The sequence below is a fragment of the Pantoea sp. PvP021 genome (genome assembly GCF_054056055.1).
Genome location: NZ_JBSRXX010000002.1, coordinates 340,316 through 450,962 on the forward strand (window position 1 = coordinate 340,316; position 110,647 = coordinate 450,962).

The following is a 110,647-nucleotide window of genomic DNA, read 5'->3' on the forward strand; positions in this document are numbered from 1 at the left end:
ACGTCCACAGGCGCGCAACTCTTCATCGTTGACTGAGTTCACCATCAGCCTCTCTGGTGATCAGCTGCTGGTGAATCATCGCGTCGTTGACACTTTTAAAAGTAAACTGAATCAGCTTTATAAAAATCAGCAAAATTAATGGCTTATTTCATCAGAGTTATCTGGTTCTGACAGGAATAATTTCCATCAGGTTGTATGCTTGAAGCCTTATAAGAATGTTTTGCATTCACCTGAGGTGGGGAAGCCTGTGCTGATAAAAAAGAAGAAAGTTCGTTCGCATACCGAAGATCGACTGCTGGCGCTGGTGCTTGCCACCACCGCCGGCATCCTTAATGCCATGGCGCTGGGCGCGTTTGGATTTTTTCCATCGCATATGACCGGTAACACGTCGCAAATCTCCCAGGAAGTGACCACCAGCGACCTCCATACCATGCTGTTTTTGATGGCACTGATTATTGCCTTTGTGCTGGGTTGTACCGTTGCCCGGCTGGCGGTGGTAGTGGGGATCAGACATAAGTTACGCACCATATTCTGTCTGATCATTCTGGCGGAAGGGGCGGCACTGACGGCGGCATCAATCTTTGAAATCGTGTTCTACCGGCCAAGCTTTAACGGGGAAGTGCTGTTAATGCTGGGCTTTTTAATGGGGATTCATAATGCGACCTCGACGCAGCTCTCCAATGGCCGCGTCAGATCGACCCACATTACTGGCACGCTGACCGATGCGGGTATTGCGCTGGGGTCGTGGATCTTTGCCCATACTTCTCACGCCGTGCATCTTGAAACCGACGATCGTCGCTTTTTCCAGAAGGTTCTGCACACCCATCTGACTACCGTGTTTTCATTCCTGAGCGGCTGTATTGCCGGTCTGCTGCTGTTTAAAGTCTATGGCTTTAACGCCATGGTTGGACTGGGGATATTTCTGATGCTGGTGGCACTGACGGCCATCGCCATCACCGTGCAGCGTACCCGCAGAAGCCTCTACTGACAGTAAAACCGCCCGCCCGATGCACACAGCGCATCGGGCGGGTTGCTTACTGCTGCGTTCGGGTTGGCCGCACCACGATTTCGTTCACATCCACCTCTTCAGGCTGTTCAATGGCATAGCGAACGGCGCGACCAATGGCGTCCGGCTGCAACGCGATAGCGCGATAGTGCTGCATCGCCTCGGCGGCTGCCGGATCGGTAATGGTTGATGCCAGCTCGCTCTCCACCACACCGGGATGGACACAGGTCACCCGTAGCTGACTGTTCTCCTGCCGTAATCCGTCGGAAATCGCCCGCACCGCAAACTTAGTGGCGCAGTAGACAGCTGCGGTGGGCGACACGGCCAGCGCCCCTATCGACGCGATGTTGATGATGTGACCGCGCTGGTGGGCCAGCATGGTCGGCAACACTGACGCAATGCCATACAGCACCCCTTTGATGTTTACATCGATCATCTGATCCCACTCTTCTACCCGCAGCGATGCCATCGGAGACAAGGGCATAATACCGGCGTTATTGATCATTACATCCACCCGGCCCCATCTCTCCAGCGCATACTCAACAAACTGCGTCATCTCTTCGCGGCGCGTTACATCAAGCGCTTTGATCGCCACCTCTGCACCATTGAACTGCAGCTCTTCAGCCAGCGCGGCCAGGCGGCTTTCCCGCCGCGCACCCAGCAGCAGAATGACATCTGTTTTCGCCAGTTCACGTGCAATGCCTGCCCCGATGCCGCTTGAGGCGCCGGTAATTAAAATCACTTTCTGAGTCATTTTGTTTCTCCAGTCAGGTTGTCACTGGCGATCATACGGCGACTGGATTATAAAGATAATCCACCGAACGCTTTACGCACTGGTAACTCAATCTGACCAATGAATGCCGATAAAAATGCTCTCGAAGTTTTTGTGATTGTGGCGCAGACGCGAAATTTCCGGCTGGCCGCAGAACAATTAGGTGTTACGCGTCCGGCGATCAGCCAGAGTCTGCGGCGTCTGGAAGACCGGCTTAACATCACGCTGATGCAGCGCACCACACGATCGGTTCAGCTGACAGAAGCCGGACAGCGGCTCTATGCCGAAGTGGCGCCGGCGATCAACCAGCTCAATCGCGCCGTGACCGATATTGCCGAACTGGCTGCGGAACCTCGGGGCCAGCTGCGGCTGGCGATCTCCTCGATTGCTGAGCGGATGCTGGGGGGAGAACTGCTGGCAAGCTTTATTACCGCTTATCCGCAGGTGGAGGTGGATATCACCGTCACCGATGAGGAGTTTGATATTGTCGGGCAGGGCTATGACGCGGGTGTGCGGCTGGGGGAGGTGATTGCTCAGGATATGATTGCGGTGCCGGTATCCACCGCGCAGCGTCAGGTGGCGGTGGCGTCACCCGCCTATCTGGCTCGCGCAGGCACGCCGCAACATCCTCAGGATCTGGTCAATCATCGCTGCATCGGCTGGCGAAAAGGGCCTGGTCTGGCCCCTTATCGCTGGGAGTTCGCAGAGCAGGGACGCGAGTTTGATGTTGCCGTCAATCCGCAACTCACCACAAATGACATGGGGGTGATGATTCGCACCGCCTGCGCCGGGGGCGGCATCAGCTTTGGCATGGAAGAAACCTTCCAGCCTTACATCGCACGTGGCGAACTGGTGACCCTGCTCGATGCATGGTTGCCTGCCTTTGCCGGCTTCTATCTCTATTTTCCCAGCCGCAAAAATCTGGCCCCCAAGCTGAGGGCGCTGATCGATCACGTCAGACTCTAGCGACAGAATACGCGCCTGATTTAGCGCTGATATTGCTGATCGCTGACCTGCTCCAGCCAGTCAACCGGCGAGCCGTTCAGTGACTCAGCGATAGCAATATGCGTCATGGCGTTATCCGGCGTTGCACCGTGCCAGTGCTTCACATTTTCCGGGATCCAGACGATATCACCGGTGTTCATCACCTGAATGGCTTCACCCTCACACTGAATCCAGCCCTGGCCATGCGTGACGATCAGGGTTTGCCCGAGTGGATGGGTATGCCATGCGGTGCGGGCACCCGGTTCAAAAGTCACCGTTGCGCCACCCACGCGGGCGGGTTCTGTTGCCTGGAATGGTGCATCAATCCGAACCGTGCCGGTAAAATATTCAGCAGGTCCTTTACGCGAAGGCAGCGATCCGTTGGCGATAATTTTCATTACTCACTCCTGTTGTTAACGTGTCATGCACAGTGTAACCGGCAAGCCGGAGCGTGATTAGCCCGCTCAGTCGGCAAATGGTTATGAGCAGGGCTCATTAATTGCCTGACAGTTTTTCAGGCTGTCATGTTGTAACGGGTGATGATGTTAATTTTAGAGTAGGGTGCGGCCGGTTCTGAGGCGGGCAAAAATCCATGAAACGACAGCAGCGTTCTGAAAGCGTGCAGCGCATCAAGCTGTAAATTATGCTCGATTAATGCATCAATTTTACCGGCCTGCAGCAGTGCACGATTCTCACGATCGAGATCGTGACCAATAAAAGCGTTAACCGTCCGCTTTTGTTCGGCAAAAGCGCGCAGTATGCCGGGATTACCGCCACCGACTGTGTAGACCGCATCTGCATCCGGATGGCTCTGCAAGAACTGTGTCACCGACTGCTGCATCCGGGCGTCAATGCCATAACCGCCTGCTACCACGCTCACCTGATGCTGGGGCGCAAACTCCTGCATTGCTCGCTGAAATCCCTGAATTCTCTCCTGTTCGCCAATGAAATCGTGACTGCCGGTCACAGCCACAATATGTGAACGACTCACCCGCAGCCATTTTGACATCAGAAAAGCCGCCACTTTACCGGCATCAAAATTGTCCATGCCGATATAGCGCAGGCGCGCGCTGCCGGGCAGGTCACTCATCATGGTGACCACCGGAACGCGTTGTTTCAGCAGTGATTCAAGGGTGGGATGAAGTTCACCAGAACAGGCTGCCTTAAGAATGACGCCGTGACTATGCAACGCTTTTTTATTCAGCAGCGCGTTAATCGCCTCCGCAGTCAAATTCGCGCCGAAGTGGAAACGCAGCTGAAGTTTAAAGGCAGTAAAACTGGCAATCTGACTGCTGAACGCCTCACGTATCAGTGGCTGAAAGCGGTCAGGTGTATGCATGATGACGTCGAAATAGATCGTTCTTCCCCTGGCGAGTCCCGCTTTTTGCATCAGTTCCAGGTCCGCTATCGCCTGCTGGATTCGGTGCTGGGTTGTGGCATGCACGTTGCCGCGCTGATGCAGTGCCCGGTCGATGGTCGCCAGACTGAGTCCCGACTGGGCAGCAATCTGTTTCAGGGTAAATTTAGCCATGTGCTGCTCGTGACACCAGAGGATGACGATAGTTTTATCATACTGCTGGCCATTGTCAGATGATCATTTGTGAAAGGCTGGTCAGAACATATCAGGCCGGGAAAGCTGCCGCGCAGGTTATCGCAACAAACAGTGAGTCGTAAAAGTGTTTATAACACATTCAGCCAAAAGTCTGTTTCCGCGATATATAACTATCCAACTCTCAATATACATGGGCATAAATAGATTACAGCGGTTGCTACCACGTTTTGGCTATTTATAGCTTCAGGGCTGCATGGGGTGAAAATAAAGCAAGATAATATTCTGAGGTTGTATAGTTAATAACCTGTTTGCCGCTTCGCTTATATTTCCCGCTTGACGGCTTTTTTGTTTTTTGGCTCCCGCTAATGATAGACTGTATATGCATACACCATCGGGAGGTCGTGTGAAGTACGACAACGATAATGAAATCCGTGCGCTGGTTGGTGCGGTAGTCAGTGATTTGATCAAGGCGGGAGAGCCGGTTCATTTCCACGACATTACGGACGCGCTGTTTCGCCTGAGCGAAGAGACGCGTGACAGCAGGCTGAAAGCATTGTGTCAGGAAGCGATAAGCTTTTTCACTCGTAAGATGCATTAAGGTTGCCAGGCCTGATGCCGGGCGTTGTCCCGGCCTGTGTCATGATAGCGTCCCTGCTACCGTTGACATCGGCGAGCATAAGAGGCTTTGCATATTGCTCGCAGCCTTTAAAAGGGATTTTACTGTGAGTCGGTCGTTTCTTTTTTATTCAGCGTGACGGTTGATGACAAAATTAAAAATGTCAGTCAGATCCTTCTGTTGATTATTCATTATGGGTAGCGAATTTCAGGTAAAGAAGTGCATCTTTTCATTGGCAGGTATTATTAAACCTGAATGATCATCCTCTGGCATGATTGCAAAAAGCAATATCGTCGGGATCAAATCCCTGCCACATCATTAACCTGCAAAAGAATTTTTATATCGGATAATTTCTGTGTGGCATATCGGGTATACAGCAAAAGTGAGGGATGGAAACAAAAGCGGGCGAGGGGGAAGAGTATCCTGCGTTACCAGAGGTAACGCAGGATGGCGTATCAGATACCGGTATCGTCTGGCGTGCGGCCAACCACGATTTCCAGCGTTTTGCGTAACACATCCAGCCTGACAACATCTGAAGTACATTCCAGTTCCGCGATCAGATAGAGGATGATCGCTTTATTGGTTACACGTCCCTGATCAGCAACAATGTCACGAATCACTGCGCCCAGCAGTTCAGTTTCCGGAGCAAGCTGATCGCCTGCGCTACGGAAGTAGTCAATGATTGAAGAATCTGATGATGAATGCTGCATGATTTTTCTTTCTCTGAGGAAAATGGGTCAGATGCAATGGTTGAAGTCAAAAACGAGTGTAGGCGCAGTTTTCGTTTTGCCCAGCCCGCCTTAAAAATTCTGTTCAGGTCTGCCGCTTCGCTTAAAATTAGCCGCATGTATCAGGTACGCAGTACGCTCAATCAGTGCTTTTTCGAACCCTCAGGCGGGCCATCACTGTTCATACGATGAGCCGTGTTATCACGTTCGGCACCGTCGCCCTGCACGCGTTTGCGCGCGGCAACCATACCATTACGGACTTCAGTGATGGCTTTGCGAATCACTGACACTTTCACGTCGTCGTCAGCATCAGCAGCCATCAGTTCGAGCTGTGCGATTAAGGCATTGCTGGATACCGGTTTGTCTGACTTGAGTAATGTCAGAACGGCTTCGCCGATCATGACATCTGTCAGTTTCTCATCTTCACTTCTGTACATACTGGCTTCTCTGATTGCGAATCAATGGCCATGCTGCGGGTCCGTATGCGTCAGCGGGTGCGACCTGGCGCACCCGATACGGGAAGCAGTACTGGGCTTTATTGCTAGGGTAGATCTTCCTGGGTGATGGCTGAAACAGGCGTCCTGATTAACATGCACGACCGTGAGAGGGCATTAATCTTCGCGACGAAACAGCATCGCAATGAGTTCATGCAGATGACTCTCTTCTTCTGGCGTGGCAGCCAGTTCAAGGCGACTCAGCAGTTTACTACAAATCGTTTTCCGACTAAGGCTATGACCTGCGCGCAGAATTTCCACCACAACCGAACCCAGCGTCTCCTGTTGCGACGGTGAGCTGGCCTGATTGAAGTAACGGGCAATATCGCTGATCGTTTCCGGGGCTTGTCCGTTCTGACGCATGTTGTTGTCCTCAGGTGGTTTAAATGTATGCACTCTGGATGCGCAAGTTATACATCTTTGCAAAACTTGTACAGAATTTTGGATTTTTGGGATTAATTTTTTTGTGCAAAAAGTGCTAAGGCTTTTAAAACAGGGTGTTACGAGGAGTTTGTAGCGAGGTAAAAATTGTACCAGATTCTTGTATCATTAACACCCCAGCGACGCTCCGACCTGAATATTAAGGCCGGAGAGGAACGGCAGACTTGGGTTAGTGTTTAAAGAAGATGTCATCAGCAGAGACGGGAGCAGCGGGCTCTTTGCCAATGGTTTTGGCAAGCCAGTTCGCCGGGGCGGTGCTGCGAGAACCGATGGTTTTGAACCCCATCAGCCATTGAAGCGCATGCTGCATCTGCTCAAGGCGACTCTCATTAACTTCAGAGTCAGCCATGACCTTTAGCTCATTAATCAGCAGTTCAACATTCACTTCCTGACCGGCATTAAACAGGTTCATTGCGGCTTCGCCAATGATGACATTCGCTTTTTCGTCGCTGGAAAAATACAAATTATCCTCCTGGGTGATTGCGGTAAGTAACATTAACTGTAGCAAAAAAATTTACGAAGCTTAATCAATTCAGCCTATCAATAAGATTATTTTAATTGTCGGTCTGCTGTGCGTGTCATGTGGGTGACGCCCGGTGTCAGAACGCTGTTCGGTTAATTGCACAGCCAGGATGGCCTTTTTGTAATCCTGTTATCGCTTTTGCAGTTTACGCAGCCGGGTATAAGAAAGGCGTAAAACCCGGTTATAGCTATACGTCACGCTTTCCATAAACTTCCCATCATTGAAATTAAATTTTTACATATCAACAAGTAAAGCGACTCGCTTACAAAACTTCACGTTCGGGCCCGGACGCTGAAGAAACTTCACAACCCTTCGCTGTTACAAAGGTATAGCCTGTGCTATAAAAAATAGCCTATGCTAATTATGTTCTGTTTTTAATCACCTCTGGAGATCGCCCTATGGTCCCGAAAAGAAAAATAACCATAATGCTACTGAGTGCGCTACTGACAACCCTGATGGCGACCAGCAGCTATGCAGCAGAAAAATTTAAGGTAGTGACGACGTTTACGGTCATCGCTGACATGGTAAAAAACGTGGCGGGCGATGCGGCCGAAGTCACTTCCATTACCAAACCGGGTGCTGAAATACACGAATATCAGCCGACGCCCGGCGATATCAAACGGGCGCAGGGTGCGCAGTTAATCATGGCGAACGGGCTTAATCTCGAACGCTGGTTTGAGCGCTTTTATCAGCATCTGGATGGGGTGCCGGAAGTGATTGTCTCTGCCGGGGTAAAACCGATCGGTATCGGCGAGGGGCCTTATAACGGTAAACCAAATCCGCACGCCTGGATGTCTCCGGACAATGCGCTGATCTATGTCGATAATATCCGTGATGCGCTGGTGAAATATGACCCGGCGCATGCGGAGACCTATCGTCAGAACGCAGCCGCCTATAAGCAAAAAATCACCGCAGCGCTGGATCCGCTTCGCCAGCAGATTGCCGACATCCCGGAGGATAAACGCTGGATGGTGACCAGCGAAGGCGCATTCTCCTATCTGGCTCGCGACCTGGGCATGAAAGAACTCTACCTGTGGCCTGTAAATGCTGATCAGCAAGGCACGCCGCAACAGGTGAGAAAAGTGATCGACCAGGTGAAGAAAAATGCTATTCCAGCGGTGTTCAGTGAAAGCACCGTGTCGGATAAGCCAGCCCGCCAGGTCGCGCGGGAAACGGGTGCGCATTACGGTGGGGTGCTTTACGTCGACTCATTAAGCAACGCTCAGGGACCGGTGCCGACCTATCTGGATCTGCTCAGAGTCACCACGGAGACGCTGGCGCAGGGCATTAAAGCGGGAGAGAAAGCGCAATGACAGACACCATCGTTGTTTCGGATGTCACCGTGACCTATCGCAACGGTCACACCGCGTTGCATGATGCCAGCTTCAGCGTGCCGGGCGGATCGATTGCGGCGCTGGTGGGCGTCAATGGCTCAGGTAAGTCAACCCTGTTCAAAGCGCTGATGGGCTTTGTCCGGCTCGCCAGCGGCAGCATCTCAGTGCTCGGCATGCCAACTCGTGAAGCACTGCGTCAGAGTCTGGTCGCATATGTGCCGCAGTCGGAAGAGGTGGACTGGTCTTTTCCGGTGCTGGTGGAAGATGTGGTAATGATGGGTCGCTACGGTCATATGGGCCTGCTGCGTCGACCGAAACCGCACGACCAGCAGATTGTCAGTGATGCGCTGGCGCGGGTCGATATGCTGGATTACCGCCATCGTCAAATCGGTGAACTCTCCGGCGGACAGAAGAAAAGGGTATTTCTGGCGCGCGCCATTGCCCAGCAGGGCAGCGTTATCCTGCTGGATGAGCCGTTTACCGGCGTGGACGTTCAGACTGAGGCCAGAATCATCAGCCTGCTGGGTGAGCTGCGCGATGAAGGCAAGACCATGCTGGTCTCAACGCATAATCTGGGATCGGTCACGGAGTTCTGCGATTACACCGTGATAGTCAAAGGCACCATTCTGGCCAGCGGCCCGACGCGCACCACCTTTACCGCCGCCAACCTTGAGCGTGCATTCAGTGGGGTGCTGCGTCATGTGATGGTGAAAGGGCTGGACGATCAGATTATCACCGACGATGAGCGGCCTTTTATTGCGCCACGTACGGCACCTGAAGACGGAAACTGACCATGGAACTGTTACTGGAGCCTTTTGGTTATCACTACATGCTCAACGCGATGTGGGTCTCCGCCATGGTCGGCGGCCTGTGTGCGTTTCTCTCCTGCTATCTGATGCTCAAAGGCTGGTCGCTGATTGGCGATGCGCTGTCGCACTCCATCGTGCCGGGCGTAGCGGGTGCTTACATGCTGGGACTGCCCTTTGCGCTGGGCGCGTTTCTCTCAGGTGGGCTGGCGGCGGGCAGTATGCTGTTACTCAATCAGCGCACCCGCTTAAAAGAAGATGCAATCATCGGCCTGATCTTCTCCTCCTTCTTTGGTCTGGGTCTGTTTATGGTGTCGCTCAATCCGACCGCGGTAAACATTCAGACCATTGTGCTCGGCAATATTCTGGCGATTGCGCCCGCAGATATACTTCAGCTGGCGCTGATTGGCGGGCTGTCGATCATCATTCTGCTGTTTAAGTGGAAGGATCTGATGGTCACCTTCTTTGATGAGAATCACGCGCGCGCTATCGGACTGCGTCCTGAACGACTGAAAGTCCTCTTCTTTACCCTGCTGGCAGTCTCAACCGTGGCGGCGCTGCAAACCGTCGGTGCATTTCTGGTGATCTGTCTGGTGGTGACGCCAGGCGCGACGGCCTGGATGCTCACCGACCGCTTCCCGCGTCTGCTGATGATTGCCGTAGCGATTGGCAGTATCACCAGTTTTCTCGGTGCGTGGGCGAGTTACTACCTGGATGGCGCAACGGGCGGCATCATCGTGGTGGCGCAGACGTTGTTGTTCCTGCTGGCGTTTGTCTTTGCGCCCAAACATGGCTTGCTGGCTAACCGGCGTCGTGGCCGCCATCGTCCCGAAAAGGAGCCTGGCTGATGTGGATCTTTGAACCTTTCCAGTTCGCTTTTATGAACAGTGCGTTGCTGATTGCGCTGGTGGTGGCGATCCCCTGTGCGCTGCTGTCGGTCTTTCTGGTGCTGAAAGGCTGGGCGCTGATGGGCGATGCCATGAGCCATGCGGTATTCCCCGGCATCGTCCTCGCCTGGATGGCCGGGCTGCCGCTGGCGGTGGGTGCGTTTGTCGCAGGTCTGTTCTGTGCCGTTGCCAGTGGATTTGTGCAGGACAACAGTCGTATCAAGCAGGATACGGTGCTGGGAATCGTCTTTTCCGGCATGTTCGCGGTGGGATTGATCCTCTATATCGCCGTGAAGCCGGAGGTGCATCTTGATCACATTCTGTTTGGTGACATGCTCGGCATTACGGGCGCTGACATAATTCAGACCTCGCTTATCGCAGCGGTGATCGTTGGGGTCATTGCGGTGAAATGGCGTGATTTTATGCTATTCAGTTTTGATCCGCAGCAGGCGCAGGTCTCTGGCTTACCCGCACGCTGGCTGCATTATGGGCTGCTCTGCATGGTCTCGCTGACCATTGTGGCGACGCTGAAAGCAGTAGGGATCATCCTGTCGATTTCCCTGCTGATCGCGCCCGGTGCTATCGCAGTTCTGCTTACCCGCCGCTTTTCACATGCGCTGCTGGTGGCGGTCGTGGTGTCGGTGCTGGTGTCGCTGAGTGGGGTCTATCTCTCGTTCTTTATCGACAGCGCGCCAGCACCCACGATCGTGGTGCTGTTTGCACTGGTGTTTATCGTGGCGATGGTGATTTCAGGCCGCAAAACGCGACAGCTTGAACGACAGCGGCTTAATGCCAGCTGACTGGCTATCGCGGCTGTCTCTCAACCGCGATAGCGCACCGCATCAATCAAGCGTGTAAAGGCGCTGGTGTGCTGTCTGCGGCTGGGATAGTAAAGATAATAACCCGGAAAAGGCTCACACCAGTCAGCCAGCACCTGAACCAGACGGCCACTTTTAAGGTGTTCCGCAACGCTATCCTGCGGCACATAGCAGATCCCCATCCCGCTCAGTGCGGCATCAATGCGCGACGCGAGATGATTAAAAATTAACTGACCCTGCGTTTTGACCCTGATCTCCTTGCCATCACGCATAAACTCCCAGTTATAGAGGCCACCCAGCGTCGGCAGCCGCAGGTTGATGCAGTTATGATGCTGTAAATCATAGGGAGTCTCAGGTCTGCCGTGCTGATCAAAATAGCTGCTGGCTGCCACCACGCACATATTCCAGTCCGGCCCGATGCGCACCGCCACCATATCCTTTTCGACCTGCTCACCCAGTCGCACGCCCGCATCGAAACGGCCGCTGACAATATCGGTCAGACTGTTATCCACCGACACTTCAACATGGACATCGGGGTATTGCTGAAGAAAGGGCCTGAGCAGCGGCCAGAGTGTAGAGGTGAGCGCATGTTCGCCTGCGGTGATACGAATGTTGCCGGAGATTTTACCCTGACTGTCAGTGACATTGACCAGTTCAGACTCAATCTCGCTGAACAGCGGGGCGAGGGTAGTGATCAGCCGTTCACCGGCTTCTGTCGGGGCAACGCTGCGAGTAGTGCGCGTCATCAACCGGACGCAAAGACGCTCTTCCAGAGCGCGAATCGCGTGGCTCAGTGCCGACTGCGACACACCCAGCTTCGCCGCTGCCCGGGTAAAGCTGCGCTCTTCTGCTACCACCACCAGATAGATTAGATCGTTAAAATTTTCTTTCAGCATAGGCCCTCTGACCTGTTTGATCGGTTATCCCGGTCGGGACAGGCCGATTTATCGACGTTAACTACGGCTTCGCTACCCGACCTGCTATCAGACCCGAAATTGCCTTTCAGGGTTACACATTTCGCGGCAGGATTAATGAGGCGGACAGATAAACCCTATGAACGACGGCTATAAAAGCTTTTTTTAATAAAATTAATAAAATCATTTAGATGAGCGTTGTATGAACACATATTTATCCCGATTCAACCTCGCTCCGCCATTCAGATAACACTTACTTTTCCCGGCTTCCCCGCAAAATTGCCAAAAAGCTGCTAAACCTTAAAGCAGAGATACGCGCGTAAAGATTAGGGTTATCACGATTTTCCCCCGATTCGAACCCCGTCAGAACTAAACCTATAAAAAATTAAATCTTTTGGCCCCCAACAATGGGAAGCAGACAATGTCGGAAAAAATATCGCTAACAATGCAGGTTAATGGTCAGTCGCAGCAGATGCAGGTCGATCCCCGTGTCACCCTGCTTGATGCGCTGCGTGAGCATCTTAACCTGACCGGCACCAAAAAAGGGTGCGATCAGGGGCAGTGCGGTGCCTGCACGGTACTGATTAATGGCCAGCGGGTGCTGAGTTGCCTGACGCTGGCGGCTCAGGCGGATGGCGCCGAAGTGACCAGCATTGAAGGGCTGGCTTCCACCGAAGGTGAGCTGCACCCGGTGCAGCGCTGCTTTATGGAGAATGACGCCTTCCAGTGCGGCTACTGTACACCGGGTCAGATTATGTCCGCCGTCGCCTGCATCAAAGAGGGCCATGCGGGTTCAGAAGATGAGATCCGTGAGTATATGAGCGGCAACCTTTGCCGCTGTGGAGCATATCCGCACATTGTGGATGCGATTAAACAGGCCGCAGCAGAGATGGCGAAGGAGTCCGCATGAATGAATTCAGCTGGAAAGTTGCGCAGTCGCCTGAGGAAGCCGCAGCTCTGAAACAGCAGCCTGGCAGCCAGTTTCTGGCAGGCGGCACCACACAACTCGATCTGATGAAGTGTGGGGTCTTCACGCCGCCGCAGCTCATCGGCATCACTGGATTGACCGGGCTTAAAAACCTGGAGTTTGACGACGATAAGATCACGGCCGGCGCGCTGGTCACCATGAGCGGCCTGGCGGATCATCCCGCCTGCCAGCAGAACGCGCCAGCCATCTACGGCAGCCTGTGGCAGGCCGCGTCACCGCAGATTCGTAACATGGCCACGCTGGGCGGTAATTTACGCCAGCGTACCCGTTGCGCCTATTACCGCGATCCGGCGACCTTTTCCGCCTGCAACAAACGCAATCCGGGTTCCGGCTGCGCCGCACTGGATGGCGTTAACAGCAATCATGCCATCCTGGGCGCCAGCGACAGCTGCATCGCGGTCTATCCCGGCGATCTGGCGGTGGCGCTGGTGGCGTTTGACGCCATCGTGGTCCTGCAGAATCAGCAGGGCGAAACCCGTCGCATCGCGATTGATGATTTCTTCCTGCTACCGGGTGACACACCTGATCGTGAGCACGATCTGCGCGATGACGAAATTATTGTGGCCATTGAAGTGCCGCAAACCGAGTCACTGCGGCACTCACACTACCTTAAAGTCCGTGACCGCAGCTCTTATGAGTTTGCTGCAGCCAGCGCGGCCGCAGGCTTCACGCTGGAGAACGGCGTGATGCGTCAGGTCCATATTGCGCTGGGCGGCGTCGCCACCAAACCCTGGCGGGTCAGGTCGGTGGAGCAGGCGCTGGAGGGCCAGCCGTTTAATGAAGAGACGGTCTTCCAGGCGGCAGAACGGATTACTCAGGAGACGCAGGCGCTGACCCACAACGCCTATAAAGTAAAACTGGCGCCGCGTGTGATTGCACGTGCGCTGATGGCAGCAGGAGAAACCGCATGAGTGACGTAAATGACAAATCACGTCGGGAGTTACTGAAGGCGACGGCGGCGATCTCAGCGGCGGGCAGCCTGGGGCTGAGTATGCAAAGCGCCAGTGCCAGTGATACTGCCACGGCGGAACCAGAAACCACCGATCCGATAGAGGGACTGGGTGCCGGGCGCTCGCGGGGTGACGGCAAAGTAAAAGTCACCGGTGAGGCGCGGTATGCGGTAGAACATCAGCCGGGAAATCCGCTCTATGGCGTGGTGATCCAGTCTACTGTTGCCAGCGGCCGTATCAGCCGGATGTCGACGGAAAAGGCGCAGCAGGCCTCGGGTGTGGTGGCGGTTTATACCCATCTGAATAGCCTGAAGATCAACAAACCCACCGCGATTGCAGACGGCGGCGCGGCGCAGTCAACCTATACCCCGATTCAGGACGATGTGATTATTCACAACGGCCAGAACATCGGTCTGGTGGTGGCAGAGACGTTTGAGCAGGCGACGTATGCCGCCTCGCTGGTGGAGATCGACTATGAAACCTCGCCCGCACTGATTTTTGCTACCGATGAGGGTGTCGAACCGAAACCGGTATCGAAACAGGATATCGATATGGGCGATGCACAGGCGGCGATGCAGCAGGCCGAGGTGCGTCTGAGCCAGCGCTATACCACGCCGCGCGAATACAATATGCCGATGGAACCGCACGCCTGTGTCGCTGAGTGGCAGGATGGACGCATTACCGTCTGGGAGCCAAGTCAGTGGGTGGCAGGCGCGCAGGTGGAAATCGCCGAGTGGATGGGCATTGACGTTGAAGATGTGCGGATTATTTCGCCCTATGTCGGCGGGGGATTTGGGTCCAAGCCGGTGCCTTACACCCACGTCGCACTGGCCAGTGTGGCATCACGAGCGCTGAAGCGTCCTATCAAAGTGTCGCTGACCCGACCGCAGACCTTTACTGGTCTGGGCGGACGTCCCGCCACCTCGCAGCAGCTGGAACTGGGTGCCTCGCGTGACGGCAAAATCCAGGCGATTATCCAGCGCAGCTTCAGTGAAACCTCATTAATCGATGTATTTGCTGAGAACTGCAGCAAAGTCACCGCCCGCATGTATGCGGTGGGCAACGTCTCCGCCCAGCATCAGGTCAGGCCGATCAATACCGTGACGCCAGGCTGGATGCGGGCGCCAGGTGAAAACCCCAGCGCCTTTGGCTTGGAAGTGGCGATGGACGAGATGGCCTATGCCCTGAATATCGATCCCCTGGAACTGCGTCTGCGCAACTGGGCGGACAAAGATTATCAGCTCGATCTGCCGTGGAGTTCGCGTCGCCTGAAAGAAGCCTATCAGAAAGGGGCTGAGGCCTTTGGCTGGGATAAGCGCATTATGACGCCGCGGTCGATGCGCGAAGGGCGTGAATTGATTGGCTGGGGCATGGCCTCTGGCACCTATCCGGTCAACAAACTGCCTGCTGAGGCAAAAATCATCCTGACCCCACAGGGTAAATTTGTGGTGCAGTGCGCCGGTGCGGATATCGGCACCGGGACCTATACCATCCTGGCGCAGACCGCTGCCGACATTCTTGGCGTCGCCTCTACCACCATCGAGGTTCAGCTGGGTGATACCGAGCTGCCGCGTGCCGGTGTCGCAGGTGGATCGCAGCTGGCGGGCAACGTGACCGCGGCGGTGAACGATACCGCCAGACGAATGCGCGACCAGCTGCTGAAACTCGCCAGCGAGCTGCCACAGTCGCCACTGAATGGCACCCCCGCATCTCAGCTCACGCTGAAAGGCGACGGGGTTCAGCATAATCTGCGCAGCGGTATGGCGGTCTCATTTGCCCGGCTGGCAAGCCTGGCACCGGCGGAGAGTCTGACGGTGAAAGGCGGCACTTTCCCGGACGATCTGTCACAGAGCGAGCGCGACAAGATGGTGCGCAACCTTAATGACATGAGCCGCCCTGAAAAATTCTCGGCCCACAGCTGGAGCGCGCAGTTTGTGGAAGTGCGGGTCGATGAAGATTTCGGCACTATCCGGGTCAAACGGATGGTGGCGGCGCTCGACAGCGGTCGTCTCTACAACCCTAAACTGGCGCGCAGCCAGTGGATTGGCGGCATGATCATGGGCGTCGGTCAGGCGCTGATGGAAGAGGGCATCGTCGATCCACGCAATGGTCGGGTGATCAACAACAACCTGGCGGACTATCTGGTGCCGGTTAACGGTGACATCCCGAGCATTACCACCATCAACGTTGGCGAGCCCGATTTTGAGGCGACCACCATGGGCGGTAAAGCCGTGGGTGAGCTGGGTATCGTGGGCGTGGCGGCAGCGATCAGTAATGCGGTGTTCCATGCCACCGGTAAGCGGGTGCGCGACTTACCTATTACTCTCGATAAGATTATCTGAGCCTGTTCCTGACCTGCTGCCAGCAGGTCGATGTGAGGATATGCGGGCGCGGGCTGAAACCTGCGCCCGTTTTTCACGCTTAGCGGAGAGAAAGAGTGAAGATAGCGTTGATTGTGCTGGCCGCCGGGCTGAGTCGCCGTTTTCGCCAGCAGGCGGGCGGGCATAAGCTGCTGGCCGACCTGGATGGCAAACCGGTGCTGCAACGCACGCTGGAGCAGGCCGTTGCCAGTGGTCTTGACCTGTTTGTGGTCACGCGCCCGGACGCCGCTGCACTTAAGGCGCTCTGCTCGCAGGCTACCCTGGTGCTGTGTGACAGCGGCGGGCTGGGCGAATCGATCGCCGCAGGTGTCAAAGCCAGCCGTGACTATGACGGCTGGCTGATTGCGCTGGGCGATATGCCGTTTGTCACGCCTGAAAGTTACCGCGCCGTCAGCGCTGCGCTGGCTTACGCGCCGATCGTCAGGCCGTGGATTGACGGCAGGCCGGGCCATCCGGTGGGCTTTCAGAACCCCTGCTACCCGATGCTGAGCACGCTACAGGGCGATGCCGGGCCGCAGGCGGCGGTGAAGTCACTCGCCGTCCGGCTGCCGCTTCAGGATCGCGGCTGTTTGTGTGATATCGATCTCCCTGCTGATCTGCAGTTAATAAAGGAATTTTCATGATTACGCTGGATCAACGTGTGATTAATGCGGCACTGAGCAGCTGCCTGGCGGGTCAGCAGGTCTGGCTCTGCACGGTGCTGCGCACCTATGGATCTTCGCCGCGCGCGCCTGGCACCCTGATGACGGTCAACGAAACGGGTGCTTACTGCGGATCGCTGTCGGGCGGCTGCATTGAAGAGGACTTTCTGGCGCAACTGGCGGCAGGAGCCTATCGCGCCAGCAGTCAGCGGGTGCGGTACGGTGAAGGCGGAATGCGTCCTGACGTCAGCCTGCCGTGCGGCGGCAGCCTGGAGATCGTCATTGAGTTTCTGCCGCCCGATGATGCCACGCTGGCGCTGCTGACGGCCATGCAGCGCGCGCTGAGCGGACAGCAGCCGATGGTGAAAATGATACGACCCGGCGAACGTGCGCAGTGGGAAGTGCTCGCCCCTGACAGGGTGTTGCCTGCGCTGGATGCCAGTGAACAGCAGATGTTACTGCCGGTTGGTGCGATACCGGAACTGCTGATCGCGGGCTACTCGACTGTGGCATATGAGTGCATCCGGCTCGGGCAGATGCTGGGATTTCACGTGCGGGTCTGTGAGCACCGACCGGAGATGCTGACGGAGCTGGAGAGCCACTTCAGCGCTGCGGACAACGTGACGCTGGTGTCACAGCATCCGGCGCGCTGGCTGGAGCTGAACGGCGCGCATGCAGCGGTGGCGATTGTGGCACTGACCCACGATCCCCGCATTGATGACCTGACGATGATGGAGGCGATCGCGACACCCGCGTTCTATATCGGCATCATGGGCTCGGCGAAAAATAGCGAGAAACGACGGGCGCGACTACAACAGATCGCCGGCATGGATCGTGCCGAACTGGACCGCATCCATGCGCCCATCGGCCTGCCTATCGGCAGCAAAACCCCGGCGGAGATTGCGCTGTCGGTGATGGCCGATATCGTCCGGGTGAAAAATCGCGGGCTATCAGCCGCCTGAGTCCGGCGTCGCCTTCGGTGCGAGCCGATAGAGGTAGCTGCCCGAATAGGGGATCGGCAGGAAATCCTGGAACAGCTGCCGCAATGTCTGTTCAGGATCGACATCGCGGAACAGTTGCGGATAGAGCGTGGTGGCGAAGAATTCTGTCGCTACCACGTGCCACGGACTGAGGTAAAAGTTGTGCCAGATTGCCCCGGCATGACCGTCCCGCAATGCCGTCAGCTGCTTCAGCGCATTCTGCTGACCGGTCAGCGCCAGCAGGCTCTGCCGGGTCTGCGCTGTTGTGACGGCGGGGCCGAGTTTTAAGGCTCCCGCTTCATCGGCGCTGCCGGTGCCGGTGGCGAAGTAATAGTCTGGCTGTGCCGCAATCACACTCTCCTCACTCAGCCGTCCGAACACGCCTTTGATCTGCTGACTGGCGATGTTGTCGCCCCCGGCAAAGCGCAGCAGCTCACCCAGGTTGCCATTCACCGACGTCACGCAGCATTCACTGCGCCGCCCGAGATGCAGCTGCAAAAGAACTTTAGGTTTAGCACCGTGATAGCCCGCCAGTCGGCTCTCAATGCGCTGCATGTGGCTGCGGTAAAAACGATTGAAGTCAGCAGCCCGCTGGGGCTGATTCAGCACCTCGCCCAGCAGGGTCATGCTGCGCTCGGTATTTTTCAGCAGCTCAACCCGCAGATCGATCTTCACCACCGGGATATGCGCCGCGCTGAGCATCTTCTCCAGCACTGCTCCGCTTTCACTGCCGCGCGCCAGCTGCGGCAGGATCACCAGGTCCGGTTTCAGTGCGATCACCTGTTCGGGATTCATGTCATTGACGCCATCCAGACCCAGTACCGGAATGTCCTCCATCTGCGGAAACTTACTGGCAAAAATCTGCCAGGTCTGGGGATCATACTTTTTCAGATCCTGTGGCCAGCCAGCGATATGCTGCAGCGGATTGCCGGGCGTCAGCAGCGCGACGCTGTAGAGCATCCGGCTTTCACCCAGCACAATACGCTGCGGATGGTCGGGTATCTCTACTTCGCGGCCGGTGATGTCGGTCAGCGTGCGGGCTTGTGCGCCAGCGCTGGCCAGTATCACGCTCAGCATTAATAACGCACAGCGCAGCGATTTAAAATTCAACACGGGCCTGTACCATCAGATTGCGGGTTTCACCTTCACGGACGCGCAGGTTGCCGCCGCTTGAACTATAATAGTGCTGGTTAAACAGGTTATTGATGTTCAGACGCAGCTGCGTTTTTTCACCGAACAGGCGGTTGTTCCATGCCACGAAACTGTCTGCCACCACATAGTCGGGCAGGGTGAAACTGTTATCGGGATCGCCTGCACGGCTGCCGACATAGCGTGCACCGCCGCCGAGCCGGAACGAGCCGGGCAGGCTGCTGATTTGCATCTCATGACTGAGATAGAGCGCACCGGCATGGCGCGGCGCATTCTGCAGACGATTGCCATTGTTATCCGGATTAACCCGGTCATTAACGATCTCTGCCTGATCATAGCTGTAGTTCGCGCTCAAATCCCAGCCGGGTGCAATTTCGCCGTTCAGCTCAAACTCAGCGCCGGTCGATCGGGCTTTATCAATGGCCCGCGTGCTGCCATTAATATTCAGCGACATCGCTTTTTCGTCTATCCGATAGAGCGCGACGGTGGCGAACATTTTCGGCGAGAGTTGCCATTTACTGCCAACCTCCCAACTGGTGCCCTGTTCCGGTTTGCCGACATTGCCCTCATCATCCACGTCGGTTGACGGGGTGAACGACTTACTGACGCTGGTGTAGAAAGAGAGATCAGGTGTGAGTTTGTAGATCACCCCCGCCTGCGGCAGAAACTTATTACCCTCATCATTCAGGGTTTCCACCTGCGGATTAAAGCCGCGCGAGGCGCGCTGTTCATAATGCTGATAACGACCGCCCAGCACCACAATCCAGTCGGGTGACAGAGAAATGCTGTCTTTGGCGTAGAGTGACCGGCTATGAATGCGGTTCAGGTTATTGGCGGCTGCGCTATTTTCCGTGCTGGCGTCCGTGACCGGTGACAGCAAGTCATATTCAGGCGTGAAATAGTTGAACTGGCGGTTGACCTTGCCCTGATACTGATGGGCACGATAAGTCTGGTTCATCTCATAGTCGGTGCCCACCACCAGCGCGTGCTGCATACCCAGAATTTCGGGATTACCCAGCAGATCCCAGCTCAGATATTTGGTTTTGTGGTTAAACCCGCGATTGGCATCGGCGCGACGTGTGACCACGCCGCTGCTGGCGTTCACCGCCGTCACGCGCACTTCATTGTTGTCATAGCGCCGCTGGTTCCAGCCCAGGGTTAACCGGGTGCGCCACTCATCATTAAACTGCCAGTCATAGTGGGCATTCAGGGTTTTGTTATGGCCCCAGGCGTGATTGGCTTTGTCATCCAGCCGATCTTTATAACCGATGTCGATTGGCTTGCCGTCAATGAAGGCCGTGCCGCGATCGTAGGGAATGTCATAGCGGTAGTCGGCATAGCTGATCAGAAAACTTGCCTGCTCGCCATACCATTGCAGAGAGGGTGCCAGCAGTGTGTGCTCTTCACTGCCAAAGTTGCGCCAGTAATCCTGATTCTGCTTTTCGGCGATCAGGCGGAAGGCGAAGCCGTTGCCCAGCGGACCGGTGACATCCAGGGTGCCCGCACCGCCACCTTCACTGGCGTAACGTCCGCTGACGCTGGAGTGCCAGCTGTATTGCGGCTTTTTGCTGACCACATTGATAATGCCGCCCGGATTCTGAATGCCATACAGCAGCGAGGAGGAGCCTTTCAGCACCTCAACCCGCTCGGTCGTGGCATCGAAATTCAATCCCTGACTGCTGCGAATGCCATCCCGGTAGATGGAGCCATCGGCGTTGCTGCCAAATCCGCGTCGTACAAAGCCATCTTCGGTGCCAGCCAGCGTGTTCGCTTCGGTCACACCGCTGACGAAGCGCATCGCATCCGCCAGTGAGCTTGACTGGTAATCGTCCAGTTGCTGCTGCGTGACCACGCTGACCGACTGCGCCTCATCGATCCGCGCGGTCGGCATTTTACTGGCAACGCTACTCTGGCTGGCGCTGTAATTTCCCTCTGAACTGGCATCCGCGGTCACGGTCATATCCGGGGCGCTGTCGGTTGCTGCATTGACCTGTGGCAGCATGATGCTGCTGCAGATCGCCACGACCAGAGCGGGGTGCCGGGCCGGATATCGTGAGTCTTTGTTTTTCATTTTTCTTTTCGTATCTGAAGCAAAGGACCTGACGACTGACAATCTGTCTGTCTTGCAGGTCTACCCTGGAGGTGTTCTGCAATATGCAGCGTTTAAACAGAGGAGATCAGTATCAGGCCTTCAAGGTCATTATGCCGGCCGGACGACAACCTTTCTCATCTGTAATTGAGAATCATTCAAACATCCGCTATTGTAGTAGTAAACATAATTTGAATAGAAATGGCTACATTATTGCCGTGTCGTTTATCGCTGCAAAAAGATTGGCTGGAATTTTTATCCTATTGAAAATAATGAATATATTTTTATATGAAGGTGAGGGGTTTGGTTAAATCCACATCTTCTTCAGGTGAAATATAAAACAGCATGACGTTTTTACTACATCTCCCGGCCCTTAAACTCTCCATTTAGCCAGACCAGCGATGAGTCTTTCACACATTTAACCCCAGTTGCAGGTGCAGCATGAAACAGAGCAGGCCCGTTAAAAACAGAGTGGATGTGGTGGCAGAACGTCTTCGCGCCCGTGAAAAGCAGCTTTCACCCCGCCTGCTGGCGGTGGCGCGTTATATCGATCAGCAGCGGGAAACGGTGCTGGAGAGCACCGCGATGGAGATCGCTGTGGCGAATCACACCTCTGATGCCACTGTAATCCGCGCGATTCAGGCGCTGGGCTTTAGCGGGCTACGCGACCTCAAACAGACACTTAAGGCCTGGTTTGGTCCTTCGCTGACCTCTGAAGATAAGATGATTACCACCGTCAGTGAGGTGACCAGTGATGTGAACAGCGCCATCGACTTTGTGCTGGAGGGCCACCGTCACGCCTGTGATGTGCTGTCGCAACCGCAGAATCGGGTGGCGGTAGCGGATAGCGTGGCGCTGCTGGGCGAAGCGCGGCAGGTCGCTATTTTTGGCATCAACGCCTCAGGTATTCTGGCGGACTACAGCGTGCGGCTGCTGAATCGTATCGGTCTGCCCGCCTTTTCCCTTAACCGTGCCGGAATTGCGCTGGCAGAGCAGATGCTGGCGCTACAGCGTGGCGACGTGCTGATCATGATGGCGCAGCAGTCGGCGCATCGGGAAGGGACAACCGTGGTGCGTGAAGCGAAGCGGCTGGATATACCGATAATTCTGCTGACCAACGCCACCGACTCCTTTTTCGCCCGCGAGGCGGATGTCGTAATCAATGTGCCGCGCGGCGGCGAGAAGGGACGCATTCCCCTGCACGGCACGATTATGGTCTGTCTGGAGATGCTGATCCTGTCCGTTGCCTCAACGCTGCCACAGCGCACCGTTAAGACGATGAAACGTTTACAGGATCTTAATCGCGGCCTGAAGCCCGCCAGCAAAAAGTAGCCAGTGTAACGACACCGTGGTGGGTTCCCGGTATTTCACCTGAACCAGCAAGGCTGATCTTTAAGTCAAATTTCTCCGCTTTGCGAGCGCGATCCCGTATTTTCTGCCACCCCTTTCCTCAGCCGTCTACGCTTACAGCTTGCTGCGCCAGCCGGTGCGGTTCTTACTCATACTGACTTTCATTTGATTTGTGCGGAGCTGCTGATGAAACCCCTTCACGCGCAATACCTTTTCTGCTGTGCCACCCTGAGCCTGCTGTCGCCGCTCCCTGCGATGGCCTGGAGCGACCTCACCGTCTTTGGCGATAGCCTGAGTGATGGCGGGAACGTCGGGCGCTTTACCTATGATGGCGCGACCCATCCGCTCTATGACGAGATCGTAGCGCAGTCGCTAGGTGATAACCTGCGCCCTTCATCGCAGGGCGGAAGTAACTATGCCGAAGGTGGCGCAGTTGCGGTACCTGCAATTAATCCCCTGTTTAACACTCAGGATCAGCTTGATAACTACCTTGCGGCGCGAGGCGGACGAGCTGATTCGGACGGTCTCTATATTCACTGGATTGGCGGCAATGATTTAGCGGCGGCGGCTCTTGCCCCTCTCGCTGCCCGGCAGATAGTGGATAACAGCGCCAGTGCAGCGGCCTCACAGGTCAGCCGGTTGCTGGATGCCGGAGCCGGAACGGTGATTGTACCGACGGTACCTAATGTAGGGGCAACGCCCGCCCTGCTGCAGGCGATTCTGCAGGTGCCTGGTCCAGCGGCACAACCTGCCACGGCGGCGCTGTTTCAGTCGCTGAGCACCACCACTACGCCTGACCGTGCCGCAAGAGAGCAGGCGATTGAAACCGCGCTTGGCGAGGCGGCCGGACAAATCTCTTCAATTCCGCTGATCCGGGATGCCATTGCACAGCAGCTGATTGCCGCCTGGCAGTTACTGAGTCAGGAGGCGGCGGCCCTCACCGACCGTTACAACCAGGCTGAAGAGCAGGGGCTGGTGACCGCACGCGGGAACATCGCACGAGTGGATATCAATGGCCTGTTTAATGAGGTGATCGATAATCCGGGCCTGTATGGACTCACGAATACGGCCGGAATGGCCTGTCCGCCAGGTGTCTCGGCGATGGACTGCACCTCCTCGACGACAGGATTTTCGCAGTCACAGCAGTATCTGTTTGCAGACAGACTGCATCCCAGCCCGGCGGTCCATGCGCTGATCGCCGATTACATTCAGTCGGTGCTGAATGCGCCGCTGCAGGTAGCTGCACTGAGTCAGGCGCCGTCGATGCTGGTGGGCGATGCGCGCAATACGCTGGATGGACATCTGCAGCAGCAGCGTCAGCAGCCCGCTAACGCCGGGGAATTTACGGTTTTCGGCGGTTATGCCGGGCAGCAGCGTGATTTCCGCGGCGACAGCCTGCAGGATGGCGATGCGACCAGCGCCAGCGGCACCGTGGGTGTGGGCTATCAGCTGACCGATCACTGGCAGGCCGGTGCCATGCTCTCTACGACCTCGCAACGTCAGGATCCCTCGTCGCGCTTTGATTACCGTTTACGCGGCAATCTGGTGGCGCTCTGGAGTCAGTTGAATTATCTCGATCGGGGATGGATTAATGCGGACGCCCATTATGCGGATCTCGACTTTTATGATATTGAGCGTCAGATCAGGCTGGGACCGGCGACCCGCACGGAAAAGGGCAACAGCAACGGTAAGATGCTGGGAATGCGGCTGCAGACCGGCTGGGATTTGCCGCTGGGTAGCTATGTTTCTACTGGCCCGGTGGCCAGCTATGCGCTCGACTACACCCAGGTCGATGGCTATAAAGAGGAGGGCAACAGCAGCACCTCAATGCGCTTTGGCGACCAGACGCTGCACTCTCAAATCGGCGCAGTGGGCTGGCGTATCGACAGCAAAGATTTGCTGATCAATCCCTGGGCGCAGGTCAGCTACAATCACCAGTTTGGTGACAGCGATTCGGCGGTGACCGCCGGACTGAAATCGACCCGCACCGCCTTTACCCGCAGCAGCGATTCCAGTGATGATAACTGGATCGATATGGCGGTGGGTGCGAGCGTGCCGCTTGGCACCTCGGTGAATGCCTTTGCGGGCGTCTCGGCGGTAACAGGCAACAGCGACATGCATCAGGTGACATGGAACGTCGGGCTTAACGCCCGCTTTTAACGGATCTGCTTTGCGGAGTGAAAAGCCCTGCAGACGTTGTCCGTCGCTCTCATAATGATAGCGGCGGGCGACGTTGCAGCAGATCTGAGCGTTCATCACACCCCGGATGCAGTCGGGTATAACTCTCTTCTGTGGCGTACCTTTTTCACGCTTCGATCAAAGCCTGCGCCTCCAGTTCGCGGACCCGCGGTATCACTTCGCGGCCAAAGAATTCGACCTCTTCATGAAAGTGCAGAAATGCCAGCAGCAGCAGATCCACACCGGTCTGCTTCAGTTCGATAATGCGTTCAGCAATCTGCTGCGGTGTGCCAATCAGATTGGTTTTAAAGCCGTCGTTGTACTGCACCAGATCCTCAAACGACGATTTTGCCCAGTTTCCCTCTCCTTCGGGTGAGGCACTGCCTGCATTTTTGACCTCATGCTGAAAGCCTTTTACCGCATCCGGGTTGGCTTTGCTGATGATCTCATGAAGCACCGCCTGCGCCTGCTGTTCGCTCTCGCGGGCAATCACAAAACCGTTCAGCCCGATTCTGACCTGATGCTGATGACGTCCGGCTTTTTCACGGATATCCGCGACCTGCAGACGGACACCGTCCGGGGTATTACCGTTGGTAAAATACCAGTCTGACACCCTGGCGGCCATGTCGCGCGCCGCGCGTGAACTGCCACCCTGGAAAATTTCCGGGAGCGGTGACAACGGCTTGGGTTTCATCACGTAATCGCGGAAGCGATAAAAATCGCCGGCAAAGCTAAAACTCTCTTCACGCCAGATGCCGCGCAGGCAGCGAATAAACTCTTCTGAACGCAGATAGCGCTCTTCATGATCGAGCCAGGGTTCACCAATTGCCTTGAACTCGCCCCGGAACCAGCCGCTGACAATATTAACGGCGATGCGTGGACCATAAAGATGGCTGATAGTGGCAATCTGCTTTGCCGCCAATACCGGATTCCACGGGCCGGGAAGCAGAGCGGCAATCACTTTTAATTTCGAGGTGTGACTAAGTAAATCCTGCGAGAATGTGACCGATTCATGCTGATTATCTGCGCCATATCCTGCAGTAAAGCGAATCTGCGTCAGCGCGTAATCAAAACCCGCCTGTTCAGCGATCTGCGCCAGTTTGCGGTTGTATTCGGCATCCCAGCGGGTACGCTGCTCTATCTGACTGATCACCAGTCCGCCCGAGACATTCGGCACCCAGTAGGCGAACTGTAAAGGTTGGTTCAGTGACATGGTTTTCTCCTGGCATATAGCTGGATTAATGGAATAGTTAAATCTTCCAAACTTTCAGATATAAAAGAAAAGACCAAGCAGTAACCATGCCAGAGATTAAATAATTGAAGTTAAAGGATTAAAATCCAGTTTTGCATAAGCGAGCTGTTGCAAATGCAGCAACTCAGAAACAGCACGGTTGCTGATGCAGCAGCGCTTCATGACCGCGCGTAACTGCGGCGAGGCCAGGGGCACTGAACCCGGCGGTATTCGCAGATAGCCGCAAAGCGATGTGATAACGTAGCGGTTCTGTTGCAGAGCCGGAGGGCACTATGATTGTCAGACAGGCATCGCCCGAAGAGGCGCACCATTTATGGAACATCAGAAATCTGGCCATCCGTCATGGCTGCCAGCATGCTTATCCACCCGACGTGCTCGCCGCCTGGACGCCAGACTGCATGCCCGCCAGCTTTCCCGCAATGATCCGCATGAATCCCTTCTTCGTGATTGATGGTCCGGACGACGTACCGGTTGCTATGGGATCGCTGGACCTTGCCGCCGCCAGCGTGGAAGCCATTTTTACCCTGCCTGGGTTCACCGGACAGGGAATGGCGGGCCTAATCATCAACACCATCAAAGCGGAGGCGCTGCAGCGTGGCTACCGCCGGTTGACGCTCGCGTCGACGCCGAACGCCGTGGGTTTTTACCAGCAGCATGGCTTCCGGCCGCTGGGCGAAAGTTTCTATCCGTCAAAGCTGGCGGGCAGCGATTTGCGCTGTACTGAGATGGCGATTGATCTGTGAATGCCCGCTGCCGTCAGGCTGGCGAAGCAGGGCAAAAGTTTCCGGTGCAAAGACTTCGCAAGCCCCCGCCGGTAAGGTATAGTCCGCGTTTTTTGGAGGAATCATGCTGACTGACTCATCAACTCGTCTTAATAAATACATCAGCGAGAGCGGCATCTGCTCCCGTCGTGACGCCGATCGTTACATCGAGCAGGGCAACGTTTTCATTAACGGCAAACGCGCCACTGTAGGCGCGCAGGTATTTGCAGGCGATGTGGTGAAGGTCAATGGTCAGCTTATCGAGCCGCGCGATGAAGACGATCTGGTGCTGATTGCCCTGAATAAACCGGTGGGGATTATCACCACCATGGAAGAGGGCGAGCGCGATAACATCAGCGATTTCGTCAATCACAGCAAGCGCGTCTTCCCGATTGGCCGACTCGACAAAGATTCTCAGGGCCTGATTTTCCTTACCAACCACGGTGATCTGGTCAACAAGATCCTGCGGGCCGGTAACAACCACGAAAAAGAGTATGTCGTTACGGTCGACAAGCCGATCACCGATGAGTTTATTGCCGGAATGAGCGCAGGCGTGCCGATGCTGGGCACGGTGACCAAAAAGTGCAAAGTGAAGAAAGAAGCGCCGTTTGTCTTTCGCATCACGCTGGTCCAGGGGCTGAATCGCCAGATCCGCCGTATGTGTAAGCATTTTGGCTTTGAAGTGACGAAGCTTGAGCGCACCCGCATCATGAACGTCAATCTCAAGGGATTGCCGCTGGGGGAATGGCGCGATCTCACTGACGACGAACTCGTTGAGCTGTTTAAACTGCTGGAGAACTCCTCTTCAGAAGATAAACCAGCGAAGAAAGCTAAAGCTCCGGCGAAACCGGCCGCCGCCAAAAAACCGCAGAAGAGTGCGGCGAAACCCGCTGAAAAAGCGGATGCTAACGGTGCCTCACGCAAGCGCTTTGTACAGCCGGGACGTAAGAAGAAAGGGCGCTAATAATGGCCCGATGCAGAGAGCGACTTTCCTGCTCTCTGCATCTGTAATCAGCGGATCATCACGGAATGATCCGGGCCGCCCGGAAGCGGGCAAACAGATCGCAGAACATCTTATCCGTTGCGCGATAACCGTGGAATCCCGCCCGCCGCAGTTTGCTGCCGTCGCCAAACATGTCGTAATCCCAGCCAAAAACAAAATCAGCGAAGACACCATCACTGAGCGCCAGAATATCGGGCTGGAGCAGCGCGTCGGCAGCGGCGATTTCCCGCCACAGCGCACGATAATCCTGAAATAGTTGCCGGAACGACAGCGAAACCGGCGGCGCGATCTCCAGTTCAAACCACGCTGCAATGACCGGCCATAGCTCACTCCAGCGCCAGAGATCGCCATTATTGATATTAAAGGCCTGATTGCGTGCGTCAGAAGTGCGTGCGGCCCAGATCGTCGCGTCGGCCAGCAGAGTGGCATCGGTAAAATCGACCATACTGTGCCAGGTTTCCGGCGAACCGGGAAAGCGTAAGGGCAGCCGCGCCGCGCGACAGATTGAGGCGTACAGCGCCAGGCTCAGCGCCAGGTTCATGCTGTTGCCCGGCCTGTCACTGCCGACCACACCGGGCCGCAGCGCACTCCAGTGCCAGGCTTTACCTTGCTGTTGTGCGCTCAGCCAGTTCAGCTGCGCGACGTTAAACTCAGCACCCGGTACACCAGGATCGCTTTCCCGCGCCGGCGTTTTAAAGCGTCCGAGATGGGCGCCATACACCTTGTATCCCTGCATCAGGCTGACATGCTCAAGTGGTGCGACATCCTCCATGGTCTGAACCAGATTTTGCAGCATGGCAAGATTCGGCCCGACCATGGTTCCCCAGTCAGAAGCGTTCAGCCAGGCGCTGTAAAAGATATGCGTGACGTCGGTGAGTGATGCCAGCCGTTGCTGGCACTGCTGGCTATCGCGCAGATCAACCGCAATCACCTCTGTGCCGCTGACTGCATAGTCTGACCGATGCGTCAGTGCTTTGACCTGCCAGTGGTCTGCTACCAGTGCCTGACTCAGTTGCTGACCGACAATCCCGCTGGCACCCGCCACCAGCGCAACCTTCTTATCCTGCGTCGTTTTCATGATCATTGCCCTGTTAAGAGAGAAGCTGCATTCTCACCTGCGTTTATTTCTGATTAAATCCCCTGAACCGGATGTCACTTATCAGGAAAATCAATAAATGCAGAACAAACTGAATGCGATTCAGACCTTCATCCGGGTTGCTGAAGCGGGATCTTTTTCGGCGGCGGCCCGGCAAAACGGCATGAAGCAGTCGGCGGTAAGCCAGCAGATTGCCGCGCTTGAAGAGGCGCTGGGGGTTGTGTTGCTGCACCGCACCACCCGCAAAATGGCGCTGACGGAGCAGGGTCAGCATTATCTGCAGCAGGTCAGGCAGCTGCTCAGCGCGATGGAAGAGCTGGAGCAGCAACTACGGCCTGAATCGCAGCCTCTGCACGGCAAACTCTATATGCAACTGCCGAGCGGCATCGGGCAGCGGCTTATGCCGCATCTGATTGCATTCCAGCAGGCGCATCCCGCGCTGCGTCTGAATATTGCGCTGGAGGATCGCCTGTCGGATCTCATTGGTGAAGGCGTTGATGTGGCAATCCGCCTCAGCGAATCGCCGCCCGCTACACTGGCTGCCCGTTCACTCACCACGGTTGAAACCGTGCTGGTGGCTTCCCCTGAGTGGATAGCGCGAAACGGCACGCCGCAAACTCCCAGTGACCTGCAGCACCATCCCCACATACGTTTTAGCGGCGTATCGCCCGATGCGCCGCTGCAGCTGGTGTCCGCGACCACGAGGGTGTCTGTGCCGGTGGAAAGTGCTTTTCGCTCTAACAACAGTGATGCATTGATGCAGGCCCTTGAAGCGGGGCTGGGGATCGGTGGGTTACAAACACTTATCGGCGCAGACGCGCTGGCATCCGGCCGACTGGTGCGGGTTTTATCGGACTGGCGGCTTCCCGACCGCTATCTTTATGCTGTGTTCCCCGATGCCCGCTTTATCCCGGATAAAGTGCGGAAGCTGGTCACGCACTTAAGTGAGGTACTGGTGGGGTTGCAGGGAACAGGGCAGAAACTCAGCGAATAAGGTTGAGAAGAAAAATACATGGATGAGCGCAGGCACAAGAGGCGTGATCAGAGTTATCTATTACTGGATGAACACACAAGGCCAATTCATCCTGTTTAGAGATTTGAGGGCGAATGGAACGAAAACGTACGTTAGTGAATTAACTGCCTGATATATAATAGGCATGAAATTACCCTGTAAATGGTTTTTTTAATCGGGAAATGGTATTTAATAGGCATTGATGTCTACTAATCGTTTTTTTATACGATTAATTTTCTCTTATCGGACGTTTCCGTACAGTTGGCCTTCGAACCCCATGTCAGGCATGTAATTGCATGATTTAACGTCCTATTTCAGTGACCCTGATCCTAAATCCTGTTCTATTCTGAAACAGAATTCCTTCATGATATTCACTTCGCTGAGCGGATATTATGCCTAATCAAATATAATTACTTCATACATCGGATGGGGATTTTAATCCTAAATCAAACCAGCCTTTTGGCCGTTTTGATTTAGGAGATAACTATTTCTCTCTGACAGGTAGTACTTCCTTTGCGAGCCATTCCACAACCTGGCTTCTGTTCAGCCCATTCGCGATTGCATAGCTATCAATCTTACGAATGACATCAAGTCTTAGCGAAAGGGATACCGGCTTCTTACCTTCCTTATCAAGCTTTACTCCTGAGGATACGCTCCCGGCAAATCCAGCTTGCTCACGTGCGGTCAGAACATCACGCATATGTCTTAACAACTTGGTAGTTAAAGTACCTTTTGAGGCTAACTGGTATTTACTGGTTGCCTTGTTAAATTTGATATCAGCCTGAAATTCTTCTCTGACTTCACGAAGATCACGCGTAAACGTGGGTTCGGAGCAGTCCATCTCCTGAAAAAGCGTGTCCTTACGCACGGGCTTTCCTGTACTCAGTAAGACAATCAGTTTGTATTGTCTCAGCTGTTTAGGACTGATGGTCATAGCACACCATATCTCTGGATAATACGCGCCTCATTAACGTGAGGCTAAAATTACATTTTCAAACTGCTTAGCGATGCCGCAATACTTGGATTGCTCCAGTACGGAGACAGCCCAGTTGCGATGCGTTGCAGGCTCACACATCGCTCCCTGCGATTTAAAAACGGCCTGAGATGAGTTGATAATGCGGAGGGCATCCTCATAATCGTCTTTCTCGACCATTAATCCCTGGTGAATCAAATTCAGGTGCGAAGGGTGAATAGCTGTTTTACCCACCAGACCATGTGCAACGTCCTGAGTTAACTCCCGCTGCAGTAACTCGATGTTGTCGATTTGCTCGCAGACGGGCGCAGTCAAAGAGAAACCACGAGTGGCGAAAACCGATACCAGCATCTTCACTACATAGCCCATGGGGCCATCGTAAAGTGTCATGTTCTTCGGATGTCGCATAGAAATAACACTCATCAAATCATTGCCACCGATACGCAAAGCGACTATGCGATCACGACAAGCATGGTTTTCAAGCAGAACCGCAAGCTCAGTCATTTCCTGTACGTCATAGACCTCTCGCGTCTCAAGCGTAGGCATGAGCGCGAGAGTCGTCGCTGAAATGATTTCCCACCAGGAGGGTAAATTAGATTTGGTAAACTTTGGCACAACAAAACCATCAATTCCCACCAGATCGTAATTTTCGACGAGTTCACGAGCCATCTGAGCATTACGGGGGCGTATAAAGACCAATGGGCGACTATCCGGGCTGTCTTGATTAGCTGTGTGCTTCAGTTCATCCAGTAGTTCACTAAGGTTGTACAGGGCCATATCGACCTGTTCTTCACTTACCGCATCTTCCAGGCAAATGACCATTGAGCGAAGCTCTGGGATCTTGCCACGAAGGATGACTTCAGCTAGGTCGGTGCGAGTTGCTGGCATATAGAGTGTTGCGCCAAGCATGAATGGAGATATGTTCTTGCTCATGATCATGCCACCTTTTTGATGATAGTGACGGCCCGATACTGTCCAAGCGCTTCGCCAACTTCTTCAATGTAGATGCCGCGTTGCTCGGCAAGGTACACAAGCAGCTCCACATCTTTATCGTCTTTACTTTTAACAAGCACGTGATCGGGCACTCTGCGAAGCACAGCGCGGGTCGCTTCAGCGATTCCCGGTTTAATGCGGTTGATATTTGTAATGCCATACTTTGCTGCCAGCTGGTCAATAACCTGCAGGCTGATCTTACGCTGATTGTTATTTTGAGATGAGAAGGGCGCAGCTACTGGCACATCCTCTTCACACAGCTTCTTCCTGATATGGTCAATAGTATCCACCAACATTGTGCTGCATTCGAATTCCTTGAGGTGGCCACACTCCATGCATCCATGAAAGCCTGACTCCGTCCACACTGAACGGGAGACCATTCCCGATACCGGAGCCCCCATGATGCCAAATGGGATCAACCAGTCATCATCAGATGCGGCCAGCCAGGCGCAACCTGCCGGGTCGGCAAGCACAGCAAGACGAGGAATATTAGGGTATCCAGTTCGTCCCTTGAGGCTTTCTAACAGCTGGTTAGTTATCGCACCTTTACCTGTCCAGCCGTCAACAAACACGATCCCGCCTGTTCCATGTTTTGCCTCGATGTAATCTAGGGCTTCTGTATCAATACCCCTGTCCCGGATGATGCTGATAGCGTAATGGTGCGATTCCAGACCCATGTCTGTCATTGCTCGCTGAAGCATTACGCCTAATGGCACACCGGCACGAACCAGGCTCACCAGGATAACAGGAGTATTGCCAATATGGCTGACGAGCCCTTTTGCAAGACTGAGTACTTCCTTCGCCATCCGCGCTGCACCCAAATCCAGTGCACGGCCAAACAATTCAAGGTGTGCAGAACTCGGGGCTGGTTCCTGGCTCAGCATGTCGGAATAATGCTTTTGTCCAGACTGAATAAGATGTTCTTTTTCGTCGACTGGCGTCATTTCCATTTGTACCGTCGTTAACAGGAACTGGACGTCAGTTGAGAGGTATGAGCCGTGAAATGGCTTTGGTGCGAGAATAGTCATGTGGATTTATCCTCTAAAACAATTTCTGACTGACTGCATCAGCAAACTGACTTCTGGATGGCATGCCAAACCAGTGGCAGTGCTTCATGAATGTGTGGTCGCTGAGGCTGTCGCCAAGCCCTAGCACAGGAAACGCGCCGCGTTCCTCGCGCAGTTTCTTTAGAAGCCACTCAACGGCCAACCCCTTTTGAACACAGTTGGGGATCCAGGCAACATTGTTGCCGTTTTGATGAATATAAAAATCTGTTGTGTCAAATGCTTTTACAGCGTTCGCATTAAAGTCAAAAAGCTCCTTTATACGAGTACTGTCCTGATGCTTCATGACGAAATACACTGGTGTGCCGTCATATTCATAGTTCATGCGGCACCATGCATTCACACCTGAGTCCAGTAGCTGAGCGCTCAGCCTCTCCTGATATGAAATGAGCTGTTCACGCATACCTGACAGTGCCGTTTTGACAACGCGCGCCCATTCTTCGTTAATTGATCCGTCCGGGTTAGTGATAACAGCGCCATGCGTCATGACTTTCCATGAATTAAATGGGATTTGGACGCGTGAAGTTTCTTCTGTGCCACGGGCAGTAACTGGAATAAGTTCTGCGGTTGTAAGAAGCCAGTCCACCATCATCGACTGTTCTTCGGACATAAAGCTTCTTGGTTGAAGCTCCCGATCAAGGGCACCTGTGCGATAAGGAATCTGGCTGTTTTCATAGAGCATCTTTCGTTTCGTCTGAAACAACGTGTCATCCAGATCGCAAAGAGCAAGCGGCTTATTCATAGCAAATGACCTCAACACGTGGAGCGACCTTACTGAGTGCAGCGAGTAGCTGCGGGCAGACGGACGAACAGGGTGTTTCAACGCAGACAATCACGCGCTCAAAGCTCTGATGAGCGACGTTATAGACAAAATTAGGGATACCGAGACCGTAGTTATCGGTGAACGCAATGATTGACTCAATTGCCATTCCCTGCGCAATGGGAGAACGTGTAAGAGAACTAAACTTCACGATTGCTCCTTCATTTTCCAGTCGTTCAGCCAGCAGGAAGGGCTGCCAGATAAATTCCCCTGAGCCTATAACGAGAATGGTTTCACCGGGCTCAGTCTGGAGATGGTTGCCCAGTTTAGACGTCGTCTCATGCATACCCAGTCGGCCCCAGTCCTGGCGAACGGACACAGGAACTGTGCCGCTTGCTGTGACGTTCACGGATGGCATAGCTGGGACGGGTGCATTCAGGCGAGGCTCCCATTTCCACTCCCCTTTCACGAGCGAGACGACGTCAACCGGGAGTGGGCAACTGTTGGTAATGGCATTGTTGCTCCAGTCAGTGAGTGTAACAGTTACCACACGTGTCACGTCCGAAAGACCCGCATCGCGAAGAGCCTGTAACAGATTCAAAAACGTTTTACCTGTAGTGGCTTCATCATCGATAAGAACCAGAGTTCGGGCATTTAATGCACGTCGACGCAGTGTGTCATCTTCCGGCTGGTAGATGAGGTGATCTGTGGCGTGACTGTGATCTTCTTTGAATTCACAAAGTAGTTCGCCGTCGACCGGATGACGTGTGCTGGTCAGAAATACAGGCTCTGCTACGCGCGAGCTGGCCTCACGGAATACCCCTGCAGCTAGACCGACGGCTGTTTCTGCCATGCCGATAAACAGAACCGGCTCAGGTAAGTCAGCAGGAATGCCAGCGGCCAGCTGGACATAGGTCTCCTTCATCAACCCAGGTGCAACCGGGATGTGGCGGCCCAGGACTTTGCTGACAAACAGGAAGGCACGTTTAGGATTATTGCGCTGAGCGATGTCGAAAAGCATTTCGAGCTCAATCGCGCTGTTAGTTTTCACGGTCAGAGTTCCGCTAGTGAGCTCACGCTGATAAACCTGTTGTTGTGAAGGGGTCATGTCTTCCTGCCTTATTTCTAATTATTGGAAGTCGGTGATGGAGTGATGCTGCAAAACGGCAGTGGCTTGACTGAATGCGTGGGTATCACTGTGGTGGATTTAAAGCGCAAAGCATTTACCAGGACGTCATCATCAGAAATGATACCCAGCTGCCTTAGTGCATAAAGCCCAGGCAAATTCACTTCACTGTGAGCTGTGTAGCCTATTCCTCCAGACGGGCGGAGATTAGCTTCCAGCAGGACGGGCATACCATTTTCATCGTTGCGGGTCTGCACGTTAATCAATCCATCCGCACCGAGTGCTTTTGCACAATCGATGGCAAGCTGATAAGCAGGTCCCTCGTTCTCAAGCGTTTGCAATGAACCGACTTTAGTCCTGGCGACAGCGGCCAGGACGCAGCCATTTTCGACCAGCATGTCTACTGAACATTCTGGTCCGGGAAGATACGGCATGACTATCTGTATCGGTAACTCTTCTCCGGCCAGTTCCGCTCTCTGCAATGAAGCAATCGCGACATCAGGATGTATCTGTCGGTAGTCAGGATTATTATAAAAGCTGAGGGTTTTAGCAGTGCGCTTGAGGATCCAGAATCCCAAGCCATAAATGCCTTTCACTGGCTTGATGCATGGCAGCACCCCCCGGGATTCAAAGTCTTCAAGCGCGCTGGAAAGTTCATCAGGGCTTTGTACTTTTACTGAAACGACGGATGGCAGACCATACATCATCATCCTGATACTGAACTCTGCTTTGTTATCGGCCAGCTCAAAGGTCTCAAGGTTCGTCGCACCGGTCGTCAGCCTTACGCCCATCTCTTCGATGGCATAACGATAGCGTTCGAGAAGATGCCCACGTTTTCCGGCATGAATGGCGACGACATTATGCTTTCTGCAGATGCCGACAATAAACGGGAGCAGGTCTTCGGTTTCATCAGGCTCAAGATAAGCAATATCTGCTTCAGAAAGGATTTCAGGGCGCTCACTTCGGTGGGACGCAATGATACTGAAATCCTTGTCAAACTCTGTGCGGGCCATTTTCACTAAGGCAAGCATGTCTTTCTGAGACGATACGCCCTCCATAAACCAGATGGATACAGGTTTAGCCATGCTGAAGTATTCCTTAGATTTGATGCTGAAATGACGATTAGGTGAGTGTAGGCATATCTGTTTTCTTAAGCAATCATATTATGATTATTTGAGGTTTGTCGTATTTAAACTAAAATTTAGGTCTTTACATAATTTGACTTAATTTCATAAATAAAATAAATAGCCTTCTGTATCAGCAATATAATCATTATTAAAGTGTCACCATAGTATTGCATTATTGCGAGTGAAAAAAGTCATGTTATGATTGTCTTTCTTTGAAATTATCGACGATTTTACTACAGCAATAACACCTATCAGTAAGGGGATGTGATGGTATCTTTAAGTAAGAATCAGACGATTTCGTTAGCTAAATCCAGCAGCGCAATTTCACAAATTCAGTTCGGCCTCGGCTGGGATCCTGCCAAAAAGAAAGGATTGTTTGGCAAGTTACTTGGCGGTGGTGACAGCATCGACCTCGATGCAAGCTGCGTCATGTTAGGCACTTCGGGCAACGTTATTGATACAGTCTGGTTCCGCCAGCTGAAGTCTAACGATGGCTCAATTCAGCACAGTGGTGACAACCGTACAGGCGAAGGTAATGGTGACGACGAAACAATCATCGCTGACCTGTCCCGTCTCCCATCAAATGTTGAGCACCTGGTCCTCACAGTAAACAGTTTTACAGGACAGAGCTTCAATGATGTCGAAAATGCTTTCTGCCGCGTTGTCGATCAGCAGGGCAAAGAGCTGGCTAAATACACACTCACTGAGCAGGGCTCACACACGGCGGTCATCATCGCTTCTCTGAGCCGCAGCGGCGGTGAGTGGAACTTTACCGCTCACGGTAATACATCGCGTGGCCGTACCATTCAGGACATGATCCCTGATATCCAAGCGGTAACCCGCTAATGAACCTGACGCCGGGGGGCAATGCCTCCGTTCCTAACCAGTCGCTGGTGGTGCGTATATCCTCCGGCACACCCGTAGATGTGTCGTCCTTCCGTCTGTATGACAACAGTAAGGTGCGTGGCGATCTGGATATGATTTTTTACGGCCAGCGAGAGAATGATGACAGCACCATCCGTTACTCCTCATCTGGTAATGAAATCATGTTTTCGGTCAATCTGCCGCAGCTGCATCATGATGTGCAAAAGGTGGCTTTCACCGCAACCTGTGATGCAGGAAAAAATGTTTCTCAGACCGAGCGCCTGGCGATTCAGGTTGAAGCGAATGGCAACGTTATCTTGCGCAGTCATGTCGACCTCACAGGGCGTACTGAGGCGGCGCTGATTCTGGGTGAGCTCTACCGACGTAATGGAGAATGGAAGTTCCGCTTTGTGTCACAAGGGTTTAACGGGGGTCTTCAACCTCTGGCTGAACACTTTGGAGTGGATATCTTAGATGCTCCTTCAGCCAGCCCGACACCTCCGCCAGCTCCAGCTCCAGCAAAGGTTAACCTGAGTAAGGTCAGCCTGACCAAGGAAAAGCCCTCAATCAGCCTGACGAAAAAGGATGATTACGGCCAGATACGCGTAAACCTGAACTGGAATCAGCACAGTCGCTCTGACGGCGGCTTCTTCAAAGGCATCTTCAGCAACAATAAAGGTATCGATCTGGACCTTGCTGCGTTTGTTGAGCTCTCTGATGGACACCGCACGATTGTTCAGGCGCTGGGTAATCAGTTTGGCAGCTTCCGAAATGAACCTTATGTCGAACTTCAGGGTGACGATCGTACGGGTTCCGTCAGGGACGGTGAGTGGATACATATCAACGGTTCTGAATGGAAACACATCCGTGAGGTGCTGGTTTTTGCCTTTATTTATGAAGGCGTACCTAGCTGGGAAAACACCGATGGTTCAGTGACCATCACTGTGCCGGGACAGCCACCGGTTGAAACGTTCATGACTGAAGGTAACAACCGTCAGAATATGTGCGCCATTGCCCGTCTGGTGAATGAAGGAGGTGCGATCCGCGTGGAGCGTATCAACCGTTATTTCAGCGGACATCAGGAGCTGGATCAGGCATTCGGTTGGGGTTTCAACTGGAAAGCAGGCTCTAAGTAGTTATCTAAGAGGGTTAGACATGAGTTTCTTCAATAAGCTTAAAGAGTCATTTAATTCCGGTCGTGATGAGCTGACCAAACAGGTTGGGCGCTACAAAAACCGCGCCTTCCTCGAAGGTACAGTTGCAGTCTGCGCTCGTATTGCTGTCTCAAGCGATGGCGTCAGTTCTGAAGAGAAGATGAAAATGATGGGGTTCCTGCGAGAATCGCCTGAGCTGAGCATCTTCGACACTACTGAAGTGATCGAATTTTTCAACAAGCTGGTGACGTCCTTCAATTTCGACATTGAAGTTGGGAAGGGCGAAACCATGAAGTACATCCTTGCACTTAAAAATAAACCAGAGCAGGCACAGTTAGCTGTCCGTGTAGGCATCGCTGTGGCGAAAAGTGACGGTAATTTTGATGAAACGGAAATGGCAAACGCTCGCGAAATCATTGAAGCCCTCGGCTTTACGACCAGCGAGTTTGGCCTGTAACGGTTACTGACTTTCAATCTCTGGAGCTAAACACATGCAATCCACCCACATCGGGTTCCCGATCGAGACAGTAGCAGTTTTCCTTCTGCTGTCAGTCGGTGCCATTTTTATCGATTTGTTCATGCACCGCCATGACAAGCCAATCTCTCTGAGGAGCGCTGCAGCCTGGTCGGTCTTCTGGATCTTCATGGCGCTGGCATTTGCGGGCTTCCTGTACATCCATCACGGTCCGGAAGTTGCGAGTCTGTTCGTAACGGGTTACGCCTTGGAAAAAGTGCTGTCGGTCGACAACCTGTTTGTCATGATGGCTATTTTCTCATGGTTCGCCATTCCGAATAACTTTCGTCATCGCGTGTTGTATTGGGGGATTATCGGCGCAATCGTGTTCCGTGGCATTTTCGTTGCCATCGGTACCAGTCTGCTTGCTCTGGGCCCGTGGGTGGAAGTTGTGTTCGCAGTCATCGTGGGCTGGACTGCGGTAATGATGCTGAAAGGCGGCAATGATGACGATGGAATCGAAGACTACTCGCAGCATCTAGCTTACCGCATGGTCAAACGATTCTATCCTATCTGGCCAAAGCTCAAGGGTAATGCATTCGTAATCAGCCAGAAGGAAGTGGATGCAGAGTTGGCTAAACCAGAAAATGCCGATGTTCAGGTGGGACGCATGTCCAAAGCAGCGCGTTACGCAACCCCGATGCTTCTCTGTTTAGCCGTTGTTGAACTTTCAGATGTGATGTTTGCATTCGATTCAGTTCCTGCAGTCATCGCGGTCAGCCGTGAGCCACTGATCGTATACAGCGCCATGATGTTCGCTATCCTCGGCTTGCGTACGCTTTACTTTGTGCTTGAGGGACTGAAGCAGTATCTGGTTCATTTGGAAAAAGCCGTTATCGTTTTACTGTTCTTCATCGCCGTGAAGCTGGGTCTGAACGCAACTGAGCACTTTTTCCATCACGGCTATTCAATCAGTGCGACTATGAGCCTCTACGTGGTTATGGGTGTACTGGCAGTAGGTATCATTGTAAGCCTACTTTTCCCGGCTAAAGACGAGCATAAAGAAGAAGGGCGCGGTTAACCGCGTCGTTAATCACAGCATACAAGGTATGCACCAACACGATTTGAGGATAACAACATGGCAGTGACTCTCTCTAAAGGCGGCAACGTATCACTTTCTAAAGTGGACCCGACTTTGAAAAACGTGAAAATCGGTCTGGGCTGGGATACCCGCTCTACCGATGGTCAGGACTTCGACCTGGATGCATCAGCTTTCCTGCTGACTGACGCTGGCAAAGTTCGTGGTGATAACGACTTCATCTTCTACAACAACCTGAAATCCTCTGACGGTTCCGTTACCCATACCGGTGACAACCGAACCGGCGAAGGTGAAGGCGATGACGAATCACTGATTATTGAACTGAACCGCGTACCACAGGAAGTGACCAAAATTGTGTTCGTGGTTACCATCCACGATGCAACCACACGCCGTCAGTCTTTCGGTCAGGTCGCGAATGCCTTCATTCGCCTGGTGAACAACGACAGCAATGTTGAAGCCGCTCGCTACGATCTGTCTGAGGATGCCAGCACTGAAACCGCAATGCTGTTTGGCGAACTGTATCGCCATGCTGGGGAATGGAAATTCCGTGCCGTAGGCCAGGGTTATGCTGGTGGTCTGGGTTCAGTTTGTGCTCAGTACGGTATCAACGCGTCTTAATAGAGTTTCACATTACGCACTGATCTTACGCCCGGTTTAACCGGGCATTAGCCAAAAGCAATGAGGAATTAAACATGGCAGTAAACCTGACGAAAGGCGGTAACGTAAACCTGTCCAAAGAAGCACCAACCATGACCAAAGCAATCGCAGGTCTTGGCTGGGACTCTCGTGCGACTGATGGTCAGGCATTCGATCTGGATGCCTCTGTATTCCTGGTTGGCGCAGACGGAAAAGTGCTGAGCGATCAGCATTTCGTTTTCTTCAACAATGCAAAAAGCCCGGACGGCTCTGTCGTTCACCAGGGTGACAACCGTACTGGTGAAGGCGAGGGTGATGATGAACAGGTTAAAATCTCCCTAGCTACGGTACCGGCTGACGTTCAGAAAGCGGTCTTTGCCGTCACCATCTATGACGCTGAAGCCCGTAAGCAAAACTTCGGCATGGTATCTAACGCTTACATCCGCATCGTGAACGAAGACAACAATGCGGAAATCGCGCGTTACGACCTGTCTGAAGATGCCAGCACCGAAACAGCAATGGTATTCGGCGAACTGTATCGCCACAACGGTGAGTGGAAGTTCAAAGCCGTAGGCCAAGGGTTTGCGGGTGGCCTGTCCGCTCTGGCTTCACAGCATGGCGTCAGCATCTAAATAAAAACGCTGTATCAGCCTCTTCCACTTTGAAGGGGCTTTTTTTTGCCTGTGTTGGCAGGTGTAACGTGATTAATGGGGATTAATATGGATCTTTTACCCGGTCAGAATACTGTTATTAGTGCCAGCCAGATAGAGGTTCGCCTCTCCTATACTCAGAAGACAACATTTCGCAGCGACTTAGATGCATCGGCTTTTCTCCTGGGAGAAAATGATAAAACGCATTCAGATGAAGATATGCTCTTCTTCAACAACAACAGCAACGCGAATAAAAGTGTCACTATGCGCTCTGAGCAGGGTGATACCTTCTTTGCTGTCGATCTGACCACTCTTCCCTCATCTGTTTCCAAAATTGCCCTGACCGTTGTGATTGACGGTCCGGATACACTGGATGGACTTGAACAGCTCAAAATGACTGTCGACGGCCATACATTTAACGTGTCGCTGCAGGGAAGAAGTGAGAAGGCGCTGATCGTAGCCCATATCTATCGCCACAATGGGCAATTCAAAATTCGAGCTGTAGGTCAGGGATTTGATGGTGGTCTGCATCCGCTGGCTCTTCACTTTGGGGTGGATGTCGCAAGCCCTGAACCAGCTCCATCTTCAGCGCCTGTTCCTACCTCAAATACGACTGTTAGCCTGGAGAAAAAGCTGGCGAAGGCACCGGCACTGGTCAGCCTGGCGAAACCCATACGCGTCAGCCTGGAAAAGCATCGTCTCTCAGACGTAAAAGCCCAAGTTGCCTTTGTACTGGATGCATCCGGGTCAATGACCGCGCAGTTCAAGAAAGGCAATGTGCAGAAAGTTTTAGAAAGGATTGCAGCTCTGGCTGTCCAGTTCGATGATGATGGTTTAATGCCGGTCTGGGGTTTTGCCGAAAAACACAAACGGTATGAAGATGTGACCCTAGACAATCTGGATGGTTACATTGAACGGATTCAGAAAGACGGCAAGAAGGGCATGTGGGAAATTCTGCCTGGCCTTGGCGGTACGAACAACGAACCCCCAGTGCTGGCTGATATCATTCGTGAATTCAGAAATTCAACCTTGCCAGTGTATGTCGTTTTCATCACAGATGGCGGCATCAACAAGACCCGTGAAATTAAAGAGAAGATCGTCGAATCCTCTGGTTGCCCGATATTCTTCAAGTTCGTTGGTCTGGGCGGCAACAATTACGGGATTCTGGAGAAGCTCGACAACCTTAGCGGACGTCCGGTCGATAACACCCACTTTTTCCCGATCGATAACTACGATCGCCTGAGCGATGAATACCTCTATGACCAGCTGCTGGTTGAGTTCAGGGAGTGGTTAGATGCAGCGCGTAAAGAGGGTATCTGCCGCTGAATAAGTATAACCGGCCATGAGGCCGGTTTTTATTAAGCACTGAATGGCGTGATGGGCTGGAAGAGGTATGTTGAGCTCATGCGTCTTTGTACTTCGAAGCGCTCAAAAGCCTCTACCGGGTTGACGTAATCCAGATTGCTGAAATTCAACCCCTCAAAATCCCGTCGGTTGATCCTTGCAGAAACAATATACTCATCTTCCAGAAAACCACTTTGCTTGCTTATGCGCTGTGTGAAGCCGCTAATAACTACCTTCTCAAAGGGAAGGGCACAGAATGCCATACCGGCTACTCGCATCAGTATGCCGTGAACGTGTAGCGCGTATCTTTCCCTGACTGCCTTCTGTGAAATTTCCTTTTCCAGAATCTCCGTTCCCTTTGCGTTTAACCGAACCGTCGAAGTAGGCATATCTTCAACTTCCGGGCAGTCGACTTCTATCAGGATGGCAGAGCGTTCTGGTTCAACCTGGAAGGCCACTAACGTTTCACGGGGCCAGTCAGTTGCCTGTAGTACCTCAGTCAGTAATGATTCGAAATACCCGCTGTCGGCGTCAAAACGGCGGTCGATATCACCAGCTGCATGCTGAATCTTTTTATCGTGTTCTGCAGCGTCATACTGCCAGTGCGAGTATTGTTCTGCCCAGAGCTGGCGAGCCGTCTGGTATCGCTTCAGGGTTAGCGCATTTTCCTGCTGGCACATTTCGACTTCACGTTGCCATCTTTCCAGATTCAGACGCTGTCGTTCCTGACGTGCGTCTGCAGATTCGAACATCCGGCCAATGAAACCACGGCCATGATCATCACCAGGCTGTGTAGGTTCAGCTAACGGGACGGGTTTTTCCGGGCGCATGGGGGCGGGTACTGCGTATGGCTTAAGTGCCAGTTCACGGTAATGATGAAGTAACTCAGAGTATGTATGCCCGTTTCTGGGATCAGGCGTCAGCAAATGGATATTAATGATGGCCTCCACCGCGCTGTTTAACGCCTCGACTTCCCTCTCAAGTTCATCACGCAGGTGTCCATTTGCTTCGGCTTGAAGTGCTCTCTGTCTGCTTGAAGAACTGGCCCGGTCCAGCCGTGTCCGGTAGCTAAGGCCGGTGCCTGGCAGACCAAAGTTTGCGTATGTTCCTCTCTTACCGAACGACACAGATGCACCTCGCGGCCCCACGCTCATGCTCGCACCTGAACCACTGAGGTTTAGCCTGACTCCCGGCATTATACTTATTGATTTTCGAAATCTTAGTCCCATTTCCCTGACCATAAGTTTATAAGTACTGGAAGAGTATATTTTTATGTCATAAGTGTCTTCGGTAGTCGAATAAATATTTTCTTGAGGTCGTGCCTGCACTCTTCTTGGGGGTTGTCCGTTAGAGAAGCGGCCGTGCTGATAACTGGGGTCGAGGGCCAATTAAACGGAAATGTACGATAAGAGAAAAATAATCGTATAAAAAATCGATTAGTAGACATCAATGCCTATTAATTGCCATTTCACGATCTAAAAATCATTTATAGGGTATTTTTCATGTCTATTATGTGAATGTTTATCAGCCAGTTACTTTACTAACATACGTTTTCGTTCCATTGGCCCTCAAATTCTCTTTACTATCTGTGATAAAGATCAACGCGACGATCTGACGAAGCAGCAGCGTGATGCCTTGGCGACCGCACTGAACGTGATCAAAAAAGGTTTAAGACATGACTGAACGCGATATTTTCAGTGAAGTGATGACAAGTGTGCAGGAGCTTAGGGAGCTTCAGAAGGGCAAAATCACACTTAAGAGTTATAAGGTCTCCAGGCGCACCCGTTTCCCCAATTCGCCTCATAAGTTCACGCCTCCCGCCCAATCTTAAGGGGGTCACATTCAGACCAACGACACTTTTCACCCTGATCAGGGCGTGGCAGGATAAGCGCAATCTATCAAGGAGTGTGCCTGATGTTACTGAAAGGTATGAACGATCCGCTGCTGAAAGCGTATCAGCATCCCAAATCACGGATGATGATCAGTCGTTTCAGGGGGCTGGCGGGGGATCGAAGACTCAGTGACTGGCAGGCGTTCTGTATTCTGGTCACCGGCTTTACCAATTACTGGTATGTGCATGCAGGTCACTACACCATTAATGTCACACTGACTAAAACCCGCCAGTTCGACTTCCTGCAGGACTTTCTGCATTTCACGGTCACGCTGGATGGGTTAATTGGTGATGAACATTTTCATAGTCCGGACTTTGTGCTGCCCCATTACGATGTGCCCTACGAATTCTGTCGCTGGCGTAACAAGCGCGGCTATGATGCGTTAACTACCTATGTCAGCAAACAGGGTGTGAAATCCCATAAAGGGATATTTGTCGCCTCTGAAGGGGCTTCCCCGGAAGAGCAGGTGATGAAATGGGAAGGTGTGGTCAACGTCTATGACAAAACCTTTTTTAGCGTGACTAACTTCAGCACCACCCAGGAATTTCTGATCAAAGACATCAGTAAATCCATACAGGAAGGATTGCTGAAGCACCTGAGTTTTTACCGCGATCTGTTTCACTATATCTTCCCCTCACCAGTGGAGGCGCGGTTGCAGGCGCGCGATGACAGGCGCTATCTGGCTAAAAGATAGCGCCCGGGCATCTTTAGATCAGGTCAATGGGTTCAGCCGGGTCTGCTTAAACGTTGCAACCCTGGTAGTCAGCTGGCCTCTCAGCGGGGTTTACCACTTCAACTCGCCGGTATTGACTTTGGCGCTGAGTTCCAGTGAAGCCGGTTCTGCCAGTTTCGGCCAGGCGGCTTTCATGGCGGTAATCACCTGCGCTGAGGTTTTATGTTGCGCCAGCGCCGCTTCAAAACTCTTCAGATAATTCAGGGTGAAATCCACCGCCTGTGAACCGGCCGGACGGGCACCGAGATAGTGACCCGGAATCACGTTCTTCGCGTTCAGCGTCTGCATTTCGGTCAGGATATGACGCCATTCAGCGCGGCTCTGAACGGTCTGGGTGTCAGCCGTCCAGACATGAATGCCAGAGGAGAGGGCGGTACCGCCCAGAATGGTGCTCGCAGACGGGATCCAGATATAAGCGGCGTATTGCTCCGGATGACGCAGCTCCAGCACCTCGCCGTCGACGCTAAAGCGGGTCTGATGGGTCACTTCAGGCACAAACACCTTATCCGGCGCGCCCTGCTTCATCTGTGGACCCCAGTATTTCAGCTTGGCGTCATGCGTCTGCTGGATATGCTTCACCACCGCCGGCGCGGCAACCACCTTCACGTCCGGCCAGGCTTTAACAATTGGCTCCAGACCAAAGTAGAAATCGGGATCGCCAGAAGTGATCACAATTTCCTTTAACGTTTTTCCGCTCTTTTTAATCATCTCTGCCAGTTTTTCACCGTCCTGGGTGCTGAACTGGGCATCAAACAGAATCGCTTCGGTTGGCCCGGTAACCAGTGTTGAGGAGACGGCAAAGATGCCCTTTTCCTGCGGATTATAGGTTTGCAGTTGCAGGGTGGCTGCGCTGGCGGAGGCCGAGGCCAGCACCAGCATCACAGGTAACAGCGTAGTTTTCATTGAGGATCCTCAGAGATAAATGCCCGATTCAGGCAGGCGTAACGGGCGATGTTCAGTATCAGTGGCGCTATTCTACGCATCTGGCTATCTGTTAGAATTCCCGCAATCAGAGATGCTGAGTTTCATAATCCGAACAGGTGGAGTGGATGGACAGAGTCACGGCGGCAGCCGTTTTCAACCGGATATGTGAACTGGGCAGCCTGAGTGCCGCCTCACGATCGCTGGGGATCTCTCGCCCGATGGTCAGCCGTTATCTGGAGGAGATGGAAAAGTGGGCGGGAACGCGTCTGCTGCATCGCTCTTCGCGCCAGCTGACCCTTACGCCTGCCGGTGAGGCGATCCTGCAAAAAACCCGTCAGCTGGCCCTGCTCTCAGAGGCGATCCAGCAGGAAACCACCCAGGGCGTCCCGGCCGGAACGCTTCGCATCGCCTGCGCCCACTTTACGGCTCTTCATCTTGTCGGCCCGGTGATCCCCGATTTTCTGGCGCGTTATCCGGCACTGCGCATTGAGCTGGAAATTAACAATCAGCCAGTAAGCCTGATTGGTGAGCGTATCGATCTCGCTATTCGCATCACCGACTCGCCAGAGCCGGGGGCGATCGCACGCCGTCTTGGCGAATGCTGTTCTGTACTCTGCGCTTCACCTGAGTATCTTAAGGCGCGGGGTAACCCGGAAACCCCGGACGATCTGGCTCAGCATAATTGCCTCTACTACAGTCGCTTTGCCGGACAGAGCTGGCATTTTACGGCGGCTGGCGGGGAGAAAATCGCGGTTGCCGTCAGAGGAAATTTCAGTGCGGGTATCTCTTCACTATTGTGTGACGCGGCGATAGCGCATTGCGGGATAGCGATGGTGCCTGAGCAGGAGGCTCGCCATGCACTGGAAACAGGGAAGCTGGTAAAATTACTGCCCGATTATGAGCCGCAACGTATTGGCATATGGGGGCTTTACCTGTCGCGTGAGCACCAGTCTGCCGCACTGCGGCTGATGCTGGATGAGCTGCAAAGCAGAATCCAGAACCGGTGATCAGAGGGGCGAGTAACCGATCAAAATGGAACCTTACTATGAGTGATAATCAAACCCATTACTGGAACCCTATGGTGCCAGAACTGACCGTCACTGACTTTGCCGCTTCGCTGCATTTTTACACCGTGGTGCTGGGTTTCAGTGTGAGAATTCAGCGCCAGCAGCCTGATTTTGCTTACCTCTGCTATGGAGAGGTGCAATTGATGATTGAGCAGTTCCACCCGCAGGGCTGGAACATAGCCGATCTGCGCTGGCCGCTGGGGCGGGGTATTAATTTCCAGATTGAAGTCGATGATGTTCAGGCTGTGCTGACGCGTTTGCAGCAGCATGCTGTTCCGCTCTATCGGCCGCTTCGGGACAACCACTATGACATCGGCGAGACCACCGCCTGTCAGCGGGAGTTTCTGGTGCAGGACCCCGATGGTTATCTGCTGCGTTTCAGCCAGTATCTGGAATAAGCTGAACGTGTTTTGGCAATATTAATCAGCAGGAGAATGGCTTGAGTAAAATAAACGTTCTCTTCGGATATTTTATATTGACTGTTCAATCATGATCAACGGAAGCCTTTAATAGCAGCGTAGTAAAGTCATCTAAAGCGCGAAGAGTTACCTGCTGTTTACCACCGTCACATTAATCATGACCTTTTCCACTAACGGAAGGCGCTATGCATTGCGTGTTAACTATTTCAAAGCGTCATTAAGTAACAGGCGGCCATGATTTGCTGCTACAAGGCCATAATAAAAAATGAATGTAAGAAAGAAAATTTATCCAGCGATGGTCTACACTCTCGTTAGCTGGCTGGATTAGGATTATTCTTAACAAAAGTTTTTTAAGGGATTTCATTGGGCTAAGCGTTCGTAAATTTACATTTATTCGTTCACTCAGCACTTAATCTTTGGGAATGTGAGCCGATAACAGGTGATACATACTCAGGAGGACGCACAATGAAATCTTTTTTATCTGTCTGCATTAGCACGCTGCTGATTGCCCTGGCCGGACCGGTTATTGCGGATTCAAATTCAGGCATGCTCACCTTCAGCGGAGCCATTACTAATGGTTCATGTAATATGAATGTCGGACAAAATCCTGTCGTGTTTGACTGTTTTGATCCCGCCAGTGGTAAGGCTGTGGTCACTACTGCTGACCTGATGAATCCCGAATCGCTGACCAAGTTACCTCTGGAAGTAAAAATGCACTGGTTTAATCCTGAAAAGAGCAAAGGGATACTTTACGTTACCTATCTTTAACGCTTCTCCTGAAGTTTTATTCTGAACGACAGTGCAATGCCTTAGCAGCAACGGTGACATGGAACCTAAAGATATAAACCCATAACCAATACAGGGTTTATCATTAAGTCACTAAGAGCCAGTGAAGTATCTTTTTTGAAATTTTTAAGTCAGCATCGGGGAATTCAGTTTACCGTATTCATCATCAGCAGATAATGTGTGCATCTTATTAATCCCTTGCATAATCGAGGGTTAATACGCGTTGCATCTGTTGATATGCAAAAAAAACCACCTTTGCTGTCAAAGGTGGGTTTAATTTATAAAAAGCTTGCGTGAAGATCAGTAAGAGTCAGAAGAGCGCTGAGTAAAATATTTCGTATTCTGACGCTTCTCCTTTTTACGACGCAGCACCAGGCTGGTGGTAATAATCAGCAGTGTCAAACCGCCGGTTGCCAGTAATTCAGCCTGATGTTTCGCATCAAACAACATGATTACCAGCACCGTGACGATAAACAGGATAGTGACCCACGTCAGGCCAGGAAATAACCACATCCGGTAACTCAGGACTTCACCCGCTTTCTCGCGCTTTTTACGCAGCACCAGGTGGGACGCAGCGATCACCAGATAGACCAGCAGTGCAATCGCTCCCGACGTGGCCAGTAAAAATTCAAACACCACGCTGGGCGCCAGATAATTGGCGATCACCGCCAGAAATGCAGCCGCGGTAGAGAGCAGCACAGCAATCCACGGCGTGCCGCTGCGATTGGTGCGTGAGGCAGCCGCCGGTGCATCTTTGCGGCGTGACAGGGAGTAGAGCATGCGCGATGAGGTATAAAGCGCAGAGTTAAGACAACTGCACACCGCCATCAGTACCACCAGATCGACAATCAGTCGGGCGTGCGGGATGTTCATCGCCTGTAACACCGTCTGCCATGAACCCTGTTCAACCAGCCCTGGCGCATTCCACGGCACCAGCGCCACCACAAAGAAAATCGACAGCAGATAGAACAGTGCAATACGCCAGATGACGGAGTTAGTCGCCTGAGTAATCTGCTTGCCGGGATTCTTCGACTCTGCGGCGGCAATCGTGACAATTTCTGTGCCCATAAAAGAGAACATGGTGGTCAGGATGGCAGCCACTACCGCGCCGATACCATTTGGCATAAATCCGTGAGTGTCATAGAGATGCGACAGGCCGCTGGTATTGCTGTCAGGCAGCACACCAAACACTGCCGCACCTGCCACGCCCAGGAACAGGATGATGGCAACGACTTTGATCAATGCAAACCAGAACTCAAACTCACCATAATTTTTCACGCTGAGCAGATTGGTAATGGTCAGCAACAGGGTGATAGCAAACGTGAACTGCCAGATGGCGACATCGGGGAACCAGGCATGAAGAATGGTTCCCGCCGCATTGGCTTCCAGCGGGATCACCAACACCCAGAACCACCAGTAGAGCCAGCCGATGGTAAATCCGGCCCAGCGTCCCAGCGCTTTATCGGCGTAGGTTGAGAACGAGCCTGAATCGGGTGAGGCGACGGCCATCTCGGCCAGCATCCGCATAATCAGGACCACCAGCGCACCGGCAGCGGCATAAGAGATCAGCACCGCGGGGCCCGCTTCAGAAATAGCATGGCCGGAGCCAACAAACAGCCCGGCGCCAATCACGCCCGCAATTGAGAGCATACGCACGTGGCGCGGTTTCAGGTTTTGAGCCAGCGAATCTGCATTCGCACTCTGAGTCATCGTCATGTAAACGTCTCCTGTCGACGTCCGGCCTGGATGGCCGGACGAACGGGGATGAACTTGCGTTAACGCGTCAGCGAAATCAGGCCGGGACGACGGGATGTCCGGCGGGTGCGACACAGTGATCGATCACCGTGGAGAGAATGGTCAGCGCCAGGCTGAACTGCGCATCCGGAATGGTGAGCGGGTAGAGGAAGCGGATGACGTTGCCTTTGGCTCCGCAGGTCAGCAGCAGCAAGCCCTGTTCCATCGCCATCTTCTGAACCGCCTGCGCGGTGCTGGCCTGATAGAACTCCATCGCCACCATCGAACCCAGCGCACGCACTTCAGCAATATCCGGATGTTTGCGTTGATGTTCCTGGAGTTCTGCTTCAAGCCGGGCACCGAGATCAACGGCGCGCTGGCAGAGCTGCTCCTCTTCAATTACATCCAGCACCGCATGGGCCGAGGCGATAGCCAGCGGGTTTCCGGCATAGGTTCCGCCCAGACCACCTGGTGCAGGTGCATCCATCACCTCTGCACGACCGGCGACCGCGGAGAGCGGCATCCCGCCTGCCAGGCTTTTCGCCATGGTGATGATATCGGCCTTCACCGGGTAGTGTTCCATGGCAAACAGCTTGCCGGTACGGGCAAATCCACTCTGGACTTCATCCGCAATCAGCAGAATGCCGTGACGGTCAGCCAGCTCCCGCAACTGCACCATAAACTCTGCAGGTGCCGCATGGAATCCACCTTCGCCCTGCACCGGCTCCAGCACGATCGCGGCGACGTCATGGGGCGCAATGTCCTGCGTAAAAATTTCTTCAAGGCTGGTCAGTGCCGCCTCGATGCTGATCCCCTGAACCGCGCTGGGATAGCGTGCATGGAAGACTGACGGCGGCATCGGGCCGAAATCCCGTTTGTAAGGCGCCACTTTTCCGGTCATCGCCATGGTCATAAAGGTGCGGCCATGGAATGCGTTACCAAAGGTGATGATGCCGTGGCGGCGGGTATAGGCACGCGCCACTTTTACGGCATTTTCTACAGCTTCAGCCCCGGTGGTGAAGAAGGCCGTTTTCGCCGCACCGGCGATGGGAATCCGCTGATTAATACGCTCGGCCAGTGCGATGTAGCTTTCGTAAGGGGTGATCTGGAAAGCCGTATGGGTAAACTTTGTTAATTGATCGGCAATCGCCTGTTCAATGCGTGGATGGCGGTGGCCGGTGTTCAGTACCGCGATGCCGCCCGCGAAGTCGATCCAGCTGTTACCCTCCTGATCCCATAAGGTGGCGTTCTCTGCCCGGGCAACGTACCAGTCGCACAGCGTACCGATACCTTTGGGGAGAGCCTGTGCTTTGCGCTGCTGCAACAGGTTATTTTTTTCGCTCATTTATTCCACCTCGTTAATATGCGTGTTTACAATTCCCGACAAACACGTTTATTTATGCCTGAGGCGTGGTGAGTTGCCAGAGCCAATTGTCAGAGGAAAGGTGGAGCCAATTGCGACTCTTATACGCAGATCATCTATTAGCGCGGTTACAGTTTTTAAGAACTGGCTCATTACATCAGCGGCTGCTGAACTGCATGCAGGCCGCCATCGCTGAAGAGGTGTTTCCGCGCGGAAGCCGTTTGCCGCCAACCCGCGATCTGGCGCGCGAACTGGGCGTGTCGCGAAACACGGTTATGCATGTTTATGAGAGCCTGATGGCTCAGGGCTATGTTACCGCGCGGACCGGCAGCGGCACCTGGATTGCAGAGACGCTGCCGGAAAACTCTCTGCAGAGCGATGCGATAGCCGACCTTCAGGCGGTGAAGGCGCAACGACCGGCAACGCTGTCGAAGCGTGGCGCCAGTCTGCTGGGTCACGCGACAGCATCGCCTTACCAGTGGGGCGCGTTTGTCCCCGGCGCGCCCGATGTGACCGAATTCCCCCACAAGCTGTTCAGTCAGATTCAGGCGCGTCTGAATCGCGAACCTGACGTTCACCGCCTGGTCTACAGCAGCGGCGGTGGCTGTCCCGATCTGCGCCATGCGCTGGTGGATTATCTGCGGGTGGCACGTTCAGTAAGGGCTGATGCTGACCAGATCCTGATCACCGAAGGGGTTCATCAGGCGGTTGATCTGGTGACCCGGGTGTTGTGCGATCCTGGCGATCGGGTCTGGATGGAGGAGCCAGGCTACTGGGGAACGCGCAATCTGCTGCGCATGAATGGCCTGAAGATTCGGGCGATGCCCGTGGATGAGCAGGGACTGGTGCCGGACAGCGGCCCGGCACCAAAGATGGTGTTTGTGACGCCCTCTCATCAATATCCGCTGGGTGTGCATCTGAGTCTGGCCCGTCGTCAGGCATTGCTCACCCTTGCACGTCGCCATCAGAGCTGGATTGTGGAAGATGACTACGACAGCGAATTTCGTTTTTCCGGCCAGCCTCATCCCTCACTGCAGGGGCTGGAAGCGGATGCGCCGGTCATTTACATGGGAACGTTCAGCAAAACGCTCTATCCCGCGCTGCGCATTGGCTACATGGTGGTGCCGAAACCGCTGGCACAGCCGTTGCGCATCGCCGCGGCAGAGCTCTATCGCGGCGGACATCTGCTGATTCAGCGTGCGCTGGCGGAGTTTATCCGGCTGGGCCATTACATGGAGCATATCCGCCGGATGCGCCTGCTTTACCGCCAGCGGCGGCAGTTTCTCTGCAGGCTGATCGAGCGCTATCTGGGGCCAGCCTTTTTACCGGCATTCAATCATGAAGCGGGGCTGCATCTGGTGATCCCGCTGCCAGCAGGCGCGGATGACGTGGCGATAGCCGCGGAGGCGCTAAAGCGCGGCGTCAAAGTACGGCCACTTTCGCAATATTATATGCACCCTCAGGAGGCGCGCGGATTGCTGCTGGGTTACGCCTGCGTCAATGAGCGGCAGTGTCAGGATGCGTTTGGCACACTTAAAGCCTGTCTTGCGTCCGCCGGAATGGTATTCACTCCGCAGCGCTAGCGGGTTCAAGGGTGCTTTTTTTGAAGGAGGGCGGTTTTACTGCCGCCTCTGTGCTAACGCATTGACATTTAATCAGAGTCACCGAGAATACTCCTCTTTGCGCCCCGACCAGACAATACTGGAGTCTATCATCGCCTTTAAACCCTTTACTGCACCGGCCCGTGCGGCTATTAAGCGAGGCGCCGCGCTGGCTGCCGCGTTGTTGCTGGTCAGTTGCGCATCTGAGCCGCCGAAATCGCTGGTCACACCTTTTCCGCCCGTGACGAAACAGCCGTTACCGACGCCCGGCAAGCCAGCACAACCTCATGCGCAGGAACCGATGCGGGGCGTCTGGTTAGCTACGGTTTCACGTCTTGACTGGCCGCCGGTTGCCTCGGTGAATGGCACCAATCCGGCGCAGCGTATCCGCCAGCAGCAGCAATCGCTGATCGACAAGCTGGATAAGCTGAAAAGCCTGGGCATCAACACGGTGTTTTTTCAGGTGAAGCCTGATGCCACGGCGCTCTGGCCCTCAAAAATCCTCCCCTGGTCAGATATGCTGACAGGAAAAATTGGTGAAGATCCGGGCTATGATCCGCTGCAGTTTATGCTGGATGAGGCGCATAAGCGCGGTATCAAAGTCCATGCCTGGTTCAACCCTTACCGGGTGTCGGTAAACACTAAATCATCTACCGTCAGTGAACTGAACCGCACGCTGTCACTGCACCCGGCCAGCGTTTTTGTGCTGCATCGCGACTGGATCCGCACTGCAGGCGATCGCTATGTGCTCGATCCAGGTATCCCTGAGGCGCGTGACTGGATCACCAGTATTGTGGCCGAGGTGGTGGCGCGTTATCCCATCGACGGTGTGCAGTTCGATGACTACTTCTATGCGGAATCTGCCGGTTCACTGCTCAACGATAATCAGACCTTCAGCCGTTACGGTCAGGGGTTTGCCAGCAAAGCGGACTGGCGGCGTCACAATACTCAGCAGCTGATTGAGCAGGTGTCACGTACCATCAAACAACTGAAGCCGGACGTGGAGTTTGGTGTCAGCCCGGCGGGCGTCTGGCGTAATCTGTCGCATGATCCTGCCGGTTCCGATACCCGCGGAGCGGCGGCGTATGATGAAGCTTTTGCCGATACCCGCCGCTGGGTGCAGCAGGGCTTGCTGGATTACATTGCACCTCAGCTCTACTGGCCTTTTTCCCGTCAGGCGGCCCGATACGATGTGCTGGCAAACTGGTGGGCAGAGGTCGTGAAACCGACTAAAACCCGGCTCTACATCGGCCTTGCTCTCTATAAAGTGGGCGAGCCGTCAAAAGTTGAGCCTGACTGGACACAGCAGGGCGGCGTACCGGAGCTGAAAAAGCAGCTCGACCTTAATGAATCGAACCCCAATATTGATGGCACGATTCTGTTCAGAGAGAACTATCTGAATCAGCCGCAGACTCAGCAGGCGGTAAGCTATCTTAAAAGCCGCTGGGGAGGCTGAGAAACGCCGCGACAGCATGACCAGTGCGGTTAAGTTTTTCCTTGTGACTTGCTGCTATTCTTGCGCTTTATATGGGAGGAACCATGAGCGAACTGATTGATATTTTTACAAGTCATAAAAGTGAACGCAGTTTCACTGAGCAACCTGTCGATGAAGCTGTGCTGGATCGGATTATCAGTACCGCTTATCGCGCACCGACATCAGTAAACTCGCAGCAGGTTTCTGTGGTGATCACGCGTGATGCCGGACGTCGCGCACAGATCGCCGCCATTGCAGGCGGTCAGCCGTGGATTGCCAAAGCACCGGTGTTTATCACCTTTGTGCTGGATATGCATAAATCAGCCGTGGGAATGGCCACGGTCGATCAGCAGCAGATCGCCCATCAGAGCATTGAGAGTATCGTGTCGGGTTCTACCGATATCGGTATCGCGCTGGGATCGGTAATGGCGGCTGCGCGTGCCGAAGGTCTGGGGATTGTGCCAATTGGTGGTATCCGTCGCGACCCACAGGCGATGATTTCACTGCTGGAGCTGCCGCCGCTGACCTTCCCGGTGGCGGGTGTGGTAATCGGTCACGTAGACGAACCGGCTCATCAGAAACCACGTCTGCCTCTGGCGACGTTCCGCCATGATGAGACTTACCAGACGCAGGGTCTGGAGCAGCAGATTGCAACCTACAACGATGAGATGGTTCAGCATTGGAAGACGATTGGTCGTAATGACGGTGAGAGCTGGAGCGAAAGCGTCAGCGGTTACTATAAAAACATCTACTTCCCGGATGTACTGCCAGCACTGCTGAAGCAGGGTTTTGGCACAGATAAATAGTTCGCTCTCGTTATTGAGTGAATAGAAAAAGGCCATCCGTAGCGTTTACGGGTGGCCTTTTTCATTTTGTTACTATAACGAAAGGTGACTTTCCACGTCGTAACACATAATTTCCCTTTTAACCGAAGCGCAACTGCCTCTAACACTTACCTTCCAGGGAAATAACATGTCTCAGCGTTCACTCTACGCGCTCTGTTTAATGAGCTTTTTTCTGGCCGATGTCCGCGACGGCCTGGGGCCATTTCTGGGCATCTTTCTTACGGAGCGACACTGGCAACCCGACGAAATCGGTCTGGTAATGACCTGTGGCGGTATCGCCGGATTACTTGCCACGCTGCCGGCAGGGATCGCCGCCGATGCGACCCGCCATAAAAAAATCATTGTGCTGCTGGGCTGTCTGGTGATTACCGTTGCCACGCTGCTGCTGTGGTACAGCAATCAGACCTGGACGGCGATGGTCTCGCAGGTTGTAGCCGGCCTGGCTGCGGCGTTTATCGGCCCGACTGTGGCGGGGATCACCTTAGGGCTCACGGGTCAGCGCGGCTTTAACCAGCAGATGGGACGCAACGAGGCGTTTAATCATGGCGGGAATACGATTGCTGCATTGCTGGCCGGTTTTTCAGCCTGGTACTGGGGCATGGGTGCCGTTTTCATTCTTATGACGGTAATGGCGGTTTTCGCTGCTTTCGCTACGCTGGCAATTCGCGGAAATGAGATCGATAACGATGTGGCGCGCGGTTATGAACCGCATGAAGAGCGTCAGCCAGCGCTGCACTTATCAATGTTGTTGCGAAACCCGGCGCTGATGATCGCCGGTTTGACGCTGCTGCTGTTTCATCTTGCCAATGCCGCGCTGCTGCCGATGCTGAGCATGCGCGTCGCCTCGGCAGGCGGCCAGGCGGCGATCAGTCCGGGCCTTTACGCGGCGGCAACGGTGGTGATTTCCCAACTGGTGATGATCCCGGTCGCGCTGTGGGTATCTAAACGCGTTGATACGCACGGCTATCGCCTGTTTATCATGATCGCCCTGATGATATTACCGCTGCGCGCGGTTCTCGCCGCCGGCTTTGCCGGGCCGATTTTTGTCATTCCGGTTCAGGTTCTGGATGGTATTGCGGCCGGGATTCTCGGTGTGGCGGTGCCAGGCTATATTGTCTCCCTGCTGCGGGGTACGGGTCATGTTAACGCCGGGCAAAGCGTTATTATGCTGATGCAGGGCGCAGGTGCCGCGCTGAGTCCCGCCATGACGGGCATGATCGCCGCACGTTATTCTTACAGCACCGCGTTTGCGGTACTCGGCGCAATTGCGCTGGCAGCGCTGATTCTATGGTGGCGCACCGGTAGCGCCCCAGCCGCCCGTCTGGCCTGATCGGACACAAAAAAGGCTGCCCATTGGGCAGCCTCTTCTGGCTAATCCGTTTGCGACCATCCGTTATTTATACAGTTCTGCGGTCATGTGAACACGGTTGTTGGTGTTCGCTTCCGTAATTTTATACTGCGCACCCTGTTCCTGAGCCTGAGCAGCAATTTTTGATTCTGCGCCATCCAGTGTGGATGAGGTGACAGAAACGCTCTCGGCAAAGCTGCCAAAAGAGATCAGAGAAAGAGTTGCGAGTGCGGCGATTGAAAGTGCTTTTACGTTTTTCATGGTCATATTCCTGAGTTATGAATTGGGAGGATGTTTGCCTCCGATGGGAATAATAGTAACTCAGGTTATGATATCAATATTAACTATTAGTGCGGCAATGGTGATCGTGCTAATTGTCTATCTGAGGATCAGACAGCGACTGTGCCGTCTCCGTTATCAACGCCCTGAACCAGCGATGGGCAGGATCGTCGCGATAGCGTGCATGCCAGCCCATTTCAACCGGAAAGGTGCCCAGGTCAACCGGCGCGGGAATGATTCTGAGCCGCTGATCGCGTGAAAGGTGCTGACAGATCAAACGCGGCAGGGTCGCGCAGTAGTCCGTGACCGCAATCATTTCCGGCACGGCCAGAAAGTGTGTGACGGAGACTGCAACCTGACGACGCAGGCCTCGCTGTTCAAGCGCCTGATATAAACCGGCGCGCATACGGCCAGGCGGCAGAACGTTGACGTGCTTTAGCTGCTCATATTGCTCCGCGCTGAGGTTTTCGCCCACCAGCGGATGATCGGCGCGTATCACGCAGGCCAGACCTTCATTCATCAGGTGCTGAACGACGAGATTGTCGGGCGGCTCCACGATACGGCCCAGCACCATATCGGTATTACCTGAAATCACACCGGTTTCAGTGACGTCATTGCCAAAAGGAGTGAGGCGGAGTCGGATGCCGGGCGCACAGCTCCTCAGACGAGCCACGATGGCAGGCATCATGATGAATTCGACATAGCTGTTAGGCGCAAGCGTGAAGAGCCGGGTGGCATGAAGCGGATCAAAGTCCTGCTGGCCAAGAATAACCTTGTCGATCGATGACAGCGCAGCACCGACCACCTGAGCCAGCTGTTCCGCTTTCGGCGTCGGTCGCATCCCGTAACGCTCGCGGATAAATAGCGGATCGTTGAGCGTTTCACGCAGCCGGTTTAATGCATTAGAAAGCGCCGGCTGGGTTATGCCAAGCCGTTCCGCTGCGCGGGTAACGTTGCGCTCTTCCATCATGACCAGCAAAACTGGCAGTAAATTCAGATCGTATTTCATTAAGCTATAATGCTATGTGAATAACTGAAATTGAAGAAATAAATTTCATAAATATTCGTAACCCCGCCATGATTAACGGGTCAACGCAGAAGATAGCGGCTCAGACGCTGGTTCTGACTATCCTTACACCTGAAACCGACTAACTGTTATATGGAGCGGAAATGAAAATTTTAATGGTTTTGACCTCGCATGATGAGTTGGGCACCACTGGCAAGAAGACCGGTTTCTGGCTGGAAGAGCTTGCGGCACCTTACTATGCATTTCTTGATGCGGGCGCAGAGATTACCCTGGCTTCACCGAAGGGCGGACAGCCTCCACTCGATCCAAAAAGTGATGAACCCGATTCTCAGACTGATGAGACCCGCCGCTTCCATGCCGATTCTGCTGCTCAGGCAGTACTGGCCTCGACCGTCAAGCTTGATACTGTTGATCAGGAAGCGTTTGATGCCGTTTTCTATCCAGGCGGCCATGGTCCTTTATGGGATCTGGCAAACGACAAACACTCCATTTCGCTGATTGAGCAAACCCTGCAGGCGGGCAAACCGGTTGCGCTGGTCTGTCATGCTCCAGGTGTCCTGCGTGATGTGAAAAATGCTAATGGCACGCCTCTGGTCAAAGGAAAGAAAGTTACTGGCTTCACGAACAGTGAAGAAGAGGGCGTTGGCCTGACTGAGGTGGTGCCGTTCCTGGTTGAAGATGTGCTGAAACAGAACGGGGGTCTCTACTCACGAGGCGATGACTGGCAGTCCTATACGGTTCAGGATGGCTTGCTGATTACCGGTCAGAACCCAGGTTCATCAGCCGAGACCGCGAAGGTTTTACTGGCAAGCCTGGCGAAATAAAGATCTTTACAGCATGCTGAGTTCTGAGGGCGCCTGCGGGCGCCTTTTTTTATTGCTACCGTTAAGTGTCAGGATAGATAGTGACCTGCTTAATTATTCAGGTTGAATAGATTAGGGCTCAATTTTTCTTAACATTGATAATAAATTTACGGGCGTTTCAGAGCTAAATGATTGCCTGAAAAATTCACTGCAAATATAAACATGTTTTTAAAACCAGTGTTGACATCGTTTTTTATACCCGTAAAGTAGGATTCATCAGCGGCGTGCAGTTGCCCTGATAGACTGAAAACCAAAGGTGTGTTATGTGTTAAAGGTGCCGACAAGTGTTTGAGTTGATGTTGTCGGTGGTTCTGTTAAACATTGTTCTTTGAAACTGTTCGTTAGTTAATGATAACCCTGTTAAATGGAGTCGAAGTAAGTCTTTAAGAAGTATGTAGTATCGCGTCGCGATGATGTAAGGCCTCGTAGCTCTGAACGTTACGTTACGACAGGATACGATTGCGGTTTAAACGTCGTAATGAAAGTAAGGCAACGCATCAAAGAGTATATATCGCGATGGGGGTGTGCAGATTTATACGGGCCTGACCTGTCTTTGTCTCCTGAAAGACTATCAGGTGGTTGAAACCGATAATAATAGTGGCATTTCAGTATCGTGATCATTATTATCCGCAGGATCTGTTCATAAATAGCAGTACCGAAGTAGTACCTATCAATTAAGTTAGTTAATGGTAAACGTAAAATCTGTAGTACCTTAAAAGCCCTGGCTATTTCAGTCAGGGCTTTTATCATTTTACGTTGTCTGTCAGTTCTTTTCAGAACGTAAATATGAGTAATTAACATTATCAAAGCAACTTTTCTCGATAATATTTAAAGTGACTCACGCGCGATTTATTTTTCTGCTATTTTTTCCTCAGTTCAACACTCTTTTTCCTGAATTCCCCAGCATCAATTTTTACCCCGCTATCGACATAGCAAAGCGCGATTTTGCCTTTTCGACGTCGGACAGAATGCGATATAACGCCCCGTTATCCTGTCTGTTGCTTAAACAAAATCGCAAAACAGTGAGCCGGAGTCCGCTATCCCTGTTAATACACCACCGTTTTAGCCACGGACGCCAGTCGTTCACGCAGCCACTCATGCCCTTTGTGATGATGGGTTCGGTCATGCCAGGCCATGATTTTACTGAAGCCGGGGATGACCAGCGGTGGCGGCAACATGACCAGACCCGTGGTGTCGACCGCCAGTCGTTTCGGTACCACGCTTACCAAATCAGTGACGCGCAAAATTTCCGGGAGCAACAGAAAACTGCAAACTGAGAGCGTTGCACGGCGTGCCCGGCCAATTGCAGCCAAAGCCTGGTCGGTGACCCCATGAACTTTTCCGACGGGCCACGAAAACAGCGCATGATCCTGCGCACAGAACTCATCCAGCGACAGCGTCGCACTGCCCGCCAGAGGATGATTTTCACTCAGCAGACAAACATATTCTTCATTGAACAGTTGCTGCGTATGCAATGTCGGCGGCGTGGTCTCTGGCGTCAGCAGCGCCACATCAACGTCCCCATGTTCAAATTGTCCTGACAGTGTCTTATCTGGCAAGGTAATGATGAAAACATAATCAACCCAAAAAAAGGAAAATGCATATGTTATACTTTTAAAGTTATTGAAAAATAAGCTCTATATCCAAAATATACTGAAGAAAGACTTACTCAGCATGGTGATAGGTGACTGATAGATTTCTCACATAAAAACTATTCATCTATAAGATTTAATTAGTAATTTATATTAAAATATCTCTTTTCAGGAGTCTATAGCCTTCAGGGAGCCGGGAAGGGTTTTTTAATGGGTTTTTAATTTACCCATCGCAAACCTTTTCCGTTTTCAGATGGCAAAAAAATCAATCTGCGTCATAGTCAATATTCACCGAGTTATTGCGCTATACCTTTCTTTTGAAATTCATCTGCGCCTGTTAAGTGCGCTATTCAAACAGAGGTTAAAATGTCTGCAGAATCTCCAGAGAATATCTCCAGCGATCTTTCACAGTTCGTCGGTACGCATTTTGTCTATACCTACGATAATGGCTGGAAATATGAGTGGTACGCTCGCAACGAAACCACCTGCGACTACCGCATTCATCAGGGACTGGTAGGTGGCCGCTGGGTGACCAACCAGAAAATGCATGCGATTCAGTTCGCCCCTGGCATCTACAAAGTAGACTGGCATGAGCCCACCGGCACCTGCGTCAGCCTGCTGTTTGATCTGAATCGCACCCTGGTTCACGGCACAATTTTCTTCCCGCAGTGGATTGCCGGTGAAGGTCAGCATCCGGAAAAAACTATCTGTTATCAGAATGACTTCATTGAAGATATGCACCGCTTCCGCGATGAAGGGCCGGCCTATCCGTATGTGATCATTCCAGAGTTTGCGAAAGTGACCTATATGAAGAATGAAGGTCCAGATAACGATGAAGTGATTAATCAGGCACCTGGACAGATGCCTGCTGACTATTTTGATGGTAAGTAATTAAGCCGGTCACCCGCCCCTACGGGCGGGTCGCTTCTGCCTGACGCGCCAGCGTGCGGGCCAGTATTGAGGAGTAGAGTGGTTTCCCTCCCAGAAACTGCGCCAGCAGCGTAGCGCCCAGACAGGTAATAATCATCGGCAATATCAGCTGATAGTTATCGGTCATCTCCAGCACCAGCACGATACCGGTCAGCGGTGCCCTTACCGACGCCGCAAACAGTGCTCCCATCCCCGCGATAGCAAAAGTGCCCGCTTCCAGATGATAAAACGGGAAGAGGTCCGACATGGCCACCCCAAAGGCTGTGCCGAGCAGCGTACCCAGCGCCAGCATCGGCGCAAAAATACCGCCTGGCGCACCTGAGCCAAAACAGAGCAGGGTGGTCACCAGCCTGACCAGAAAGATGATCAGCAGCAGGGTGAACGGGAAGACGCCATGGACCGCCTGTGGGATCAGTTCTGAACCGCCGCCTGCGCCAGGTGCAAACAGCAGAGCCAGAATACCGCAGCCGCCGCCCAGCAATGCACCGGCCAGCACTACGCGTGCCGTTTTACCGGCATAAAAGCGCGCAAAAAGGTCCTGCGTGATAAATATCAGGCGATTAAACAGGACGCCGACCATACCGATAATCATCCCGAGCACCAGATAGAGCCACAGCGTCTGCACCGGCGCATCAGCCAGCTTACCGACGGAGATCACCGCCTGTTCGCCGTTGAAACAGCGGAACACAATGCTGGCCATAATCACACCGGTAAACACGGCTTTAATTGAAATCAGGTTATAGCGGAATTGCGGACGCATCTCCTCGATGATAAACAGGATGCCCGCCAGCGGCGCATTAAACGCTGCCGCCAGACCGGCCGCCGCGCCGGTTGCCAGCAGCGTATGGCGTGCCTCATTGCTGCGCATCCCCAGAATATCAATGACCATGCGGCCAATGTTCCCGCCCAGCTGCACTGTCGGGCCTTCCCGGCCCAGCACCATACCGGCACCCAGCGTGCCCATGCCGCCAAAGAACTTCACCGGAATCACCCGCCACCAGCGCACAGGCCTCAGCTCTTCCAGCGCCCCTTCAATTTCAGGGATACCGGAGCCACCCGCTTCGGGAGCAAAGCGCCTGACGAGAAAATATCCCACCATCGCCAGCAGAGCCGAGATGGCAAAGGCGGCGGCGTAGAGCATCCAGCCCTGAAACTGCGATGGTATAAGCGTGTCAGCACGCCACTGCTGTATTGTTTCAACGGCCCGGGCAAACGCTACGCCCGCCAGGCCAACCAGTGTACCGACCAGCGCGGCACAGAACAGCATCGCCAGCGGCGTTTTATCACGATAGAGCAGGGCGCGAAACATCCGGCTGCGCGCCGCGATGGAGCGGGGAACATAAACCGGCTGCGGTGATTCTTCATTCATTGAGAGACATTCTTGTTCAACCAGACCAGCGCCCCAGTTTACTGAGTGATAAGGTGAAAACAAACGTCAGGATCAATTTCATCGGGGTAAAGGGTTAATTCGTCTGTGGTGGACAAACCACTTGCGCCATGCGTTCGCGGTAGGCTGGATCATCCTGGTTTTTCAGCGCCTGAGCCGCCGCGGCCAGCGTGACCTGATTCTGCTTCTGGTTCTGCTTATCGTTAAGAAACGTCTGACGCAGTTTTTCATCGGAGATGGCTGGCGATAACTGGCACTTCTGGCGCAGATCGTCAGTTATCTGCTGCTGACGCAGCGCAAACTTCAGCGTGTCGTAGGGTGCGGCTGCCACAATCAGCGGGCTTAACAGCGGCAGAATAAACAGCGTGTTGCGGATCACGTTCATGATGGTCTCCTGACTGCTGAGGACAGGATCGGGTCTTCGGCAGTTTTCAGTTGATATTAATCGCATTGAGTGATTAGCCTGAGCACAATATCCCCGACCGACTGCGGCAACGTCGCCACGGTCGACGCAATAATCATAGCAATACTGGCGTGACAGGGAGCTGACATGCAGCCACATTCCACTGAAATTCTCACCGCTGACTGTTGTATCGTCGGCGGTGGCCCGGCCGGATTAATGCTGGGTTATCTGTTCGCCCGCGCAGGCCTGCGCGTGGTGGTGATCGAAAAGCACGCCGATTTTCTCCACGATTTTCGCGGTGACACCATCCATCCCTCGACGCTGGAAATTATGCACCAGCTCGGCCTGCTGGAATCTTTCCTGACGCTGCCGCATCAGCGTGCCGAAAAGCTGGAGGCGGAAATCGGCGGACAGAGTATTACGATGGCCGATTTCTCACGCCTGCCGGTTCAGTGCCGTTTTATCGCCTTTATGCCGCAGTGGGATTTCCTGAACTATATGGCTGAACAGAGCGCCCGGTATTCGGGCTTCAGCCTGCTGCAGTCGACCTCTTTTGAGTCGCTGAATGTTGAAAATGGCAAGGTCAGTGGTGTGATAGCTTCCCGCGGGAATCAGCAACTGCACATCCGCTGTAAACTGGTGGTCGGTGCAGATGGCCGCCATTCACGCGTACGCGAAGCGGCAGGACTGACCGGACAGGAATTCGGCGCAGCACGCGATGTCATCTGGTTCCGCTTAAGTAAACAGCCGCAGGATCCCGATCTGGGTATGGGGCATAAAGGTCCACGCCAGAACTTTATTGTTATCGATCGCGGCGACTACTGGCAGTGCGGACTGACTATTCCGAAAGGGGAGTTTGAAGCGAAACAGGCCGCCGGACTCGACGCATTTAAAGCGGAAGTTGCCGCACTGTCGCCGTTCGGGCCTGCGCGCATGGCGGAAATCGAGAGCTGGGAGGCGTTCAAACTGTTGACGATACGTATTGACCGCCTGGATAAGTGGGCGAAGCCCGGGCTTCTCTGCATTGGTGATGCGGCGCATGCCATGTCGCCGATTGGCGGGGTTGGCGTAAATCTGGCGATTCAGGATGCGGTAGCGACGGCGAATCTTTTGACCGATCCTCTGAAGCGGGGAGAACTGCAGCTGCGCGACCTGGAAAAAGTGCAGAAGCGCCGTCAGTTCCCTACCGTCGCCACACAGTTTTTGCAGATCAAAATGAGCCGCAGCAAAGCAAAAAGAAAACCTACGGGAAGCAGCAAGGTTCCCGTGATTATCCAGCGCCTGCCGTTTCTGCGTTTTGTACTGGGACGGCTGATCGGTCTGGGCTTCAGGACGGAGTCGCCGCAGGTTGCGCACATGAAAGAAGAGCGTTAAATGATTTCGACAGCGATCAGATATCATGCGACACTGTTTCACTGTGAAAGTACTGTCAGATTGAGCCGCTATTTATCTGATAATTGGGCGCTAATTGAGCATTTCTGAGCTAAATTATTTTCGATTTTTGCGCCTGCATAGGAGAGGTTTCAGTGCATAACGAGCAAAATGGCAGCGACGTAAAACGTCTGAGTGCGATCAAGGCACTTTTGTCCCCGGATGAAGCCCGGGATAAGGTGCTGGAAAGATTCGTTAATCTCGCCAGCCAGGTGCTGGGTATTTCTGGCAGCTTCATTTCAATTATTGACGATCATAACCAATATATTAAAGCGTCCCGCAACTTCGATCTTAAGCAATCGACCCGTGATGAATCTCTTTGCCGCCACGTCATTGATGGTGAGGGACATCTGGTGGTGTATGACACGTTACTGGATGAGCGCTTTGTCACGCACCCGTTTGTGAAAGGCGATCCGCATATTCGTTTCTACGCCGGTGTCTCGCTGCAGAACCTCGACGGCGCGGTGCTGGGCACGCTCTGCGTCACCGACACCCAGCCACATCCCTTTAGTGATGAGAAACTCGCTACGCTGCGCTCACTGGCTACGCTGGTCACCTCATTTCTGGATGCCTGGAACAATGCGGGTTTTGCCGACGTCATTACGCACCTGCCGAATCGCCCACGTCTGATTCGTGATATTCAGCAACTGACCCTTGTCGCACCAGAGAGCCGCTTCCGCCTGATTCTTATCGACTGCCTCGACATCATTCGCGCCTATGAGCTTTCCCGTGCGGTGGGCATTGCGCCGATGGAGAAACTGCTAAAGCAGATGGCGCAGGATGTCGCTCACCGGCTCAATCTTCCGGAGAATGAAACGCTCTATACTTTCGCCCCAGGCCGTTTTGCCATTGTTCAGCCCTACTCGGGTCGTTATACCGCACATAACATGATCGACCTGTTTAAGGGCATGAAGGCCGATCTGGCGGAAAATATCACGCTCGACCTGGATGTCTTTACCGGTGAAACAGAGTTTGTACCGGGCCAGATGGATGCCAATGAAACGGTGCGTCAGGCCGTGAGCGCGCTGCATGAGGCGGTGGATGAGAACATCAGTGCAATGTGTTTTGAAGAGAGTTACGACTCGCGGCGCACCGATGACTTTATGATCATGAACGATCTGGCTCAGGCGCTGAATAAAGACGAAGAGCTTTACCTGGCCTGGCAGCCTAAAGTGTGTCTCAAAAGCGGTAAAACGGTCGGGCTGGAGGCGCTGATCCGCTGGAATCATCCTGAGCGGGGCGAGCTTTTCCCTTCAGAATTCATTCCGTTAGCGGGTAAAACCAACCTGATTTCCGATCTGACCAACTGGGTTATCGATCACACCATTGAGCAGCTTGCGCGCTGGGATCGCGAATACGATCTGATTCCGGTTTCGATCAACGTCAGCGAACGCGACTTCGCAAAGCCCGATTTTGCCGATCGGCTGGTGGCAAAATTAGCGGCGGCTCAGTTACCCAATTCTATTCTGGGCATTGAGTGCCTGGAGAATGAACTGATCACCAAAACCAATGTGGCGATCAGCGGGCTGGAAGCGCTGAAATCACACGGCTTTGTGATCTCGCTGGATGATTTCGGTACTGGCTACAGCAACATCAGCTATCTGCAGGATATCCCGCTGGATGTGATCAAGATCGACCGATCCCTGATCTCGCGTATGGGTGAAGATGACGCATCAAAAATCATCGTCAGATGCATTATTCAGATGCTGAAAGAGCTGAACTACACCGTGCTGGCTGAGGGCGTTGAGACGGAAGCCACCCTGACGTTGCTGAAAACTTACGGTTGCGATCAAATCCAGGGCTACTTCTTTTCAAAACCGCTGCCAGCCAGCGATATTGAACACTGGCTTTATCAGAAGTGATGCCAGGAAAATGGCCCGCAGCGATCGTTGCGGGCTCTCTTATTACTCACTGCCGGTGGCGTAGCGCTCAACCGGCGTGATGCTTTTAATCAGCTTGTTATCAAACAGAAATTGCTCGTAAGCCTGATAGCGTGCGCGATCCAGTTTTGCCGGATCGGCGGCAAACAGCGGCAGGGTGGCACGCCATGCCTGATGATTCAGCGGCGTGTTCAGCTCCGGATGCGCGCGGGCAAAGGCCTGCCAGCTCTCCTCCGGGTGCGCCTGCAACTGCGCATTACCCTTCTTCAGTGCCCGCAAAAACTTTTTGATTTTCTCCGAGTGTGCCTCATCACGGTTGGCGACGATGATCAGTTCGTCATAGGCCGGAACACCATAATCCTCGACGTTGAAGACTACCGGTTTTTTACCGTGCTGTTTCATCTCCAGCGCTTCGATATTGCGATAGCCGCCGATAACCGCATCCACTTGCCCGGTCATCAGGGCGCTGGTGAGCTGGAAATTGACGTTAACCAGCTTAACCTGATCGGCTTTAACGCCATCATGGTTCAGCATGGTCGCCAGCGTCGCCTGTTCAATGCCACTGACGGAATAGCCGATGCGTTTCCCTTTTAAATCGGCTGGTTTTTTTACCGTTTCGTCTAACGTCATCAGCGTATTCAGCGGACTGTTAATCAACGTCCCCACACGCATCAAGGGCAATCCCTGATCGGCGAAGAAATGCAGCTGCGGCTGATAGGTAATCGCTAAGTCCGCCTGCTTTGCTGCCACCAGACGCGGCGGCAGCGCCGGATCGGAAGGCGGCACAATGTTAACCTCCAGCCCTTCTGCCGCAAACGCGCCGGTCTGCTGGGCCACCATAATTGGCGCATGATCGGGATTGATATACCAGTCGAGCACCAGTGTCAGTTTCTCCATCGCCTGAGCCTGTGTGGCTAAGGTGGCGCTGAACAGCAGGGTAAACAGAGGCATTTTTGTCATGGGTTTTCTCATTGGTTTAGTCATTAATGTGTCTCGGGTGCCCAGGTAATCAGGCGGCGCAGCAGGTTGTCGAGGGTCAGCCACAGGGCCAGCGTCATCAGCACCAGAATAAACAAGGCGGCGAAACAGAGGTCGCTCTGCATCCGGGCGTTGGCATTCAGCATCACGTAGCCCAGCCCCTCGGCCGAGCCGACCCATTCACCGATGATTGCGCCTATTGGCGCGACGGCTGCCGCCATCCGCAATCCTGAGCCCAGGGCGGGCAGCGCGGCTAACAGCCGGACATGGCGCAGTTGCGCTGCAGGTGATGCGCCCAGCGTGCGAGCCAGATCGAGATAGCCGGGCGTGACGCGACGCAGGCCATCAAAAAAGGCGGAGGTCACCGGGAAGAAGATTACCAGGACGGCCATCGCGACTTTGGCGCCCATGCCGAAACCAAACCAGAGCACCAGCAGCGGCGCCAGGGCAAAAACCGGAATCGCCTGGCTGGTGATCACCAGCGGCATCATCCAGCGCTGCAGCCACGGTGAAAAGGTCATGCCCAGCGCCAGCACGCTCCCCAGCAGCACGCCGAGGGCCATGCCGCTGACGATCTCGGTCAGGGTAATCAAAGTGTGATGGCCGAGATAACCTGCGTTTTGCCACAGTGCGATGGTGACCGCAGCGGGTGAGGGCAGCAGAAAGGCCGGAACCGAACTCAGTGTGGCGAGCCACCACAGCGCAATCAGTCCGGCAAACAGCATCACTCCACGGTGAAGACTGGCAAAACCTTTGTGTAATCTCATCCCGCAATCCTGCTCAGCTGCTTCAGCAATGCGGCCTGACTCTGCAATACCTGTATGTCGTCTGCAGCCCGCGGTGGCTGACCCGCCAGGGGCGGGCAGGTTTCAATTCCCGCAGAACCGATCACCAGCATGTGGTGACTGAGCCGACAGGCTTCGGCGGCGTCATGGGTAATCAGTAGCACGGTGTGTCCGACCAGCACTTCTGCGGCCAGCGTCTGGATCTGAGCGCGGGTGAGGGCATCCAGTGCGGAGAAGGGCTCATCCATCAGCACAACGGGCTGACGGGTGTAGAGGGTGCGGGCCAGCGCGGCGCGCTGACGCATCCCGCCAGAAAGAGTCGCGGGTCGCGCATTTGCAGAATGGCTCAGACCTACCCGCATCATCAGATGCTGCGCCCAGTCGCGATCGGCCCTTTCACCTCTCAGGCGGCTGGCGAGACAGACATTTTGTTCAACCGTGAGCCACGGATAGAGCAGATCCTGTTGCCCCATCCAGGCGATGCGTCCGGTCAGTGGCAGGCCGTCGCTGCCGCTGACCTGCCCGGCGGTGGGTGGCGTCAGACCAGCAATGACCCGCATCAGGCTGCTTTTTCCGACGCCGCTGGCACCCAGTAAAGCGGTAAAAGCACCGCCCGCGATCTCCAGATCAAGCTGGCTGAAGAGTGGCTGCTGGCCATAATTCAGGCTGAGCTGGCGAATTGAAATGCCTGGCGGCACCGGATGGCACGGCAGGTTCATGAGCTGATCCGCTGGGCGGCAGCATGGTTGAGACCCATCTGCCAGAAAGCGGCTTCCAGCCGGGTTGCAGTGGTAAAAATCTCCGCCAGCGGGTTAAACCGGTGTTCACCGGCGCGCTGCCGGGCCAGGGTTTCAAACAGTGAAAGTGAGGAGCGAACGCCAGCCAGATAGGCTTCGTCGCCGTAATTTTCTATCCATGCCGCGTAAGGGTTCCCCTCAAAGCGGGTTGCGGGATCATGCAGTAGTGTCAGGCCAATTTCAGCGTAACCGGCAACGCACGGCATCAGCGCGGTCAGCAGCTCCAGCGCATCCCCGGTGTGACCCACGTCCAGCACGTAGCGGGTGTAGTTGAGCGTTTCCACTGCCTCGGGTTCACTCGCCATAGCCGCCTCGCTGATACCCCATTGCTGGCAGTAAGCCAGGTGAAGTGGCAGTTCGCTGACGATGGCGTTAAGCGATGCCGTTGCGCTGCGTAAGGCTGCTGGCTCGGAAAGTTTGCTGATCAGCAAGCCCCAGGCACGGGCGAAGTGCAGCAGAAACAGAAAATCCTGGGTGAGATAGTGGCGGAAGGCGGCGGATGGCAGGGTGCCCTGACCGAGTTGCCGCACAAAATCGTGCCCGATATAGGCGTGCCATTGACTGCCCGCCTGCTGGCGCAGACGACCATAAAAGCCGGTGTCGAAAAGCGGATGTGACATAGGATCTCCAGTAACAGGGAGATCCGGGCATACGGTCTGGAACAGGGAATGTTGCAGGAGATGACGCAGAAAATCTGCCGACCCGTCCCTTCGCTGGCATGACCCAGATCAGGTTCAAAGGGTTCGGCTTACGCCATCTCAGCCCATTACAGGACACCCCTCGGAGACATTGGTTATACGATAATTACTGCCGGAGTACAACGGCAGAAATAAGCGTTCTGTTCCGGCGTTGCTGTCGCGCCAGTAACAGCATGACGATAGCTTTTAAGTGACGTTGTCACTCAAGATCCGCACCATTACTGGCAATGACTTTTTTGTACCACCAGAAGGATTTCTTCCGCGTGCGCGCCAGCGTGCCGTTACCCAGGTCGTCGCGGTCAACATAGACAAATCCGTAGCGCTTGCTCATTTCACCCGTTGAGGCGGCAACCAGATCGATACAGCCCCAGCTGGTGTAACCCATCACTGGCACGCCATCCTCGATCGCGTCGCCCATGGCGCGGATATGTTCGCGCAGATAGCTGATGCGGTAATCATCGTTGATCTCGCCATTTGATTCGATCTCATCGCGCGCGCCCAGGCCATTCTCCACCAGAAACAGCGGCTTCTGATAGCGGTCATACATCATATTCATCGTGATGCGTAAGCCGAGCGGATCGATACCCCAGCCCCACTCACTGCGCGGTACATGGGGATTGGTCAGGGATTTCACCACATTGGCGGCGCTGCTGTTCTGCTCGTTCATCTCGGCCGAGGCGCAACGTGAGGCGTAGTAGCTGAACGAGACAAAATCGACGCTGTTTTTCAGAATGTCGTCATCGCCGTCAGCGATCTCAAGCGTCACACCTTTTTCACGGAATACGCGGGCGGCGTAGGCCGGATAGGCCCCACGCGCCTGCACGTCAATAAAGAACAGGTTTTCGCGATCCTTTTCCAGCGCAGCCCAGACATCTTCCGGCTTGCTCGACCAGGGATAGAAGTTGCCGCCTGCCAGCATGCAGCCGACCTGGTTCATCGGATTCACTTCATGCGCGATGCGCGTCACCAGCGCGCTGGCGACCAGTTCATGATGGGCCGCCTGATACTTTACCTGATCCTTGTTCTCACCGGGTTCGAACACCAGACCGGCGCCGGAAAAGGGGCTGTGCAGCAGGATATTAATCTCATTGAAGGTCAGCCAGTATTTCACCAGGCCATCAAACGCCTCAAAGCAGCTGCGGGCATAGCGGGCAAAAAAGTCGACCATTTTGCGATTGCGCCACGAGCCATATTCAGTCACCAGATGCATCGGCACATCAAAGTGACAGAGCGTGACCAGCGGTTCGATATTATATTTCCGGCACTCCTCAAAGACCGCGCGGTAAAAGGCGATGCCTTGCGGATTGGGCGTCAGTTCATCGCCATTGGGATAGAGACGGCTCCAGGCAATCGACGTGCGGAACACGCTGAACCCCATCTCCGCCATCAGCGCAATGTCTTCCGGATAGCGGTGATAAAAATCGATGGCTTCATGGCTGGGATAAAATTCATCGTCACGCAGGGTAAAACGCTTTTCCAGACCGAGTTTGACCGGCATACGGTGCAGGCCATGTGGAATCATGTCGACGGTGGTTAAGCCCTTTCCGCCTTCACGAAAGCCGCCTTCACTCTGGTTGGCGGCCAGTGCGCCGCCCCATAAAAATCCTTGCGGAAACCTTGAATCAGACATGCAATCCTCTTTTCCGGGTCAGCGTGACCCTTTCCTTTAGTGGCTATTAATCGCGTTAGCGCGTTCGGTAACGGGCGCAGGTTGCGTTGCGCTTTCGGGTGCGGTGTTGGTTTCGGGCTCGGTTTCAGGAATATCTTCAAAACCTAACAGCAGCGTCAGCACAAATGACAGCACCACAGACAACACCATGACCGCACCGACCCAGACAATACTCATGGGATTGGTGGGATCGAAGAACTGTACGCTGGTAAACAGGCCGGGAGAGGCCATGGAGTGGCTGGCCAGCCCGCCAATGCCCGCGACCGCGCCACAGATAAAACCACTGATCAGACAGGCGATCAGCGGTCGTTTTAAACGGACCGCAACGCCATACAGCGCCGGTTCTGAAATGCCGGCAATAATCGCTGATGCCGCCGCTGCCAGCGCGGTCTGGCGCAGTTCACGGTTTTTGGTCCGGAACGCCACCGCCAGCGACGATCCCCCCAGCGAGAGGTTGGCACCAATCTCTGACGGCATCACCATGCCCTCTTTGCCGGTTTCGGCAATGGTCTGGATGATGGTGGGGGTGAACACCCGATGCATCCCGGTCATCACCAGCAGCGGCCAGATTGCGCCCATAATCGCGACGGAAAGCCAGCCAAGATAGCCATGCACGGTGTAGACCAGCGCGGAGATGCCGCTGCCGATCCAGATACCAATCGGACCAATCAGCACAATCGCGATGGGTGCCGCAATCAGCACAATCAGCATCGGTTTCAGGAAGTTTTTAGTGACGGCAGGGGTAATACGATCCACGCCGCGCTCGATGTGCGACAGGATCCAGGTCATCACCAGCGCCGGGATTACGGTGTAGGTATATTTCACCGCGGTCACCGGGATGTAAGCAAATTCCACCGCCTGACCCTGTGCCGCTTTCGCCATCAGTTCAACAAAGTTGGGATGAACCAGTACACCGGCAATGGCGATCGCCAGCGACATGTTCGTTTTGAATTTCAGCGCCGCAGAGGCGGCCACCATGATCGGCAGGAAGAAGAATGCGCCATCGCCAATCACGTTGAGGATGACCAGCGTTGATGAGCCTTTCTCAAACACGCCCGCCATATCCAGGATCATCGCCAGCAGCTTAACCATTGACCCGCCAATAATGGCCGGAATCAGCGGCGACATGGTGCCCACCAGCGCATCAAGAATACCGGCGCCGATGCCTCGCAGCGTGATTTTACGTTTTACGGGTGCAGTCGATGTCGCTGCGGGCGATCCCAGCTCCAGCACCGCCTGATAAGCCTGTGACACGTTGTTACCAATGATCACCTGGCATTGAGTGTCGTTGTGCACCACGCCCATAACGCCATTGATCGCCTTGAGCCGGGGATAGTCGACCTGGTTTTCATCTTTCAACACAAACCGCAGGCGGGTCATGCAGTGGGTTACGGCTTCGATATTGGTGAGGCCGCCTAGCGCATCGACGATGGCGCGTGACACCTCGGCATAATTTCTGGGCATGATCGCTCTTCTCTGTAGGGTAAATCGGTCAAAGTTTTTATGTTTTTGCGCCTGCGGACAGGCAAATAGGAAACCGGTTTCACAAAATCATGAAGTGCTTTCACAGCGCCGACAAGCGTCAAAATCATCAAGATCTCTTTTTTGTGAACTCCATCACCTGATGCTGCCAGGTAACTTCATACTAAGGCGGGGTAAATATTTCCAAGATTGAGAGGCTTAGGTAGACTGCAGGACGACGCAGCAAAGGAGCATCACCATGGCAACGATTCAGGAAGTGGCAAACAGGGCGGGCGTCTCAAAAGCGACAGTGTCACGTGTGCTCTCGGGCAATGGCTATGTCGGGCAGGAAAAGCGCGAAAAAGTACTGAAGGCGATTGCCGAAACCGGATACCGGCCCAATCTGCTGGCGCGCAACCTGGCGACAAAAACCTCTCAGACCATTGGACTGGTGATCACCAATACGCTCTACAGCGGCAGCTACTTCACTGAACTAATGGCACACTCCGCGCGCATACTGGAGCAGCAGGGCCGCCAGCTGATTCTGGCGGACGGCAAACACACCGCTGAGCAGGAAGAGGCGGCGATACAGTTTCTGCTCGATCTGCGCTGTGACGGCATTATTATCTATCCGCGCTTCCTGAGCATTGACGCGCTGGATGCGATTATCTCCCGGCACAAACAGCCGATACTGGTGATCAACCGGCGGCTGCGCGTCAACCATAGCTACTGCATTTACAGCGATCAGCATGCCAGCAGCGCTGCGGCGGTGAGCCATCTGCTGAATCAGGGGCATCGCGAGATCGCGTTTATCACCGGTTCGCTCGATTCGCCGACCGGCGTGGAGCGGCTTTCCGGCTATCACGCTGCGCTGACCGCACAGGGCATTGAAGCCGATTCCCGGCGAATCGTGACCGGTAAATGGACGGCGCAGAGCGGTATGGCGGCCGTGGACCAGCTGCTGGAACGCAGGGTGACATTCAGCGCGCTGGTGGCGAGTAATGATGAGATGGCGATTGGTGCCATCAAACGTCTGACTGAATGCAACATCGCGGTACCCGGGCAGGTTTCGGTGATTGGCTTCGATGATATTCCGCTGGCGCCCTTCATCACGCCGTCGTTATCCAGCATGAAACTGCCGGTCACCGAGATGATCGATGAGACGATTAACCGCCTGCTGACCATGCTGGATGGCGGAGACTGGCATACTCAGGCACCTTTCACGGCCAGCCTGATGCTGCGGGGCTCCGTTACTAAAGGCCCCGGCCGTTCTGCTTAACCTGCGGCGATCTGTATCACCTCTATCGCCTGTTCCCTGAGCTGCGCTACCGTCGCCGCATCCAGCGTCTCATCGGTAATCACATGCCCGACCTGATAACCGGATGAGAGCGGATAGGGGTGAATCTGACCAAACTTGGAGGCGTCTGTCAGGGCATAGCTCTCAGCGCCTTTCGCCAGCACGGCATCCACCACATCACAGCGCAGCATGTTGCGGCCGGTAAAACCGGTCTCCGGATGCCAGCCATCCACGCCAACAAATGCCCGATGAAAATGAACCTGCTGGATGGAATACCGCGTCAGCGGGCCGACTACTGACTCACTGCTTTTCTGCAGCAGGCCACCGAGCACAATCACCTCACAAGTGGCTTCCCGAAGAAGCTGGGCAATATAGTGACTGACGGTAATCAGCGTAAGATCGGCGCGGTCAGCCAGCGCACGCGCCAGCAGCGCATTGGTGCTGCCGCCTTCGATGAACACCGATTCACCCGCCTGAACCAGGCTGGCCGCATGTCGTGCCAGCGCCTGCTTGATGGGATAGCGGGTATTCATGCGGGTGCCGACGTTATCGCTGTCCAGCGCCAGCGCGGAACCGTGAACCCGCCGCAGCAACCGGTCGCGTTCCAGCAGCGTGAGATCCTGCCGCACCGTCACTTCAGAAACCCCGGTAAGCTGCGCCAGTTCGCTGACCGTTACGCTGCCCCGGCTATTAACCAGTTGAATAATCTGATGATGTCGCGGGTTCATAATTGCGTTTCGCAGAAAAAAAGAAGCTCCAGTGTAACAGGGATATCCCGCGCTGGTGTACAACGCGGGATTGGGATCAGGACAAATCCAGCGACCGGCGTCCGTTAAGATTGAGATCCTGCAGCGTAAAACGCTGGCCCCACTCTGTTTCATAATCTTCTGGCGGAAAATCTCCCGGTGAACGTCCCTGCTCCAGGGCCTGTGCAACCCGCCGGGCATAGGCGCGGTTTTTGTCACACATAGGTGCAGCGGGGATATACATCACATTGCCCCAGCCCTGCTGATCTTCAACCGGTGCAACGGCGTGGATCACATCACAGTGCCACCATACCGAATCGCCCGCCTCTAAGGCCGGTATCGAACAGAGTCCTGCAATCAGGTGCGGATGCCACTGTTCATTAACGGGCAACACCCGGCCCGGCGCGACGCCGCACAGTTCATCTTCAGGTACGTCTGAAAGCAGCGGGCGCAGCAGAACATAGGCCATCGCCTGCGGCACCGGCACCACGTGCAGCAGGCCCTGACCGGGGATCATATCGGAGAGTGCGGTCCAGCCCTGAAAGGTCCGGAACACGGAACATTTGGTGGTACCCGGCAGATCATACTCATCCACTTCGGTGCGGTGAGCTGCATCCCAGGGGTCGTAAGCGGCAAAATCACCGTGAAACAGCTTACTGAAAACCTGCTGATACGCGGGGAGTAACCAGCGTTCCAGCGCGCCGGAATCGGTATGGGCGCCTAATCCCTTCGAGGTGGTGCCCGGCAAGCGGCGACGGATGCGATCGGGATAGATAACGCTGACATCCGGGTCAAACCACTGCTTTCCCTGTGATTCAGACTTCCATAACCGGTTCAGAAAAGATTGCGCGTCAGCCATTGCCGCGCTCTGCCGCGCCTGCATTTGCGCCTGTGACCAGTAAATCGGATAGATTTCGGGGCGGGAGGCGGCCAGCGATCCAAAAAAGTCATCGCCGGGGCCGCGATAGTGTTCGTCAAACCGGTTGTGATCCAGATAGTCGAGCATCGACTTATCCCATGCCAGCGCCTGCTCACGCGCGAAGTGCTGCTTAATTACCACACAGCCGCGACGTTTAATCATCGCCCGGGTTTCATCCGAAACCTTTCCCGCTGCAATGTCCTGCATGGGCACTACCGGCCAGGCACTGCCCGTGCGCTTTTCATCTGCTTTTGCTTCAGCAATCGCAGCAGTGATGTTGTCGCAAACCTGACGGAAAAGGGCATCGACATCACCAATCTGTTGGCGTAACTGCTGTTTCATCTCGCGAATAGCGGTTTTGACGTCGTCAGGTAAAGGGGTTGATCGGGAATCTTCACGCATCTCGTGCTCCTGAATATCTGGGGGTTGAGTTACGAATGTAATTAAAATAACCTTCATTCGTAATATTCGACTGAGGTTAACATCCTTTTAACGAAAAAAAACGTGCGTGATAACACAACTCCGGAACCGGAACGCTCTGAAAGCCGTTAGCAAAGTCACTATTTGCATTCTCATTAATCCACACAGCGAGTAAGCTTTATGAATCAAATCAATCAGCCGAAAGGACAGAACGGCGAACGTATAGGGGCAGGCGAGATGGCGGTTAAGATGATTGCGGTGGATATGGACGGCACCTTTCTGGACGACAATAAGCAGTACAACGTTCAGCGGTTTTCACGTCAGTATGCGCTGCTGAAGCAGAAGGGCATCCGTTTTGTGGTGGCCAGTGGTAATCAGTATTACCAGCTGCAGCGCTATTTTCCCGACATCAAAGATGAGATCGCTTTCGTGGGGGAAAATGGCGCATGGGTTTCTGACTGTAATGAAGAGATCTTCTGCGGAGAGTTAGCTCAGGAGAAAGTGCATAAGATCCTCGATATCCTGGCGCATGAACCTGACATTGCGGTCGTGGTCTGTGGACGCAACGGCGCCTATATGCATTCATCCACCTCTGATGAGGTGATGGCAATGCTTGCAAACCACTATCACCGGCTGGAAAAACGCGATGACCTCTATGCCATCGACGACACCATATTCAAATTCTCGCTGAAGCTGGAGCACGAAGGGGTTGATGCACTGCTGCAAAGACTGCATTCCCGTCTGGGCGAGCTGGAAAACATCATGCATCCGGTATCCAGCGGTTTTGGCTTTATTGATCTCATTATTCCCGGCTGCCATAAGGCACACGGCATTGCGCTGCTGCAGGAAAAGTGGGGCATCAGCGATTGCGAAGTGCTGGCGATTGGTGACAGCGCCAATGATATTGAGATGCTGCGTCAGGCCTGCTTCAGTTTCTCAATGGCCAATGCCGCTGATTCGGTCGCTGCCGTGGCGCGCTATCAGACTCAGAGCAACAATGATGAAGGCGCGCTGAATGTCATTTCCCGCGTGCTGGCGCGCGAATTCCCGTTCGATTAAGCCTGCACTGCGTGAGAACTGGCGGCCTTCTATCCGCCACTCTCCTGATGGCTGCGCGCGTGATGTTCCATTTCATCCAGCGCAGCCTGATTCTCCAGTCCCCACTGATACATCTGCTCTATTGGCTGTGCGAAGGTATGCCCCAGCGGCGTGAGGCTGTATTCCACTTTTGGTGGCACCACCTGCCACACCTGACGCGACACCAGTCCGCGCTGCTCCAGCTCACGCAGCGTCTGAATCAGCATCTTCTTCGAAATACCCTGCAGGCTGCGCTCCAGTTCACCCGTGCGTGCCCGATTTTCCGGCCAGTGATAGAGCGCATGCAGCACCATCGTGCTCCACTTCACCGAAAAAAGTTCCAGCAGGCGGCGTGGCGGTGAATCCGCATAAAAGCAAAGTTTTCCTTCAACCCAGACCGGCATAGTGACTTCCCAGATAGTATGGTAACCAAAAGGTAACTACTACCAAATGGGGTTCCGTGTGTCTATAGTGGGCCGCTTTCTTTACGACCACCAGGTGAGAAGAGGCAACAGATGAAAATTAACGCGCTGATAGCGTCCCAGGCAGAACAGCCGCTGCGGGCAGGCCAGGTAGAGTTACGCGAGCTGCAGGCTGACGATGTGAAAATCGAAATTCTTTACTGCGGTGTCTGTCACTCCGATCTGCATATGGCCCGTAATGAATGGGGAGTCAGCCGCTATCCGCTGGTTCCCGGTCACGAAATTGTCGGACGCGTAGTGGCAGTGGGCGGCAACGTCACTAAATTTGCCGCCGGGGATACGGTTGGCGTTGGCGTGATGGTCGACTCGTGCGGTGAATGCCATTTCTGTCAGCAGCAGGAAGAGCAATATTGTGAGGCGGGTTTCACGCCGACCTACAACGGTACGGATAAATACACCGGCAATACGACATTTGGTGGCTATGCGCAGCATGTCATCGCCGACCAGCATTTTGTGGTCACGGTGCCCGACAATCTGGCGCTGAATGCGGTGGCACCGCTGCTGTGCGCTGGCGTGACCGTCTGGTCACCGTTGCAGCATTTTAAAGTCAAAGCAGGCGATCGTGTGGGTGTGGTCGGGCTCGGGGGACTGGGTCATATGGCGGTTAAACTGGCCAGCGCACTGGGCGCAGAAGTCACCCTGTTTACGACTTCTCCGGCGAAAGGGGAAGATGCACGCCGGCTCGGCGCTAAGAACGTGGTGATCTCACGAGACGCCGCACAAATGGCTGACTGCCAGGCGTCACTGGATATCATTCTGGACTGTGTCGCTGCACCACACGACCTTGATCCTTATCTCGGTGCGCTGAAAACCAATGGTCAGCTGGTGCTGGTGGGCATTCCCGATCAACCCCATCCATCACCGAATGTGACACCGATGGTGTTTCGCCGCCTGAGCATCAGTGGCACATCGATTGGCAGCATTCAGGAAACGCAGCAGATGCTTGACTTCTGTGGTCAGCACAACATCACGGCTGATGTTGAGATGATCACCGGTGAAGAGGTCGAAACTGCCTTTGAACGTATGCTGACCAGTGATGTGAAATATCGTTTTGTCATCGATATGCAGAAAACCCACTGGTGATGAATACGGCCCGCTGTGAAAGCGGGCCGTCAGACTTTTACACGGGCTGAACCCGAAAGATAAAGCCCTGCATATAGTTACAACATACTTATATACTTTAGTATCGACCGTTCTCATTGAACTCCGTGCAGCAGGGGTCTTGCAGCAAAATCGTTCTGATTAAACAAAAAAATACCCGGCTCATTGACCGGGTATCTGTTTTGACGTTTACGGGGTGCAGTTAATCCTGCTCTTTATCCGTGTCACTCTTTTCCGCTTCTTCTTTCTCAACAACATGGGTAAAAGGCTTAAGCAGCTGAATATCCAGAATCACATAAACCATGGTGCTGATAAACAGGGAGATGACACTGCCAAACACCCCGCTGGTGGTAAACGTCAGATAGTTATAAATCACCAGCCAGGTCAGGCAGATAAACAGCGCGAGCGAAATAGAAAGGTTGGGCACGGAGTAGTTGCTGGTACCACCGCCCTGGGTATGCGTCGCTTTAAACAGATTTCCGATGGAGTATTTCTCCAGCACCAGGATAGTCCTTTCCCAGTTACGCTGTTTACGCGCGCTGGCGCGGGTCAGGAACAGATAGAGAATAGAGATGAAGAAGCCGGAGAAAGCGATCAGCACCGGAATCGCTTCCAGCGCATATTCAATACTCTTATGAGGCGTGCCAGTGGTGCTGAGATCAAGCGTCAGAGAGGCACCCAGCGCAGCATATAAAAAGAGAAACAGAATCAGAAAAGTCAGACTACGTTTCCAGTCGCCATCAGCCTCTGCACCTTTTTGCTGGATGGCCAGCTGAAGCGATTGCTGAATCTGTTGTGCCTGTGGTGAGTCTGTTTCAACGGTGTGGCATGGCGCAGCAAAGAAGTTGTGCATAAACAGCTCATCTTCTTTATGAATGGTGATTTTCATCAGAAACCTGTATTCGGGAAATTTTCTTTATTCTAATCAGCACAGCATGAATTAACAGTAACTTTGGCTTTATACCTTCAGCCCCGCACTGACTCAGCGGGATATCAGGTTTAGCAGGCTACCTGAAACTGAATCGGTTGCGAAACTCTGCTCAGCATTATCCTCTTCGTGACGCAGTTGCTGATAGCGCAGCAGCGCGGCATCGGCGTTATCGGCATGCACCACGTCCCACACCATCTTATAGCCATCAGCCATTAACGCGTCCGGCTGATCCTGCCGCTCAGTGTTCACGGCTCTGACTGTTTGCTCTTTCTGAAACAGACGATAGTCTGGCATGGCTATTTCTCCCCAGTCTGGTCCAGCGCTTTAAATTGCTTAATGGCTTCATTGATATTGTTGGTATCGACGGTTGCAATACAGCGATCGCCATTGAACACCTCATAGCGGGCATTATGCAGCTGAAACAGTAAATCCCTGCCACGGAAGTGTATACGTTTCTGTTTAACGCCAATCCCATGCCGCCGTAATAGTGCCTGTGACAGGCGATCGGTCTCTTTTATCATTCCTTCAGCTCCTCGGCAGTACGTGGTCACTGCCAGTAAACCTGATGAACATTAGTTTTATATTAAGAGATAACCCTATTTTTTACATGGCTAAGCGCAGGTTTCAGAGAAATTACCGGGCGGCGTGTGCTGACGGAATCAGCAGCTCACCGGATTAATGCCATTCCCTGCGTTAACGGACCGCAAATGCGGTACACTTGCCGGAATAACTCGCCACAGGACACGCCGCTATGAACGATAAAAAGATGATTTCCATTGATCAGTTCAACGCTGATGAACGACTGGCCGTCGAGCAAACCTATAAGGGCCTGGCCGAGAAGTACCGTCAACGAACCGGTAAAGAGCCTGATAGCAAAAAAGAGAAAGAATTCAATAGTGAAGCTCGTCAGATCATCATGACCAGCAAACTGGAGAAGGAGAGGGCGCAGGCTGAGAAGGAGAAGAAAAAACCGCTGCGTAAGAAAAAACCTTCTTCAATGACCGCCAGCGAAGTCAGCGATTTCAACTGGTCTGCCTCAGTGGTTAAAGGCCGCCGATAAAAAGCCTCCGCGCGTATTCATGGCGCGCGGTATCTTCTCACATTACTGCTAATGTCCCCTGACTGCCATCGTCCCCGGCACACAAGTCACAGGCTGACGAGATGCCTTTCGCGGCCCGCAATAAGAATATTCTGTAAATAGTTACCTTAATTCATTAATTGCCGATAAACTGCCATAACCTGTTGCTGCTTCAGTCTGCATATGAATTACTACACTCCTGACGATATTCAGCTGAAGCGCCGATCAACGCGATTTGTGCGCCGCATGTTCATGATGCGCCAGCTCGGCACCTTTCTCTGTTTCCTGCCCATTCTGTCAGTATTGATGGAGCTGGGAAAAAGCCTGGAACTCTGCGCACTGCTATTTACTAATGCGTTTGTCTGGCCCTATGCCGCTTTCAGACTGGCATTGCGATCGCGCGATCCCACGGGTTTTGAACGTAAGAATCTGACGCTGGATGCCGCTTTCGGCGGCTTCTGGGTGGCAACCATGGCGCTGAGTCCGCTTCCCTCGATTATTATCATGGCGGTACTGATCTCTGATCGTTACTCGGCGGGCGGTTGGGTTCAGCTGAAGTCTGCTCTGCAGGCCTTTCTGTTGACCTTTTTACTGGCCTGGTTAGCCGAAAAGGCGCCTTTGCAGCTGACCTTCTCTACCCGCACCGTCTGGCTGACTCTGCCGCTCGCCAGCGGCTATCTGCTGGCGCTCAGCGTGGTTTCACACAATCTGACCCTGAGTCTGCGAAAGAAGAATCAGGAGCTGGAACGCATTGCGCTGATGGATCCTGGTCTGAAAATACCTAACCGACGTCTCTTTGAGCGGCGGCTTGAAAGCGAGTTTTTACGTACACAGCGAGGTGAGGGTAAAGCCTGGCTGATGCTGCTGGATGTCGATCACTTCAAACAGGTTAACGACACCTTCGGGCATGAAGCCGGCGACTTCCTGCTGGCAGAAATTTCGGCACTGCTGCGTGACAGCGTCGGCCTGAAAGATATACCTGCCCGCTTTGGCGGCGATGAGCTGTGTGTGATTGTGCGGGATGCGGATGAAACCAGCATCATGTTGCTGGCAGAGCAGATCAGACAGGGGATTGCCCTGCTGCGGCTGCCGGCTTCATCTACCTTTCAGTGCTCGGTGAGTATCGGGATTGCACCGGCATGCGATGCGGCGACAATTCATGAATGGCTGAGATGCGCCGATGAGGCGCTGTATCAGGTCAAGCGCGCCGGACGTAACGATGTGCAGTTGTGGCATTCCGGCACGCTGGAAACGCTGAGTGAAGTCAGGGGCAGTTAACAATGCAGCCTGAGACCCTGTCTCAGGCTGAGAGATTAAATCGCCGGGTAGTCGCCGGTGCCTTCAGGCCAGGGCGTGAGCAAATCAAAACCCTCATCGGTGACAGCGACAGTATGTTCCCATTGTGCCGAGAGCGAGCGATCTTTGGTGACCACCGTCCAGCCATCTGACAGTACGCTGGTTCCGGCTTTACCAGCATTAATCATCGGTTCGATAGTGAAAATCATGCCTGCTTTCAGTGGCATCCCTTCACCCGGCGTGCCGTAGTGCAGCACCTGTGGATCAGTGTGGTAAATTTCGCCGACACCGTGACCGCAATATTCACGAACCACCGAGAAGCCAGCCGATTCAGCGACACGCTGGATGGCCGCGCCCACATCGCCCAGCGTCGCGCCAGGACGGACGGTTTTGATACCGGCGACCATCGACTGATAGGTGATATCGACCAGACGTTTTGCACGGACTGACGGTGTGCCGACAAAGTACATCCGGCTGGTATCGCCATACCAGCCATCTTTAATGATCGCTACATCGATATTAACGATATCGCCATCCTTGAGTTTTTTGCTGGCCGGGATGCCGTGGCAGACCACATGATTGACCGACGTGCAGGTAGTGCGGGTATAACCGTGATAACCGATGTTTGCTGGCGTCACTTTAAGCTCATTCACGATGAAGTCGTGACAGATATCATCCAGTTCTTCCGTGGTGATGCCGGGACGGACGTGAGGTGTAATCATCGCCAGCACCTGAGCCGCAGCCTGTCCGGCTGCCCGTGCCATTTCGATTTCCGCTGCGGTATGAATTTTAACGCTGTTCATGACACGTCTCCTTGTGTGGTGAGGCTCTCTTTAGAGAGCATATTGCGTATATCAGCGCTGCCTTCCAGTTCAAGCCTGATTAGCATCTGCGAAAGTTGATGTTGGGTCTGCTGCGGATAGAGTTCTGCCAGCATACCGAGTTTTAGCCAGTGTTCTGCCTGTGCATTAATTGAGCGGCTCATCGCCTGACTGGCGATGCGCAGATTCTCATGCATCAGGTCGGAGATTTTTACAATACCCATGCAAGCCTTATATGAAACGTATATGTTTCGTATAGCTTAACGCCAACGGTGTGATTTGAAAAGAGGGGGGGGAGATTGTTGCGCGTCTGAAGCAGGGTACAGAATGATGACCCACGGCCACGCATTTCGGTGGGGATAGAAAATTTATAGATAATAGAGAGGTGTGTATGGCCAGGTAACAGTAGTGCAAGCTCCGCCGAAAAAGCACTGACACACTGGCTATTTGCTGAAAGGTTAGCTGATGACTGAGCAGATGAAATACTGGGTTGTTCTGGTGGCTGTGGATATTAAGTCAGTAGAATTAATGGTATAAAATATGGGCAAAGATCAGGGATGTAATCATGAAAAGAATAATTGCTTTGACTGCCGCATTGGCAGTTTCAGGATGCCATATGAGCACAAATCACATCCGACAAAAGGGAATTAAGACTCCCGACGCGTCAGAGATTAAAAGTCAGTGTGAATCTCAGACACCACAGCAAACTCAAGAGCGTGAAACTCAGCTTTGGCTCTGCCAGGCTGTTACAGCAATACAATATCGGTTTTTCGATGCAGATAATTATCGCGGTAAAACATGTGATGTAAGGATCAGGCAGCCGGAAGGCGAGCCTCCGGTAAGCATCAACGTTCAGGGCGGAGATCCAGCTCTGTGCGCTGCTGCAATTAAAGCAATCAAACAAGCTGCAGATGCCCACACTTTTCCAATGAGACCCGCCTTTATGAAGGATGAAATCCCGATACATTTTGCTCCGCAATAAGATTACATAGCTAAGGAAAGTGTTAAGCGTTGCACTTAAATGTCTAAACTCACAATCCCATAAGTCACCGTGCTGCTCTGAAGCTATGCCGTCAGATACCGGCTGCTAAAACTGTACACCGCGATGCATTTATCCGTTGTCAGCAGCAGACAGCAAACTTTTACTCCGGTACAAACTCCATTCAGCCCAGCAACTTTCAGGGTTGATATCGAAGTAACCGCGGCATTCAGCCATGGCGAGAGCAACATCACGCGGCACTTCGATAGTTGTGGCATTATCACGGATGCTACTGACTTCCTGCTCAGTAAGCGGACTTCCTTTCTCATTCTCAATTCTCATCAGTAATGGGATGAGGGCAGGTATAAAAACTATGGTCATGAGTTATATCTCATATTATTAAAGGTTCGTGTCCCTACGAAGTCACTAAAATATGACCTCTCCGGGGTGCGGTAAGTGGCATTCTGTAAAATGTGTCTTCCTGAAAAATATCAATTCATCGTCGTTTCATCGCTACAAGGCTTGAAATCAATTAACACTGCCCAGGCATACAGGCAGGTTTGTATAGCCCGGCTGGCTTACCATAGATAAGGGTGAACATGTCGGTGCCATATTCTGGCTAACTGGCTGAGCCTGGGGCTGATTTGGATACTGGTTGTCATAGCTGTTCGTTGAGGGTTTTCTTGCGGCCTGACGGCCCTTCTCACGCACGTAGGATGACGTGTAGTTATGGGCCTGGTATGCGCCATAACCCGCCACGCCCGCAGTAGCATATCTGGCCGTTCGCTTGCTGCTGGAATATCTCTTCTTGATTCTGGGTGTCGTTGTTTGTGATGAGTAAGCTGAACTAAAACTATGGCTGTAGCTTCTATGCCCACCCCCACCACGATGGCCGCGCGCATCAGCTGTAAACGAGGCAGCCATCAGTGATGCCATAGCCAGACTTAAAATAATTCCCTTCATTACTGCTCCAGTTTATTCATATTCATTAATTATGTTCTCGTCAAAAATCACGATATCTTCAGCCAGAAGAACAATTTTTTTAGATTTATTTAACTCGTTCAACGCTGCGCTATCCTTATGAGAGGAGGTCCCCATGTGTGGACGGTTTGCGCAGTACAGCAGCAGAGACGATTACTTTGCATCCCTGGGGATGAAGCCCGATGAAATTATTTATGATCCGGAGCCGATAGACCGCTTTAACGTTGCTCCAGGCACCAAAGTGCTCTTGCTCAATGAGCGGGATAATGAACTGCACTTTGATCCGGTTTACTGGGGTTACGGTCCGGAGTGGTGGGACAAACAACCGCTTATCAATGCGCGTGGTGAAACCGCTGCGACGGGACGCATGTTCAAACCGCTGTGGGAGCATGGTCGCGCCATTGTTCCTGCCAATGGCTGGTATGAATGGAAGCGAGAGGGCGACAAAAAACAGCCTTACTTTATCTACCACAAAGAGAAAGAACCGCTGTTCTTCGCCGCTATCGGCAACGCTCCTTATGGTAAGGATCATGGGCATGAGGGTTTTGTTATCGTAACGGCAGCGAGCAATAAAGGCATGGTTGATATCCATGACCGACGCCCGCTGGTTTTAAGTGCGGATGCTGTACGCGAATGGCTCAGTGCCGAAACCACGTCGGACCGTGCTCAGGAAATTGCACATGAAGCCGCATTGCCGGAAAAGGACTTTACCTGGCATCCTGTTACAGCCAAAGTCGGCAACATCCACAATCAGGGTGAAGCGCTTATTAAAGAGATCAAGCCTGACTGAACAGACCGATGAGGTGAGAGATTTACCTAGTTTCCCGCACCGTTTCCCGTTATAAAAACAGGATCACTCGTTTCTTAATCTGAGAGCGTTTATTTTGCAGCCAGACACTATGCGGTTGTTTCTTCGGCCAGTCACCCCATCAGATGCCGATGATCTTTTCAGGATCTACGGCGACCCTGCGACGAATACGTTTAATCCCGCGGGCCCACATCCGGATATCCATCATTCACGGGAAGTGCTATCGCGCTCTATCCGTCACTGGGAATTGAATGGCTTCGGCAGTTGGGCTATCTCGCTTCAGGATAATCCAGAAAGAATCATCGGTTTTGGGGGATTGAGCATCAGAAGCTTTGCCGATATCACGATCAATAATCTGGGATATCGTTTCTCTCCGGAATCCTGGGGGAAAGGACTGGCGACGGAATTTGCGAACTATGCGGTTAGTTATGGATTCGAAGAAGTAAAACTGGCTGAGATTTCTGCAGTCGTAAGAGCGAATCATCTGGCTTCACAAAAGGTTCTCATTAACGCCGGACTCCGTCATACCCGGGATATTTATGATGTGGAAAATGCGCCCGCAAGCATGCTGTTTACCCTGAGTCAGGATGAATGGAATCAAAAACGGGGGTGAGGAGGATATATCCTGTCCTGTCAGTACCTATCGTTTCAGGTCAATCAGTGCGAGCTGTAGATGATGCGCTATAAAGTTCGCTTTGAGCGCGCTGTAGCGTTGAGCATCGTTGTTACAGAGTGATGCTGCTTCACGCTTTATCTCAGCATAGGTTGCTGCGATATCTCTGTTTTCTCTGAGGTAATCACGGAAAGCAAGGTGCCTTATTATCTGTTCGTCTCCAGCTGCAAACGCATGCACCTGATGGCTGCGCCGCTCTCCACCCTTAATGAAATATCTGCGGTCTGAGATTCCGTTCTCACCACGAGGACACTTCTATTGTCAGTCATCTCAAATGACGCTGAAGAGTCTGTTAAATCCGTAGTGCCACAAGCGAAGCTGGAATGGTTTTATCCGCATTCAGGCGACAAGTCACTAGAATCACACTCACTGCCTTAATGGCATCCGCCAGGGATTTACCCTTTTACTCCGTCCAGGAATCATCACTTCTTACCCCTTTCATTACTGTAATTTCTTTCCCCGCTGCCGATAACAGATCCAGTACCAGCGAGCCATAGAAGCGGAACGTCGGTGATAACCTATTTATTCAAACATCGGGGTCTCCTATGTATCGGAACAAAAAAATAAAATTAAGCGTCATGCTCACTGCGGCATTCCTTACTGTCATCTTAACGGGCGTTTTTGTGACAGGATTTGCCGGGTTTAAACTCAATACGGCCAGCGATCAGCAGGAATTGACGCGCGCGCGGCTGGGCGATCTCCAGGCCTTGCAGACGCTAAAAGATAATTTAACTCAGCAAACTGTCCTTTTACTGTCCGTGGCTTCAGACACTCAGCCTCAGGCAGAGGCCACTATAAAAACCCAGTTCTCTGCGTTGCAGACCAACAGTGATAATACCACTGCGCATTTCCGGGAACTGATCAACGGTGCCAAAAGCATTCCGGGGATCAATCTTGCTGAAGTAGAAGAGGCTTCCACGCAATTAAATAAAATTGAAGTGGCAGCGGGTCCGCTTCATCAGGCAGAGCAAAACCTGTTTAAGCAGAACGCCACTCCGTTCCCGGAAAAACTCCGTGGTGAACTGATCCCTGCGCTTTCGCACTACCGCAATGCAGTGGATGGGATGGTTGATTATCAGGCGAGGGTAACGAGTAAAACGGCCGAAACGTCCACGCAGGCGCTCTCCGGTGTTTATATGACGCTGGCAGGCCTGACCACCCTGTTTGTTGTGATGGGATTTGTGATGAGTGGGCTGATCACCCGCTGGATCAAGACTCAGCTGGGTGGAGAACCTTCGCATGCGCAGGGCCTGGCCGCTGCGATTGCGGCGGGCGATCTGACGACAAAAGTGACCCTGCGTCAGGGGGATACCGTCAGCATGATGGCTTCTCTGGATAGCATGCAGAGCAATCTGCGTGACCTGGTCTCGCAGATTAAAGATTCTTCCGCTTCGGTCGCCATGGCAGCTGATGAAATTTCCCAGGGCAATACTGAACTCTCTTCCCGTACAGAGCAGCAGGCCGCCGCTTTGCAGGAAACCGCCGCCAGTATTGAGCAGCTTACGGTCACGGTAAAAAGTAATGCAGCGGGCGCACAGCAGACCGCGGATTCAGCCCGTGAAACCGCTGCGCTGGCGCGTTCGGGTGAACACGATATGCAGCGCATGTCAGAGACGATGAATGATATTTCAAAAAGCGCGGTGAAAGTCCGGGATATTACCTCCGTTATCGAAGGAATTGCATTTCAGACCAACATTCTGGCGCTTAACGCGGCAGTCGAAGCAGCACGAGCGGGCGAACAGGGTCGAGGTTTCGCCGTCGTTGCGGGTGAAGTCAGGACGCTGGCACAGCGCAGTGCAACGGCAGCCAGAGATATTAAACATCTGATTGAAGAGGCTGTGGCGCAGGTCGAAAGTGGTGTTGTCGTGGCAACCGGCACCGGCAAGAGCATTCTTGATATCAATGCGATGGTTGGAAAACTCGCCGTCGCGATGGATAACATCTCACTCGCCTCAGCTGAACAGATGCAGGGCATTTCACAGGTCAGCATCGCAGTGAACGAGATGGACGGCGTCACGCAGAATAACGCTGCTCTGGTTGAGGAGTCCTCTTCGGCATCACAGTCGCTTTCAGCCCAGGCACACGCTTTACGTGAAGCAGTGAATGCCTTCCGCATTTAAGCTTTATGGTTACAGCTCACGTTGAAAGATGCGGGAGAAACGCGGCTGATTTGTCCGTTTCATATTGCCGGAATGGATGTCAGGGAGCGATTTCTCTCAGATTAGTACAAGCCCTCCATCGTGAACTGTCCCCGTAATGTTGGACACTGTTTCATCGGAGGATCCCCTCGACCATCTTGATATATATTGGTCGGGGGGCTTCAACAGCACTTTATAATTCTGTGTTCTATCAACTTTGGGTGTTCTATTGTCAATGCCCCTAAGACAGAGATAACTTTATTTTACTATGTCGATAAGGGCCGATAAGAGGTCGCTGAAGGTTTCGTACTCTTCAATAACGTAATCAGTTGATGCTTTGTCACGAATTTGAAAACATTTCTCTTTGAAGCTGTACACGAATACGGACATTCCATCTTCACCAATCAGCAGTTTGTCTGTCAGATTGGGATCAACGTAGACGTCATTATCGCGCGTATCAATGTTCCTGATATAGATATTTGACCATGCCAACTCATCATTCTCTGCCTGCGTCAGGCTATACAGGGTGAGTCCGTTGTATTCCAGACCATCCATGACTTCGAGCATATCGGCGTAGTCCTGGCGATTCATCACTAGTTTCTGAATATCCGAGTAAACACCGCGTTTAGTTTCATCCCATTCCATTGGCGCAGGATTGCGCTTCAAGTCCGTAATAACATCTGGTGCTATTGGGCTGGCTATCGGGTAACTATCGGAAATCATCAAATTTTTGAAGATACCCATTATCTGAATTGTGTTATTCATATCGTTTTCACTTCCCTACAGGGTAAATTACGCCGTTCGGCGAAGGCCATAAAACGTTAGTGCTGGCGTTGTATGGGAGGTCTTTAGTGATTATCGCCTGTGTCTTTGAAAGCGCGGAGTGATATGGCGAGTTTTGGATCAGTATCAGATTATTCAAAGCATTTGTTCCACTGTCATCGAGTGGGATCTTGTGGTGAACCTGCCAACCGGGCGGCACTTTACCATCGGCAAGGCGTATAAGATTGTTAGAATCAAACGTTGATAGTGCATCAGGGTGCCCGGAAATCGATTTGAGGAAGTTGGGACGAACAGAACTGTTGAACTCACCACGTAGCGCGGCATATTCAGCGCGGTCACGGCGAACATAGTTCAACTCTGACACGTTGACATCATCCAGGAGAACGTGTGCCTTTTTGTATTTTCCCAGATAGCTGGTCAATTCTTCCGCAGCAACTGGGTTACGGACAACCAGCAGTGAAGCAGCTGCGACCATCATCCCGGAAGTGGTTTCGTTGAGAACGCTGTCGTATCCCTTCACCGCATCACCGCCTAACTGTTCGGCGGTCTTTCTGAATCCTTCCGGATTGCCATTATAAATCCCGCCAGCGGCCAGAAGCCTTCCCGCAGCTTTGCTGTTGATAGTATTACCTGTCTGTGGGCGCTGAGCCGGATTACCTCTGGTGGCTACGGGGCGGACAAGCTGTCGTCTTATCACAACTTCAAGGCGAGAACGCAGAAAAAGCGGCAGCGTACTGATAAGACTGCCGTCTGAGTTAGCAACACTGCCGTAAATTGTGCCACTTTCGCGCCGGAGTATAACGATATTTCCGCTTCTCACCTCATACAACGCGTCCCGGTAGGCCATATGTGGCTGCTGGAAATGCATGCTGAGATAGCGCCTTACAAGCAGCGAGTATCCATCAGGCAAATCCCACTCACGAATGATACGTCCGGGATTTGCCGTATCTGAAAGATAGCTGTACGCGGTATCGGGGGGAACAATATGGGGAATATCGTTGAGGTAGATATCATCCAGAGTTCTGGCCTGGCAGTTACGTAGCATAATATCCCTTTACGCTATATCGGTGACACTCCAATTATAGAGAATTAGCGTAGTTAATGGAAAAAATGAGCAGCGGAATACTTTTTTGGTGGTAGATCAGAAGTCTGCACCTAAATTCTGGTGCCGGCTTTTTCGGTCTTCCGCGTTTCAGGCCGGAGAGCGCCCCGGCCCCGGACGCCTGAAAGCGTTTGACCCACTGGTAAACGGTGCTCTCATTGGGAAGGTTAAACTGAGCGGTGGCATCGCGAAGCGAGAGTTTATCATTGATGACGGCGCGGACAACCTTCAGCCGGAACTCAGGAGTGTAGTCACCCGTTTTCCATGTCAGCCCGTCAATGCCGGCTGCCGTGCGGAAACCCAGCGCCGAACCGCCGTGCGGCCCACGCCAAAACGGTTAGCCGTCTCACGATAACCATCCCTGCTGTTGAGATAATGCGTGACAACGGCGAGCCGTAATTCAAGGGGAAACTTAGGACTGCTCACTGAACTGCACCTTAATCAGTCGGGTTTCCAACTTTTGGGGTGCAGTTCAATCGGAGGGCTTTTCTTTTGGCGGACATTCCGGGACGCTCAGAGACTGAAATATTCAATGTAAACATATTGACCTCGCCCGTAAGTTTTAGCCTTTTGAAAAACAGGTTTGTTTATGAGGGAAATGATGATAAATCACAAGATTAACCTCTACTTCCATGGGTCGGGCGCGGTTGAATTTAAATCAACACGTGGCATCACTGGCGTCTTACCATCGTAGAAAAATGCAGAGTTTGTGAAGGAGTAAACCTTACCCGTCATTTTAACAAATATATGGTCATTAACCGCCGTTATGTCCGCACTGGCAGTATCAGCTTGAAGGAAAGGAGCCGTTTTAGTAATTACCTTCATGGCTTTATCGTTAGTTCGATAAGTCAGGCATGAGCGACAAAAACAGGGCTGGTCTGTACCCATCAATCCGCATTCTCATGAAGCAGAACACCCCCGCGAAAAAAATTTAAATTTTTTTGCATCCGTTTTCCTCCCTCATTCGTATTAACAGATAAGGGCGCTCTCGCCCTGTCCGTTAACTCAATGAGGGAAGTGAAAATGAAACCATTCCTGCCAACTCTGATTTTTTCTGCATTAGTCTTCAGTGGCGCCACTTACGCGGCGAGCATGGACAGCGACACGGTGATGGTCGGCGGTGCCGCCATGTACCCATCGAAAAATATTGTTGAGAATGCTGTTAACTCGAAAGACCACACTACGCTGGTGGCTGCCGTTAAAGCCGCCGGCCTGGTCCCGACACTTGAAGGGAAGGGGCCGTTTACCGTTTTTGCGCCCACCAATGCCGCCTTTGAAAAACTGCCTAAGGGCACGGTCGACTCCCTGCTTAAGCCAGAGAACAAACAAAAACTCACCAGTGTCCTGACCTATCACGTTGTCGCAGGAAAACTGGACATGAAAGCGCTGGAGAAAAAAATCAAAGCGGGAGGAGGCAAAGCCGAGCTGAAAACGGTCAATGGCGAATCACTGTGGGTGATGGCAAATGGCCCGCACAATATTCAGCTTAAGGATGCTCAGGGCAATATTGCCAGTATCACCACGTATGATGTGAATCAGAGTAACGGTGTGATTGACGTTATTGATACCGTGCTGATGCCGTAAAGCGTTACCTATACTGTGTGTAGCCACTTATCGCGTGGCTACATCTTTCACAGGGAAGCCGATGACAAAAAATGTGCCCCATATTCAGGCCGGTTTAATGAATCAGATAGCCGTCGGCGATAAAGCTGCTCTTGAGCAGCTTTATCGCGTTCTGTCGCCCCGACTCTATGGGATCATTCTGCGAATGGTGAGACGCCGGGACTGGGCAGAAGAGATCCTTCACGATACGTTTATCCAAATCTGGCAGTCGGCTAACTATTACGACGATAAGCGCAGTGAGCCGCATATCTGGCTCAGTCACATCGCCAGAAATCGGGCGATTGATTTCCTCCGTAAACATGAAAACAGAAGCTGTTCCGTGGATGAGATAAGCGAAGCGGAAGCGGGTTTCCAGACGCCACTTCCTGCCGATGCGAGTCATGCGGAGGCGCGTCGCCTTCAGCACTGCATGGCGCACTTACCCTCTGAGCAGCGACAAAGCATTTCGCTCGCCTATTATCGTGGCCTCTCACAGAGTGAGATTGCGCTCTCAATGAGTCAGCCTGAAGGAACGGTGAAAAGCTGGATCCGTCGCGCGTTAACCCATCTTCGGGAGTGCATAGGCTTATGACTGGGCAGGAACAACATGATCTCACTGCGGCGGAATATGTGCTTGGCCTTACCGACGATGTGACACGTCATCGGCTGGATAAACGCCTCAATGACGATTCAGTATTCGCCGCGGAGGTGCTGCACTGGCAGAAAGCGTTCAGCGGCATTGATCTGCTCACTCACGCCGTTATCCCGCCTTCTACGGTCTGGCAGCAGATTGAGCAGGATCTTGGCCGGAATGCAGGCGTCTCTGGCACGACATCAATCCGCAAGCATCCTGGCTTCTGGCTCGGCTGGGGCCTGGCGGCGGCAATGGCTGGCATCCTCATTTTCACCCATTTAAGCAAGCCTGATGCCCCACAATCCCTGCAGCCGATTGCGGTACTCAGCGGCGCACAGCCCGATGCACAGTTTGTGGTGAATCTGGATAAGTCAGCTTCACTCCTTCAGGTTTCGGCGCTGAACATCACGCTGCCAGAGAATAAAAACCTGCAGCTCTGGCTGATCAGGGGCAGTGCTGCGCCACAATCTCTGGGGCTGATCAATCACCGCGACAGTAATGTTTTCCGGTTACCCCCTGGCGAGTTAGATAATCAGACGGTACTGGCGGTAAGTCTGGAGCCGGTGGGAGGTTCCAGGCTCAGCGGGCCGTCCGGTCCGGTGATTTTCCAGGGCAAAGTCACGTTACTCTAATCTTCAGGGCGCGGGTTCACGGGCTGGGATTCAGCGGAAAAGGGGAGTGGATGGCTTTTCGAATGGCAGGCCTCCATGCCCTTGCCTTAACCTAATCAGGGGGAATGACAAAAGAATGGAAATCAGAACGGCGTTGGAGTCTGATGCGGCAGGCATCAGTGAGCTGATACAGCTTGTGTCTGTGCAATGTAATTTTTCAGAGACAGAGCCCTGTCCGCAATGGTTCATCGACAGCACAAAGCCCGATGTGCTTCAGCCGTTGATTGTTTCAGATGACTATCTCTGGCTGATTGCCGTGGAAAGAGGTGAGGTGACAGGCGTACTCACCCTTTTCGAAGGCAATTTAGTTAAATACCTTTTTGTACATCCGAAATTTCAGCGAAAAGGGGTAGCGAGGGCACTCTGGCAGCGGGCGATTCCCGAACTGCGTTCAGAAATCAGCGTACGGTCTTCACTCCTTGCCGTCCCTTTTTATGAGAAAAGGGGATTTAAAAAGGTCGGGGAGGTGAAATTTTTTAACGGCGTATCATTCCAGACAATGATCGCTCAGCTCTGAATTAACAAAGAGATTGTTAGGTTCTCTGTTTCTGCAATAAAACGGCCCGGCCACGCATTTATAAAACCAGCTTTTATGACGAGTGGAACCGGGCCAACCCGCCTTCTTTATTTTTACCTGCGTATATTCCCTGTATTGAACTCACTGACTTTTTGCGCCATTGCTGTCCGCTAATGCTATATCGGGCGCGTGATTTGCAGCGTTTTTACACTTCATCAGACTCTTTTTACGCCTTTTTTACAGGCCGTTCGGTTTAATTAACGGCACCGGGCGTTTACGTGACAACGTTACACGATGGCGGTCACAACCCGATTTTGCAAAAAGCGTCTGCAGGCATTAAGTGGACAGGGTGCACATTCATGAGTGGTTTTCTCCAGTTTATTCTCCGACCTCCTATTAATAGCGGCTCGCTGCCAGGCACTGGTGCCTCTCCGCAGCGGGTTCTTAAGGAATACAGCATGTCAGGCCTTATTCTTGTTTCGCATAATCAATGTCAACGTTCGACGCTTACTGCAATTTATGACGGCATCCTTTCCCGTCAGGGAGGCGTCTGGATTAGCTGGGATGGTGAAAGCAGGGTGATGCCTCCGGATGCGTCAAGACCCTACGCCGTGCAGCAGATGGGTCAGTATGAAACCGTGACCTTCCCGTATACGCCTGGCGAGCTTAATGAGGGGTACCACAATTATATTCATAAAGGGCTCTGGCCTGTTTTTCATCAGCGTCCGGACATGGCTCGTTTTTCCGCCAGCGGCTATCAGGAATATAAAAACATCAATAAAGCCTATGCGCGCGCCATCTGCGAAAACGCCGCACCCGACGATGTTATCTGGATTCAGGATTACCATCTGCTAGGCTGTGCCACCTATATCCGTGAAGAAGGATTGACCAACTTAGTGGGTATTTTTCTGCATCAACCTTTCCCGGCTGGCAGAATGTTTGAAACCATACCCGAATGGCGCTGGTTCACTGACTCTCTGTTATGTTGTGATCTGATTGGCTTTCAGACCGTGCAGGATATGAATAACTTCCTGGTCTGGCTGGAGAGCGAATTCCGTATAGAACGGCTGGAAGCGCAAAGCTTTCGTGTTCATGGCCGGATTATCAGGGTGGGTGTGTTTCCTGTCGGAATAGATCTTGACGATGTCCAGTCTCTGCGTGATAGCAACAGCTGTGCTTACATGGAAATGCAGTGCCGCGAAAGCCTGCCCGAAAATACCGTGCTAAGCGGCGGCCATCTTGATGAGAGTTCAGGTCTGCCTTACCGGATCAGCACTATGGAAGTGTTGCTGCGAAAACATGATTGCTACCAGAAAAATATCACGCTGTTGCAGCTGGCGCCTCCTGCAGCCGGACACGCACATGAAGCGTCAGAACTCGGTCACGCTCTGGAAGCACTGTGTGGGGAGCTTAATGGCGTGCATGGCACAATGAACTGGTATCCGGTGAACTATCTGACTCATGGCTACAGCCGCGAAGAGCAGGCTGGCATCTATCGTGCCTCACGCGTTGCGCTGGTGACGCCGTTGATGGCAGGCATGAGCCTGATGGCCAAAATGTATATCGCCTTACAGGACCCGAAAAATCCCGGGGTGCTTATCCTCTCGCAGTTTGCCGGTGCAGCCGGGCAGATGGAGGGTGCCATCATCGTCAATCCTTATGATCCTGATGCAATGGCCAGTGCGGTACATCGCGCATTGCAGATGCCGTTACACGAACGGCGGTCTCTGCATGCCCGTCTGATGAAGGGACTGCATATGCACAACAGCCATCACTGGGCTGAGTCGTTTTTGCGCATGCTGAACGCTGAGCCAGCAGCCCCGGAAGCCTTGCCGTCGCCTGCATTTTTTCCGCACCTGAGCAGTAGCCGGGCGAGGTACTGAGTTTTTGAGTTGAAGTGGTATTTCGCTGGTGCGCGGGTTAGCGGGGCGAAAGCCAGATAATCGGCCCACTCTGAGCCGATTATCTGAAGCTGAAGCTAATTATTTACTGATTGCGTCCACAACTAGTTTTGCCGCACTGGCCAGTACGTCTTTGCGCGCGACCGCGTCTTTGTCCTTCTGGGTGAAGTAGGTCGTCAGGATGATGGGTGCCTGATCCTTCGGCCAGATGACGGCAATATCATTAGTTGTGCCATAGTCACCACTGCCGGTTTTATCAGCCACTATCCAGTCAGCCGGCAGGCCTGCTTTAATACTGTTTGCACCTGTTGTATTGCCCTTCATCCATTCTGACAGTTTGGCTCGCTGCTCTCCTTTGAGGGCGGTGCCGAGAACAAGCTTATTAAGCGTGTCAGCCATCGCTGAAGGAGTCGTAGTGTCACGCACATCATCCGGGATTGCTGTATTGAGTTCTGGTTCCTTTCTGTCCAGGCGAAAAGCCTTATCGCCGATTGTTCGGGCAAAATGCGTAGCCTGTTGCGGGCCACCCAGATACGCAAGTAATTTATTCATCGCGGCATTATCGCTGTATTGCAACGCCGCAGCACTCAGTTCAGCAACAGTCATTGATGAGCCGATATGTTTCTGGGTGATGGGATTATAATTAACCATGTCGCTTTTATTTATATGAATTTTCTTATCAAGCAAACTATGGTCACTTTCATTTTTCTTTAATATCGCTGCTACTGCCATTACTTTACTTGTGCTGCACAGCGGGAATCTTTCATTGCCCCGCCATGAATATTCAGAACCATCGGATGTGTCAACGACCGTAACGCCGAGTCTGCCACCAGATTTATTTTCCAGTGTCTCAAACTGGCTCTTTAGCGTTAGCTGGTCAAAAGCAGCATGGGCTGACACTGAACAACCTGTTGCGGCCATCAGTAACATGCCGGTCAGGCTTCCTTTAAAGTTTATCATCTTGCATTACCTTATTCTGGCATTAGTAAAATTATGGGGTCTTTTAAGTCACGCAGAAAAATGCATCCCTTAAATTATTTGCCCCAAAATAAATCAATTTCCTTGTAAGAAAAAACGGTATAAATTGATGCCAGTCATAAGTTTTTCTGGGGGCTGATTTGAAAAGTGATATCCCACTCAATGCGCTGCGTGCATTTGAAGCATCTGCCCGCCACCTCAACTTTACCAGGGCAGGCATGGAACTCTTTGTCTCTCAGGCTGCGGTCAGTCAGCAGGTCAGGCTGCTGGAAGAGAAATTAGGGGTGATTTTGTTCAAAAGGCTTTCCCGGGGCCTGGAGTTGACCGATGAGGCGCGGTTGCTATTCTCAAAAATTTCAGAAGAATTTCATCGTATTGAGAAGGCTTATCGTCAGTTTGAAGGAGGTAAAGTCAGGGAGGCACTGACGATATCCTGTGTGGGCACCTTTGCGCTGGGCTGGCTTTTACCAAAAATTGAAGATTTTCAGCAGAGACATCCCGCTATCGAACTGAGTATTCAGACGAACAACAATGTCGTAAGCATTGCCGGAGAGGGAGTGGATTTTGCTATAAGATATGGTTCGGGTGAATGGGCGTCATCGCATAACCAGCTATTGCTGGATGCGCCGCTGACCCTGTTATGCCGGCCTGAAACGGCGAAGAGACTGACAAAACCTGGCGATATATCCGGCGAGACGTTATTACGTTCTTACCGTCTTGAAGAGTGGGATAACTGGTTTGCTGCGGCGGGTATTTCCCCATTCAGAATTAATGGACCTGTATTCGATTCTTCACGCCTTATTATTGATGCTGTGATGATCACTGGCGGCCTGGCACTGGCACCTGATGTCATGTTTCAAACGGAAATAAAGCAAGGTTTGCTCGCCAGACCATTTAATATTTATTCTGGTCATGATGGGTACTGGTTAACTTGGCAGAGAGCCAGAAAGATGACCCAGTCGATGGAAATATTTCGCGAATGGATTATTGAGCAAATAATTAGGCCGTAATTTATTCAGGTTCGTTCTGTCATCACGCTACGCAGTTCCTCCCTGAGCCAGCGCAGTGACAAATCGTTATCAAACCGTTTATGCCAGAGCAGTGACAGGGCTATTTCCGGTGTTTCAACGGGAACGGGGCTACAGCATAAACCGTAATGCGTCACCCACTCATCCGATAGCCCGGCGGGAACGGTGGCTAACGCGGGTGCGCGCGCCAGCAGCGGAGGCAGAGAGGAAAAATGTGGCGTCACGTAGCGAATCGAACGGGCCTTTCCTGATGCCGCAAGCTGGTCATCGATGGCGCTCCAGTTCGCCCCGCGATAGGAAACCAGCAGATGGTCATGCGCCACATAATCCTCCAGCGTCAGCGGTGCACGCAACGAAAGCTGTTCCGGGTGCCACAACGTACAAAAGTTGTGTGACACAATTTTCTCGCGCTGGAGCGTGGCGGGTGTGCTCTCGCCAACCGAAATGGCAAGATCGATCTCTCCGCGCGCGACCAGCTCCGCATCCCGGAAGGGATCGCTGGCCGTAACCTGAAGCGTCACGCCGGGAGCGGTGCGCGTGATGCGCGCATACAGTCCCGGCATCAGCCAGCGTTCAACCCAGTCGCTCATCCCCAGCCGAAAAACATGTGTCGCCTCAGAAGGCGTGAAGGATGCTGGCTGAAACAATACGTTCTGCATCTGTGCCATTAACGGGCCCAGCTCAGCGATCAGCGCTTCAGCACGCGGGGTAGGCTCCATGCCTTTCGCCGTGCGCACAAACAGTGGATCGCTGAACATGACCCGCAACCGGGCCAGTGCATTGCTGACTGCTGGCTGATCCAGATGCAGCTTTTCTGCCGCACGCGACACGCTGCCTTCCCGCTTCAGAACTAACAGCACCGTCAGTAAATTCAGGTCGATTCGATGAAAATCATTTTCTCTGATAGTGTGCATCAGTTTAATCAATTTGAGTGATACAGGTTGCGTAAGGATACTGCTCACCACGTTGTGATGAAACTTTCTGGAGAGATATTTATGAAAATTTTACTGATGCTGGTGGCGTCTCTTATCGCGTTCAGTCCGGTCTATGCGGCCGAACAGACCTCTGCGGGGGATCAGCAAGCTCCGGGTTATTACCGGATGACATTGGGTAAATTACGCATTACCGCGGTTTCCGACGGCACGGTGACCGTTCCCCTGAATAAATTACTGACTAACATTTCGCCTGAAAAACTAAACCAGGAAATGGCCAGAGATTCGATGACGCCGCAGGCCGAAACATCAATCAATGCCTTCGTTATCGATGATGGTAAAAAGCGCATTTTAATCGACACCGGGGCCGGTGAGCTTTTTGGACACAATGGCGGACATCTGCTGACTAACCTGGCCGCCGCTGGCTATCCGGCAGAGTCGATCGATGCCGTACTTTTAACCCATATTCATGCCGATCATTCAGGCGGTGTATCACGCGCGGGCAAGCCTGCTTTTCCAAAGGCCGAAGTGTTCGTGGATAAACGGGATGTCGATTTCTGGCTTAATCCGGCTAACGTCAGCAGGGTAGAGACCAGTCAGGCCCATACCTTTGCAGAATCTGAACGGACTCTTCGCCCGGTCATCAATGCTGGCCTGCTTAAAACGTTTATGGCACCAGCCACATTAACGGGGGGAATCCGTGCAGAGTCGACAGCCGGCCACACGCCGGGTAGCGTACTTTATCGCGTAGAGAGTGAAGGCCAGACCCTGGTGCTGTGGGGAGATATCATCCATGCCAAAGCGGTGCAAATGCCCGATCCTGAAGTGGCCATCCATTTTGATGTCAATCAGAAGCAGGCTATCACTACACGTGAAAGGGTACTGAAACAGGCTGCAGATCAGGGCTACTGGGTGGCTGCGGCGCATATCGCCTTCCCTGGCCTGGGCCATGTTCAGCATGAAGGCAACGCTTATCGCTGGGTGCCCGCTAATTACACTACGCAGCTCGGGCAGTAGGTTGTTAACTAAAAAATGTAATAATATCAGGGAGAAAAATTTTGATGTAAGTTAACAGGCGGCGCTTCAATATTAACAAATTGAATAATGTCTTTTAGTTTAGAGGCTTCTCTGTAAGAGGGGCCAGAGCGTTGCCGTACAGATTAGTAATCAATGAGGTTATGGGGCTGATAAAGTCGACAGCGTTATGCCACTCATTGTCGCTGCGCTCTGGGCCATTTCTCACTTCAACCTGAAGGTGAATACAGTCAATGTTCGGGATATCGTTGTAGAAGCTTCTCGCTTATACAGTCCCGTTCTTTCTGTAGGTAGAGTAATAGCGCAGGACCTGATTTTCCGAGGCCAGAACCTTAAAGAAGGTGACAGGGTCATGTTTTACACGGCGCTGGCTAACTTCGATGAAAAAGTTTTCGATAACCCATTCCGTTTTATTGCGGAGCGAAAAGAAAAGCCACTATCATTCGGCACGGGCATGCATATGTGTATTGGTATGGGCATAGCGCTCAGCTTTGCTTCGTCGTTTATTGCCCACATAAACTCACATTACATGCTCAGGGACGTTAGCATAATCGAATTTGCAGAGGGTGTGTCTGCACCAGGTGCTTCAGATTTTAATATTGGAATAGACTTCAATGAACTGGCTGAAAATTAAAGATTTCCGCACGTTACTTGCTTCTCTTTTCATCTCGAAGTTGGGCGATCATGTATATGAGGTCGTTTTTGTTTTTATTGTGCTCGAGAACACGCATAATAATTATCTTCTTGCCGGCTCCGCTGGTGGCTGGATGGCAGACAATTGGCGCATCAAATGTTCAGTTATACTCTCATTGGCAGACAAGCCCTGGGTGCTGATGTTCAATACATTAACGTATGCAATTTCAATTGTTATACTTTGTACGTTTTCAGAAAATTCACAGAATAAAACGTCGGCGTTCAGATTGAAACAAGTATATCAGGAGAATCTATCCTGCATTAAAAGTTTATTTCAGGAAACTCCTGGCTTATTTATTGCTATCTTTGGTTCATCTGTTTGCATTCTCTTTACCGGATCATTACTTCGTTTTATTATCCCCGCTGTAGCTGTCAGTCAGGGGAATGGGGAGATATTTACCAGCTGGATATTTTCTCTAATGGCTGCAGGCACAATTACCGGGGGTCTCATTTACGGACGGTTTGCCATAAATATTTCACCATTGAATGTTATGCGCAATTGGTTCTTTTACGGAATTTTACTGGTTTTAATGTCATTTATTGCCCTCTATTCGCTCGAGGCTCTGCTGCCGGTAGCATTCGTCCTTGGTATGAGTGGTGCATTCGTTGATATTTTTCTGGTGACACTCATACAGTCCTGGTCTTTTGCAGAGAACACAGGCAAGACATTCGGCACGTTTTCTACCCTGGCTAATACTGCTGAAGCACTTTCTGGTCTCCTTTCCGGACTGGCCGCCGCTGCGAGTCTGATGGTTGCTTTTGCAGGCATGAGTTCACTCATCGTACTCACTGGCATTATCTCAATGGCTTGTCTTCCAGACAAAAAACAAAAGAATATTTCGGGAAGCAACGAATCCGATAGTTCTGTTTAAAGAGTGCCCAAATGGACGACTTAAATAACTGAGGTCTCTTTTAGATATCCAAAGCAGGCGGTTGGTGCCAAAACGGGGCGTCCGTACCGGACGTCCCTGGAAGTCACTATTTTACTAAAGGTTCTCTTGCACCGGGCCTGAAAGCATGCTTTTTCGCGCACCAGGCGATAATCAACGCAACAGCCATAAAGATCAGTAGCGCCCATGGGAAAGATATCGCACCGGCATTATTGAGAAGCAGACCACCAATGACGCCGCCGCTTGCGATAGCCAGATTCCAGGCAGTTGTCACCATTGCCTGAACGACATCGACATGATTGCCTGCCGCATCAGCGGCAGCCGTCTGCATCTGAGTTGACGCGCCGCCAAACGACCATCCCCATACGATGACGGCCACAAAGACCACAATCTGTTCCCGCATGCCTGCGGCGAGTGCCACAGAAACCGCCGCCAGTGCCGCCAGACTGAGCAGAACCAGATTGCGCAGATGGCGATCCACCAGCATCCCGGTTATCCAGATGCCAATAAGTGCCGCAATGCCAAAAATCAGCAGGATAAGCCCGACATTTCCGGTCAGCCCCGACAACTGCAGGAACGGTCCGATGAATGTATAAAGAATATTGTGTGCCGTCATCCATAGAAAGATAACCGCCAGAACAGGTCTGACTCCGGGCATCTGGAAAACTTGCCATACCGGTAGTCGGCGGTCGGCCTGCTGTCCCGGCAGGTCAGGAACCGCCACCCATGTCCAGATGAACAGAATGACTGCCAATGCTGCCATGATACCAAAGGGAACTCTCCATCCCATCGTGCTGCCAAGCCATGCGCCAGCCGGGGTTCCAAGGGACAGGGCAACCGGTATTCCAACCATAGCAATAGCGAGAGCGCGGCCCTGCATTTCAGCAGTAACGAGGCGGCGGGCATAGCCCGCCAGAATTCCCCATGCAAGTCCTGCAGCCACACCCGACATGAATCGGGCTGCCATCGTCAGCCAGTAACTGAACGAAAGGGTGGTAATAGTGTTGAAAATCAGGAAGGTACCTACGGCGAGTAATAGTACCTTTTTACGACGCCAGCCACTGGTCAGAACCGTCAGAGGGATTGCCGCGAGTAGCGAACCCAGCGCATAAATGCTGACCAGCTGACCCGCCATCACCTGAGATACGTCAAGACCCATTCCAATTTCCGGAAGTAAACCCGCCGGAAGGGTCTCGGTCAGGATGGCAATAAAGCCTGTCATGGCAAATGCCAGCAGGGAAGCCAGTGGCAGACCCCGTTGTGTTGTGGTCTCACTGAATACTGTATTGGCGTGCACGTTGGCCCCTTTTTAGTTTGTAACGACTAAAAATTGCGAAACCCTCCGGATAACGGGTTTTACAATATATATACCGATCGGTATATATCAGAAAGTATAGGGCACACTGAGGCTTGTCAAGTATATATGTATCGATTAGTATTTATATACGATAAGCGAAAAAGGAGCGGATATGGCTCAGATGGGACGCCTACGGACATTTGACCGGGAAGAGGCAATTCGTCAGGCGATGACCCTTTTCTGGCAGCATGGTTACGAGTCCACTTCGCTTGCCATGCTCAAGTCAAACCTCGGCAACGGCATCACCGCCCCAAGTTTTTACGCCGCGTTTGGTTCAAAAGAAGCGCTGTTTGAGGAGGTTGTCGATTGTTATATGACGACTTTTGGTCAGGTTAACGATTGCCTATGGGATGACACGCTTGAACCCCGTGACGCTATTGAACTGGCGTTGCGTCGTTCTGCAAAAATGCAGACAGAACAGGGGCATCCCAGTGGTTGCCTGATTGCGCTATCCGTTAATACCTGTTCGCCAGCGAATGAGCACATCCGTGAGATTCTGGCAGCGCAGCGCGATCGGACCAGGGCGGGATTTTTGCGATGTGTCACAAGAGCGAAAGAGGCGGGACTCCTGGCTTCCGATACCGACGTGCGGGCGCTGGCCACGACCCTTCACAGTTTTGAGATCGGCCTGTCGACTGAAGCCCGTGATGGCGCAACCGGCAATGAACTCGATTCGGCGGTATCAACCGCGATGAAAGCCTGGGATGCTAATGCACTGAACGTTGTTGAGTGACAGAGAACGGCGCTTAGTTTCAGCACGAAGCTTGTGCCTGTCAGAGAGCAACTATGCGGAAGCGTAAAGTAAGCACGTCTCAATAAGTTAATGCCTGTTAGTGACTATCAAACTTATTGATGACACCAGACAATGGGTGTGAAACATCAAACGGGACTGCACGCGGTATAGCTTGCCGCCCGTGATCTCCGCACGCCGATGCTCGCTAAAGTGCTGGCGTTGACTGTCGCAGCCTATACTGTTTAACCCACTTGATTTAATACCCGATTTCATTCCCATCATCGGTTATCCCGATTACCTGCTTATAGTGCCTGGGGCGTCTTACCCAGTCGATGTCATGCGTGAAAACCGGGAAACCGCAGCGCAAGCTAGTTAATCTCCGGTCGGTCGCATGAAGGCAAGCGGTGTTTATATTGATATGGGTAGTTTGTGCTACTCTGCTTGTCAGGCCACTTAGAGCGTCAGATTGTGGTTCTGATGTGTTCTCGCTTTATTCATTTCAGATGCCGTCGCGATCAGCGCAAAATGGTTTTCCGCTCAGATTTGACCATCTAAGAAAATTTCCCACAACGCTTCTACCGCCCGGGACATCCTCGCTGCGGGTCTGAACAGCCGGATCTCTATGGGTATCCAGAGTGCGCTCTCCTTATTAGATGCTACGGCAATCGATCCAGCATCAACATCCGGCGCTGCCAGTGTTTCCGGCAGCCATGCGATGCCGTCTCCGGCTTTGACCATGGCGAGTAAGGTGGCAGCAAGATCGGCCGTGAAAGCAATATCCATTCCGCGTCTGGCCCGGTTAACCTGTGAGGTATTAGACAGGATGCGGCCCAGGCCGGATTCAGCAGAATAGGAGAGGAAAGGAAACTTCTTACCGCCTGACGCATGGAATAGAGGCTCACGCGTTGTCGGATCGCATCGTGAATAAGGCTGTAAAACTTCCTGTCCAAGCCGGACGCTGAGATATTTCGACTGATCGAGATGGATGTGCATATGAGGATGGTAATAAGAAAGCAGAAATTGCGCGTCACCTTTCTCAATCATGCGTTCGCAGGCACTTAATGAGTCTGATAACAGTCGAAAAGATCCGAAGCGGGCAATTTTTTCGTTGTTACGCATCAGTGCCGGGAAAAAAGAAAATGACAGGGCATGCGTGGCGGAAAAAATAACATCCGGCCGGGCTTCTCCTGCGGCCTCGATAGATTCACTTCTCAGGGTATAAAGCGCACGAATAAGTTCCGGCACCTGCCTGACGAAAACCTCTCCGGCCCGGGTCAGGCTGACGCCCCGACGATTTCTTTCAAAAATTGGCGTGCCAAGCCACTCTTCTAGCGAGACGATTCTGCGGCTGAATGCAGGCTGTGTCACATATCGTGAAGCTGCCGCACGGGAAAAATTGAGTGATTGCGCCAGCGCAATACAGTCTTCAAGCCAGGTTAACTCCAGGTGATGCCGATTTTGCATTACAGGCTGCCTCTTTGGCATTAGAACGGAACCCATGTACTGCTTAGGATAATATCAGACAGAACAATCAGGTCCCTTAACACTACGCTACTTCATTGTGCCGATGAATGCCGATAAACAGATGGCATGACATAACTGATTGCGTAGGTATTTTAGTAAAACAGTCTTTGACTGAGAACTACCGGAGAGATCATGCGCATCCTTGATGTTGTAGAAATTACCAAACCCATTGCTTCCCCTATTCGTAATGCGTACATCGATTTCAGCAAGATGACGACAAGCCTGGTCGCCGTTGTGACCGATGTTGAAGTCGACGGGCACCGTGTAGTGGGATACGGCTTTAACTCTAACGGCCGTTATGGCCAGGGTGGCCTGATCCGGGAACGCTTCCGCGATCGCATTCTTGAAGCCGATCCCGAAAGCCTGCTGAATGCCAAAGGTAACAACCTGGATCCGCATAAAGTCTGGGCTGTGATGATGAGCAACGAAAAGCCTGGCGGTCATGGCGAGCGTTCAGTTGCAGTGGGAACCCTGGACATGGCCATCTGGGATGCAACGGCAAAAATTGCAAACAAGCCGCTGTTCCGCCTGCTGGCCGAAATGAAGGGCGTTGAGGCTAATCCGCGCGTCTTCGTCTATGCGGCTGGGGGTTACTACTATCCGGGTAAAGACCTTGGCGCACTGCGACAGGAAATGCGCGGCTACCTGAACCGCGGCTATAACGTTGTGAAAATGAAAATCGGTGGTGCCTCTCTGGACGAAGACCGCCGCCGTATTGAGGCCGTACTCGAAGAAATCGGCAGCGAAGCGCGCCTCGCCGTTGATGCTAATGGTCGCTTTGATCTGGAAACCGGTATTGCCTACGCAAAAATGCTGCGTGAATATCCGCTCTTTTGGTACGAAGAGGTTGGCGATCCGCTCGATTATTCTCTGCAGGCAGCCCTGTCGGAGTTCTATCCAGGCGCAATGGCAACGGGCGAAAACCTCTTTTCTCATCAGGACGCGCGAAACCTGCTGCGATATGGCGGTATGCGTCCGGATCGCGACTATCTGCAATTTGACTGCGCGCTCTCCTATGGGCTGGTTGAGTATCTGCGCACACTGGATGTGCTGGAGCAGTTTGGCTGGTCACCGTCACGCTGCATACCTCATGGCGGCCATCAGATGTCCCTGAATATCGCCGCCGGCCTCGGTCTGGGTGGTAACGAAAGCTATCCTGATCTGTTCCAGCCTTACGGCGGTTTCCCGGACTCGGTAAAAGTTGAAGATGGCCATATTATTATGCCTGAACTGCCGGGTATCGGTTTCGAAGGCAAATCAGACCTCATTAAAGAAATGCGGGCGCTGGCTGAATAAGTTTCCGCTTACTTTAATGTCACTGCGCCCCTCGTTAAGTTGAGGGGCTGCGGGAAAATATCAATCTCTTAATTAACCTGACGCCTCAGGAAGAATAAATTTATCTGAATCTGAGAGGAGAGGGCGTTATTGAACTGGCTAACGGTAGCATTGTTAATAATTTCGGGTTGAAGGGCTGGCTTTGATTCAGGCACAACATCTTCTTGTAGGTATATCAGCCATCCATTGAATTATCGGCATTCAGATATTATTTTTGGATTAAATATGCACTGGAAATTTTGAGAAATATCAGGCATTTCGAACCACTCATTAACCCTGGCGCCCGGCCTGTTTATCCGCGCCTTTTGCTTTCAGATCGCTCATTTCTCCGTTACATCCTACGGGTAATGAATAAAAAATTTTGACTGATATTTAAAAGAATCTGAAATCAGCATTTCCTCCCCCTGCCACAGTGTTAAATGAGGAAGTTATCATGAGTGAGAAAACTCTCAAGGGTCATGCGCTTATCGGAAATAAACGCTGGACAATTATATTACCTGCCGTATTCATCATGTATACCATTTCATTTTTTGATCGGGTAAATATAGGTATGGCGCTGCCCCATATAACAGCTGAAATGGGCCTGAGTCCTGTTGAAGCCGGCTGGCTTGGCGGTGCCTTTGCCTGGGGTTACGTCGCCACGCAATTTACCGCAGGATGGCTGGCTCTCCGTTTTGGATCACGGAAAATAATCGGCATCAGCCTGTTTCTGTTTGGGGCCTGCGCAATGCTTACCGGCCTGACGCGTAACTTCGGTGAACTGGTAGCGATCCGTTTCTTACTGGGCATCGCTGAAGGTCCAATTCAGGCCGCCACGGCCATGTTCCTGGCCCAGTGGTTTATGAAGCCTGAAAGGGGGCGGGCATTCGGAATCTGGAATCTTAGCCTGGGTGCGGGCGCGTTTCTGGCCGGTCCGATATCTGGCTGGATCCTTGCACATCATAACTGGCGCCTGATGATGGTAATTGAAGGTGCACCGGCCTGGCTGTTCTGCATCATCTGGTTTTATCTGGTTCCTAAAAGTATTCAGGCCGCTGGCTGGCTGAGTGCCGAAGATCGGGATTATATCCAGAAAGACCTGGCCGCTGAGCAGTCAAACTACAGGAATGAGAAATCCGATCCCTGGTGGACCATTCTCAAAATACCGGCCCTCTGGCTGATGCTGATCGGCTACTCCCTGCATAGCATGCTCGCTTACGGTTTTACGCTCTGGCTGCCGACAGCTCTCAAAGGATATGGCACGCTCAGTGAATTTATGGTCGGTCTCATCAGTGGGATGCCTTTCCTGATGACGATGCTGGGCATCTGGTATATCACCCGGCGTTCAGATAAGTACAACCAGGAGCGACGACTGCATGCCGCTATTCCCACCGTCCTCTGTGGTGTGGCATTACTGGCTGCCGCTTTTGTGCCGCTGTCATATTACTGGGCTCAGATAGGTTTGTTCATGTTTGTCGGCCTGACAATGAAGATGCTGGTGCCGCTGGTTTACGTCAGACTAACTGAAATTCTCCCGACAAAGAAAGCAGTTCCTGCGGTGGCTTTTGTCGGCGCATGCAGCAACTTCATTGGACAGTCTGGCGGCCCCCTTGTTGCCGGATACCTCAAGCACCTGGGTGGCGGTAGTGATATGACGCTGGCATGGGGTGTTCTGGGGCTGTTCTCAATTGTGGGTGGCGTGCTGTTTGCCCTTGCCGTGGGACGTGAGGAACGCATCCGGGACTTCGGCAAGGCATTCTCTGTGTCTTCACACAGAGCAGTATCAACACGTCAATAATAAAGCGGAATCTTCACACGGGCATCGGACGCCCGATCGGGCAGGATGCGCGGATCAGCATTAAGTACTCTTGTGCACCTGTGGAATTATCATGCTCATCCCCGGCGTGTATCTCTCTCAACACCTGACAGTTACAGCCCGTACTTTACGGGCTTCAGAATGCCTACAATCCCACCAGCGTGATATGTTTCTTTATTGTCAGCGCTTTATACAACGCTTTTGCCAGCGTGCCTGGTTCCACACCTGATTGAGCGCCCTCGGAATCGGTCCAGAACGATTTGATGCGCAGTATAGTGTTGATACTCGTTACGCGTTCCATTTCCAGCACGGCCAGCACAGGATGGCGCATTTCGCCATGTTCCTCTGTCGCGTCCGCCTGGATCACTGCGGCGCGGGATGCCTGAATGTCAAAGATAACGTGGCAGCGTACGCCGTTCAGGTTGAGTATGCCGATAACTTCATACAGGCACTGAACAGCCTCTGCACTGTAGGATGCGGGCACAACAAACATAACAGATCCTTCTGAAGTGAAATTTAATGAGCAGCCAGCATAGGCGAACTGTAATCAGAGGAGAAGTTACTGTTTTTGAATGAAAAATGTAGAGTTCTAAGGTTACGATAACGCGCGTTATTTTCACTCCAGTTTTCTCTGGTACTATCAATAACTGACGTGTAACCCGATCATGGCGGTGGGGTGCGGATTTGACTTAAGGAAAGGCCAGCAGGTGGCAGGTTATTCGTTCCAGTGGGGAATGTATTTATCTGTACGCGCAACGCGTTAGCTGCGTGTTTCAGCCACTTAACAGGATGAACATCAGATTAAGTTTAAGATTTTTCGGGCTCTTCAATCGCTCATTTCTCAATCCGGCCGTCACGTTTAACCGTAAGCCATCAGTATGACATCAGGTGCTGACTCATATATTGTTGTTATCCGTGTAGCAGACCAGTCAGTATGGGTATCAGCTATGTGCCCGATTTTGTCGTACGTGAATCTTTGGATTCGGGGCAACTGAAAGAGGTATTGCCCGGTTACTGTACCAGGCAGGGGTATTTCTCGGCACTCTGGCCGGCCAGCCGATATCTCTCATCGAGAATACGCTGCTTTATCGTTTTTATTGCTGAGTCAGGCCTGTCTCTGTAATTCGTATCGGGAAGTTAATGCTTTCTGAAATCGTATGCACTTTTATACTTAATTCAAAATCATAAACGCCCGTTTCTGGCATAGAGCAGAGCATTGCCCGTTATATGCAAAAAGCGGATGTTACGTTTATTTTCCTTTATTAGATTATTAAGAGTTATTTATATTGTATGAAGATATTCAATTGGTGCTCATTGAGTCACCTTTTGCTATCGACTAATTCTAAAGCTATAAGTTCTTTATACATTAGGTAAGGCATCATTGGGCTCTTATATACAAAACCCATCCTCATTAAATCAAAGGCGTTGCCAGAAATTCCGGTCGCTGTTCGGCCAGCAATGTAAACCCGGCCAATTCCGGGTACAGCGCACGGCTGATGGTATCCGGCAGCATCAATTCTGTAAAACTCCAGGCCACTGCGATGCTGATACCGGCCACGGACAGCATGTCAGGATGACTTTCCCGCAGCCCGTTCTCCAGCGTCTGCCAGGCACCATGCAGTTGTTGAGTTACGCGATCCACCCAGGGCTGATGCTGTTTTTCTTCCGGCCTGAGGCGCTGTTCGTACACAATCTGCACCGCTTTTTCGCAGGCGGCCAGGGCGAAGCCGGTAAGATGCAGATCCCGGAACTCTTCTACGCCGGACGCTGATGTAGGTGCAGGCGAATGACCGCAATATTTCTCAAGGTAATGAATGATTAGTGTGGAATCGATCAGCACCTGATTATCATCTGTGATAAGCGTTGGAACTTTAACGGCCGGGTTAATTTTCGTTAAGGCATCAAAATCGCCGAATACCGAAAGCGGGCGATGCTCGAATTGAATACCCAATACTTTCATGTAAATAGCAACCCGTCTGACATAGGGTGAATCCAGCATTCCGATCAGGATCATGGCTCTACCTCATATTATGTTGATTAACAAAATCAATTACCTGTGCGGCGACTGGCAAGGGGGCATCTTCCATTAAAAAGTGCCCGGCCTGTTCAAAGATATGCAACGTGGAAGAGACGATGTCGCGCTGCAAACGCCTTGCATACTCAACGGGTTGCCATTCATCTTCGGCGCCCCATAAAATCTGTACTGGCAGCCGGAGTTGCGGCAATTTTTCTGCAAAGTCACTGGTGTAACACTCATTATAGTGCGCAACCTGATGCTGATAAAATGAAGGTTGCCCTACCACACCACAAAGCGGTGCAAGATAATTTTCCAGCCGCTGCTCAGTCATACGATCCTTATTAAAAACCGCCATCTTTAACTGGTGCCACATCGCGCGGTAATGCTCAGTGGCGGGGATCAGCGCATAATCCGCATAATTATCCCGCATATCTCTCCATGTGGGCGAAGGCCAGGAGTTGTAGCTGGGAATATCGGCAATCGTAAGCGTCTTCAGAAGGGATGGGTTGTCGAACGCCAGTCTGAGTGAAATGGCCCCACCGATATCGTGACCAAAAAGATCTGTTTTTTCGATCTGCCAGTGTTCAAGCAGCCTTATCAGATAACCCACTTGTGCGGCAACCGAGGTATCAGCAGTCAAAGGGCGCTCTGACGCGCCAAACCCAGCCAGGTCATACAGATGAACATGAAAACCCGCATCGACAAATACCGGCACCAGTGACTGCCAGATTATTGAGTGTGCGGGCGTGCCATGAACCAGCACCAGAGGTGTTCCTGAACCATGGACTCCGGTCGCAATGCGACAACCATTTATCAGAACGTCGTCATTCAGTAATGGGTTATTAGCGGGCATCGGCTTTCTCCGTTGTGTTTGTTTCAGTCAGGCTATCCGTTGACTGAATATGACGCCAGTGACATTATTTCCCGCTGCAATCCTACTTTTGTCATACAAAAATGAATAAACGACTCTCCGTTGACTCACTCAGAGTGTTCCGGACCGTGCTGCAAACGGGCAATATGAGTAAGGCCGCATTACTCCTCAACCTGAGCCAGTCCGC

Annotated in this window: 114 protein-coding genes, 2 pseudogenes and 1 riboswitch (2 of these 117 cut by a window edge); of the genes and pseudogenes, 61 read left to right on the forward strand and 55 right to left on the reverse strand. The window is 52.9% G+C overall.

All coding sequences use genetic code 11. From position 1 onward, the window contains the following. Positions 1-36 carry the end of a DHCW motif cupin fold protein gene (locus ACVKSX_RS10735; RefSeq protein ID WP_010670565.1) on the forward strand. The gene continues 294 nt to the left of window position 1, outside the view, so the window shows 36 of its 330 coding nt (coding positions 295-330); the start codon falls outside the window, past its left edge; it ends in the stop codon at positions 34-36. 211 nt (positions 37-247) lie between these two features. Beyond that, positions 248-988, forward strand: coding sequence for a YoaK family protein (locus tag ACVKSX_RS10740; RefSeq protein WP_029519590.1), 741 nt, complete (start codon positions 248-250; stop codon positions 986-988). A 46-nt stretch (positions 989-1,034) separates the two neighbouring features. Here ACVKSX_RS10740 and ACVKSX_RS10745 read toward each other — a convergent pair whose 3' ends face one another. After that, entirely contained in the window at positions 1,035-1,760 is a 726-nt protein-coding gene (locus ACVKSX_RS10745) for an SDR family oxidoreductase (protein ID WP_346554246.1), read from the reverse strand. A gap of 99 nt (positions 1,761-1,859) precedes the next feature. Here ACVKSX_RS10745 and ACVKSX_RS10750 point away from each other — a divergent pair, with 99 nt between their 5' ends. Then, positions 1,860-2,744 (forward strand): LysR family transcriptional regulator, encoded by an 885-nt coding sequence (locus ACVKSX_RS10750; protein WP_010670562.1) that lies wholly within the window; start codon positions 1,860-1,862, stop codon positions 2,742-2,744. A gap of 20 nt (positions 2,745-2,764) precedes the next feature. On the opposite strand, the gene ACVKSX_RS10755 is transcribed toward ACVKSX_RS10750, so the two are convergent. Both ACVKSX_RS10755 and ACVKSX_RS10760 read right to left on the reverse strand, forming a co-directional pair. Next, complete coding sequence (locus tag ACVKSX_RS10755; RefSeq protein ID WP_010246880.1) at positions 2,765-3,160, reverse strand: (R)-mandelonitrile lyase; 396 nt, start codon at positions 3,158-3,160, stop codon at positions 2,765-2,767. Positions 3,161-3,276: 116 nt separating this feature from the next. Further along, a complete protein-coding gene (locus tag ACVKSX_RS10760; protein ID WP_033779911.1) occupies positions 3,277-4,293 on the reverse strand; it encodes a substrate-binding domain-containing protein in 1,017 nt (338 codons plus the stop codon). 424 nt (positions 4,294-4,717) lie between these two features. Between ACVKSX_RS10760 and ACVKSX_RS10765 the strand changes: the two genes are divergently transcribed. After that, positions 4,718-4,912, forward strand: a complete 195-nt coding sequence (locus ACVKSX_RS10765) for a hypothetical protein (protein ID WP_010246886.1) — start codon at positions 4,718-4,720, stop codon at positions 4,910-4,912. A gap of 473 nt (positions 4,913-5,385) precedes the next feature. On the opposite strand, the gene ACVKSX_RS10770 is transcribed toward ACVKSX_RS10765, so the two are convergent. From ACVKSX_RS10770 to ACVKSX_RS10785, 4 genes are all read right to left on the reverse strand, one after another. Then, on the reverse strand, positions 5,386-5,640 hold the full coding sequence (locus tag ACVKSX_RS10770; protein ID WP_010246887.1) for a biofilm/acid-resistance regulator YmgB/AriR: 255 nt from the start codon (positions 5,638-5,640) through the stop codon (positions 5,386-5,388). Between the two features lie 161 nt (positions 5,641-5,801). Then, positions 5,802-6,095: a hypothetical protein gene (locus ACVKSX_RS10775; protein ID WP_010246889.1), complete on the reverse strand. Its 294-nt coding sequence runs from the start codon at positions 6,093-6,095 to the stop codon at positions 5,802-5,804. Positions 6,096-6,269: 174 nt separating this feature from the next. Further along, positions 6,270-6,515: a regulatory protein YcgZ gene (gene ycgZ / locus ACVKSX_RS10780; RefSeq protein ID WP_010246891.1), complete on the reverse strand. Its 246-nt coding sequence runs from the start codon at positions 6,513-6,515 to the stop codon at positions 6,270-6,272. Between the two features lie 247 nt (positions 6,516-6,762). Beyond that, positions 6,763-7,056, reverse strand: a complete 294-nt coding sequence (locus ACVKSX_RS10785; RefSeq protein WP_061902332.1) for a hypothetical protein — start codon at positions 7,054-7,056, stop codon at positions 6,763-6,765. A 485-nt stretch (positions 7,057-7,541) separates the two neighbouring features. Here ACVKSX_RS10785 and ACVKSX_RS10790 point away from each other — a divergent pair, with 485 nt between their 5' ends. From ACVKSX_RS10790 to ACVKSX_RS10805, 4 genes are read left to right on the forward strand one after another with little or no spacing between them, the layout of a single operon-like run. Next, positions 7,542-8,429, forward strand: coding sequence for a metal ABC transporter substrate-binding protein (locus ACVKSX_RS10790; RefSeq protein ID WP_407719777.1), 888 nt, complete (start codon positions 7,542-7,544; stop codon positions 8,427-8,429). Next, complete coding sequence (locus ACVKSX_RS10795) at positions 8,426-9,241, forward strand: manganese/iron ABC transporter ATP-binding protein (RefSeq protein ID WP_010246897.1); 816 nt, start codon at positions 8,426-8,428, stop codon at positions 9,239-9,241. The genes ACVKSX_RS10790 and ACVKSX_RS10795 overlap by 4 nt, the downstream gene beginning before the upstream one ends. Positions 9,242-9,243: 2 nt before the next feature. Next, positions 9,244-10,104: an iron/manganese ABC transporter permease subunit SitC gene (gene sitC, locus ACVKSX_RS10800; protein WP_010246899.1), complete on the forward strand. Its 861-nt coding sequence runs from the start codon at positions 9,244-9,246 to the stop codon at positions 10,102-10,104. After that, positions 10,104-10,943 (forward strand): metal ABC transporter permease, encoded by an 840-nt coding sequence (locus ACVKSX_RS10805; protein ID WP_022624541.1) that lies wholly within the window; start codon positions 10,104-10,106, stop codon positions 10,941-10,943. The genes sitC and ACVKSX_RS10805 overlap by 1 nt, the downstream gene beginning before the upstream one ends. A gap of 20 nt (positions 10,944-10,963) precedes the next feature. Here ACVKSX_RS10805 and ACVKSX_RS10810 read toward each other — a convergent pair whose 3' ends face one another. Then, positions 10,964-11,857 (reverse strand): LysR family transcriptional regulator, encoded by an 894-nt coding sequence (locus ACVKSX_RS10810; RefSeq protein WP_354438653.1) that lies wholly within the window; start codon positions 11,855-11,857, stop codon positions 10,964-10,966. A gap of 439 nt (positions 11,858-12,296) precedes the next feature. On the opposite strand from ACVKSX_RS10810, the gene ACVKSX_RS10815 reads away from it, so the two are divergent. The 5 genes from ACVKSX_RS10815 (at position 12,297) to ACVKSX_RS10835 (ending at position 17,797) form a co-directional block, all read left to right on the forward strand. Beyond that, positions 12,297-12,785 carry a (2Fe-2S)-binding protein gene (locus ACVKSX_RS10815; protein WP_022624540.1) on the forward strand — a complete coding sequence of 163 codons (489 nt, stop codon included), beginning with the start codon at positions 12,297-12,299 and terminating at the stop codon, positions 12,783-12,785. Next, positions 12,782-13,774 (forward strand): FAD binding domain-containing protein, encoded by a 993-nt coding sequence (locus ACVKSX_RS10820; RefSeq protein WP_187506746.1) that lies wholly within the window; start codon positions 12,782-12,784, stop codon positions 13,772-13,774. Before ACVKSX_RS10815 ends, ACVKSX_RS10820 begins: the two co-directional genes overlap by 4 nt. Next, the gene (locus tag ACVKSX_RS10825; protein WP_187506747.1) at positions 13,771-16,155 is read left to right on the forward strand and encodes a xanthine dehydrogenase family protein molybdopterin-binding subunit; all 2,385 of its coding nucleotides are present in this window, start codon (positions 13,771-13,773) and stop codon (positions 16,153-16,155) included. The genes ACVKSX_RS10820 and ACVKSX_RS10825 overlap by 4 nt, the downstream gene beginning before the upstream one ends. A 95-nt stretch (positions 16,156-16,250) precedes the next feature. After that, a complete protein-coding gene (locus tag ACVKSX_RS10830) occupies positions 16,251-16,817 on the forward strand; it encodes a nucleotidyltransferase family protein (protein ID WP_187506748.1) in 567 nt (188 codons plus the stop codon). Continuing rightward, complete coding sequence (locus ACVKSX_RS10835) at positions 16,814-17,797, forward strand: XdhC family protein (protein WP_167430111.1); 984 nt, start codon at positions 16,814-16,816, stop codon at positions 17,795-17,797. Before ACVKSX_RS10830 ends, ACVKSX_RS10835 begins: the two co-directional genes overlap by 4 nt. Here ACVKSX_RS10835 and ACVKSX_RS10840 read toward each other — a convergent pair. Together ACVKSX_RS10840 and ACVKSX_RS10845 are read right to left on the reverse strand one after the other, a co-directional pair. After that, entirely contained in the window at positions 17,786-18,892 is a 1,107-nt protein-coding gene (locus ACVKSX_RS10840) for an ABC transporter substrate-binding protein (protein ID WP_354438815.1), read from the reverse strand. The genes ACVKSX_RS10835 and ACVKSX_RS10840 overlap by 12 nt on opposite strands. A gap of 22 nt (positions 18,893-18,914) precedes the next feature. Further along, on the reverse strand, positions 18,915-21,035 hold the full coding sequence (locus ACVKSX_RS10845; RefSeq protein WP_354438650.1) for a TonB-dependent siderophore receptor: 2,121 nt from the start codon (positions 21,033-21,035) through the stop codon (positions 18,915-18,917). A gap of 459 nt (positions 21,036-21,494) precedes the next feature. Between ACVKSX_RS10845 and ACVKSX_RS10850 the strand changes: the two genes are divergently transcribed. Together ACVKSX_RS10850 and ACVKSX_RS10855 are read left to right on the forward strand one after the other, a co-directional pair. Further along, entirely contained in the window at positions 21,495-22,385 is an 891-nt protein-coding gene (locus ACVKSX_RS10850) for a MurR/RpiR family transcriptional regulator (protein ID WP_052271325.1), read from the forward strand. 204 nt (positions 22,386-22,589) lie between these two features. Further along, the gene (locus ACVKSX_RS10855; RefSeq protein WP_354438649.1) at positions 22,590-24,563 is read left to right on the forward strand and encodes an autotransporter outer membrane beta-barrel domain-containing protein; all 1,974 of its coding nucleotides are present in this window, start codon (positions 22,590-22,592) and stop codon (positions 24,561-24,563) included. A gap of 145 nt (positions 24,564-24,708) precedes the next feature. Here ACVKSX_RS10855 and sfnG read toward each other — a convergent pair whose 3' ends face one another. Further along, on the reverse strand, positions 24,709-25,794 hold the full coding sequence (gene sfnG / locus ACVKSX_RS10860; RefSeq protein ID WP_336999088.1) for a dimethylsulfone monooxygenase SfnG: 1,086 nt from the start codon (positions 25,792-25,794) through the stop codon (positions 24,709-24,711). Between the two features lie 311 nt (positions 25,795-26,105). Here sfnG and ACVKSX_RS10865 point away from each other — a divergent pair, with 311 nt between their 5' ends. After that, positions 26,106-26,576: a GNAT family N-acetyltransferase gene (locus tag ACVKSX_RS10865; protein WP_336999087.1), complete on the forward strand. Its 471-nt coding sequence runs from the start codon at positions 26,106-26,108 to the stop codon at positions 26,574-26,576. 103 nt (positions 26,577-26,679) lie between these two features. Beyond that, on the forward strand, positions 26,680-27,558 hold the full coding sequence (gene rluF, locus ACVKSX_RS10870) for a 23S rRNA pseudouridine(2604) synthase RluF (RefSeq protein WP_033768811.1): 879 nt from the start codon (positions 26,680-26,682) through the stop codon (positions 27,556-27,558). 58 nt (positions 27,559-27,616) lie between these two features. On the opposite strand, the gene ACVKSX_RS10875 is transcribed toward rluF, so the two are convergent. Continuing rightward, positions 27,617-28,675: an SDR family oxidoreductase gene (locus tag ACVKSX_RS10875; RefSeq protein ID WP_010670548.1), complete on the reverse strand. Its 1,059-nt coding sequence runs from the start codon at positions 28,673-28,675 to the stop codon at positions 27,617-27,619. A 97-nt stretch (positions 28,676-28,772) separates the two neighbouring features. Between ACVKSX_RS10875 and ACVKSX_RS10880 the strand changes: the two genes are divergently transcribed. Then, positions 28,773-29,687: a LysR family transcriptional regulator gene (locus tag ACVKSX_RS10880; protein WP_354438646.1), complete on the forward strand. Its 915-nt coding sequence runs from the start codon at positions 28,773-28,775 to the stop codon at positions 29,685-29,687. 502 nt (positions 29,688-30,189) lie between these two features. Here ACVKSX_RS10880 and ACVKSX_RS10885 read toward each other — a convergent pair. The 6 genes from ACVKSX_RS10885 to ACVKSX_RS10910 all read right to left on the reverse strand — a co-directional run bounded on the left by ACVKSX_RS10885 (position 30,190) and on the right by ACVKSX_RS10910 (position 35,706). After that, complete coding sequence (locus ACVKSX_RS10885; protein ID WP_132499194.1) at positions 30,190-30,573, reverse strand: tellurium resistance protein TerW; 384 nt, start codon at positions 30,571-30,573, stop codon at positions 30,190-30,192. A 99-nt stretch (positions 30,574-30,672) separates the two neighbouring features. After that, complete coding sequence (locus tag ACVKSX_RS10890; protein WP_033760738.1) at positions 30,673-31,611, reverse strand: HpcH/HpaI aldolase/citrate lyase family protein; 939 nt, start codon at positions 31,609-31,611, stop codon at positions 30,673-30,675. 2 nt (positions 31,612-31,613) lie between these two features. After that, on the reverse strand, positions 31,614-32,699 hold the full coding sequence (locus ACVKSX_RS10895) for a cysteine protease StiP family protein (RefSeq protein ID WP_132499192.1): 1,086 nt from the start codon (positions 32,697-32,699) through the stop codon (positions 31,614-31,616). A 13-nt stretch (positions 32,700-32,712) separates the two neighbouring features. Next, a complete protein-coding gene (locus ACVKSX_RS10900) occupies positions 32,713-33,477 on the reverse strand; it encodes a hypothetical protein (protein WP_132499190.1) in 765 nt (254 codons plus the stop codon). Next, positions 33,470-34,603, reverse strand: coding sequence for a phosphoribosyltransferase domain-containing protein (locus tag ACVKSX_RS10905; RefSeq protein ID WP_354438644.1), 1,134 nt, complete (start codon positions 34,601-34,603; stop codon positions 33,470-33,472). Before ACVKSX_RS10905 ends, ACVKSX_RS10900 begins: the two co-directional genes overlap by 8 nt. Positions 34,604-34,620: 17 nt before the next feature. After that, positions 34,621-35,706, reverse strand: coding sequence for an ATP-grasp domain-containing protein (locus tag ACVKSX_RS10910; protein ID WP_132499186.1), 1,086 nt, complete (start codon positions 35,704-35,706; stop codon positions 34,621-34,623). A gap of 309 nt (positions 35,707-36,015) precedes the next feature. Here ACVKSX_RS10910 and ACVKSX_RS10915 point away from each other — a divergent pair, with 309 nt between their 5' ends. The 7 genes from ACVKSX_RS10915 to ACVKSX_RS10945 all read left to right on the forward strand — a co-directional run bounded on the left by ACVKSX_RS10915 (position 36,016) and on the right by ACVKSX_RS10945 (position 41,931). Then, a complete protein-coding gene (locus tag ACVKSX_RS10915; protein WP_033760730.1) occupies positions 36,016-36,594 on the forward strand; it encodes a TerD family protein in 579 nt (192 codons plus the stop codon). Further along, complete coding sequence (locus ACVKSX_RS10920) at positions 36,594-37,748, forward strand: TerD family protein (protein WP_354438643.1); 1,155 nt, start codon at positions 36,594-36,596, stop codon at positions 37,746-37,748. Before ACVKSX_RS10915 ends, ACVKSX_RS10920 begins: the two co-directional genes overlap by 1 nt. Positions 37,749-37,767: 19 nt before the next feature. After that, positions 37,768-38,223: a tellurite resistance TerB family protein gene (locus ACVKSX_RS10925; protein WP_033760726.1), complete on the forward strand. Its 456-nt coding sequence runs from the start codon at positions 37,768-37,770 to the stop codon at positions 38,221-38,223. 34 nt (positions 38,224-38,257) lie between these two features. Then, on the forward strand, positions 38,258-39,301 hold the full coding sequence (locus ACVKSX_RS10930; protein ID WP_132499184.1) for a TerC/Alx family metal homeostasis membrane protein: 1,044 nt from the start codon (positions 38,258-38,260) through the stop codon (positions 39,299-39,301). A gap of 57 nt (positions 39,302-39,358) precedes the next feature. Beyond that, positions 39,359-39,937: a TerD family protein gene (locus ACVKSX_RS10935; protein WP_013360015.1), complete on the forward strand. Its 579-nt coding sequence runs from the start codon at positions 39,359-39,361 to the stop codon at positions 39,935-39,937. A 74-nt stretch (positions 39,938-40,011) separates the two neighbouring features. Further along, entirely contained in the window at positions 40,012-40,587 is a 576-nt protein-coding gene (locus ACVKSX_RS10940) for a TerD family protein (protein WP_033760720.1), read from the forward strand. A gap of 87 nt (positions 40,588-40,674) precedes the next feature. After that, a complete protein-coding gene (locus tag ACVKSX_RS10945) occupies positions 40,675-41,931 on the forward strand; it encodes a VWA domain-containing protein (RefSeq protein WP_236352469.1) in 1,257 nt (418 codons plus the stop codon). 32 nt (positions 41,932-41,963) lie between these two features. Here ACVKSX_RS10945 and ACVKSX_RS10950 read toward each other — a convergent pair whose 3' ends face one another. Continuing rightward, positions 41,964-43,178: a DUF4236 domain-containing protein gene (locus tag ACVKSX_RS10950; protein WP_163763512.1), complete on the reverse strand. Its 1,215-nt coding sequence runs from the start codon at positions 43,176-43,178 to the stop codon at positions 41,964-41,966. Between the two features lie 685 nt (positions 43,179-43,863). Between ACVKSX_RS10950 and ACVKSX_RS10955 the strand changes: the two genes are divergently transcribed. Next, positions 43,864-44,535 carry a hypothetical protein gene (locus tag ACVKSX_RS10955; RefSeq protein WP_354438642.1) on the forward strand — a complete coding sequence of 224 codons (672 nt, stop codon included), beginning with the start codon at positions 43,864-43,866 and terminating at the stop codon, positions 44,533-44,535. Between the two features lie 90 nt (positions 44,536-44,625). On the opposite strand, the gene ACVKSX_RS10960 is transcribed toward ACVKSX_RS10955, so the two are convergent. After that, positions 44,626-45,477: a Vmh family MBL fold metallo-hydrolase gene (locus ACVKSX_RS10960; protein ID WP_354438641.1), complete on the reverse strand. Its 852-nt coding sequence runs from the start codon at positions 45,475-45,477 to the stop codon at positions 44,626-44,628. A 146-nt stretch (positions 45,478-45,623) separates the two neighbouring features. On the opposite strand from ACVKSX_RS10960, the gene ACVKSX_RS10965 reads away from it, so the two are divergent. From ACVKSX_RS10965 to ACVKSX_RS10975, 3 genes are all read left to right on the forward strand, one after another. Next, on the forward strand, positions 45,624-46,505 hold the full coding sequence (locus ACVKSX_RS10965) for a LysR family transcriptional regulator (RefSeq protein WP_191917377.1): 882 nt from the start codon (positions 45,624-45,626) through the stop codon (positions 46,503-46,505). Positions 46,506-46,543: 38 nt separating this feature from the next. Beyond that, a complete protein-coding gene (locus ACVKSX_RS10970; protein ID WP_167423133.1) occupies positions 46,544-46,963 on the forward strand; it encodes a bleomycin resistance protein in 420 nt (139 codons plus the stop codon). 486 nt (positions 46,964-47,449) lie between these two features. Then, positions 47,450-47,752, forward strand: coding sequence for a hypothetical protein (locus tag ACVKSX_RS10975; protein WP_033787153.1), 303 nt, complete (start codon positions 47,450-47,452; stop codon positions 47,750-47,752). A gap of 318 nt (positions 47,753-48,070) precedes the next feature. On the opposite strand, the gene gabP is transcribed toward ACVKSX_RS10975, so the two are convergent. After that, positions 48,071-49,486, reverse strand: a complete 1,416-nt coding sequence (gene gabP, locus ACVKSX_RS10980; protein WP_264367463.1) for a GABA permease — start codon at positions 49,484-49,486, stop codon at positions 48,071-48,073. Between the two features lie 76 nt (positions 49,487-49,562). After that, positions 49,563-50,849, reverse strand: a complete 1,287-nt coding sequence (gene gabT / locus ACVKSX_RS10985; protein ID WP_354438638.1) for a 4-aminobutyrate--2-oxoglutarate transaminase — start codon at positions 50,847-50,849, stop codon at positions 49,563-49,565. Positions 50,850-50,959: 110 nt separating this feature from the next. Here gabT and pdxR point away from each other — a divergent pair, with 110 nt between their 5' ends. The 4 genes from pdxR to ACVKSX_RS11005 all read left to right on the forward strand — a co-directional run bounded on the left by pdxR (position 50,960) and on the right by ACVKSX_RS11005 (position 56,117). Continuing rightward, entirely contained in the window at positions 50,960-52,450 is a 1,491-nt protein-coding gene (pdxR, locus tag ACVKSX_RS10990) for a MocR-like pyridoxine biosynthesis transcription factor PdxR (protein ID WP_182500568.1), read from the forward strand. A 97-nt stretch (positions 52,451-52,547) separates the two neighbouring features. Continuing rightward, entirely contained in the window at positions 52,548-53,924 is a 1,377-nt protein-coding gene (locus tag ACVKSX_RS10995) for a glycoside hydrolase family 10 protein (RefSeq protein ID WP_194716229.1), read from the forward strand. Positions 53,925-54,007: 83 nt separating this feature from the next. Beyond that, positions 54,008-54,748, forward strand: a complete 741-nt coding sequence (locus ACVKSX_RS11000; protein WP_354438636.1) for a nitroreductase family protein — start codon at positions 54,008-54,010, stop codon at positions 54,746-54,748. 166 nt (positions 54,749-54,914) lie between these two features. Continuing rightward, positions 54,915-56,117: an MFS transporter gene (locus ACVKSX_RS11005; RefSeq protein ID WP_010246959.1), complete on the forward strand. Its 1,203-nt coding sequence runs from the start codon at positions 54,915-54,917 to the stop codon at positions 56,115-56,117. 63 nt (positions 56,118-56,180) lie between these two features. Here ACVKSX_RS11005 and ACVKSX_RS11010 read toward each other — a convergent pair whose 3' ends face one another. Together ACVKSX_RS11010 and ACVKSX_RS11015 are read right to left on the reverse strand one after the other, a co-directional pair. Further along, complete coding sequence (locus tag ACVKSX_RS11010; protein ID WP_010246960.1) at positions 56,181-56,396, reverse strand: YdgH/BhsA/McbA-like domain containing protein; 216 nt, start codon at positions 56,394-56,396, stop codon at positions 56,181-56,183. A gap of 109 nt (positions 56,397-56,505) precedes the next feature. Next, positions 56,506-57,423 (reverse strand): LysR substrate-binding domain-containing protein, encoded by a 918-nt coding sequence (locus ACVKSX_RS11015; RefSeq protein ID WP_236352495.1) that lies wholly within the window; start codon positions 57,421-57,423, stop codon positions 56,506-56,508. 161 nt (positions 57,424-57,584) lie between these two features. Here ACVKSX_RS11015 and ACVKSX_RS11020 point away from each other — a divergent pair, with 161 nt between their 5' ends. Next, positions 57,585-58,265 carry a type 1 glutamine amidotransferase domain-containing protein gene (locus tag ACVKSX_RS11020; protein ID WP_033760671.1) on the forward strand — a complete coding sequence of 227 codons (681 nt, stop codon included), beginning with the start codon at positions 57,585-57,587 and terminating at the stop codon, positions 58,263-58,265. A 1,085-nt stretch (positions 58,266-59,350) separates the two neighbouring features. Here the strand turns inward: ACVKSX_RS11020 and ACVKSX_RS11025 are convergent. Next, a complete protein-coding gene (locus ACVKSX_RS11025; RefSeq protein WP_235330826.1) occupies positions 59,351-59,863 on the reverse strand; it encodes a LysR substrate-binding domain-containing protein in 513 nt (170 codons plus the stop codon). 399 nt (positions 59,864-60,262) lie between these two features. Here ACVKSX_RS11025 and ACVKSX_RS11030 point away from each other — a divergent pair, with 399 nt between their 5' ends. Next, positions 60,263-60,787 (forward strand): phenolic acid decarboxylase, encoded by a 525-nt coding sequence (locus ACVKSX_RS11030; protein WP_010246964.1) that lies wholly within the window; start codon positions 60,263-60,265, stop codon positions 60,785-60,787. A 19-nt stretch (positions 60,788-60,806) separates the two neighbouring features. Here the strand turns inward: ACVKSX_RS11030 and clcA are convergent, their stop codons facing one another. After that, on the reverse strand, positions 60,807-62,135 hold the full coding sequence (gene clcA, locus ACVKSX_RS11035) for a H(+)/Cl(-) exchange transporter ClcA (protein ID WP_085978741.1): 1,329 nt from the start codon (positions 62,133-62,135) through the stop codon (positions 60,807-60,809). Between the two features lie 154 nt (positions 62,136-62,289). Next, positions 62,290-62,598: a YicS family protein gene (locus ACVKSX_RS11040; RefSeq protein ID WP_010246966.1), complete on the reverse strand. Its 309-nt coding sequence runs from the start codon at positions 62,596-62,598 to the stop codon at positions 62,290-62,292. Between the two features lie 165 nt (positions 62,599-62,763). Between ACVKSX_RS11040 and ACVKSX_RS11045 the strand changes: the two genes are divergently transcribed. Next, positions 62,764-63,990 carry an FAD-dependent oxidoreductase gene (locus ACVKSX_RS11045; protein ID WP_207253866.1) on the forward strand — a complete coding sequence of 409 codons (1,227 nt, stop codon included), beginning with the start codon at positions 62,764-62,766 and terminating at the stop codon, positions 63,988-63,990. Between the two features lie 152 nt (positions 63,991-64,142). Beyond that, positions 64,143-65,909 carry a sensor domain-containing phosphodiesterase gene (locus ACVKSX_RS11050; protein WP_129063319.1) on the forward strand — a complete coding sequence of 589 codons (1,767 nt, stop codon included), beginning with the start codon at positions 64,143-64,145 and terminating at the stop codon, positions 65,907-65,909. A gap of 42 nt (positions 65,910-65,951) precedes the next feature. Here the strand turns inward: ACVKSX_RS11050 and ACVKSX_RS11055 are convergent, their stop codons facing one another. The 6 genes from ACVKSX_RS11055 to ascF all read right to left on the reverse strand — a co-directional run bounded on the left by ACVKSX_RS11055 (position 65,952) and on the right by ascF (position 72,318). Continuing rightward, positions 65,952-66,887, reverse strand: a complete 936-nt coding sequence (locus ACVKSX_RS11055; protein ID WP_010670447.1) for an ABC transporter substrate-binding protein — start codon at positions 66,885-66,887, stop codon at positions 65,952-65,954. A gap of 23 nt (positions 66,888-66,910) precedes the next feature. Further along, positions 66,911-67,672, reverse strand: a complete 762-nt coding sequence (locus tag ACVKSX_RS11060) for an ABC transporter permease (RefSeq protein ID WP_354438631.1) — start codon at positions 67,670-67,672, stop codon at positions 66,911-66,913. Further along, positions 67,669-68,409 (reverse strand): ABC transporter ATP-binding protein, encoded by a 741-nt coding sequence (locus ACVKSX_RS11065; protein ID WP_124890641.1) that lies wholly within the window; start codon positions 68,407-68,409, stop codon positions 67,669-67,671. The genes ACVKSX_RS11060 and ACVKSX_RS11065 overlap by 4 nt, the downstream gene beginning before the upstream one ends. Further along, positions 68,406-69,107: a TenA family protein gene (locus ACVKSX_RS11070; protein ID WP_354438629.1), complete on the reverse strand. Its 702-nt coding sequence runs from the start codon at positions 69,105-69,107 to the stop codon at positions 68,406-68,408. Before ACVKSX_RS11070 ends, ACVKSX_RS11065 begins: the two co-directional genes overlap by 4 nt. 68 nt (positions 69,108-69,175) lie before the next feature. Next, a riboswitch (TPP riboswitch) is annotated at positions 69,176-69,278 on the reverse strand. Between the two features lie 106 nt (positions 69,279-69,384). Next, entirely contained in the window at positions 69,385-70,815 is a 1,431-nt protein-coding gene (locus tag ACVKSX_RS11075; RefSeq protein ID WP_033780331.1) for a 6-phospho-beta-glucosidase, read from the reverse strand. Between the two features lie 36 nt (positions 70,816-70,851). After that, entirely contained in the window at positions 70,852-72,318 is a 1,467-nt protein-coding gene (gene ascF / locus ACVKSX_RS11080; RefSeq protein ID WP_111534246.1) for a PTS cellobiose/arbutin/salicin transporter subunit IIBC, read from the reverse strand. A gap of 256 nt (positions 72,319-72,574) precedes the next feature. Here ascF and ACVKSX_RS11085 point away from each other — a divergent pair, with 256 nt between their 5' ends. Next, complete coding sequence (locus ACVKSX_RS11085; protein WP_354438627.1) at positions 72,575-73,594, forward strand: LacI family DNA-binding transcriptional regulator; 1,020 nt, start codon at positions 72,575-72,577, stop codon at positions 73,592-73,594. On the opposite strand, the gene ACVKSX_RS11090 is transcribed toward ACVKSX_RS11085, so the two are convergent. Both ACVKSX_RS11090 and ACVKSX_RS11095 read right to left on the reverse strand, forming a co-directional pair. Continuing rightward, the gene (locus tag ACVKSX_RS11090; RefSeq protein WP_061902137.1) at positions 73,591-74,340 is read right to left on the reverse strand and encodes a DeoR/GlpR family DNA-binding transcription regulator; all 750 of its coding nucleotides are present in this window, start codon (positions 74,338-74,340) and stop codon (positions 73,591-73,593) included. The genes ACVKSX_RS11085 and ACVKSX_RS11090 overlap by 4 nt on opposite strands. Before the next feature lie 76 nt (positions 74,341-74,416). Next, positions 74,417-75,679: a DUF1479 domain-containing protein gene (locus ACVKSX_RS11095; protein WP_124890637.1), complete on the reverse strand. Its 1,263-nt coding sequence runs from the start codon at positions 75,677-75,679 to the stop codon at positions 74,417-74,419. 255 nt (positions 75,680-75,934) lie between these two features. On the opposite strand from ACVKSX_RS11095, the gene ACVKSX_RS11100 reads away from it, so the two are divergent. Continuing rightward, positions 75,935-76,756 (forward strand): Cof-type HAD-IIB family hydrolase, encoded by an 822-nt coding sequence (locus ACVKSX_RS11100; protein WP_159226933.1) that lies wholly within the window; start codon positions 75,935-75,937, stop codon positions 76,754-76,756. Between the two features lie 29 nt (positions 76,757-76,785). On the opposite strand, the gene ACVKSX_RS11105 is transcribed toward ACVKSX_RS11100, so the two are convergent. Next, complete coding sequence (locus tag ACVKSX_RS11105) at positions 76,786-77,178, reverse strand: winged helix-turn-helix transcriptional regulator (protein WP_010246990.1); 393 nt, start codon at positions 77,176-77,178, stop codon at positions 76,786-76,788. 111 nt (positions 77,179-77,289) lie between these two features. Between ACVKSX_RS11105 and ACVKSX_RS11110 the strand changes: the two genes are divergently transcribed. Next, a complete protein-coding gene (locus ACVKSX_RS11110) occupies positions 77,290-78,339 on the forward strand; it encodes an NAD(P)-dependent alcohol dehydrogenase (protein WP_124890635.1) in 1,050 nt (349 codons plus the stop codon). A 220-nt stretch (positions 78,340-78,559) separates the two neighbouring features. Here ACVKSX_RS11110 and ACVKSX_RS11115 read toward each other — a convergent pair whose 3' ends face one another. The 3 genes from ACVKSX_RS11115 to ACVKSX_RS11125 all read right to left on the reverse strand — a co-directional run bounded on the left by ACVKSX_RS11115 (position 78,560) and on the right by ACVKSX_RS11125 (position 79,809). Further along, the gene (locus ACVKSX_RS11115; protein ID WP_010246994.1) at positions 78,560-79,246 is read right to left on the reverse strand and encodes a RipA family octameric membrane protein; all 687 of its coding nucleotides are present in this window, start codon (positions 79,244-79,246) and stop codon (positions 78,560-78,562) included. Positions 79,247-79,339: 93 nt separating this feature from the next. Continuing rightward, entirely contained in the window at positions 79,340-79,582 is a 243-nt protein-coding gene (locus ACVKSX_RS11120) for a hypothetical protein (protein WP_060679282.1), read from the reverse strand. Between the two features lie 2 nt (positions 79,583-79,584). After that, positions 79,585-79,809: a hypothetical protein gene (locus tag ACVKSX_RS11125; RefSeq protein ID WP_033787112.1), complete on the reverse strand. Its 225-nt coding sequence runs from the start codon at positions 79,807-79,809 to the stop codon at positions 79,585-79,587. Positions 79,810-80,039: 230 nt separating this feature from the next. Here ACVKSX_RS11125 and ACVKSX_RS11130 point away from each other — a divergent pair, with 230 nt between their 5' ends. Further along, the gene (locus ACVKSX_RS11130; protein WP_010247001.1) at positions 80,040-80,348 is read left to right on the forward strand and encodes a hypothetical protein; all 309 of its coding nucleotides are present in this window, start codon (positions 80,040-80,042) and stop codon (positions 80,346-80,348) included. A gap of 201 nt (positions 80,349-80,549) precedes the next feature. After that, on the forward strand, positions 80,550-81,644 hold the full coding sequence (locus tag ACVKSX_RS11135; protein WP_033773481.1) for a sensor domain-containing diguanylate cyclase: 1,095 nt from the start codon (positions 80,550-80,552) through the stop codon (positions 81,642-81,644). A 35-nt stretch (positions 81,645-81,679) separates the two neighbouring features. On the opposite strand, the gene map is transcribed toward ACVKSX_RS11135, so the two are convergent. Further along, entirely contained in the window at positions 81,680-82,465 is a 786-nt protein-coding gene (map, locus tag ACVKSX_RS11140; protein WP_045140062.1) for a type I methionyl aminopeptidase, read from the reverse strand. Beyond that, entirely contained in the window at positions 82,462-82,707 is a 246-nt protein-coding gene (locus ACVKSX_RS11145; RefSeq protein WP_010670432.1) for a ParD-like family protein, read from the reverse strand. Before ACVKSX_RS11145 ends, map begins: the two co-directional genes overlap by 4 nt. Positions 82,708-83,048: 341 nt before the next feature. Between ACVKSX_RS11145 and ACVKSX_RS11150 the strand changes: the two genes are divergently transcribed. Next, positions 83,049-83,465, forward strand: coding sequence for a cell envelope integrity TolA C-terminal domain-containing protein (locus ACVKSX_RS11150; RefSeq protein WP_033743904.1), 417 nt, complete (start codon positions 83,049-83,051; stop codon positions 83,463-83,465). Between the two features lie 129 nt (positions 83,466-83,594). Here the strand turns inward: ACVKSX_RS11150 and ACVKSX_RS11155 are convergent, their stop codons facing one another. Further along, positions 83,595-83,843, reverse strand: a complete 249-nt coding sequence (locus ACVKSX_RS11155) for a hypothetical protein (protein ID WP_191924070.1) — start codon at positions 83,841-83,843, stop codon at positions 83,595-83,597. Between the two features lie 147 nt (positions 83,844-83,990). Next, the gene (locus ACVKSX_RS11160) at positions 83,991-84,425 is read right to left on the reverse strand and encodes a hypothetical protein (RefSeq protein WP_122459766.1); all 435 of its coding nucleotides are present in this window, start codon (positions 84,423-84,425) and stop codon (positions 83,991-83,993) included. A gap of 133 nt (positions 84,426-84,558) precedes the next feature. On the opposite strand from ACVKSX_RS11160, the gene ACVKSX_RS11165 reads away from it, so the two are divergent. Then, a complete protein-coding gene (locus tag ACVKSX_RS11165; RefSeq protein ID WP_050679303.1) occupies positions 84,559-85,233 on the forward strand; it encodes an SOS response-associated peptidase family protein in 675 nt (224 codons plus the stop codon). A 109-nt stretch (positions 85,234-85,342) separates the two neighbouring features. After that, complete coding sequence (locus ACVKSX_RS11170) at positions 85,343-85,864, forward strand: GNAT family N-acetyltransferase (protein WP_052271354.1); 522 nt, start codon at positions 85,343-85,345, stop codon at positions 85,862-85,864. Positions 85,865-85,891: 27 nt separating this feature from the next. Here ACVKSX_RS11170 and ACVKSX_RS11175 read toward each other — a convergent pair. Further along, positions 85,892-86,170: pseudogene (locus ACVKSX_RS11175) on the reverse strand (GrpB family protein); the annotation flags it as partial. Between the two features lie 299 nt (positions 86,171-86,469). Between ACVKSX_RS11175 and ACVKSX_RS11180 the strand changes: the two are divergent. Then, positions 86,470-88,044, forward strand: a complete 1,575-nt coding sequence (locus tag ACVKSX_RS11180) for a methyl-accepting chemotaxis protein (protein WP_033787102.1) — start codon at positions 86,470-86,472, stop codon at positions 88,042-88,044. A gap of 276 nt (positions 88,045-88,320) precedes the next feature. On the opposite strand, the gene ACVKSX_RS11185 is transcribed toward ACVKSX_RS11180, so the two are convergent. Genes ACVKSX_RS11185 through ACVKSX_RS11200 form a run of 4 tightly spaced genes read right to left on the reverse strand, consistent with a single transcriptional unit; the run spans position 88,321 to position 90,373 of the window. After that, positions 88,321-88,827, reverse strand: a complete 507-nt coding sequence (locus tag ACVKSX_RS11185; protein WP_045140066.1) for a YrhA family protein — start codon at positions 88,825-88,827, stop codon at positions 88,321-88,323. A 7-nt stretch (positions 88,828-88,834) separates the two neighbouring features. After that, complete coding sequence (locus ACVKSX_RS11190) at positions 88,835-89,890, reverse strand: HNH endonuclease signature motif containing protein (protein WP_045140067.1); 1,056 nt, start codon at positions 89,888-89,890, stop codon at positions 88,835-88,837. A gap of 34 nt (positions 89,891-89,924) precedes the next feature. Beyond that, positions 89,925-90,251 carry a helix-turn-helix domain-containing protein gene (locus tag ACVKSX_RS11195; RefSeq protein ID WP_080701297.1) on the reverse strand — a complete coding sequence of 109 codons (327 nt, stop codon included), beginning with the start codon at positions 90,249-90,251 and terminating at the stop codon, positions 89,925-89,927. Continuing rightward, positions 90,215-90,373, reverse strand: coding sequence for an IS3 family transposase (locus tag ACVKSX_RS11200; protein WP_072044071.1), 159 nt, complete (start codon positions 90,371-90,373; stop codon positions 90,215-90,217). Before ACVKSX_RS11200 ends, ACVKSX_RS11195 begins: the two co-directional genes overlap by 37 nt. Before the next feature lie 597 nt (positions 90,374-90,970). Here ACVKSX_RS11200 and ACVKSX_RS11205 point away from each other — a divergent pair. The 5 genes from ACVKSX_RS11205 to ACVKSX_RS11225 all read left to right on the forward strand — a co-directional run bounded on the left by ACVKSX_RS11205 (position 90,971) and on the right by ACVKSX_RS11225 (position 95,254). Beyond that, positions 90,971-91,531 carry a fasciclin domain-containing protein gene (locus ACVKSX_RS11205; protein ID WP_099257070.1) on the forward strand — a complete coding sequence of 187 codons (561 nt, stop codon included), beginning with the start codon at positions 90,971-90,973 and terminating at the stop codon, positions 91,529-91,531. A 61-nt stretch (positions 91,532-91,592) separates the two neighbouring features. Next, positions 91,593-92,141, forward strand: a complete 549-nt coding sequence (locus tag ACVKSX_RS11210; RefSeq protein WP_033768880.1) for a sigma-70 family RNA polymerase sigma factor — start codon at positions 91,593-91,595, stop codon at positions 92,139-92,141. Then, positions 92,138-92,815, forward strand: coding sequence for an anti-sigma factor (locus tag ACVKSX_RS11215; RefSeq protein WP_010670425.1), 678 nt, complete (start codon positions 92,138-92,140; stop codon positions 92,813-92,815). Before ACVKSX_RS11210 ends, ACVKSX_RS11215 begins: the two co-directional genes overlap by 4 nt. A 115-nt stretch (positions 92,816-92,930) precedes the next feature. Further along, positions 92,931-93,371 (forward strand): GNAT family N-acetyltransferase, encoded by a 441-nt coding sequence (locus ACVKSX_RS11220; RefSeq protein WP_022624394.1) that lies wholly within the window; start codon positions 92,931-92,933, stop codon positions 93,369-93,371. Between the two features lie 458 nt (positions 93,372-93,829). Then, positions 93,830-95,254 (forward strand): alpha,alpha-trehalose-phosphate synthase (UDP-forming), encoded by a 1,425-nt coding sequence (locus tag ACVKSX_RS11225; protein WP_346454929.1) that lies wholly within the window; start codon positions 93,830-93,832, stop codon positions 95,252-95,254. A 99-nt stretch (positions 95,255-95,353) separates the two neighbouring features. Here ACVKSX_RS11225 and bla read toward each other — a convergent pair whose 3' ends face one another. Continuing rightward, on the reverse strand, positions 95,354-96,193 hold the full coding sequence (gene bla, locus ACVKSX_RS11230) for a class A beta-lactamase (RefSeq protein WP_370873667.1): 840 nt from the start codon (positions 96,191-96,193) through the stop codon (positions 95,354-95,356). A 197-nt stretch (positions 96,194-96,390) separates the two neighbouring features. Between bla and ACVKSX_RS11235 the strand changes: the two genes are divergently transcribed. After that, the gene (locus ACVKSX_RS11235; protein ID WP_354438620.1) at positions 96,391-97,260 is read left to right on the forward strand and encodes a LysR substrate-binding domain-containing protein; all 870 of its coding nucleotides are present in this window, start codon (positions 96,391-96,393) and stop codon (positions 97,258-97,260) included. A gap of 5 nt (positions 97,261-97,265) precedes the next feature. Here ACVKSX_RS11235 and ACVKSX_RS11240 read toward each other — a convergent pair whose 3' ends face one another. After that, entirely contained in the window at positions 97,266-98,192 is a 927-nt protein-coding gene (locus ACVKSX_RS11240) for a LysR family transcriptional regulator (RefSeq protein WP_354438618.1), read from the reverse strand. A gap of 81 nt (positions 98,193-98,273) precedes the next feature. Here ACVKSX_RS11240 and ACVKSX_RS11245 point away from each other — a divergent pair, with 81 nt between their 5' ends. From ACVKSX_RS11245 to ACVKSX_RS11255, 3 genes are all read left to right on the forward strand, one after another. Continuing rightward, entirely contained in the window at positions 98,274-99,227 is a 954-nt protein-coding gene (locus ACVKSX_RS11245; protein WP_354438616.1) for an MBL fold metallo-hydrolase, read from the forward strand. Between the two features lie 187 nt (positions 99,228-99,414). Further along, positions 99,415-99,879 (forward strand): cytochrome P450, encoded by a 465-nt coding sequence (locus ACVKSX_RS11250; RefSeq protein WP_249405269.1) that lies wholly within the window; start codon positions 99,415-99,417, stop codon positions 99,877-99,879. Beyond that, positions 99,860-100,810: an MFS transporter gene (locus ACVKSX_RS11255; RefSeq protein ID WP_354438615.1), complete on the forward strand. Its 951-nt coding sequence runs from the start codon at positions 99,860-99,862 to the stop codon at positions 100,808-100,810. Before ACVKSX_RS11250 ends, ACVKSX_RS11255 begins: the two co-directional genes overlap by 20 nt. A gap of 106 nt (positions 100,811-100,916) precedes the next feature. Here ACVKSX_RS11255 and ACVKSX_RS11260 read toward each other — a convergent pair whose 3' ends face one another. Next, positions 100,917-102,125 carry an MFS transporter gene (locus ACVKSX_RS11260; RefSeq protein ID WP_354438613.1) on the reverse strand — a complete coding sequence of 403 codons (1,209 nt, stop codon included), beginning with the start codon at positions 102,123-102,125 and terminating at the stop codon, positions 100,917-100,919. A 172-nt stretch (positions 102,126-102,297) separates the two neighbouring features. Here ACVKSX_RS11260 and ACVKSX_RS11265 point away from each other — a divergent pair, with 172 nt between their 5' ends. Together ACVKSX_RS11265 and ACVKSX_RS11270 are read left to right on the forward strand one after the other, a co-directional pair. After that, entirely contained in the window at positions 102,298-102,918 is a 621-nt protein-coding gene (locus tag ACVKSX_RS11265) for a TetR/AcrR family transcriptional regulator (protein ID WP_354438612.1), read from the forward strand. Between the two features lie 271 nt (positions 102,919-103,189). Then, positions 103,190-103,294 carry a hypothetical protein gene (locus ACVKSX_RS11270; protein WP_233267965.1) on the forward strand — a complete coding sequence of 35 codons (105 nt, stop codon included), beginning with the start codon at positions 103,190-103,192 and terminating at the stop codon, positions 103,292-103,294. A gap of 161 nt (positions 103,295-103,455) precedes the next feature. Here the strand turns inward: ACVKSX_RS11270 and ACVKSX_RS11275 are convergent, their stop codons facing one another. Beyond that, positions 103,456-104,382 carry a LysR family transcriptional regulator gene (locus ACVKSX_RS11275; RefSeq protein ID WP_187512227.1) on the reverse strand — a complete coding sequence of 309 codons (927 nt, stop codon included), beginning with the start codon at positions 104,380-104,382 and terminating at the stop codon, positions 103,456-103,458. Between the two features lie 192 nt (positions 104,383-104,574). Between ACVKSX_RS11275 and ACVKSX_RS11280 the strand changes: the two genes are divergently transcribed. Together ACVKSX_RS11280 and ACVKSX_RS11285 are read left to right on the forward strand one after the other, a co-directional pair. Further along, complete coding sequence (locus ACVKSX_RS11280) at positions 104,575-105,738, forward strand: mandelate racemase/muconate lactonizing enzyme family protein (RefSeq protein ID WP_158132353.1); 1,164 nt, start codon at positions 104,575-104,577, stop codon at positions 105,736-105,738. Between the two features lie 472 nt (positions 105,739-106,210). Further along, positions 106,211-107,554, forward strand: coding sequence for an MFS transporter (locus ACVKSX_RS11285; RefSeq protein ID WP_191917394.1), 1,344 nt, complete (start codon positions 106,211-106,213; stop codon positions 107,552-107,554). Between the two features lie 163 nt (positions 107,555-107,717). Here ACVKSX_RS11285 and ACVKSX_RS11290 read toward each other — a convergent pair whose 3' ends face one another. Beyond that, positions 107,718-108,065, reverse strand: coding sequence for a hypothetical protein (locus ACVKSX_RS11290; RefSeq protein ID WP_354438610.1), 348 nt, complete (start codon positions 108,063-108,065; stop codon positions 107,718-107,720). 441 nt (positions 108,066-108,506) lie between these two features. Here ACVKSX_RS11290 and ACVKSX_RS11295 point away from each other — a divergent pair. Continuing rightward, positions 108,507-108,695: pseudogene (locus ACVKSX_RS11295) on the forward strand (LysR substrate-binding domain-containing protein); the annotation flags it as partial. Positions 108,696-108,983: 288 nt separating this feature from the next. Here the strand turns inward: ACVKSX_RS11295 and ACVKSX_RS11300 are convergent. Both ACVKSX_RS11300 and ACVKSX_RS11305 read right to left on the reverse strand, forming a co-directional pair. Continuing rightward, the gene (locus ACVKSX_RS11300; protein WP_307381787.1) at positions 108,984-109,586 is read right to left on the reverse strand and encodes a glutathione S-transferase; all 603 of its coding nucleotides are present in this window, start codon (positions 109,584-109,586) and stop codon (positions 108,984-108,986) included. A 4-nt stretch (positions 109,587-109,590) separates the two neighbouring features. Beyond that, positions 109,591-110,442 (reverse strand): alpha/beta fold hydrolase, encoded by an 852-nt coding sequence (locus ACVKSX_RS11305; protein WP_307381785.1) that lies wholly within the window; start codon positions 110,440-110,442, stop codon positions 109,591-109,593. Positions 110,443-110,543: 101 nt separating this feature from the next. On the opposite strand from ACVKSX_RS11305, the gene ACVKSX_RS11310 reads away from it, so the two are divergent. Continuing rightward, positions 110,544-110,647: the 5' portion of a LysR family transcriptional regulator gene (locus ACVKSX_RS11310; protein WP_191921689.1), read on the forward strand. 760 nt of this gene lie beyond the right edge of the window; only the first 104 of its 864 coding nucleotides appear in the window; it begins with the start codon at positions 110,544-110,546; its stop codon lies off the right edge, out of view.

What these genes read in the sequence shown, in the direction of transcription:
- ACVKSX_RS10955 (WP_354438642.1), top strand. Translation starts at nt 43,864, where the DNA reads ATGTTACTGAAAGGTATGAACGATCCGCTGCTGAAAGCGTATCAGCAT.
- ACVKSX_RS11000 (WP_354438636.1), top strand. Translation starts at nt 54,008, where the DNA reads ATGAGCGAACTGATTGATATTTTTACAAGTCATAAAAGTGAACGCAGT.
- ACVKSX_RS10975 (WP_033787153.1), top strand. Translation starts at nt 47,450, where the DNA reads ATGAAATCTTTTTTATCTGTCTGCATTAGCACGCTGCTGATTGCCCTG.
- sfnG (WP_336999088.1), bottom strand. Translation starts at nt 25,794, where the DNA reads ATGTCACTGAACCAACCTTTACAGTTCGCCTACTGGGTGCCGAATGTC.
- ACVKSX_RS10895 (WP_132499192.1), bottom strand. Translation starts at nt 32,699, where the DNA reads ATGACTATTCTCGCACCAAAGCCATTTCACGGCTCATACCTCTCAACT.
- ACVKSX_RS11090 (WP_061902137.1), bottom strand. Translation starts at nt 74,340, where the DNA reads ATGAACCCGCGACATCATCAGATTATTCAACTGGTTAATAGCCGGGGC.
- ACVKSX_RS11165 (WP_050679303.1), top strand. Translation starts at nt 84,559, where the DNA reads ATGTGTGGACGGTTTGCGCAGTACAGCAGCAGAGACGATTACTTTGCA.
- ACVKSX_RS10945 (WP_236352469.1), top strand. Translation starts at nt 40,675, where the DNA reads ATGGATCTTTTACCCGGTCAGAATACTGTTATTAGTGCCAGCCAGATA.
- ACVKSX_RS10835 (WP_167430111.1), top strand. Translation starts at nt 16,814, where the DNA reads ATGATTACGCTGGATCAACGTGTGATTAATGCGGCACTGAGCAGCTGC.
- ACVKSX_RS10970 (WP_167423133.1), top strand. Translation starts at nt 46,544, where the DNA reads ATGAGTGATAATCAAACCCATTACTGGAACCCTATGGTGCCAGAACTG.
- bla (WP_370873667.1), bottom strand. Translation starts at nt 96,193, where the DNA reads ATGGCCGCAACAGGTTGTTCAGTGTCAGCCCATGCTGCTTTTGACCAG.
- ACVKSX_RS11125 (WP_033787112.1), bottom strand. Translation starts at nt 79,809, where the DNA reads ATGATAAAAGAGACCGATCGCCTGTCACAGGCACTATTACGGCGGCAT.
- ACVKSX_RS11145 (WP_010670432.1), bottom strand. Translation starts at nt 82,707, where the DNA reads ATGGGTATTGTAAAAATCTCCGACCTGATGCATGAGAATCTGCGCATC.
- ACVKSX_RS10755 (WP_010246880.1), bottom strand. Translation starts at nt 3,160, where the DNA reads ATGAAAATTATCGCCAACGGATCGCTGCCTTCGCGTAAAGGACCTGCT.
- ACVKSX_RS11075 (WP_033780331.1), bottom strand. Translation starts at nt 70,815, where the DNA reads ATGTCTGATTCAAGGTTTCCGCAAGGATTTTTATGGGGCGGCGCACTG.
- ACVKSX_RS11135 (WP_033773481.1), top strand. Translation starts at nt 80,550, where the DNA reads ATGAATTACTACACTCCTGACGATATTCAGCTGAAGCGCCGATCAACG.
- ACVKSX_RS11100 (WP_159226933.1), top strand. Translation starts at nt 75,935, where the DNA reads ATGGCGGTTAAGATGATTGCGGTGGATATGGACGGCACCTTTCTGGAC.
- ACVKSX_RS10925 (WP_033760726.1), top strand. Translation starts at nt 37,768, where the DNA reads ATGAGTTTCTTCAATAAGCTTAAAGAGTCATTTAATTCCGGTCGTGAT.
- ACVKSX_RS11265 (WP_354438612.1), top strand. Translation starts at nt 102,298, where the DNA reads ATGGCTCAGATGGGACGCCTACGGACATTTGACCGGGAAGAGGCAATT.
- ACVKSX_RS10910 (WP_132499186.1), bottom strand. Translation starts at nt 35,706, where the DNA reads ATGGCTAAACCTGTATCCATCTGGTTTATGGAGGGCGTATCGTCTCAG.
- ACVKSX_RS11120 (WP_060679282.1), bottom strand. Translation starts at nt 79,582, where the DNA reads ATGCCAGACTATCGTCTGTTTCAGAAAGAGCAAACAGTCAGAGCCGTG.
- ACVKSX_RS11240 (WP_354438618.1), bottom strand. Translation starts at nt 98,192, where the DNA reads ATGCACACTATCAGAGAAAATGATTTTCATCGAATCGACCTGAATTTA.
- ACVKSX_RS10865 (WP_336999087.1), top strand. Translation starts at nt 26,106, where the DNA reads ATGATTGTCAGACAGGCATCGCCCGAAGAGGCGCACCATTTATGGAAC.
- ACVKSX_RS11005 (WP_010246959.1), top strand. Translation starts at nt 54,915, where the DNA reads ATGTCTCAGCGTTCACTCTACGCGCTCTGTTTAATGAGCTTTTTTCTG.
- ACVKSX_RS11130 (WP_010247001.1), top strand. Translation starts at nt 80,040, where the DNA reads ATGAACGATAAAAAGATGATTTCCATTGATCAGTTCAACGCTGATGAA.
- ACVKSX_RS11305 (WP_307381785.1), bottom strand. Translation starts at nt 110,442, where the DNA reads ATGCCCGCTAATAACCCATTACTGAATGACGACGTTCTGATAAATGGT.
- ACVKSX_RS11085 (WP_354438627.1), top strand. Translation starts at nt 72,575, where the DNA reads ATGGCAACGATTCAGGAAGTGGCAAACAGGGCGGGCGTCTCAAAAGCG.
- ACVKSX_RS11070 (WP_354438629.1), bottom strand. Translation starts at nt 69,107, where the DNA reads ATGTCACATCCGCTTTTCGACACCGGCTTTTATGGTCGTCTGCGCCAG.
- ACVKSX_RS11030 (WP_010246964.1), top strand. Translation starts at nt 60,263, where the DNA reads ATGTCTGCAGAATCTCCAGAGAATATCTCCAGCGATCTTTCACAGTTC.
- ACVKSX_RS11290 (WP_354438610.1), bottom strand. Translation starts at nt 108,065, where the DNA reads ATGTTTGTTGTGCCCGCATCCTACAGTGCAGAGGCTGTTCAGTGCCTG.
- sitC (WP_010246899.1), top strand. Translation starts at nt 9,244, where the DNA reads ATGGAACTGTTACTGGAGCCTTTTGGTTATCACTACATGCTCAACGCG.
- map (WP_045140062.1), bottom strand. Translation starts at nt 82,465, where the DNA reads ATGAACAGCGTTAAAATTCATACCGCAGCGGAAATCGAAATGGCACGG.
- ACVKSX_RS11110 (WP_124890635.1), top strand. Translation starts at nt 77,290, where the DNA reads ATGAAAATTAACGCGCTGATAGCGTCCCAGGCAGAACAGCCGCTGCGG.
- ACVKSX_RS11170 (WP_052271354.1), top strand. Translation starts at nt 85,343, where the DNA reads ATGCGGTTGTTTCTTCGGCCAGTCACCCCATCAGATGCCGATGATCTT.
- ACVKSX_RS11275 (WP_187512227.1), bottom strand. Translation starts at nt 104,382, where the DNA reads ATGCAAAATCGGCATCACCTGGAGTTAACCTGGCTTGAAGACTGTATT.
- ACVKSX_RS10960 (WP_354438641.1), bottom strand. Translation starts at nt 45,477, where the DNA reads ATGAAAACTACGCTGTTACCTGTGATGCTGGTGCTGGCCTCGGCCTCC.
- gabT (WP_354438638.1), bottom strand. Translation starts at nt 50,849, where the DNA reads ATGAGCGAAAAAAATAACCTGTTGCAGCAGCGCAAAGCACAGGCTCTC.
- ACVKSX_RS10950 (WP_163763512.1), bottom strand. Translation starts at nt 43,178, where the DNA reads ATGGGACTAAGATTTCGAAAATCAATAAGTATAATGCCGGGAGTCAGG.
- ACVKSX_RS10825 (WP_187506747.1), top strand. Translation starts at nt 13,771, where the DNA reads ATGAGTGACGTAAATGACAAATCACGTCGGGAGTTACTGAAGGCGACG.
- ACVKSX_RS10880 (WP_354438646.1), top strand. Translation starts at nt 28,773, where the DNA reads ATGCAGAACAAACTGAATGCGATTCAGACCTTCATCCGGGTTGCTGAA.
- ACVKSX_RS10855 (WP_354438649.1), top strand. Translation starts at nt 22,590, where the DNA reads ATGAAACCCCTTCACGCGCAATACCTTTTCTGCTGTGCCACCCTGAGC.
- ACVKSX_RS10935 (WP_013360015.1), top strand. Translation starts at nt 39,359, where the DNA reads ATGGCAGTGACTCTCTCTAAAGGCGGCAACGTATCACTTTCTAAAGTG.
- ACVKSX_RS10840 (WP_354438815.1), bottom strand. Translation starts at nt 18,892, where the DNA reads ATGCTGAGCGTGATACTGGCCAGCGCTGGCGCACAAGCCCGCACGCTG.
- ACVKSX_RS11215 (WP_010670425.1), top strand. Translation starts at nt 92,138, where the DNA reads ATGACTGGGCAGGAACAACATGATCTCACTGCGGCGGAATATGTGCTT.
- ACVKSX_RS11040 (WP_010246966.1), bottom strand. Translation starts at nt 62,598, where the DNA reads ATGAACGTGATCCGCAACACGCTGTTTATTCTGCCGCTGTTAAGCCCG.
- ycgZ (WP_010246891.1), bottom strand. Translation starts at nt 6,515, where the DNA reads ATGCGTCAGAACGGACAAGCCCCGGAAACGATCAGCGATATTGCCCGT.
- ascF (WP_111534246.1), bottom strand. Translation starts at nt 72,318, where the DNA reads ATGCCCAGAAATTATGCCGAGGTGTCACGCGCCATCGTCGATGCGCTA.
- ACVKSX_RS11155 (WP_191924070.1), bottom strand. Translation starts at nt 83,843, where the DNA reads ATGACCATAGTTTTTATACCTGCCCTCATCCCATTACTGATGAGAATT.
- ACVKSX_RS11185 (WP_045140066.1), bottom strand. Translation starts at nt 88,827, where the DNA reads ATGAATAACACAATTCAGATAATGGGTATCTTCAAAAATTTGATGATT.
- gabP (WP_264367463.1), bottom strand. Translation starts at nt 49,486, where the DNA reads ATGACGATGACTCAGAGTGCGAATGCAGATTCGCTGGCTCAAAACCTG.
- ACVKSX_RS11180 (WP_033787102.1), top strand. Translation starts at nt 86,470, where the DNA reads ATGTATCGGAACAAAAAAATAAAATTAAGCGTCATGCTCACTGCGGCA.
- ACVKSX_RS11245 (WP_354438616.1), top strand. Translation starts at nt 98,274, where the DNA reads ATGAAAATTTTACTGATGCTGGTGGCGTCTCTTATCGCGTTCAGTCCG.
- ACVKSX_RS11020 (WP_033760671.1), top strand. Translation starts at nt 57,585, where the DNA reads ATGAAAATTTTAATGGTTTTGACCTCGCATGATGAGTTGGGCACCACT.
- ACVKSX_RS11285 (WP_191917394.1), top strand. Translation starts at nt 106,211, where the DNA reads ATGAGTGAGAAAACTCTCAAGGGTCATGCGCTTATCGGAAATAAACGC.
- ACVKSX_RS11220 (WP_022624394.1), top strand. Translation starts at nt 92,931, where the DNA reads ATGGAAATCAGAACGGCGTTGGAGTCTGATGCGGCAGGCATCAGTGAG.
- ACVKSX_RS11250 (WP_249405269.1), top strand. Translation starts at nt 99,415, where the DNA reads ATGCCACTCATTGTCGCTGCGCTCTGGGCCATTTCTCACTTCAACCTG.
- ACVKSX_RS10940 (WP_033760720.1), top strand. Translation starts at nt 40,012, where the DNA reads ATGGCAGTAAACCTGACGAAAGGCGGTAACGTAAACCTGTCCAAAGAA.
- ACVKSX_RS11095 (WP_124890637.1), bottom strand. Translation starts at nt 75,679, where the DNA reads ATGCGTGAAGATTCCCGATCAACCCCTTTACCTGACGACGTCAAAACC.
- ACVKSX_RS10790 (WP_407719777.1), top strand. Translation starts at nt 7,542, where the DNA reads ATGCTACTGAGTGCGCTACTGACAACCCTGATGGCGACCAGCAGCTAT.
- rluF (WP_033768811.1), top strand. Translation starts at nt 26,680, where the DNA reads ATGCTGACTGACTCATCAACTCGTCTTAATAAATACATCAGCGAGAGC.
- ACVKSX_RS10965 (WP_191917377.1), top strand. Translation starts at nt 45,624, where the DNA reads ATGGACAGAGTCACGGCGGCAGCCGTTTTCAACCGGATATGTGAACTG.
- ACVKSX_RS11115 (WP_010246994.1), bottom strand. Translation starts at nt 79,246, where the DNA reads ATGAAAATCACCATTCATAAAGAAGATGAGCTGTTTATGCACAACTTC.
- ACVKSX_RS11010 (WP_010246960.1), bottom strand. Translation starts at nt 56,396, where the DNA reads ATGAAAAACGTAAAAGCACTTTCAATCGCCGCACTCGCAACTCTTTCT.
- ACVKSX_RS10770 (WP_010246887.1), bottom strand. Translation starts at nt 5,640, where the DNA reads ATGCAGCATTCATCATCAGATTCTTCAATCATTGACTACTTCCGTAGC.
- ACVKSX_RS10745 (WP_346554246.1), bottom strand. Translation starts at nt 1,760, where the DNA reads ATGACTCAGAAAGTGATTTTAATTACCGGCGCCTCAAGCGGCATCGGG.
- ACVKSX_RS10850 (WP_052271325.1), top strand. Translation starts at nt 21,495, where the DNA reads ATGAAACAGAGCAGGCCCGTTAAAAACAGAGTGGATGTGGTGGCAGAA.
- ACVKSX_RS10815 (WP_022624540.1), top strand. Translation starts at nt 12,297, where the DNA reads ATGTCGGAAAAAATATCGCTAACAATGCAGGTTAATGGTCAGTCGCAG.
- ACVKSX_RS11105 (WP_010246990.1), bottom strand. Translation starts at nt 77,178, where the DNA reads ATGCCGGTCTGGGTTGAAGGAAAACTTTGCTTTTATGCGGATTCACCG.
- ACVKSX_RS11160 (WP_122459766.1), bottom strand. Translation starts at nt 84,425, where the DNA reads ATGAAGGGAATTATTTTAAGTCTGGCTATGGCATCACTGATGGCTGCC.
- ACVKSX_RS10900 (WP_132499190.1), bottom strand. Translation starts at nt 33,477, where the DNA reads ATGAATAAGCCGCTTGCTCTTTGCGATCTGGATGACACGTTGTTTCAG.
- ACVKSX_RS10905 (WP_354438644.1), bottom strand. Translation starts at nt 34,603, where the DNA reads ATGACCCCTTCACAACAACAGGTTTATCAGCGTGAGCTCACTAGCGGA.
- ACVKSX_RS10805 (WP_022624541.1), top strand. Translation starts at nt 10,104, where the DNA reads ATGTGGATCTTTGAACCTTTCCAGTTCGCTTTTATGAACAGTGCGTTG.
- ACVKSX_RS11055 (WP_010670447.1), bottom strand. Translation starts at nt 66,887, where the DNA reads ATGACAAAAATGCCTCTGTTTACCCTGCTGTTCAGCGCCACCTTAGCC.
- ACVKSX_RS11015 (WP_236352495.1), bottom strand. Translation starts at nt 57,423, where the DNA reads ATGAAATACGATCTGAATTTACTGCCAGTTTTGCTGGTCATGATGGAA.
- ACVKSX_RS11280 (WP_158132353.1), top strand. Translation starts at nt 104,575, where the DNA reads ATGCGCATCCTTGATGTTGTAGAAATTACCAAACCCATTGCTTCCCCT.
- ACVKSX_RS10760 (WP_033779911.1), bottom strand. Translation starts at nt 4,293, where the DNA reads ATGGCTAAATTTACCCTGAAACAGATTGCTGCCCAGTCGGGACTCAGT.
- ACVKSX_RS10920 (WP_354438643.1), top strand. Translation starts at nt 36,594, where the DNA reads ATGAACCTGACGCCGGGGGGCAATGCCTCCGTTCCTAACCAGTCGCTG.
- ACVKSX_RS10810 (WP_354438653.1), bottom strand. Translation starts at nt 11,857, where the DNA reads ATGCTGAAAGAAAATTTTAACGATCTAATCTATCTGGTGGTGGTAGCA.
- ACVKSX_RS11225 (WP_346454929.1), top strand. Translation starts at nt 93,830, where the DNA reads ATGTCAGGCCTTATTCTTGTTTCGCATAATCAATGTCAACGTTCGACG.
- ACVKSX_RS10750 (WP_010670562.1), top strand. Translation starts at nt 1,860, where the DNA reads ATGAATGCCGATAAAAATGCTCTCGAAGTTTTTGTGATTGTGGCGCAG.
- ACVKSX_RS11255 (WP_354438615.1), top strand. Translation starts at nt 99,860, where the DNA reads ATGAACTGGCTGAAAATTAAAGATTTCCGCACGTTACTTGCTTCTCTT.
- ACVKSX_RS11060 (WP_354438631.1), bottom strand. Translation starts at nt 67,672, where the DNA reads ATGAGATTACACAAAGGTTTTGCCAGTCTTCACCGTGGAGTGATGCTG.
- ACVKSX_RS10845 (WP_354438650.1), bottom strand. Translation starts at nt 21,035, where the DNA reads ATGAAAAACAAAGACTCACGATATCCGGCCCGGCACCCCGCTCTGGTC.
- ACVKSX_RS11190 (WP_045140067.1), bottom strand. Translation starts at nt 89,890, where the DNA reads ATGCTACGTAACTGCCAGGCCAGAACTCTGGATGATATCTACCTCAAC.
- ACVKSX_RS11210 (WP_033768880.1), top strand. Translation starts at nt 91,593, where the DNA reads ATGACAAAAAATGTGCCCCATATTCAGGCCGGTTTAATGAATCAGATA.
- clcA (WP_085978741.1), bottom strand. Translation starts at nt 62,135, where the DNA reads ATGTTTCGCGCCCTGCTCTATCGTGATAAAACGCCGCTGGCGATGCTG.
- ACVKSX_RS10820 (WP_187506746.1), top strand. Translation starts at nt 12,782, where the DNA reads ATGAATGAATTCAGCTGGAAAGTTGCGCAGTCGCCTGAGGAAGCCGCA.
- ACVKSX_RS10795 (WP_010246897.1), top strand. Translation starts at nt 8,426, where the DNA reads ATGACAGACACCATCGTTGTTTCGGATGTCACCGTGACCTATCGCAAC.
- ACVKSX_RS10915 (WP_033760730.1), top strand. Translation starts at nt 36,016, where the DNA reads ATGGTATCTTTAAGTAAGAATCAGACGATTTCGTTAGCTAAATCCAGC.
- ACVKSX_RS10890 (WP_033760738.1), bottom strand. Translation starts at nt 31,611, where the DNA reads ATGAGCAAGAACATATCTCCATTCATGCTTGGCGCAACACTCTATATG.
- ACVKSX_RS11065 (WP_124890641.1), bottom strand. Translation starts at nt 68,409, where the DNA reads ATGAACCTGCCGTGCCATCCGGTGCCGCCAGGCATTTCAATTCGCCAG.
- ACVKSX_RS10930 (WP_132499184.1), top strand. Translation starts at nt 38,258, where the DNA reads ATGCAATCCACCCACATCGGGTTCCCGATCGAGACAGTAGCAGTTTTC.
- ACVKSX_RS10875 (WP_010670548.1), bottom strand. Translation starts at nt 28,675, where the DNA reads ATGAAAACGACGCAGGATAAGAAGGTTGCGCTGGTGGCGGGTGCCAGC.
- ACVKSX_RS11045 (WP_207253866.1), top strand. Translation starts at nt 62,764, where the DNA reads ATGCAGCCACATTCCACTGAAATTCTCACCGCTGACTGTTGTATCGTC.
- ACVKSX_RS10775 (WP_010246889.1), bottom strand. Translation starts at nt 6,095, where the DNA reads ATGTACAGAAGTGAAGATGAGAAACTGACAGATGTCATGATCGGCGAA.
- ACVKSX_RS11150 (WP_033743904.1), top strand. Translation starts at nt 83,049, where the DNA reads ATGAAAAGAATAATTGCTTTGACTGCCGCATTGGCAGTTTCAGGATGC.
- ACVKSX_RS11205 (WP_099257070.1), top strand. Translation starts at nt 90,971, where the DNA reads ATGAAACCATTCCTGCCAACTCTGATTTTTTCTGCATTAGTCTTCAGT.
- ACVKSX_RS11300 (WP_307381787.1), bottom strand. Translation starts at nt 109,586, where the DNA reads ATGATCCTGATCGGAATGCTGGATTCACCCTATGTCAGACGGGTTGCT.